We start from the raw sequence: 104666 nt of genomic DNA, 5'->3' as shown, positions 1-104666 counted from the left end.
GCCAGGTCGCCCCGACCGACCCCGAGCACGCCGCCCGTTACGGCTACCCCACCGCCGACTGATCCCCCCGCGCCCCCCCCCCCCCCGGCCGCCCGCGCCCCCCCCCCGCCCCCCCGGGCGGGGGCCCGCGTCCCGCGGCTCGGCCCCGCCGGGCGAGAGGTCAACTCCACCCGGTACGGCCTAGCGCAGCTCGCCGGCAATCCTCGGCGAGCTGCCACCATGTCGGCCCCGTACCGCCACCGGCGGCACGGGGCCGATCCAGCGGTACGACACACCGGCCACCGCCCGTGGTCCGGCGCTCCCGGCGGACCTGGTCCGCAACGCGCCGCGCGGGCGGTCGGTGTCCCGGCCGCCCGCGCCGTGCAGCGTCCGGCAGCCCGCCGATACCCGGCGACACCTTCCGGAAAGTATCGCGACACATCGGCCCAGGGCGATGAGGTGTCAGCGCGCGGCGCGCAGGGTAGCCCCGCAGGCACAGTGTCGAAGGAGGAAGCCATGACCGACCCCCGATACGCCCCGCTCGGCCTCGTCGCCGCCGCCGACCTCGTCGAGGACTCCGGAGAGCACGGCGACGGCCCGATCGTGGGCGCGGACGACGCCCGGGCCGACGCGGCGCGCGCCGGCGCGGAGACCGACCTGACCGAGGCCGACCGCGACACGGACGGGACGCCCGTGGGCGCCGCCGACGCCGAGGCGGACCGCGCCCGGGCGGCCGGCGCGGACACCGAGCCGCGCCCCTGAACCGACGCCGGGACCGGTCACCGACGCCCGGCCCCGGCGTTACCCCGCCCGCCGGCGCGGTTCCGCACACCGCCGGGCGGGCAGCGCTACCGGACGCCCTGGGACGCCTGAAGCAGCGCGGCGACCACGGCCACGGCGTCACCGAGCGAGTCGACCAGTACCCGGCGGACGGTCCGCGCACCGGGCGGCCGCCCGCCGCCCACCACCGACCGCGCCCACCGGCGCATCCGGTCACCGACCGGACGCAGCAGGGCACCCAGTGCCGGACCGGACAGCCGGGCCCGGCCGGACAGCGCGCGGAGCAGACGCCTCAGCCGGCACCGGGACCGCCGGTACGTCGCGCGGAACGCCCGCCGCAGCGGTCGTGACAGCGGGCTCCCCCGCCCCGACCGGCCGCACACGCCACCCGCCTCCGGCCGCCGAATCGGCCCGGCGGCCGTCTCGTGATGACCGGCGCCGGCGCGCCCGGTGTCCACCCCGACGCTTACCCGGGACTCCATGCCGCGGCGGTTACCCAGGGTCGCGGGATCCACGCCGCCGGCGCGGTCAGGCGCGCCGTCGACCCACCCGGCGGGTGCGGTTGCGGCGGGCGACCAGGGCCGTGACGAGCCCTCCGACGGTCAGCGCGAGCAGGCCGGAGACCGGCAGGATCACCTTCCAGTCGCCGTCGGCCATCCGGCGCAGCGCGACGCCGGCCGGGCCCTGCCACTGCGGGGGCGGGGCCGGGGCGGGTGGGCTCGGTGACCCGCTCGGGGCCGCCTGCGCGGCGTCCAGTTCGCCGGGCTCGACCAGCCGGCCCACCGAGGCGTCCCGGGGCAGGGCGAAGCCCCAGTCGAGCAGTTGCGCGCCCTGCTGCCAGCCGCGTATCGGGCGGGCCTCGGCACCGAGCAGGGTCACCACCAGGCGCCGGCCGCCCCGCTGGGCCGCGCCGACGTAGCTGTGCCGGGCCAGCTCGGTGAAGCCGGTCTTGCCGCCGAGCGCGCCCGGGTAGCGGTAGATGAGCTGGTTCTCGTTCTGGATCTGGAAACCGCCGGCCTTCAGCTTCGGCTGGGCGGGGATCTGGGTGCGCTCGGTGCGGGTGTAGCGGCGGAACAGCGGGTTGCCGAAGCAGGCGCGGGCGATCAGCGCGAGATCGTACGCGCTGGTGAACTGCCCCTTGCCGTCCAGCCCGGAGGGCGTCACCGCGTGGGTCTGCCGGGCGCCGAGGCGGCGGGCCTCGTCGTTCATCGCCCGCACGCCGCCGGCCACGCCGTCCGGGCCGCCGCCGAGCCGGGCCAGCACGTTGGCCGCCTCGTTGCCGGAGTTGAGCAGCAGCCCCAACCAGACCGTCTCCACCGGGTACCGGCCGCCGACGAGCAGGCCGACCGCGGAGCTGCCGGGGACGATGTCGAGGTCGCCGCGGGTCACCGTGACCACCTGCTTCGGGTCGATCCTGGGCAGCATGGTCGCCGCCAGCAGCAGCTTCTGGGTACTGGCCGGGGTGCCGTACTCGTGCGGGCCGCACGCCCCCAGCACGGCGCCGGAGTCCAGGTCGGCGACCAGCCACGTGGTTGCGGTGACCGCCGGTGGCGCGGGCGCACCCGCGGGCGTCACCAGTCCCGCGCTGTCCAGCCGCTCGCCGCCGACGACCCGGTCGGCCGGCACGGCGGGCGGCGGCACCGGCCGGGGCGGCCGGGACACCTTCGGGGCCGGCGCCCGCGGGCAGGGCACCGGCGCGGCGGCCGGCGCCGCCGCCCGGCCCCGGGCGGCCGCGTGACCGGCCGGGACGGCGGGGACGGTGGCGGTGCTCAGGAGGACGGCGGCGGCGACGGCCAGGGCCCGAACTCTCATGACCACGCAGACTAACCCGCAAGATCGCCGACGGGTGGCAGCGGCCGGCCCTCGCCACGCCGCGTCCACCGGCCGACCGCGCTCCGTGCGGTGGGACGCCGCGAAACCCGCCGCCGGGCTGCGACCGGAACCCGCGGCGGGGAGCGCGAGGCCTGGGACGACCGGTCCCGGGCCGCAACGCTGGCGGCGCGCGAAACCCCGTTGGCCGGCAACCCGGCCGGCCGGGTTCTACCGGCGTCGCTGGTCGGGTCCGCCCGGCACCCGGCGCAGCCAGCGCCGCTGCCAGGGGGTCTCCACCGCGCCCGGATGGTGGTGGGCGCGCACCCAGGCCACCGCCCGCTCCGGCGTCAGGCCGTCGAGGATGGCCAGCGCGGCCAGCGCGGTGCCGGTCCGGCCGACGCCGCCGCGGCAGGCCACCTCGACCCGCTGCCCGGCGTAGGCCCGCCGCCACGCCTCACGCAGGGCGTCCAGCGCGTCCGCCGGATCTCGCGGCACCCAGAAGTCGGGCCAGCGGAGCCGGCGGTACGGCCAGGGCGGAACCGGGCCGGGTGCCAGCAGGAGGGCGAAGTCGGCGGGTGCGGGCGGCGGCACGCCGATCCGCCGGCCGCGCACCAGGGCGCCGCCGGGCAGTACCACGAGACCGGTTCGCTCGGCCCAACCCGCCGCCACGCCCATCCCGCCATTGTGCGGTGCCGGCCGGTCGCGGCGCACGCCGGCCGCCCGCCCACGCCCGGCCGCGACAAGTCCCGCACCCGCGACGCCCCGGCCGTGAGGACGACCGGGACCCAGATACGGGCCGGACTCGAGGCCGGGCCGGATGCAAGCACGGTCCCGGACGCGAGGGTGCCCGCCGGACGGTTCGTCCGGCGGGCACCTACTCCGACATCCGGGCCCTGCCCGGCGTGGCTACGGTCAGCGCGAGCCCAGCCCGAACCGGTCGCGGCGCCGCCAGGCCAGGGAGAGCAGCACGAGCACCGCGCCCGCGCCCGCCAGGCCGCCGCCGACCTTCATCGGCGTGCTGAGGCTGCTGCCGGTGACCGGCAGGTGGCCGCCCCCGTGCGGCGGCGGGCCCACCCGCGGCGGCCGCACCGTGAGCACCGCGTCGTCGGTGCGCCCCGTCGTCTGCCCGGTGGCCGTGAAGGTGTGCACGCCGACCCGGGTGGGCCGGTAGTCCACGGTGAAGTTTCCGGCGCCGTCGGGGACCACGCTGAAGTCCCGGGGCGCGGGCTGGGGTGCCTGCGCGTACGAGACGTTGGCCAGGTCGACGGAGGTGCCGTCGCTGAGCCGCGCGGGTGCCGCCTGCGGCAGCGCCCGGATGGCGACCGTGATGCGCACGGTCTCGCCCAGGCCGAAGCCCTGGCCGTGCAGTGTCGCGGTCTCGCCGAGCCGGATGCTGGTCGGATCGACCGTCAGCTGGGCGATCTGCGGCGTGTACGGTGGCTGCGGTGTGCTGGCCGAAGGCTGCGGCTGCGGCTGCGCCGCCCCCGCCGCGGTCGGCACGGCCGCCACGGCCACACCGACCGTGAGCGCCATGATCATGCGGGATAGCCGCATAGTGGATTCCCTCCTACTGTTCACAGCTTGGTGCGGAAACAACTTGGGTGGTCCATGGGGTGACGGTGGGGGTGGTCACCAGCTCGGCCGTACCGGCGCTGGTCGTCTGGGTGAGCAGCGTGACGTCGAGGGTCCGGGTCCCGCCGGGCCGGACCTCCACGGTCGCCACGGTGACCTGGCGGCGACGGTCCATCCCGCTGCCCATCGCCGTGGCCTTTCCGTCCAGCCGGCCGCCGAGCACCGACCCCCCGGCGGGGCTGTACACCGACACGAAGGTGCGGGCGGTGTACGGATCCCCGGAGAGGGCGAGACCGGTGACCGACTCGCTCAGGCCGGACCGCGGCACGGTGGAGTGCACCACCAGCCGCAGCCGCAGCTCCCGGCGCCCGTCCGGCTGGCAGTCGCCGACCGTCACGGTGGCCGAGAATCTGAGGTAGTAGCCGAGCTTCGCGCCGCTGCCGTCGTTGAGGAACACGCCGACGGTCGGCACGGTGTCCTTCTCGGGGAGCTGTCCGGCCAACCGGCTGTCGGCCAGGACGCGCTGCTCCTCGGGACGGGCACTCCAGAACAATATCCGACGTTCAGTAATGGAACGGCTTAAAACGGATAAAACGGCCCTCGGGTTCACGCTTCTGGTGAAGAGCGCGTCGAAGACCCCCGAGGCGGCCGCCGCGAAGAAGTCGTCCTGGCCCCGGCCGTTCAGCTCCCGGTACGAGTCGCTGAGCAGCGTGCGGACCGCGGTGCTGCCCGCCAACGCGGGCTGGCCGGGCACGGAGACCGGGCCGATGACCCCGAGCAGGTACGACAGCACCACCGGGTCGACGGCGAGGACGCCGTCCACGGTCGTCCCGGTGCGCCGCCGCACCATTTCCCGGTAGAGCGTCGCCGCGGTCGGGAAGTCCGGGCTGAGGTTCACGTCCGCCGGGTAGATCCCGGGCAGGTCGTGCCAGAGCCGGCGCAGTTCTGGGCTGAGCCGCAGCGGTGGGTCGAACCGGCCCAGGCTGGAACTCGCTCCCTGGGCCGTCATCTTGACCCGGCCCCCCTCGGCCCGCAGCACCGCGTACGCGCCGACCATGCCGCCGGTGGCGCGCAGCTCGGCCGGGTTCTGCGAGACGAGCAGGTAGCTGCGGGAGCCGTCGGCACCCAGCAGCGGCGGGAGCAGCCGGGCCCCCCGGTCGGCGGCGGACGTCAACTCGCCGAGCCGGTCCAGTTCGGCCCGCAACCCCACCAGCGCCGTACGGACCTGACCGACGAGGTCCCCGGTCGGCACCGCGGCCAACCGGGTGGTGGTGTCCCGGACCGCGCGGTCGGCGGTGGCGACCTCGCCGGAGACCGACCGCAGTCGGGCCAGGTCCAGCCGCCCCTCCCGGGGCACCAGCGAGGCCAGATCGATCCGGAGCAGGGTCGGGAAGGCGAGCCGGGCCAGGTCGTCCACGGCCACCGCGATCTGCCGCACCGCGGCGAGGTCGTCACCGACGTACGGGGTCCGGCGGCCGACCCACCAGCCGGGGTCGTCGGTCGCGCTCCGGGCGGCCCCGGCCTGCTCCTGGAGGGCGGCCAGCGTACGACGGGCCCGGTCGGCGTCCCCGCCGACCACCTCGGTGCTGAGTTCCTTGGCCAGGCCGGCCGCGTTGAGCAGGTGCGTCCGCGCCTGCCAACCACGGAAGGCGACCCAGCCGCCGGTGGTCAGCAGCAGCGAGACGACCACCAGCGCGGTCAGGAGCATCCGCCGTACGCGGGCCCGACGCTGCCGTCGGGAACCACGCCGCCGGCGGGAAATGCCGCTCTCCGTCACGCCACTCTCCCCGGGACCGAATCGGACACTAAACCTATTGATCGCTTTCTAGCACGAAACAGACGGAGAGGTGGCTGCTATGACGTATTACGCGCCCGTCGGCTCTTCGGCGCGCCCGGTTCGCCGGGGCGGTCCGGCGGCACCCCGCGTCACCTCGACGAGCAGTTGTTCGATCCGATCCACGCCGGCGCGCTGCGACATCTCGCGCAGGTAGGCGTCCCGCCCGCGCCGGCCCATCTCCACCCGTGCCGGCGGCGGGATCGCCGAGGCCAACCAGAAGCGGTCGGCGAGCGCCGCCCAGTCCTCCGGCGGGCAGGACAGCCCCGCCCGGGCCCGCTCGACCAGCTCCGTCGTGTCCCCGCCCGCGGCGGCGATCACCGGCGCCGCGCAGGAGAGCGCGGCCTGGAGCTTGCCGGGCACGGTCCCGCGCAGCTCCGGCAGGTTCCGCAGCATGACCAACTGGTAGTCCGCCGCTGCGTACAGCTCGGGCATGTCCAGCGGTGAGCGCCGGTCGACGAACCGGACGTTCTCCGCCCGCAGCTCGGCGGCGAGCCCCCGCACCCGCCGCTCCTCGGCCCCCGAGCCCACCAGGACCAGGTCCATCCGGTCGTCCAGCGCGGCCGCCGCGCGCACCGCGGTCTCCAGCCCCTGGCGGACCCCGATGGTGCCGGCGTGCATCACCACGCACCGGCCGTCCCGGCGGATCAGCCGCTGCGCGGCCGGGCTCGGCTCGGTGGGCCGGAAGATCCGCTCGTCGGTCCAGTTGAGCACCACCCGCACCCGCCGCGGGTCGGCGCCGCCCGCGACCACCAGGTCGCGCATCGACGGCGCGGCGACCGCGACCGCCTCGGCCTCCCGGTAGATCCGGCGCGTGGTGGCGTCGAGCCGCCCGGACCAGCGCCGGGCCTCGCCGGCCCGGTCCGCCTCGGCCCACACGTCCTGCACGTGCAGCACGGTGGGCACCCGGCCGAGCAGCCGCAGCAGGCCGGCGGCGGCGAAGGTGACCGCCGGGAGCTGGAAGACGTAGAGGGCGTCGACGTCGCCGAGGAACCGGCGGCCGGTCAGCGCCGCACTGCCGGCGAAGGAGAGCCAGCTCGCCATCCGCGCGCCCGCGGACCGGTCGCCGCCGGCGTACCGGGGCACCCGCCGGACGGTCAGCCGGTCGCTGTGCGTCTGGTGTCGCCAGCGCTGCCGCCAGCCCGGATAGACCTGCCCGCCCGGATAGTCCGGGAAGCCGGTGAGCACCCGCACCTCGTGGCCCCGGGCGGCCAGTTCCTCGGCCAGGCTGCCCGGGATGAACGCCGGCTCCGGCGGGAAGTGGTACGACAGGATTCCGATCTTCATGCGCGCGCTCCCGGCGCGGCATCGCGCCCGGCGGCCACGGCCACCCCGTACGATGCCGGCATCCCCTCCACGTCCGCCCACACCGGCCGGACGAGCGTTCTCGCGGCGCACCGCGCCGCGATCCTGACGAGAGGGGTGCAGATGGTCGACGAGGTGCTCTTCGTCTGCCACGCCAACATGTGCCGGTCGCCGATGGCGGAGTTCATCGCGCGCCGGCTGCTCGCCGACCGTCCCGTCACCGTGACCAGCGCGGGCACGGACGCCCTCGACGGGGCACCCATGCACCCGTACGCGGTCGAGGTGGCCGCCGGGACCGGCGCGGACGCGGCGGCGTTCCGCACCCGCCGGCTGCGCGCGGAGCACCTGGCCGGGGCCGGCCTGGTGCTGACCGCGACCCGGCGGCAGCGCTCCGTCTGCACCGCACTGGCCCCGGCCGCGCTGCACCGCACCTTCACGCTCCGCCAGTTCGCCCGGCTGGCCGCCGCCGCCGAGCCCGCACCGACCGGCGCCGGGTCCCCGCTGCGGGCCGCGGTCGAGGCGGCCGCCCGCGCCCGGGCGGGGCTGCAACCCGCCGCCGCGGACGCGGACGACCTGCGCGACCCGATCGGTGGCTCGCCCGCCGACTTCCGGCGCTGCGCCGAGGAGATCGAGCGGTCGATCCGGCCCGTGCTGGCCCTCATCGGGACAGCCGGGTGAGTTCCTGGGTACGGTCGCCGACGCCCTCGGCGGCGTGCCCGCCGCGGCGCGCGACACCGGCCCGGTCGGTCGGCACCGCCGGCGCCGCCGGCACGACCACCTTGTACGCCTCGTACTGGTAGGCGTCCGCCTTGGCCACCTTGGCCATGTTGAGCACGCAGCCGAGCAGCCGCACCGAGACCGAGTGCAGGGCGCGGGCCGCCGCCGCCACCTGGCTGCGGGAGGTACGCCCCTGCTGGGTGACCAGCAGCGCGCCGTCGGCCTGCACGGCCACCACCACGCCGTCGGTGACCGCGAGCAGCGGGGCGGTGTCGATGACCACGATGTCCGCCGACTCGCGCAGCGCCACCAGCAGGTCGGCCATCGCCTTCGAGCCGAGCAGCTCGCTGGGGTTGGGCGGGGTGGACCCGCTCGGCAGCACCAGCAGCGACTTGTCGCCCCAGCGCTGCACCACGTCGCCGACCTGGACGTCGCCGACCAGCACGTCGGTGAGGCCGACCCCGCCGTCCAGACCCAGGTAGTCGGCCACCTTCGGCCGGCGCAGGTCGGCGTCGATGAGCAGCACCCGCCAGCCGGCCTCGGCCAGCGCGATGGCGGTGTTGCAGGCCATCGTGGTCTTCCCCTCGCCCTGCAGGGCGCTGGTGACCGCGATGACCCGGGCCGGCTCGTGCACGTCGACGAAGCGCAGGTTGGTCCGGAGCTTGCGGACCGCCTCGGCGCGGGGCGAGTTGGCCGCCTCGCCGACGATCAGCGGGGCCGACTTCGCACCGGCCTCAAACGGGATCTCGCCGAGCAGCGGGCTGCCGGTGACCCGCTGCAACGCGGCCGCGTCGCGCATCCGCACGTCCGCCAGCCCACGCAGCACGGCCAGCCCGGCACCGAGCAGCAGGCCCAGCAGCGCGCCGATGATCAGGTTCCGGACCGGCTGCGGGGAGACCGGGCTGGAGCTGACCCGGGGCCCGCTGACCAGTTCGAGCTTGATCGGGGGCGCCTTGCCGTCCGGCGGCGTCTCCACCTTCTGCACCAGCTCGACGAACTTGGCCGAGAGCGTCTCGGTGGTCTTCAGCGCCCGGGTCTGGTCGGTGTCGGTGAAGGTGGCCCGCAGCAGCACCGTACCGGCCTCGGTGGTGGTGCTGATCCGGCGCTGCACCTGGTCCGCGGTGAGCCCGAGCGGGTTCTCCGCCACCACGCTCTGCGCCAGCCGGTCGCTGCTGAGCAGGTCGGCGTAGGACTTGACCCGCTGTTGGAGGAAGAGTCCGCCCTGGTAGGCGTCGGTGACGCCCTGGCTCGGCGTGGTGACGAAGAAGGTCACCGAAGCCTCGTAGCGGGGCGCGGTCCGGACCGTGATCAGGGCGGCGGTGCCGAGCGCCGCCATCAGCGTCACCAGCACGATCCACCAGTGGCGCCGGACGAGGCGCAGGTAGCCGAGAACGTCCATCAGGACCTCCGTCGCGTCGGGCCCGTTGGCCGATCGAACTGCACGTAAACCCCCTAGGAGCGATCAAAGCCTGATTCGTGTATCAAACAGTCATAAGTCACTCGAAAATGACTTAGTGACTGTAGACGATTTGCACTTCGCCGAAGGCACAAACCGCTAGGTGGGTGCCGAACCGCCCGCACCCTCCCGTCTCGGATAACGCCCGACCGCCCGGTGTGATGCGAGGTTCGGTCCCTTTGACCCTGGAACCGGCCGTACGGAGGAACGCCGGGCCGGTTGGTGGGCAGGCCCGGTGACGTCGTCGCCGGGTACGGCGCGGGATAGGGTTGCTCGCGGTGTGCCGGGAAGTCTGGTCGGCGACGTCTTCGCCGACCCCGGACCCCGAGGTGGACACCGCATGACCGACCCTGCCCCGCGCACCCCGCCGCCGTACCGTCTGCTCTCCCGCCGCTCCTGGCCGGAGGCCCGCTTCCTGGCCGACGTGCTGCGCACCGAGACCGTCGGCGGCGGCCTGCTGCTGCTCGGCGCGGTGATCGCGCTGGCCTGGGCGAACTCGCCCTGGCGGTCGGCCTACGCCGACCTCGGCGACTGGGTGCCGTGGCCCGGCGGGCACGCCCTGCACCTCGACCTGGACCTGGCGACCTGGGCCGCCGACGGCCTGCTGGCGATCTTCTTCTTCGTGGTGGGGCTGGAACTCAAGCGCGAGTTCGTCGCCGGGGACCTGCGCGACCCGCGGCGGGCCGTGCTGCCCGTGGTGGCCGCCCTGGGCGGCATGCTGCTGCCGGCGCTGTGCTACCTGACGGTGACCCTGGCGGCCGGCGGCACCGGCCTACGGGGCTGGGCCATCCCCACGGCCACCGACATCGCCTTCGCGCTGGCCGTGCTCGCCGTGGTCAGCTCCCACCTGCCGCAGGGCCTGCGCGCCTTCCTGCTCACCCTCGCGGTGGTGGACGACCTGTTCGCCATCCTCATCATCGCGGTCTTCTACACCGCCGACTTCCACCCGCTGCCGCTGCTCGGCGCGCTCGTCGCGGTCGCCGCGTTCGCCCTGCTGGTGCAGCGGCGGCGGACCTGGTGGTGGGCGCTGCTCCCGCTCGCCGGGACGGCCTGGGCGCTGATGCACGCCTCCGGCGTGCACGCCACCGTCGCCGGGGTGCTGCTCGGCTTCACCGTCCCGGTGCTGCCCTCGCGCACCGGCGCCGCCGGACTGGCCGAACGGCTGGAGCACCGCTGGCGTCCCATCTCCGCCGGCCTGGCGGTGCCGGTCTTCGCGTTCTTCGCCGCCGGCGTCTCGCTGGTCGACGCGGACCTGGCCGGCCTGCTCACCGACCCGGTGGTGATCGGGGTGGCCCTCGGCCTCGTGGTCGGCAAGACGGTCGGGGTGTTCGGCTCGACCTACCTGCTCGCCCGCTTCACCGGGGCCGAACTGGACGAGGAGATCACCTGGTCGGACCTGTTCGGCCTGGCGATGCTGGCCGGCATCGGGTTCACCGTCTCACTGCTCATCGGCGAGCTGGCCTTCGGGGCCGGCAGCGCCGAGGACGAGCGGGTCAAGGCGGCCGTCCTGATCGGCTCGCTGGTCGCGGCCGGTCTCGCCACCGCCGTGCTGACCCGGCGCAATCGGGTCTACCGGCGGATCTTCGAACGGGAGAACCGGGACAGCGACGGCGACGGGGTGCCCGACGTCTACCAGGAGGAGACCGCCTGAGCGGGCCGCCTGGTCCGCCACGGCCGTCAGCGCAGCCGTTCGGCGCGCTCCTCCTCGGTGCCGTCGGTCTCCTCCTCCAGCGCGTCGGCGACCGGCTCGGTGAGGTCGTCGCCCGGCACCGCGACCTGCTCGGCCCGGTCCTGCTCGTCGGCGCGGCCGCCGGCCGGCGGCTCCGGAGCGGTGGCGCCCCCGGCGAAGCCGTACTCGTTGGGCTCGTCGTGCCTGCTCATGCGCTGGACCTCCGGTCTGACGGGTTCCTCTGGTGGCTCACGCTAGGCGCTGCCGGGCAGCCGCCGCAGCGTCGCCCGGATGTTCATACCCCGAGAACCGGCCCCTCGATCATCCCGGCCGGTCCCGCCGCCGGGCCCGTTCGGCACGGGGGCGGGACCGGCCGCCCGGCTCAGGTCAGCTCGCTGAGCGCCTCGAAGATCAGCCAGAGGCCGCAGATGGCGAAGAGCACGGCCGCGCCGTACCGGATGGCCTTCTCCGGCAGGTGCCGGCCGAGCATCCGGCCGACCATGATGGCGAGCGCGTCGGCGGCGACCATGCCGAGCGTCGAGCCCAGCCAGGTGCCGAACCAGCCGTACTTGGTGGCCAGGGTGATGGTGGCGAGCATCGTCTTGTCGCCCAGTTCGGCCAGGAAGAACGCGACACCGACCGCCAGCACGGCACTGCGGCCGCTCTTCTCCGCCTTGCGCTTCTCCTCCTCGGTCAGCTTGTCGCCCCGCAGGGTCCACGCGCCGAAGCCCAGGAACGCCAGGCCGGCGACGAGCGAGATCCACCCGGTGGGCAGCGCCGCGTTGAGGCCGTACCCGATCGCCACGGACGCCAGGTGCACGATCGCGGTGGCCACGGTGATGCCGATCAACACCGGCAGCGGCCGGAACCGGGTGGCGAACGTCAGCGCCATGAGCTGGGACTTGTCGCCCAGCTCGGCGACGAAGATGACGCCGAAGCTGATCACCAGCGCGACGAGGAAACCGTCCATGTGAACCTTCCCGATCAAGCCGGGAGGAGGTACGGGGGCGCCCTCGACCCGGCTGCGACAGCCTGAGTCGAAGGTCTCGCCCGCCCTGGCAGGACCGGGGCCGCGTGGCCGGACGCGGAACGCGTCAGCATGTCGACCACGACATTGGGGGCTACTCCCCTTCGCGCCGCCCAGCCTAACCGATCAACTCGGCGCGGCCCCTCCCCGGGTGAACCACCTCACCGCCACCGCCCCCGGCCGGCTCAGTCGGCCCGGGCGAGGGTGACCCCGAAGAGCCCGTCCGGGTCGGTCCAGAACGCCTCCCGGGCGAACCCCGCGTCGGCCAGCTCCGCCGCGATCCCGTCGGGCCGGAACTTCGCGGAGACCTCGGTACGCAGCTCCTCACCGGCGGCGAACTCGACGTCCAGGTCCAGGACGTGCACCCGGAGCGGCCGCTCGGCGCGCAGCCGCATCTCGATCCACTCGTGCTCCGGGTCCCAGACCGCCACGTGGGCGAACGCCTCCGGATCGAAGTCCGCCCCCAGCTCCCGGTTGATCACCCGGAGCACGTTGCGGTTGAAGTCGGCGGTCACCCCGGCCGCGTCGTCGTACGCCGGCACGATCACCCCGGGGTCCTTGACCAGGTCGGTGCCGATCAGCAGCCAGTCGCCGGACTCCAGGGCGGCGCGCATCGCGGTGAGGAACTCGGCCCGCTCCACCGGGAGCAGGTTGCCGACCGTGCCGCCGAGGAACACCACCAGCCGCCGGCCGCCGGTGGGCAACCGGTCGAGTTGCCGGGTGAAGTCGCCGACGATGCCGCGCACCCGCAGCGCCGGATACTCGGCGGCGATCTGCCGGGTGGACCGGCGCAGGGCGCTGGCCGAGACGTCCAGCGGCACGAAGGTACCCAGGTCGCCGTGGCGGGTGAAGGCGTCCAGCAGCAGCCGGGTCTTCTCCGACGAGCCGGAGCCGAGCTCGATCAGCGTCTTCGCGCCGGTCAGCGCCGCGATGTCGGCGGCATGCGCGGCCAGCACGGCCCGCTCCGCCCGGGTCGGGTAGTACTCCGGAAGGCGGGTGATCTCCTCGAACAGCTCGCTGCCCCGGCTGTCGTAGAACCACTTCGGCGGCAGCCACTTCGGCGTGGCGGTCAGCCCGAACCGGACGTCCTCGCACAGGCTGCGCCGGACGTCCCGCTCCTCCAGGTAGATCTCCAACGGCTCCGCGCCCATGTCCCGCCCCTTCCTGTCCCATCTGCCCGGACGTCGATGTCAGGCGGCCGCCAGCGCCCGGGTGCGCAGCCCGGACGCGGTGGCCACCACCAGCTGCCCGTCCGGCACCGCCTGCCAGCCGGGGTCGTCGTCGAAGGGCTCGGAGGCCAGCAGCACCGAGTCCCGGTCACGGCGCACCGACAGGGCGTGGCCGGCCACGCTCGCCACCACCGTGGCCCCGTCGGTGAGCAGCAGGTTCAGCCGCGAGCCGGGCGCCGCGGCGAGCACCCCGGCGACCGTGCCGGCGACCGCGTCGGCCGGCTCGGCCCCGGCCCGCAGCCGGTCCCGCACCAGCGCCCAGAGCACCGCCGAGTCGGTCGGCACGTCCAGGGTGATCAGGTCGCGGACCGGCAGCCCGGCGGCCAGCGGCACCAGCGCGTCGGGCCAGCCGCGCACCACGCCGTTGTGACTGAACAGCCAGCGCCCCTCGGCGAACGGGGCGGCGGCGGTCTCGTGCAGCGGCATGCCCACCGTGGCGGAGCGGACCGCCGCCAGCACCGCGCCGGCCGTGGTGACCGCCGCCAGTTCGGGCAGCGTGGTGTCGCTCCACATCGGCTGCGCCCGGCGGTAGCGGACCGGCTCGCCGGCCGCCGGGTACCAGCCGACGCCGAAGCCGTCGGCGTTGATCGTGCCGCCACCGCGCATGTCGCGCGGCGCCCAGGACTGGCGCAGCAGCCCGTACGGCGGGTCGTAGAGCAGGCTGCGCAGGCTGACCGGTGGCCCCAGGTAGGCCAGATGACGACACATCAGGCCGGGCCGCCCGGCACACCGGAGGTCGCGGACCGACCGGTCACGCCGCCGCCTCCTCGGGGTCGGCGTCGCGGGCGCAGCGGAAGCCGCTGAAGATCTGCCGCCGGATCGGGTAGTCCCAGTTGCGGAAGGTGCCCCGGCAGGCGGCCCGGTCGGTGCCGAAGGAACCGCCGCGCAGCACCCGGTAGTCGGCGCCGAAGAAGACCTCCGAGTACTCCCGGTAGGGGAACGCCAGAAAGCCGGGGTGGCCGCGGAACGTGCTCGACGTCCACTCCCAGACGTCGCCGATGAGCTGGTGCACGCCCAGCGGCGAGGCGCCCGCCGGGTACGCCCCCACCGGCGCCGGCCACAGGTGCCGCTGCCCGAGGTTGGCGTGCTCGGCGGTCGGGTCCCCGTCGCCCCACGGATAGCGGCGGGACCGGCCGGACCCCGGATCCCAGCGGGCCGCCTTCTCCCACTCCGCCTCGGTGGGCAGCCGCCGGCCCGCCCACGCCGCGTACGCCTCCGCCTCGTACCAGCAGACGTGCACGACCGGCTCGTCGTCGCGCACCGGCGACCAGCGGCCGAACCGCCGGTACGCCCAGCCGTCGCCGTCACGGCGCCAGTGCATCGGGGCGCTCAGCCCGGCCTCGACCCGGTGCCGCCAGCCCGCCGGGCTCCACCAGCGCGGCTCGTCGTACCCGCCGTCGGCGATGAAGGCCCGGTACCGGCCGTTGGTGACCGGGGCCGCGTCGATGGCGTACGCCGGCAGGTCGACGGTGTGCGCGGGACGCTCGTTGTCCAGCGCCCACGGGTCGGTGGAGGTGCCCATGGTGAACGGCCCGGCCGGCACCAGCACCTCGCCGCCGACCCGGCCGCGCGGCTCGGGCGGCGCGGGCGCGGCCAGCGCCGGGGCCCCGGCGCGCAGCTGGTGGGTGGCGAGCATGGTCTCGTCGTGCTGCTGCTCGTGCTGGACGATCATCCCGAACGCGAAGCCGTCCTCGACCAGCGGGCGATCGGCGAACCGGATGCCGTCGAGCAGGTCGTACACCTTGTCGCGGACCGTGCTCAGGTAGGCGCGGGCCTCGGCCGGACGCAGCAGGGGCAGCGCGGGGCGGTCCCTGCGCGGCTGCTTGAACGCGTCGTACAGGTCGTCGATGTCCCGGCGCACCGGCTCGCGGCCGCCGACGTCGCGGACCAGCCAGAGCTCCTCCTGGTTGCCCACGTGCGCGAGGTCCCAGACCAGCGGGGACATCAGGGTGGAGTGCTGGCGCATCAGGTCGTCGTCGTCCACCGCGTCGGTCAGCTGCGCGGTCCGGGCCCGGGTGCGTTCCAGCTCCGCGGCGATCAGGCTGCGCAGCCGCTCGCTCCCGGTCCCCGGCCGCTCGATCGTGGTCACCGGTGACTCCTCTCCGCGGCGGCGCGGCGCCGCCGGATCTCTCGGCTCGTCTCGGTCTGCTTCCCGGGTGGCAGGTCCAGCCGGGGCAGGGCCGCCAGAGCCAGGTCGAACAGGGCGCTGGCGGTGGTGGCCAGGCGCCGGTCGGCCAGCCCGTGCCGGGCGGCGACGGTCCACCGGTCGGCGACCGGCGCCGCGACCGCGAGCGCGTCGGCGGTGGTGGCCGGGTCGGCGAAGAGCGCGGCGAGCACCACGAGCGGCAGCGTCCAGTCCCGGCCCGGCTGCGCGTCCAGGTAGCGCAGCTCCAGGTAGCCGCGCGGGCGTACCGGCGGGAAGAGCGTGCTGAGGTGGTACTCCAGGTCGTCGGTGGTGGGCGGGCGGGGCAGCGCGCCGGCCAGCCAGTCGGCGAAGGTGACCCCGGGCGGCGGCGTCCAGTCCGGTCCGTCGTTGCGCACGCAGAGCAGCGGCGCGGCGAGCGCGTACCCGGTCCAGGCGGCGACCGGATCGCCGTCGGGCCGGTCCGGGGACCAGGCCGGCCGGGTCCGCGCCGGGTCGATGGCGAGCCAGGCCGCCATCCGGGCGGAGGCCCATCCGGTACGCCGGCCGGCGTGCCGCCGCGCGGTGGCGAACGCGGCCAGCAGCGGCGGTCCGACCGCGTGGGCGGCGGCCCACCGCTCCGCCTGCCGGGGCGGCTCTCCGGCGTCCAGGCAGACCTGGAGGCCGGCGGTGCTGTCCATCATGAGGCGACCGGCCGGGCCGTGCCGGTCGAAGACGCGGCGCATCGCCTGGTAGCGCGGGGTCTCCACGACCGGGCGGGGTGCCCGCCAGGGGTCGATGCCGCACCGGCCGAGGACCAGGCCGGCCGCCTCGAGCAGGTCGGTGAGCTGGGCGATCTCGGCTTCGGTGGCCAGGATCAGGGCGGCGACCGAGGGTTGCGGGGCGGCGGAGATCTCCACCTGCCCGCCCGGCTCCACGGTCACGGCGCCGCCGTGCCGGAGCCCGTCGGCGGGGCTCGTCGGATCGATGGTGACGGGGCTGTGCCGCCCCAGGGCCCGGCACAGCCGTTCGCGGTCGACCGGGCGGGTCGGGTCTCCGGCGTCGTGCACGGTCCATTCCAGCTCGACGCCGGTGAGCGTGGGCGGGCCGGTCTTGAAGCAGATCCTGCCGATGTGCCGGGCGGCCCCGGCCTCGTCCCGAAGGACGGTGGTCCGGTCCAGCTCCGGTGACATCACCAAGAGACGGCTCCTCTCCCCCCGCCGGCGCCCGAGCGCGCCCGTCTCGGGCGTCCGCCGGGCGGACGCACCCCGGTCGCACCATCCTCTGTCTAGCAGACGGAATCCGCACCCCCGGGAGAGATGAACTTTTGTCCGGAATCCCGGCCGCGCCGCTGGCCGGTCGGCGTCAGCTACCGGCGGCCGGCCCCGTTGGCCGCCGTGTCGGCCGCCGGTCCGCCGCCGGGCTCGGTCGACCGGCGGCCAGGGGCGCCCGGCGAGGCCTTCGGCTCGGACTTCGGCGACGCCTTCGGGTCGGGCTTGGGTGAGGCCTTCGGGCCCGGCGCCGGAACCAGCCGGGTGCAGTACGCGGTCACCTGGTCGGCCCCGCCCGCGGCGACCACCAACGTGCCGAAGGCCGGTGTCTCCAGCGCCTCGGCCCGCTGCCCCGCCGACTTGGCCAGGTACGCCCGGCACAGGCCGGTGAGCTGCGGCGTCCTCGCCGGTCGGCCGGGCAGGCCGGTGGCGGTCGGCGCGGCGCTGGCCGGGGTCGGTGCCGGGCTGCCGGCGGTCGGGTCCGCGCTGCCGGACCGGGTGGGCCCGACCGGGCCACCGGTCGAGGCCGTGCTCGGCGCCGGCACCGGGGCCGGCGCCCGGTCGAGGCGTACGGCGGCGAAGGCGACCCCGGCGGTGGCGGTGGCGGCGAGCCCGGCCGCCCAGGCCGCCGCGCCGAGACGCAGCCGGCGCCGGGACGCCCGCGCGGGGGCGGGCGCCGGCTCGGCGCGGGCCGCCCGGAAGGCGGCGAGCGCCTGTTCCTCGCCGCCGAGTTCACCGGGCTCGGCCGGGGCGGCCGCCGCGGCGAGCAGGCGGGCCAGCGGATCGGCGTCGGGGCCCGGGGGACGGCCGGCGCGGGCCGCGTCGAGCAGGCGGTCGGTCTCCGCCCGGTCGGCCGGTCCCTCCCCGCGGTGGAAGCTCATCCAGATTCCCCCCATGTCATCCGTCCGCCGGTTCGGCCGTCGGCGTGCCCGGCGCCGGAAGTTCCCGGCCGCCGCGCGGGCGGGGTGCCGGCGTCTCCTGGGCCGCCGGCTGCCCCGCCTCGGAGCGTTCCAGCAGCGCGGCCAGCCGACGCAGCCCGCGGTGCGCGGCGGTCCGGACGGCACCGGCCCGGCGGCCGAGCACCCGGCCGGCGGTCTCGGCGTCCAACCCGATCACGGCGCGCAGCAGCACCGCCTCGGCCTCCCGCGGCGGCAGGGTGGCGATCAGCGCCAAGGCGCTCTCGGTGGCGATCGTCTCACCGGCCCGTTCGGCGGTGTCCGCGTCACCGGCCAGTTCGCTGAGCGCCTGCACGGGAACCGGCAGAGAGGGCCGCCGTCGCTGCCGGCGGAGGTGGTCCATGGCGCGGTTGCGGGCGATGGTGACGGTCCAGGCGCGGAACTCACCCCCAGTGAAGTTGGGCAGGTCGCGGGAGATCTGCAACCAGGTCTCGGAGGCCACGTCCTCGGCGTCGGCCCCCACCAGCGCGGTGAGGTAGCGCAGCAGCCCGGGTTGCAGGCTGCGGTAGAGGAACCGGAAGGCCTCCTCGTCGCCCGCCTGCGCGGCGACCACCGCCTCGCTCAGCTCACCGGTCATGGGTGTGCCGTTCCCGCGGTCTCCCCGCGCGGCCGGCGCCGGTGCCCCGGCTGACGTCCGTCGGGCCGGCTGGCCGGTACCTCACCCGCACCATCAGCCCCCCACTGCCCTGTTCCCTGCGCCGGACGCCGGAGCGGGCGCGCCCCTGTGTATATGTGCTGTCGGGTACGGCCGTCGGCGCGACCTACCGTACCGGCGTCATGGGGCCCCCCGGAGCCGGGCCAACGCTAGGAGCGGCCGATCAGCCGGGCAAGCCGCCGCCCGGGCGGAAAAAAGTGACGATTGTCTACCGACGAGCGCGGCGAGTCGGTGTAACGGAGAACACCGTCGCGACGCTGCGACCGGTCGGTCGCCGAAACCGCCGTCCGGAATCCGGACATACGAACCCTGGGGCGCACGTTGTTGGCCGATCGTACCGGGTCCGTCACCGTCGGCCGATCAGCATCGGGCCCGCTGACCGTTCGGCGGCGCGGAGCGAGCCGCACGCCGGTCCCGACGGGAGATATCGCGGGAAATACTTCGCGCCTGCTCTGGGTACGGTATTGGCGTGTTGTCTTCGGAGGTCGTGCTCAGCGGTCGGTACCGCCTGGATGACCGTGTCGCCACCGGCGGCATGGGGGACGTCTGGCGCGCCACCGACCTGGTGCTGGGGCGTCAGGTCGCGGTGAAGGTCCTCCTTCCCGCGCTCGTCTCCGACCCCGACTTCATCGCCCGCTTCCGCTCCGAGGCGCGGATCATGGCGTCGCTGCGCAGTCCGGGCATCGTCCAGGTCTTCGACTGCGGCGAGGACCAGCTCGCCGACGGGAGCCGGGCCGACTACCTGGTGATGGAGTTCGTCGACGGCGACCCGCTGTCGAAGCGGATCGAGGCCGCCGGCCGGCTCGAGGTCGCCGAGACGATGTCGATCGTCGCGCAGGTGGCGCAGGCGCTGCACGCCGCGCACGCCCGGGGCATCGTGCACCGCGACGTCAAGCCGAGCAACCTGCTGGTGCAGGCGGACGGCACCGTGGTGCTCGTCGACTTCGGGGTGGCCCGGTCGACGAACGTCACCAGCATCACCAGCGCGAACGCGGTGCCGGGCACCGCCCTCTACATGGCGCCCGAGCAGGCCGCCGGCCGTCCCGTCTCGGGCGCCACCGACATCTACGCGCTCGGCGCGGTGGCCTACTGCTGCCTCACCGGCACGCCGCCGTTCACCGGTGACAGCCCATTGCAGGTGGCCGTGCGGCATCTCGACGACGAGCCGCCGGAGCTGCCGGCGGAGATCCCGCCCGCGGTCCGCCAGCTGGTGGCCCGGGCGCTGGCCAAGGACCCGGCCGAACGCTTCCCGACCGGCGGGGCGATGGCCCACGCCGCCCGGGCGGCGGTCGCCGAGTCGACCACCGCCATGGTGCCGGTGGCGCTGCGCGGCGCGGCCGATCCGGCCATGACCGGCACCCGGGACGACCTCGCCGCCGCGGCGGCGCTCAGCCGCTCGACCGGCCGGCGCCGCCGGCGGGGGACCCTGGTGGGCGCGCTCGCCGCCGTCATGGTGGCGCTGGCGGCGCTCGGCGCGGCGCTCGGTGCGGCGAAGAGCGCGGGCGAGCCGGCGACCACCATCGCCACGACGCCTCCGGCGGCGGCGCCCAGCGGTTCGGTCGCCGACACCGCCGAGACCGTGGCGCCGCCCACCGACGCCGGTGGCCGGCCCAGCCGTCCGGCGGGTCCGGCGCGGCCGTCCGGGACGACGACCGCGACGCCCACCCCGTCGCCGAGCGCGCCCGCGCAGACGACCTCGCCGGCGGAGCCGTCCAGCAGCCCGACCGCACCGGCCACCACGCCGCCCGATTCGCCCGAGCCGACGCAGGCCACGACCCCGCCCACCGACACGCCCACCACCGAGGTGCCGGTCGGCGGCGGCGGCGACGGGGCGCAGCCGGCCCGGCTCCGCGACTGACCGCACGGGCCGGACCGGACCCGCGGCGGCGCCGGCTCGGTGTGCTCGGCGAACCAGCGGCGGTCACTCCCCGCCGAGGGCGGCCACCACCGGGCGGGACAGCGCCCGCCGGGCCGGCAGCACCGAGGCGGCCAACGCCGCCCCGACCGCCACCGCGACGACCAGGCCGAGCCGGCCCCAGGGCAGGACCAGGGTGAAATCGCCACCGATCCGGGCCAGCACCGCCATCGCCGCGGCCGCGACCCCGATGCCCAGCGCGACGCCCAGCACCGTGCCGACCAGCGCGGTGAGCAGCGCCTCGACCGCGAGCACGGCCCGCATCCCGCCCCGGGTCAGGCCGACCGCCCGCAGCACCGCGTTCTCCCGGGTGCGCTCCACCACCGACAGGCTCAGCGTGTTGGCCACGCCGACCAGCGAGATCACCACCGCCAGGCCGAGCAACGCGGTGACGAAGGCCAGCACGAGGTCCACCGTGCCGGTGAGCATCCGCTTGTACGCGGCCTGGTCCAGCAGGTTGGCCGTCGGATAGTCGGCGAGCACCGCCTCGAGGACCGTACGGGCCGCCGCCGGGGAGACGCCCTCGGCGGGCTCCACCTCGGCCAGGTGACCCCGCTCGGCCGGGAAGAGCCGCCCGAAATCGGCGTCGACCAGGTCAACCTCGTGCCCGGCCGGCACCGGGCCGGCGGCCAGGGCCGGCTCCCGCGCGGCGACCACCGCCGCCACCCGGAACGGGTGACCGGCCAGGGTGACCGTGCTGCCGACCCGCCAGCCCCGGGCGGCGGCCAGTTCCCGGTGCACCAGCACCGATCCCGGCGCCAGCCCGGCCGGGTCGCCGGCGTCGACCGCGGTGAGCGTCCGGCCAACCAGGGCCGGATGGGCGGCGCGCAGCTCGATCCCGTCGACCACCCGGCTGCGCTGCTCGTGCACCACGCCCAGCTCGGGGCGGGCGGCCAGCTCGTCCACCAGCGGCGCGGGCAGGTCGACGCCGATCCCGGTGACCAGGAAGTCCACCCCGAGTTCCCGGTCCACCGCGGCCTCGATGCCGGCCTTGGCGCTGCCGGCGCCCACCACGAAGGCGGAGACCAGGCCGATCCCGATCACCATGGCGGTGGCGGTCGCCGCGACCCGGCGCGGGTTTCGCACCGCGTTGGCCACCGCCAGCGCGGCGGTCACGCCGAGCAGCCGCCGCGCCGGCCGGCCGAACAGCCGGACCAGCGCCGGCACCAGCACCGGACCGAACAGCACGACGCCCAGGAAGGCCAGCACCCCGCCCAGCGCGACCAGGGGCACCTGAGCGGTGGCGCCGGCGCCGACCAGTGCCGCCACCCCGGCGGCGAGGACCAGGGCGCCGGCCGCAAGCCGGAGCCGCCCGGCCGGGCGGGCGGGCCGCACGGCGGCGTCGGTGAGCGCGGCGACCGGCGCGATCCGGCTGCCCTGCCAGGCGGGCAGCGCGGCGGCGAGCACGGTCAGCGCGGTGCCGAGACCGAGGCAGAGCAGCACCGTGCCGGCGGTCACGGTGAGCGTGCCGGCGACCGGCACGTCCAGGGCGGGCAGCAGCGCGCCAAGGCCGGCGGCCAGCCCGACCCCGGCCAGCACGCCCACCGCCGAGGCGAGCAGCCCGGTCAGCGCCGCCTCCCCGAGGGCGGCCCGGAAGACCTGGCCGCGGGTCGCGCCGACCAGCCGCAGCAGCGCGGTCCGCCGGGCCCGCTGGGCGAGCACGATGGCGAAGGTGTTGGCGATGACGAAGCCCGCCACCACCACGGCGACCGCGGCGAAGGTCAGCAGGAACAGCCCGAACTGCCGGCCGTCGCGGACCGCGTCCTCGACCGCCTCGTCCAGGATCACCCGCCGGTCCTTGACCGGCACACCCGGGCCGACCACCGCGCGGACCCGCTCGGCCAGCGCCTGCCGGTCCACCCCGGGGCCGGCCGCCAGCATGATCCGGTCGTACCCGGCCACGCCGGCGACCCGCAGCGCGTCCGCGCCGACCAACCCGAGGTACGGCCCGCCGACGTCCCGGGTCGAGCCGGCCACGTCGACGGTGCCGACCAGGGTGTACGGCCGCGCCGCCGCGGTGGCGCCGCCGACCCGGACCCGGTCGCCCAGGTCGAAGCCCTGCGCGGCGGCGGTGGGCGCGTCGAGCACCAGTTCGCCGGGGCGCGCCGGCAGCCGCCCGGCGACCACGTCGTACGACCGCAGGGCCGGGTCGGTGGGGACGGCGGCCAGCACCGCGTAGCCGAGCACCGGCCGCCCGTCGGCGCCGACCACCCCGGCGGTGCCGATCAGTTCCCCCTCGGCCGCGGCCACCCCGTCGACCGCGCGGACCCGGTCGACCAGCGCGGGCGGCAACGGCGTCGACCCGGCGTACGCGGCCAGGTCGGTGTGCCGGTCGAAGGCCCCGGCCCGCTCCTCCGCGCCCGCCCGGATGCCGTCGGTGAAGATCAGGGTGCCGGCCACGAAGGCGACGCCGAGGACGACGGCCAGGGTGGAGAGGAGCAGGCGCAGCCCGTCCGAGCGGACCTGGCGCAGGGTGAGGCGCAGCATCCCGCTCACCGCCCCGCCGCCGGCGCCGGCTCGAGCCGGGCGAGCGTGTCGAGAACCTGCCCGGCGGTCGGCGTACGCAGCTCGTCGACCAGCCGGCCGTCGGCCATGAAGATCACCCGGTCGGCGTGCGCGGCGGCCACCGGATCGTGGGTCACCATGACCACGGTCTGGCCGAGGTTGTCCACGGCCTCCCGGAGCAGGCGCAGCACCTCGGCGCCGGAGCGGGAGTCGAGGTTGCCGGTCGGCTCGTCGGCGAAGACCACCCAGGGGCGGGTGATCAGGGCCCGGGCCACGGCCACCCGCTGCTGCTGGCCGCCGGAGAGCTCGGCCGGCCGATGGCCGAGCCGGTCGGTGAGGCCGACCGCGGCCACCACCTGCCGCAGCCAGTCCGGGTCGGGCCGCCGGCCGGCGATGGCCAGCGGCAGCACGATGTTCTCCTCGGCGGTGAGGGTGGGCAGCAGGTTGAACCGCTGGAAGACGAAGCCGACCCGGTCCCGCCGGAGCAGGGTCAGCCGGCGGTCGTCGAGCCGGGCCAGCTCGGCCGCGCCGATCCGGACCGTGCCGGCGGAGGGCCGGTCCAGGCCGGCCAGGCAGTGCAGCAGGGTGGACTTGCCGGACCCGGACGGGCCCATCACGGCGGTGAACCGGCCGGCGGCCAGGTCCAGGTCGACGCCGGCGAGGGCGACGACCGGCTGGGGCCCGACGCCGTACTCCTTGCGCAGCTCGCGGGCGCTGACGGCGACGCCGGTGGTCGGGGTTGCGGACACGGTGGTGCTCCTGTCGGGCTGGTCAACGGACCTTTCCGACGCTATGCGCGGCACCGGCGTGTCGATCTCCACCTGGGCGCTCGACCTGAGTACGCCCTGGGTCGCCCCGGACCGGGTGGACCCGTACGACCCAGGTCGTACCCGCCGGTCAGCCGCCGGGGGTGACCAGCCCGCTCTCGTACGCCAGCACCACCGCCTGCACCCGGTCGCGGAGCTGGAGCTTGGCCAGGATCCGGCCGACGTGCGTCTTCACCGTCGCCTCGGCCACGTGCACCCGGGCGGCGATCTCGGCGTTGGACAGGCCCTGCGCGACCAGCAGCAGCACCTCCCGCTCCCGCTCGGTGAGCTGCGCCAACCGGGGGTCCTCGGTGGGCCCGGGACCGAGCTGGCCGGCGAACCGGTCCAGCAGCCGCCGGGTGATCGACGGGGCCACCACCGAGTCGCCCTCGGCGACCACCCGGATGGCGGCGAGCAGGTCCTCCGGCGGCACGTTCTTGAGCAGGAAGCCGCTGGCGCCGACGCGCAGCGCGGCGAACGCGTCGGCCTCGGTGTCGAAGGTGGTGAGGACCAGCACCCGGGGGCGTCGGTCGGCCGGGCGGCCGACGATGCGGCGGGTCGCCTCGACCCCGTCCATGGTCGGCATGCGCAGGTCCATCACGACCACGTCGGCCGCCACCCGGTCCAGCACCCGGAGCGCGTCGGCGCCGTCGATCGCCTCGCCGACCACCTCCAGGTCGGGCTGCGAGTCGAGCACCATCCGGAACCCGGCGCGGACCAGCGCCTGGTCGTCGACGATCACCACGCGGACGGTCATGCGGCCTCCTCCTCCGTCTCCGGCGCCGACGGCAGCGGCAGCCGCACCTCGACCCGCCAGCCGCCGCCGAGGGTGGGGCCGGCGGTGAGGCTCCCGTCGTACACCCCGACGCGTTCGCGCATGCCGACCAGGCCGTGCCCGCCGGACGGCGCGGGCCGGACCGCCGGGCGGCCCCGCCCGTCGTCGACGGCCCGGACCACGACGGCGTCCGGGGTCCAGCGCAGGTCCAGCTCGACCGAGGCGCCCACCCCGGCGTGCTTGAGCACGTTGGTCAGCGACTCCTGCACCACCCGGTAGAGGGTCAGCTCCAGCCCGGGTGGCAGGGCCGGCGGCCGGCCGGCCGTGGCGCAGCCGACGGTGAGGCCGGCCGCGCGGAACCGGTCCAGCAGTTCGGGCAGCTCGACCAGCGCCGGTCGCCGGTGCGCCGGCTCGGCGGAGAGCCCGTCGTCGGGCCCGGCCGCCGGCTCCGGCCGGCTCGGCTCGCGCAGTACGCCCACCAGCCGGCGCATCTCCTCCAACGCCTGCCGCCCGGTGTCGGCCACCACCTTGGCCGCCTCGCGGGCGGTCGCCGGGTCCCGGTCGATGGTGAACCGCACCCCGTCGGCCTGCACGATCATCACGGCCATGCTGTGCGCCACCACGTCGTGCAGCTCGCGGGCGATGCGGGTGCGCTCCTCGGCGACCGCGGCCCGGGCCTCGGCCTCCCGCTCGCGTTCCAGGGTGGCGGCCCGCTCCTCCAGGCTGAGCACGTAGAGCCGGCGGGTCCGCACGTTCAGCCCGACCAGCCAGACCGCGCCGGTGATGGTGCCGAACCAGATCGCGCTGGCCCACCAGGTGGCCGGTCCGGGCACCTGGAGCGCGGCCAGCACCACCCCGACCCCGGCGACGCCGCCGGCGATCACCCCGTCCCGCAGCCGGTCGGCGTACTTGACCACGCTGTAGAGGGCGATCAGCACGGCGATGTCGTAGCCGAGCGGGCCCCACCCGGCGAGCACCTGGGTCAGGGCGAGCGCGGCCACCACGGCGGCGACGGCCGACGGGTGGGTCCGCCGGAAGAGCAGGGTCAGCCCCATCACCAGCCCGACGACGGTGGCCGGCCAGCCGCCGGGCTGGGCCACGACCCCGGCGACGGCGAAGAGCGCCACCAGCCCCGCGACGGCGACGTCGAAGGCGACGCTGCGCAGCGGACGGCCGAAGATCATGCGCTCCACGGTCACCCAGCGTACGGGGTGCCGGGTCCGTCGCCGCCGGCCCGGACACCGCCGGGGTCAGGAGGACGGCAGCAGTTCGCCGAGCCGGCCGATCTCCACGGTCTGCTCGGCGGCGACCGAGTTGGCGAACTCCTGCATGGTCTGGTCCACGCCGACCTTGAGCAGGTCGGTGGCCATGGTGACGGCGCCCTGGTGGTGGTCGGTCATCATCCGCACGAAGCGCCGGTCGAACTCGGCGCCCCGGGCGGCGGCGAGTTGCCGCATCGCCTCGGCGGACTGCATGCCGCGCATCGTGCCGTGGTCGTGGCCGGGGACCTCGGCGGGCAGGCCACGGGTGGTGAGCCAGGCCCGCATGACGCCGATCTCGGGCTGTTGGGCGGCCCGGATCCGGTCGGCGACGGCGCGTACCCGGGGGTCGGCGGCCCGGTCGGGGGCGAGCGCGGCCATCTCCAGGGCCTGCTGGTGGTGCGGGATCATCATCCGGACGAACCAGACGTCGAGGCTGTTGTAGCGGGGCGGCGCGGCGTCGCGGACCTCCTGCCCGGCGCGCAGGCTGGCCGGCTCGCCCGGCCGGCCCGGCACGATCACCGGCGGCGCGGCACCGCCCGCGGCGGTGGGGCCGGGGGTGGGGGTGGCGGTGACCGGTCGGGCGACCGGCGTCGCCGGCTCGGCGCGCCGGGCCAGCGCGATGCCCAGCACGAGCAGGAGTACGGCTGCCAGTGTGACGGCGGCCCACGTCCGCGCCTGCCGGGTGGTCATACGCCACTCCCTCCGGTCGAGGTCGCAGCGATCCTATCCATAGATGACCGTTCTCGAATGTGACGCAGAACACATTGATGTCGGTCAGCAGCCGGTAAGGTGTGGGCAATCGTCATCCCCTTTCGAAGGGTGTCGCCGATGCACCGATCCCCCACGTCCCGCATCCGGATCGTCAGCCTGGCCGCCGCCGCCCTGCTCGTCGCCGGCGTGGCCGCCGCCCCACCCAGCAGCGCCCAGGAGACCTCCCGGCTCAGCGCCGAGCCGACCACCGTGGACGCCGGCCTCGGCGTCGACGAGATCTCCAGCAGCCCGAACCTCCGTCAGATCGCCAGCCTGCCCAAACAGGCGCCGTTCGACACCGAGTCGGCGTACGGCACGGACATGGCCTTCCAGGGCCGGTACGCCTTCGTCGGCAACTACAACGGCTTCGTCATCTACGACATCGCCCGGCCGAGCGCGCCGTCGATCCTGTCCCAGGTGCTCTGCCCCGGGTCGCAGAACGACATCTCGGTCCACGGCAACCTGCTCTTCCTCTCCACCGACTCCTCGCGCAGCGACGACTCCTGCTCCAGCGTCGGGCAGCCCGCGTCGGTCAAGGAGTCCTGGGAGGGCATCAAGATCTTCGACATCTCCAACAAGCGGAACCCGCGCTACATCAAGTCGGTGGAGACCGCCTGCGGCTCGCACACCCACACCCTGGTGCCGGGCAAGGACCGCCGGACCGTCTACCTGTACGTCTCGTCGTACAGCCCGCGGGCCGAGTTCCCGGACTGCCAGCCGCCGCACGACTCCATCTCCATCGTGAAGGTGCCGCTGAACAAGCCGACCACGGCCGCCGTGGTGGCCACGCCGAACCTCTTCCCCGACGGCGGGTACGAGGGCCGGCCCGGCGGCTCCGCCACCACCGGCTGCCACGACATCACCGCCTACCCGGCGCGCGACCTGGCCGCCGGCGCCTGCATGGGTGACGGCGTGCTGATGGACATCGCCAACCGAGAGGCGCCCCGGGTGATCAACCGCGTCCGGGACACCGTCAACTTCGCCTTCTGGCACTCGGCGACGTTCAACAACGCCGGGACCAAGGTGGTCTTCACCGACGAGCTGGGCGGCGGCGGCGCGGCGACCTGCAACGAGGCCACCGGCCCGCAGCGCGGCGCGGACGCCATCTACGACATCACCGGCCGGGGCGACGCCCGCACGTTGACCTTCGGCGGCTACTACAAGATCCCCCGGGCCAACGCCGACACCGAGAACTGCGTGGCGCACAACGGCTCGCTGATCCCGGTGCTCGGCCGCGACATCATGGTCCAGGCCTGGTACCAGGGCGGCGTCTCGGTCTGGGACTTCACCGACTCGCGGCACCCGGTGGAGATCGGCTACTGGGAGCGCGGCCCGCTCTCGGACGCCACCCTCACCCTGGGCGGCTCCTGGTCCGCGTACTGGTACAACGGCCACATCTACTCCAGCGACATCCAGAAGGGGCTGGACGTGCTGGAGCTGAAGGACCCGCGGACCTGGACGGCGAAGCTCACCCGGGTACAGGAGCTGAACGTGCAGACCCAGGCGGGCTACCTGAGCTGGTGACCGCCCGGTCCGGGCCTGGCCGCCACCACGGGGCCGGGCCCGGGCCACGCTCCGGGCCGCCGGAAGCCGGCGTCCACCCGGGCCGTGCCGCCGTACCGCCGCTCGCGGCCCGGCCGTCACGGCCCGGCCGTCACGGCCCGGCCCGTGCGCCCGGGGCCGGCGCGGCCCCACGGCCGGGCCCGACGCCGCCGGCTCAGCCCGGCGGGAGGCGGGCCAGCTGGGCGTCGATCGCCGCCGGCGTGAGGGCCGGCCGGCCCCCGGGGTGGCCCACCGTCGCGCCGGCCGCGGCGACCGCGTAGCGGGCGGCCCGTGGGTACGGCTCGCCGCGCAGCAGGCCGGCGGTGAGCGCGGCGACGAACGCGTCCCCGGCGCCCGTGCTGTCCACCGTGGCCGTGTCGGTCAGCGGCAGGAAGACCGCGCCGTCCGGCCAGACGACCGCGTTGCCCTGCCCCACCACCTCGACCACCACCAGCGCCGGGCCCCGGGCCCGCAGCTCCCGGCCCGCCCGCAGGCCCGCGTCGGCGTCGGCCGGCGGGACGCCCACCATCCGCCCCGCCTCCCGGGCGTCGGCCCGCAGCACGTCGGCCAGGGCGAACAGCTCCGCCCCGCCGGCCGGGTCGGCCGGCGCGCCGTCGAGGACCACCAGCCGGCCGGCGTCGCGGGCGCAGCGGGCCGCCGCGAGCGCCGCGGGCAGCGGCTGCTGCAACTGGACCACCACGGCGCGGGCGGCCCGCAGCATCGCCGCGGCCCCGACCACGTCCGCCTCGGAGAGCAGGGTCGCCTCGGGAATGTCCTCCAGGTAACGCCAGCGCGCCCCGGCGTCGACCACGTCGACGATCAGCGCGCTGGGCGTGCCGGCCCGGCGCAGCACCGGGGCCACGTCGATGCCGTCACTGCGGGCCTGGCCCAGCAGCCGGTCGGCGACCTCGTCCTCACCGACCACCCCGAGCAGCCCGACCCGGGCGCCGAGCTGGGCGAGCCCGACGGCCTGGTTGGCGCCCTTGCCGCCGAGCAGCTCCCGGCGGCGGCGCACCGGCACCGCACCGGACGGGCCGGGCACCTCGTCCACCAGCAGCACCAGGTCCCGCGCCACCTGCCCGACCACGATCGCGTCCAGTCCGGCCATGCCGGGTGATACCCCGGCCGCCGCCGCTCACGCCCGACTCAGCCCCGCACCACGGTGAACATGAAGCAGCCGTACACCACGTTGCGGCTGTGCAGCTGCGCCACCGCCGGGTCGGCGAGCAGCTCGGCGATCACCGCCTCCGGGTCGTCGCCGTCGTGCCGCCGGCCGCCGACGATCCGCCCCGCGCCGTCGTACGCCCGCAGCACCTGAGGCCGGCCCCGCCAGTCGGCCGGGTAGCCGCCGGGCGCCGCCGGGCCGGCGCAGTCGGCGTCGTGGGCGAAGATCGGCCCGAGTTCCCGGTACGGGCCGGCCGGGATCGGCGGGGCGTAGCCGAAGAGCAGCAGCAGGTCCCCCGGCGTGGCGTCGCGCAGGCAGCAGCGCAGCGGCTCGCCGCCCTCGGCGCGACGGCGCTCGACCGGCTGGCCGGCGGCGTCGAGACCGGTGCGCCGCACCTCGGCCAGCACCGGAGCGGGCAGGGATCGGACCAGGTAACGGAGGCGCGTCGTCGTCATGATCCCAGCCTGGCGCTCGGCGGAGCCGTCGGCTGGCGGGAATGCGACCTCGCGTTGCCGCCGGCCGGTGGCGCGGGCGACACTCCGCGCCCGCGGCGGCTCCCGCCGCTCAGCGCCGCAGACCGGCCGCGCCGCCCGGCCGTCGCCGGTCAGCGCCGGGAGACGGGGATCTGGAGCTCGGTCACGCCCTTCTCCGGCGCGTCGGGGCGGTAGTCGAGGTAGACCTCCCGGGCGTACCCCTCGGCCCGCCAGCCGTTCTCCTCGCTCCATCGGGCGAGCACCCGCATGCTCGCCTCGACCGCGTCCATCGGCCCGTGGTGCAGCACCGTCGCGGCGGCCGGCAGGGCCGGCAGGTCGACGACGGCGAAGTCCCGGGCGGCCGACGGGTCGGCGCCGACGGTGACCCCGGCGTGCACGACCACGGCCTCCCCGTCGTCCCGCCGCTCGTACCAGGCGATGCCCGGTCCGGTGGGCTGGACGTCCGCCGGGTCGAGCCGGCGGAACAGCTCCGGGTAGAGCGGCTGGATCACCGGGCCGATGTCCGGCCCCTCGTAGCTGGCGGCGACGGCGGTCAGCTCCGCGACCCGGACCGGCGGGATCTCCTTGAGCACGACGTTTCCCTCGGTCATCCGGCCCTCCGTCTCGAGCATCCGGAGTCTCGCCTCGATCGCCGCCAGGCGGGCGGTGTCCGCGGCCACCTGCGCGGCGAGCTGGGCGCGGCGCAGCCGCAGCATGCCGCGCAGCTCGGCGACGTCCAGGTCGTCGTCCAGGACCGCCCGGACCTGGTCCAGCGTGAGCCCCAGCTCCTTCAGGGCGATCACCTGGTTCAGCCGGCCCAGTTGCGCGGCCTGGTAGTGGCGGTAGCCGGTGCGCGGGTCGACGGCGGCCGGGCGGAGCAGCCCGATGCGGTCGTAGTGCCGCAGCATCCGCACCGAGACCCGGCCGAGCGCGGCGAATTCTCCGATGGTGAACATGGCCCCCTCACGCTGCACCCTGACCCCGTGTCAAAGTCAAGCGGCTTGACCCGGACACGGTGTCAGGGTGGAGGCTGCCGGCATGGACATCGACGACTACCGGGCCCACTCCCCCTACAGCGATCCGGGCCGGCACGCCCCGCTGCTCGACGCGGTGCCCGCCGACATCGCCGCGGTCGCGGCAACCGTCCGCAACGTGATCATCCACTACCGCGCCGGCGGAGTGGAGCTGCCCGCGGCCCGGCTGGACGAGGTGAACAGCCGTTGGCTGGACCGGATCCTGGACACCGACCAGTCGCGCTTCCCCGGGCCGCTGAGCGCCGCGCGGCCCGCCGCGGAGCGGGTCGCCGGCTGCTGCCGGGACCACACCCTGCTCGCCGTCGCGGCGCTGCGCCAGCACGGCGTTCCGGCTCGCAGCCGGGTCGGCTTCGCCAGCTATTTCCAGACCGGCTGGCACCACGATCACGTGCTGGTGGAGTACTGGAACGGCGAGCGCTGGGTCTGGGCGGACCCGGAGCTCGATCCCGCCGCCGACCGGCCCTTCGACGGCTACGACATCGACCCGGCGGCGGGGCTCTTCGACTCGGCGGCCCGGGTGTGGTCGGCGTACCGGGCCGGGCAGCTCGACCCCGACCGCTACGGCGTCCAGCCCGACCTGCCGATCCGCGGTCCGTGGTTCATCCACGACTACGTGCTGCACGAGCTCGCCCACCGGCAGAAGGACGAGCTGCTGCTCTGGGACAGATTCGGTGCGATGACCGACGATCTCGCGGACGCCGACGTCGCGTTCGCCGACGAGATCGCGGCGCTGCTGCTCGCCGCGGACGGCGGCGACGACGCCGCGGAGAAGGAGCTCAACGACCGGTACGCGAGGGACACCCGCCTGCGTCCCGCCGCCGTGATCAGCAGCATCGACCCGAACACCGGTGCCGTCCCCCCGGTGGACCTGCGCCGCTGATCCCGGGCGACCCGCTCAGCCCGGCAGCGGCGCCCCGTCCCCGCCCCGGGTCCGACGCGGGCCGACCAGCCGGCGGACCATCGGCACGGCGTTCCACTTCGCCGCGCCGACCAGGTCCCGGGCGTGCTCCAGCACGGTGTAGTCGGGGCGGGCCAGCCCGTCGGCGATCGCCCGGTCCAGGTCGTTGCCGCAGCGGGTGAGCACGCTGTCGAAGTCGCGGCGGACCGGTTCGAGCAGGTCGTAGCCGAAGGAGCGGTGCAGCCGGGCGAAGAGCGGCTTGTACAGGCGGGCCCGCTCGTGCAGGCCGGACGAGTACGACATCGGGTTCTTCGGGCGTCGGCGGACGTAGTCGGGCAGCACGTCGGCGAAGGCCCGCCGGACGATCCACTTCTCCTGCCCGTCGCGCACCTTGAGGTCGAGCGGCAGCCGCATGGCCAGCTCCACCAGGCTCAGGTCGAGGAAGGGGACCCGCGCCTCCACCCGGTGCGCCATGCTCACCCGGTCGACCCGCTGCAACTCGGTGCGGCACAGGTTGCGGATCTTGTGCAGGAAGAGCCGGCGGGACCGCTCCGGGCCGGCGCGGTGATACATCGGGTAGCCGCCGAACAGCTCGTCCGAGCCGTCCCCGGTGAGCACCACCTTGACGCCCAGCTCGCGCAGCCGGCGGAAGAGGGGCACCGAGACGACCGCGTTGATGATGTCGCCGTACTCGGTCAGCTCGGAGATCCGGATCGCCTCCCGGACGTCGGCCAGCCGGATGTCGCGCGGGCGTAGCTCGACGACCTCGTGCGGCACGCCGAGGTCGGCGGCGAGCCGCCGCGCGTACGCCACGTCGGGGCTGTCCGGCACGCCGACGGTGACCGCCACGCAGTCCGGGTGCAGCTGCCGGGTGTGCAGCAGCGCCAGCGAGCTGTCCAGGCCGCCGGAGAGGATCACCCCGACGGTGAGGTCGGTGTCCAGCCGCGCCCGGATGCTGTCGGTGAGCGCGGCCCGGACCAGCCGGGCCGCCTCGTCCGGGTCGTCGATCACCGGCCGCCCCGCGCCGAGGGCGAGCAGGTCCACGTGGGGGCGCACCCGGACCCGGCCGTCGGGCTCGGCCCAGCCGTGGTGCCCGGGCGGCACCTCACTGATCGGCGCGCCGTGCCCGACCAGTGCCTTCACCTCGGAGGCGAGGTGCACGCAGCCCGGGCCGCGGGACCAGTAGAGCGGCTTGACCCCGAGCGGGTCGCGGGCCAGGTAGGCCCGCCCGCCGGCCCGCTCGACCACGACGAAGGCGTACTCCCCGCGCAGCCGGTGCACCGCCTCCTCGCCCCACTGCCGGAAGGCGGCCAGCACCACCTCGGTGTCGCTGGCACTTTGGAACGGGTACCCGAGCCGCGTCAGCTCCCCGCGCAACTCGTGGTGGTTGAAGATCTCGCCGTTGTAGCAGAGCAGGTGCCGCTCGTCGGGCGAGAGCCACGGCTGGCCCGCCCGGTCCGGATCCACCACCCGCAGCCGGCGTACGCCGGCCAGCAGACCGTTCTCCTGCCGGGTCTCGGTCACCTCGCCGCGCGGCGCGAGGACGGCGAGCATCCGGCGAAAGGTCGCCGGGTCGGCCTCGGGACCGAGGCTGAGCGCGATGCCGCACATCGCCTCACACCCCCATCTCGGCCTCGTACGCCCGGCGGAACCGGCGGCGCGCGTCGGGCGCGAGACAGATGTGCCAGGCCTGGCCCTCGTCGACCACGTTGATCTCCCCGGCCTCCTGCCGGGCCAGCAGCAGCTCGGTCAGCGTGTCCCGGACGCCGAACCGCTGGTACCACGCCACCTCCACGTCGGCGGCCCAGCCGAGGCAGTGCCCGCTGGGCACCATCGCGGCGTACCCGAGGCGGCGCAGCCGGTACTGGTGTTCGGCGCTGCGGGCCAGGCTGGTGGCCCAGAGCGGTGGTGTGCCGGGCGGGCAGGCCAGGGCGAACTGCCGGCCGATGTCGTTGAGCAGGGCCACGATCTCGCGCCGGGCCCGGCGGAACCGCAGCCCGGCGGTGCGCGGGGTGGCGTCGGGCCGCAGCCGTCGGCCGACCGCCCGCAGTCCCCGGCCGAACACGCCGACGGGCTGCTCCTGATAGCGGAAGGCGAGCAGCCCGCGCCGGCGCAGCCACTCCAGGTCGACCAGGTCGGTGCTGGTGTCGACCTGGCTGTCGGTGAGCAGGGTCGGGGTGTCCCGCCACCACATCACGTCGATGCGGGACAGCAGGTAGATCCGGACCAGGGCGGTGAGGTCCTGCGCGGAGCTGCGGGCGTTGGGCTGGTAGCGGGCCATCTCCAGCAGCAGGGTCTCCCGGGCGCCGACGAATCCCTGCGGGGTGGCGTCGAGGACCGCGGCGATGGCCGGTTCCCGCAGCCGCTGGTCCAGCAGCACCTGCCGGGCGGCGGTCGACGGAGCGTCGGCGAGGGCGCCCACCTCGACCAGCAGCTCGGCCACCGCGGCCCGGTACGCGGCCAGGTCCGGCCGCCGCCCCGGGGCGGGGCGGCGGCCGGTGGCGGGCGGCAGGCGGCGGGCGGGAGCGGCGGGCGCGACGGCGGGCCCGGGCTGCGGCCCGGGGCTTCGGCTGGGCACTCGCATGGTCGGGTCCCCTCTCCGGGCATCACACGGCGTGGTCGAACCTGAAACACACCGTAATCGCAGCAAGAGGGCGATCCCCGAACAATCCTCCTATCCCCCCTTAAGGGCGATGAGTGGCTGAATTCGGCACGGACAGCTCAGCGACCCAGTCATAGGCCGGCACGTCCGGCAGGTCGGCCTCCCGGTCCCCCCGGGCCGCGTCCGCCAGGTGCAGCGCCGCGCCCAGGGCGGCCCGAAACAGCAGCGACCCGGTGCTGACCCGGGCCACGCCGAGCCGGCCGAGGGCGGCCATGCCCGGCCCACCGGGCCGGTACAGCACGTTCAGCGGTAGCCCCGCGTGCGCCGCCAGCCGGGGCACGAGGTCGTCCGGCACGGCCGGCGCGAAGAAGCCGTCGGCCCCGGCCTCCCGGTACACCCGGGCCCGGTCCAGCGCCTCGGGCAGCGGCTCGGGCACGCCCAGCCACCAGGCGTCGGTGCGGGCGTTGACGAACACCTCCGGCGCGGCGGCCCGGACGGCGGCGATCTTGGCGGCCATCAGGTCGGTTGGCGCCAGGGTGCCGTCCGGGCGGCCGTCCTCCAGGTTCACCCCGGCCACGCCGAGCGCGGCCAGTTCCGCGACGTGCTCGGCGACGGCCGCCGGCTCGTCGCTGCCCCCGCCCTCGATGTCCACGCTGACCAGCGCCGGCAGGTCGCGCAGCCGCCGGGCCAGCGCGACGTTCTCGGCCCGGATGGCGCCGGCCGCGTCCGGCTTGCCGGCGGCCGCGGCGACGCCCAGGCTGGTGGTGCCGACGGCCGGGTGGCCCCGGGCCGCGAGGGCCGCCGCGGAGGCGTGGTCCCAGGCGTTCGGCAGCAGCAGCGGCCGGCCGGGCCGGTGCAGGTCACGGAAGGCGGCACGGGCGTTCATCGGACGCTCACCTCGATCTGGGTCGGGACGTGCAGGGTGGGGTGCGGCTCGTGGGTCACCGGGCCGCCGGTGGCGGCGCACCGACGGCGCACCTCGCCGACCACCCCCTCGGCCAGGGCCAACGCGTGCCGCTCCCCCGGGCAGCCGCGCGGCCCGGCGCCGAAGGTCAGTGACCCGCGGCCCGGCCGGAACCGGTCCGGCTCCGGATGCGCAGCCGGGTCCCGGTTGGCCGCGTCGAAGCGCAGCAGCAGCGGGGTGTCCGGGCCGATCGTCCGGCCGCCGAGGCGCAGCGCCACGGTGGTGACCCGGCGGGTGGCCCGCACCGGCGGCGCCAGGCGCAGCACCTCGGCCAGCAGGTCGGCGGTGGGGACGGCGGCCGGCGCCGCGAGCCCCCACCGCACGGCCGCGCCGATCAGCCCGGCGGTCGCGTCGCAGGCCTGCACCAGCAGCCCGATCCGGTTCGCGGCCACCTCCGGCGGGGCCGGCGGCGACAGCGCCAGCAGCGCGGCCACCGCCCGGTCGGCGGCGGCCACCGCCGCCGGGTCCGCACCCGGGTGGTACGCGGCCGCCACCGCCGCCACCGCCGGAGCGGCCGCCACCGGATCGGCCAGGCCGAGCCCGGCCGCCAGCACCTCCACCGGTACGCGCCGGGCCAGCAGCGCCATCACGTCGACCCGCCCTGCACCAGGGTCGTCACCCGGCCCGCCGGCGGCCGGCGGCATACCGGCCCGTGCCGCCGGCGCACCTGCACCGGACCCGTCGACGTCCGCCCGGCCCGGCAGGATCGCCGGGTGCGGCGGCACGGTGGCGGGCGCGGCGGCGTCCGCCGGGCCGGCCGGGGCGGCCACCACGTCGAGCAGCGCGGCGGTGGCCCGGGCGGCGGTCGTGCGCAGCTCGTCCGGGTCGAGGTCGGCCAGCGCCGCGACCCCGACCGCACGGCGGGCGGGATGCTGCTCAGGCGGGCTGAACCGGCTGACGGCGCCGCGCAGCCAGGCCAGGGTGCCGCCCGCCGGACCGGGGGCGGCCGCGGGCACGACGCACCGGGGGTCGGTCAGCACGGCGAGCACGTCGACATGCCGGGTGACGATCCACCCGTCGGTGCCGGGAGTGGGCGGTCCGCAGGGTGGCGTACCAGGGGCGGGGGCGATGATCGACCAGCTCATGTTCCGACCGTAGGTGCCCCACCGTTCGGCCCGGACCGAACGATTCCCCACCTCCCACCGGACCGCAGCCCCATTCGGCCGGTGGAACGCCATGGGTGTGTCCGCACCCCGGAGACACCCATGGCGCTCCACTCAGCGGCGTGTCCGGCGGTGCGCGACGGCCTGGCGAATCGCGACCTGGCTTCCCGCGCGGTCTCACGCCCCGTTCCTCCGCACACCGCAGGACCGGCCGTCCCGCGTGCCCATCCTTCACGGGGATATCGAAAAGCGGCAACGAGCCGAGCCGGGGCGCGGCGTAGACGCAATGACGAAGAGATCTTGGTAAGAATCGGCCCCCCTGGGGGACTGAATAGCCCCCTGGGGGCCATTTCCTACCAAGTCACCCGGTCTCTTCGGGACCCCACGCAAGCGTGAAAATGGTGGTCGGGTCGCCCGCCGACGTCGATCGATCTTGGGATGTTGTAGCCCGTTACCAAGTCTGACGCCGGGGCCCCGCCCTGAAGGGTCACGCACTGTTGCTTCGAGCACGCCGGTCAGAATTTCGGTTCCCGACCGAGGCCCCCGGGCGGGCGCGCCCACAACCCGTCGGGGTGCAGGTCATTTACCGGTCAGATCTCTCAGGCTCGGGGTCGACCTGGCGGTGTGGCTGCGCGGGGGTCGGGCCCGGAACGCGTCGGCGCGGTGGAGCGCGGGAAACGTCGGCCCGGGTGGGGCGCGGAAAACGTCGGCGCGGGTCGGACGCGGAGAATGTCGGGGCGGAGGGGAAGCGCTGGGGGCGGGCCCGGCGGAGGAAGCCCGCTGCGGCGGACCCGGCGGAGGAAGCGCTGGGGGCGGGTCGGGGGCGGTGGGGCGGGTCAGGCGCGGGCGGGTGCGGTGTCGCGGGAGGCGGGTGCGGCCAGGGCGTCGGGGGCGACGCCGAGGGCGGTGGCCAGGGCGGGCCGGCCGGCCGGGGTGAGGCGGACCGCCCGGCCGGTGCCCCGGACGGTCCAGCCGAGGTCGAGGAAGCGGCGGCACAGCGCCGCCCCGAGCGCGCCGGCCAGGTGCGGGCGGCGCTCGGTCCAGTCCAGGCAGTCGCGGACCAGCGGCCGGCGGCCGGCGCGCAGCGGCTCGACCGGTACGCCCAGCTCGGCCAGCCACCCGACGCCCGCCGGGGTGAGCGCCAGGCCGCCGGCGCGGTCCAGCACGCCCCGGTCGAGCAGGGCGTCGTGCAGCACCACGCCGAGCCGGCCGGCGAGATGGTCGTAGCAGGTCCGGGCGTACGCGAGGGCGACGCCGGCCGACGCGGCGCGCAGGCCTCGGGGCGGGGCGGGTGGGGTGGGCGCGTGGCCGGCCAGGTCCTCGACGAGCTGGGCCACTGCCGGGCCGGCGAGGCGCACGTACCGGTGCCGGCCCTGCCGTTCCTCGACCAGCAGCCCGCCCTGCACCAGCCGGGTGAGGTGATCGCTGGCGGTGGACGGGGCCACCCCCGCGGTCCGGGCCAGCTCGCCGGCCGTCCAGGCCCGCCCGTCGAGCAGGGCCAGGCAGAAGCTGGCCCGGGTGGAATCGGCGAGCAGCGCGGCGAGGCCGGCCAGCGCGCGGCCGTCGGTACCGGTCGTGGTCATGCCCTCCATGCTGGCACGGCCACGGTTCGGTCCCGGTCGACAGGTGCGGCGGCCTTTACATCGTTGTATCCAACGTTGTAGAAACGGCAGACCGACGTCCGTCCATACCCGAGGCAGGTCTGATGGGACGACACCTCCACCGCGCCGGCGTGCTCGCCGCCGTCCTCGCGCTCGCCCTGAGCGGCACGGGCCGCCGCGCCGGCCGCCGGCACCGCCCCCGACCGCTACCGCAACCCGATCTCCGCCGGGTTCGCCGACACCTTCGCCGACCCGGTGGTCGTGCGCGGCGACGACGGCCTCTGGTACGCCTTCGGCACCTCCGACCCCCTCCGCGAGGGCGAACGGCAGGCCCACCGGGTGCCGATCGCCCGCTCGGCCGACCTGGCCGACTGGACGTACGTCGGGGACGCCTTCGCCCCCGAGCAGCGCCCGTCCTGGGCCGCGCCGGGGGCGGCGTTCTGGGCGCCCGACGTGCGCCGGGTCGCGGGCCGCTGGGTCATGTACGTGACGGTCACCGACACCACCGTCTCCGGCGACACCTTCGACACCGCGGTCGGTGCGGCCACCGCACCCACCCCGGCCGGCCCGTGGACCTTCGCCGAGGAGCCGGTGGTGGCCCCGCGACCCGGCGGGGGCGGCGGCTACCTCTGGACCATCGACCCCAGCCAGGTCACCGACCCGGCGGGCCGGCACTGGCTCTACTACGGCAGCTACTACGGGGGCATCTCGGTCACCGAACTCTCCCCGGACGGGCTGCGCGCGGTCGGCACACCGACGCTGGTGGCGATCGACAACAAGTTCGAGGGCGGCTACGTGGTCCGCCACGACGGCTGGTACTACCTCTTCGCCTCCACCGCGAACTGCTGCGCCGGCCCGGCCACCGGCTACTCCGTCCAGGTGGGACGGGCACGCGAGCCGCGCGGGCCGTTCGTGGACCGGGACGGGCAGCGGCTGGACGTCTCCCGGGCCGGCGGCACCCCGGTGCTCACCCAGAACGGCAACCGGTGGATCGGCACCGGGCACAACGGGGTCCTGACCGACCTGTCCGGGCAGGACTGGATCGTCTACCACGCGATCGACCGGGCCGACCCGTACCTGGACGAGCCGTTCGGCATCAACGAGCGGCCGATGCTGCTGGACCGCCTGGACTGGGTGGACGGCTGGCCGACCGTGAACGCCGGCGCCGGCCCGTCCGAGGGCACCCGGGCCGCTCCGGTCACCACCGGGGCGCTCGACGCCCGCTTCGACACGGCCGACCTCACCGGCTGGCGGGCCGCCGGCAGCTGGCGGGTGGACGCCGGACAGGTCACCGGCACCGGCGCCCTGACCAGCCGTACCGTCGCCGGCGGGGACGTGCGGGCGGAGGCCGACCTGCGGCTGTCCGGGGCGACCACCGCCGGCCTGCGCCTCGGCCGGGTGGACGTCCGGGTCGGTGCCGGCCGGCTGACCGTCCGGCAGGCCGGCGGCGCGAGCGCGCAGGCCGCGCTGCCCGCCGGCCTCGACCTCGCCGACCCGCACAACCTGGCCGTCGAGGTACGCGGTCGGGACCTCGTCGCCGAGCTGAGCCCGGCCCGCCTCGGCGACCAGCTCGCCGTGGTGACCCTGCGGCTGGCCCGCCCGGCGGCCGGCCCGCTCGCCCTGCTCGCCGACGGCGGCCCGGCCCGGTTCGACAACGTCAGCGTGGCCCGGCTGTACCGGCCGGTCCGGCACGCCGTCGCCCCGCCCGCCGTGGGCCGGCTGCTGCCCGGCTGGTCCGACGAGTTCGCCGACGGGCTCGACCCGGCCTGGCAGTGGATCCGGCGCAACCCGGCGGCCGCCGTGTCCGGCGGCGCGCTGCGCTGGCCGGTGGAGTCGACGGACCTGGTCGGCACCGGCAACACGGCCGGGGTGCTGCTGCGGGCCGCGCCGGCCGGCGACTACGTGGCGGAGACGAAGGTGACCCTCGACCTCGGCGAGGACACCGTCCGCAACTACCAGCAGGCCGGTCTGGTCGCGTACGTCGACGACGACCGGTTCGCCCGGCTGGCCCAGGTGGCCATCTGGAACACCCGCCAGGTCGAGTACGGCTACGAACTGCCCTTCGCCGGCCAGCCGGTGTACGGCGGCAGCATCATCGGCACCCCGGCCACCACGACCTGGCTGCGGCTGGCCCACCACGTCGACCCGGCCAGCGGTGAGCACGAGTTCCGGGCCGGCTCCAGCCGGGACGGGACGCACTGGACGTGGGGCGCGGTCTGGACCTTCCCGGCCGACACCACGCCCCGGATCGGGCTGGTCGCACACGGCGGCGCGGAGCCGCCGGTCACCGCCGAGTTCGACTACCTGCGCCTCTACCGCTGAGCCTCGGGTCGGGGCCGCCGCCCGGCGGCCCCGACCCGGGTCGCCCGCGAGCCGGCGCGGGCCCGCCGGGGTGCGGTGTGGCGCAGCCGGTGAGCGGGGCGGGGCCTGGCGCGGGCCCGTCGGGGTGCGGTGTGGCGCAGCCGGTGAGGTGCGCGGGCCGGCACGGGCCCGTCGGGGGTGCGGTATGGGGCAGCCCGTGCGCGGCGGGGCCGGCACGGGCCCGTCCGTCGCACGGCGGCACGGCCGCTCAGGAGCGCGGGCAGGTGGACGCCAGCTCGCTGACCGTCCGGGACTCGCTGTCGTAGCTGCGCGCGGCGACGAACTCCCCCCGGGGACGCTCGACCCCGGCCAGCGCCCGGGCCCGGCGCCGGTCGGCGTCGCGGAACCGCAGCGCCAGGCTCAGGTGCGGCACCCACCGGCCGGGAACGTGCCACGGTTGCGGGCCGGGGGCGGTGGCGAGCACGTCCCAGACCGCGCCGTGCAGGGCGACCAGTTGCGGCGCGGGCCGGACCAGCCAGACCAGCGGGGCGCTGCCGTCGAGCACCTCCACCCGGTCCAGGCGGGCCGGCAGGGGCAGCGCCGCGTCGCAGAGGTCGGCGAGCCGCTGCTCGGCCCCGGGCGGGAACTCGTCGACCGCGGCGAGGGTCAGGTGCGGCCGATTGGTGGCGTGCGTGTTCCGCGCCAGGCTGGGCAGGCCCGCGGCGGCCAGCCGGTCCCAGGCCGCCCGTACCGCCTCCTCCAGCTCCGGGGAACAGAGCAGTTCGACCGTACGCACGCCGTCAGGCTAGCCGCCGGCGGTGTGCCGCGCCGTCCCGTGGGGAATGCGCGCCGGATGAGCGTGCTGACCGAGACCGACGAACGCCACCTGCGCCGGGCCGTCGCGCTGGCCGTCACCGCCCGGGACGCCGGGGACGGCCCGTTCGGCTCGTTGCTGGTGGACGCCGACGGGCGGGTGGTGGCCGAGGAGGTCAACACCGAGCGGACCGACGACGACATCACCGCGCACCCGGAGCTGAAGCTGGCCCGCTGGGCGGCCCGGAACCTCGGCGCGGACGCGGCCGCGGTGGCCACCCTGTACACCAGTTGCCAGCCGTGCGCGATGTGCGCCACCGCGATCGAGCGCGCCGGCCTGGGCCGGGTGGTGTACGCGCTCAGCACCGACCAGTTGGCCGCGCTGCGCCCGATGCCGCCGTACGCCCCGGTGGCGTACGCCGGTCCGGCGCTGCTCGCGGAGGCCCGGATCGCGGTCGAGGCGACCTGACCGCGACCCCGGCGCGGGCACCCCCGCCGGCTGGCCGGACGTGGCGGAACTGACGGTTGTGCCGGTCGCCGCGACGGGCCGCCGGGGGTGATGAAAGGCTTGTCGCATGAGTTCCGCACCGACCGCGACCGATCCCACCGCCGACGAGACGCCCGCCTTCGCGGATCTCGGGCTGCGCACCGAACTGCTGGGGGCGCTGGCCGCCCTCGGCTACGAGGAGCCGACCCCGATCCAGCGCGAGGCGATCCCGCCGCTGCTGGCCGGTGGGGACCTGCTGGGTCAGGCGGCCACCGGCACCGGCAAGACGGCCGCGTTCGCGCTGCCGCTGCTGCACCGGATGCCCGACCGGCGCGACGGCGGCGACCCGGTGTCGCTGGTGCTGGTGCCCACCCGCGAGCTGGCCGTGCAGGTCTCCGAGGCGTTCCACCGGTACGGCAAGGACCTGGGCGCCCGGGTGCTGCCGATCTACGGCGGCCAGCCGATCGGCCGCCAGCTGCGCGCCCTCGACGCCGGCGTGGACGTGGTGGTGGCCACCCCGGGCCGGGCGCTGGACCACATCGCCCGCGGCACGCTGCGGCTGGGTTCCCTGGCCACCGTGGTGCTGGACGAGGCGGACGAGATGCTCGACATGGGCTTCGCCGAGGACATCGAGGCGATCCTGGAGCACGCCCCGGCGCAGCGGCAGACGGTGCTCTTCTCCGCCACCATGCCGGCGCGCATCGACGGGCTGGCCCGCCAGCACCTGACCGATCCGGTCCGCATCCAGATCGAGCGGGAACGGCCGGTGGCCGGCGAGGCGCCCCGGGTGCGGCAGAGCGCGTACATCGTGGCCCGGGCGCACAAGCCGGCCGCGCTGGGCCGGGTGCTGGACGTGGAGTCGCCCACCGCGGCGATCGTGTTCTGCCGCAGCCGCGAGGAGGTGGACCGGCTCACCGAGACGATGAACGGCCGGGGTTACCGGGCCGAGGCGCTGCACGGCGGGATGAGCCAGGAGCAGCGGGACCGGGTGATGGGCCGGCTGCGGGCGGGCACCGCCGACCTGCTGGTGGCCACCGACGTGGCGGCGCGCGGGCTCGACGTCGAGCAGCTCACCCACGTGGTCAACTACGACGTCCCGTCGGCGCCGGAGTCGTACGTGCACCGCATCGGGCGGGTGGGCCGGGCGGGTCGGGAGGGGGTGGCGATCACCCTCGCCGAGCCGCGCGAGCACCGGATGCTCAAGACCATCGAGCGGGTCACCGGCCAGCGGATGACCGTCGACAAGATCCCCACGGTGGCGGACCTGCGGACCCGGCGCCTGGAGCTGACCCAGGCGGCGCTGCGCGAGTCGCTGCTGGAGGACGACCTGGAGCCGTTCCGGGCGATCGTGGAGTCGCTGACGGACGAGTTCGACATGATGGAGGTCGCGCTGGCCGCGGTGAAGCTGGCGCACGAGGCCGCGCTGCCCGGCAGCGCGGACGAGGAGGAGGAGATCCCGCAGGTCGCGGTCCGCCCGCCGCGGGAGACCCGGACCGGGTACGACCGGCGCGGCGACGGCCGCTCCCGCCCGGGCGGCACCACGCAGGTCTTCATCGGGCTGGGCCGGCGTGCCGGGGTCCGGCCGCAGGATCTGGTCGGGGCGATCACCGGGGAGACCCGGGTCAGTGGCCGGGACATCGGCTCGATCGAGATCGCCGACCGGTTCTCCCTGGTGGAGGTGCCGTCCGCGCTGGCCGACGAGGTGATCCGGGGGTTGCGCGGCAGCACCATCAAGGGCCGCAAGGCGACGGTCCGGATGGACCGCGACGGGAGCGGCGGCGATGACCGCGGCGAGCGCCCGTTCGACGCCGCCCGCCGCGGCCGCCGCTGACCGCGCCCGGTCGCGGCCGCTCGGGCGCGGGCGCGCCGACCCGTCCGGGGTCGCCGAGCGTGCCCTCATCCGGTCCGCGCACCCGCCGCGGCTGCCCTCATCCGCCCCGGGTACCCGCCGTGCGGGTCATCAGCCGTCCCATGAGGCTGCGCGACCACGGGCGGTACCGGGTGTTCTGGAAGGCCGTCACGGGCCACCGGTCCCCCTGCCGGACGAGGACGAACGTGACCGCCGACAGCCGCTTGGCCGACGATTCGGTCCGGCCCCGCTGCCAGCGCATGATGATCCCGCCCAACGCGGACACGACGGCGACGTCGGGGGTGACGAATCGGATGCGCGGCTCCCGCATGGTCATCCGTGAGCCGCGCATGATGCCCGCGAACAGCGCCCGGTGGCCGTCGGCGATCGCCCGCCGGCCGGGCATCCGGGTGCCGTCGAAGGCGGTGTAGTCGGCGTCCTCGGTGAACAGGGCCGCGTACCCCTCGGGGTCGCCCTCGCCCCAGGCGTCGGCGACCCGGGACAGGGTGCGCCGGACGTCGGCGTCAGCAGATTCTTTCAGCATGCTAAACAGTTTAGCACGCTGAAAGACTTTTCTCAGGTGCCGTCGGTGGACGCGGCGGTGACCCGGGCGGTCTGCTCCTCGAGGATGGCCACCACGTGGCGGACGAAGTGCGCGACGGTGGCCCGCTCCGCCGCGGTGTAGCCGCTCGTCAGGTCGGTGATCGCCGCCCGCATCGGCGCGAAGACCGGCCCCAGCTCGGCGTCGAGCCGCTCCACCTCGGCGACCACGAAGGTCTTGCGCCGGTCGGCGGCGTCCGGAACGCGCCGCGCGTACCCGGCGCGGGCCAGCCGGTCCACCAGGCCGGTGACCGCGCCCGGGGTCAGCCCGAGCTGGCGGGCCAGCTCACCCGAGGTGAGCGGGCCGCGCCGGGCCAGCAGGTCCAGCGCCTTGTTCTCGGTGGCCGTCAGGCCGCGCCTGGCGGCGACCGCCTCGTGGAACAGCACCACGGCCGTACTCAGCTCCCGACCCAGCAGGTCACCGAGGTCCGCGGTGTCGCGTGCCGGTGCGCCCCCGTCGCCTGCCCTGTGCGCCACCTGAGCTGCCTCCCTCCGCGCGGCCTCCGCCGGGGTCCCGACCGTACGCCGGCCAGTATGCCGGCCCCGGCGGCGATCGCGACCCTCCGGCCGGCGTGCCGCGCGCCGCGGCGACGCGCCGGACGGGGCCCGGACCCGACGGCGGCGGGACCCCGGTGGGTCACCGGGGTCCCGCCGTCCGGTCAGGCCGCGGCGAGCGGCTGGCCGCCGAGGGCCTGCGCGTCGACGTCGGCCGGGCGCAACGCCAGGGCGAGCACGTCGGCCACGTCGGCGAGGGTGTGGATGGTCAGCGCCTCGCGGACCTCGGCGGGCAGGTCGTCCAGGTCCGGCTCGTTGCGCTTCGGGATGATCACCTCGGTCAGGCCGGCCCGGTGGGCGGCGAGCAGCTTCTGCTTCACGCCACCGATCGGCAGCACCCGGCCGGAGAGGGTCACCTCGCCGGTCATCCCGAACTCCGGGCGGACCGGCCGGCCGGTCGCCAGCGAGGCCAGCGCCGTGACCATGGTGATGCCGGCGCTCGGGCCGTCCTTGGGCACCGCGCCCGCCGGGAAGTGCACGTGGATCCGCCGCCCGGCCAGGGCGTTCGGGTCGATGCCGAGGCGTCGCCCGTTGGAGCGCAGGTACGACAGCGCGATGTGCGCGGACTCCTTCATCACGTCGCCGAGCTGGCCGGTCAGGGTCAGCCCCGGCTCGCCCTCCATGCTGGTGGCCTCGATGAAGAGCACGTCGCCGCCGGCGCCGGTGACGGCCAGGCCGGTGGCCACGCCGGGCACCGCGGTCCGCTCCGCCGACTCCGGGGTGAACTTGGGCCGGCCCAGGTAGCGGGCCAGGTTGTTCCCGTCCACCCGGACCGGCGCCGGGTCGGACGCCAGCGCGACGGCGACCTTGCGGAGGATCTTGGCGAGGGCCCGTTCGAGCTGCCGGACGCCGGCCTCCCGGGTGTACTCGCCGGCGATCAGCGCGAGGGCCTCGTCGGCGACGGTCACCTCGTCGGCGGTCAACCCGGCCCGCTCCCGCTGGCGCGGCAGCAGGTGGTCGCGGGCGATGGCGACCTTCTCGTCCTCGGTGTAGCCGTCCAGGGTGACCAGCTCCATCCGGTCCAGCAGCGGGCCGGGGATGGTCTCCACCACGTTGGCGGTGGCCAGGAAGAGCACGTCGGACAGGTCGAGGTCGACCTCCAGGTAGTGGTCCCGGAAGGTGTGGTTCTGGGCCGGGTCGAGCACCTCCAGCAGGGCCGCGGCCGGGTCGCCGGCGTAGCCGACGGCCAGCTTGTCGACCTCGTCGAGGAGCACGACCGGGTTCATCGAACCGGCCTCGCGCAGGGCGCGGACGATCCGGCCGGGCAGCGCGCCGACGTACGTGCGGCGGTGGCCACGGATCTCGGCCTCGTCCCGGACGCCGCCGAGGGAGACCCGGACGAAGGTGCGGCCGAGCGCGCGGGCCACCGACTCGCCGAGGCTGGTCTTGCCGACGCCGGGCGGGCCGGCGAGGGCGAGCACCGCTCCGGAGCCGCGGCCGCCGACCACGCCGAGGTTGCGCTCGGCGCGCCGGTTGCGCACCGCCAGGTACTCCAGGATGCGGTCCTTCACGTCGGCGAGGCCGGCGTGGTCCGCGTCGAGCACCGCGCGCGCCGCCGCCAGGTCGGTGTTGTCCTCGGTACGCGTGTTCCACGGCATCTCGAGGACGGTGTCCAGCCAGGTACGGATCCAGCCCGCCTCCGGGGAGGCGTCGCTGGCCCGCTCGAGCTTGCCGACCTCGCGCAGGGCCGCCTCGCGGACCTTCTCCGGCAGGTCGGCGGACTCCACCCGGGACCGGTAGTCGGCGGAGCCGTCGGGCTCGTCCTCGCCGAGTTCCTTGCGGATGGCGGCGAGCTGCTGGCGGAGCAGGAATTCCCGCTGGGACTTCTCCAGCCCCTCGCGGACGTCGCTGTTGATCTGCTCGGTCACCTCCTGCTCAGCGAGGTGGTCCTTCACCCAGCCGACCAGCAGCTCGAGCCGGGCGGTGACGTCCGGGGCGGCGAGCAGTTCGGTCTTCTGCGCCAGGCTGAGCCAGGGCGCGTAGCCGGCCGCGTCGGCCAGCTCGGAGAGGTCGGTCATCCGCTCCATCGCGTCGATGACCTGCCAGGCGCCGCGCTGCTGGAGGACCGAGGTCATCAGCGCGCGGTACTCGCGGGCGAGTTCCCGGGCCTTGCCAGCCGGGGCGGGTTCGTCGAGCGCGGTGGCCTCCACCCAGAGGGCGGCGCCCGGTCCGGGCACGCCGGAGCCGATCCGGGCCCGGGTGAGGCCGCGGACCACGGCGGCGGGTTCGCCGCTGGGCAGCCGGCCCACCTTCTCGATGGTGGCGACCACGCCGACGGAGCCGTACTCGCCGTCGAGGCGGGGCACGGCCAGCAGCGTCTTGTCGCCGGTGGCGCGGGCCGCGTCGACCGCGGCCTGGGTGGTCGGGTCGAGGGTCACCGGGATGACCATGCCGGGCAGCAGGACGGCGTCGGTCAGGGGCAGTACCGGAAGAGTTGCCATCGAACACCTGCTATCACGTTGGGTTGAGCGTGTCAGACTCAAGTAACAAAGCGTTCCCCTTGTTCCTGGCTGTGACCCACGCCACGCTCCACCCCCGGCTCCGGAGCCCCGCCCCGCATGGCGCGGCACGATTCGGCCGACGGATATGCCGACCCGCCGAATGGCGAACGGCAAGTATTGTTGCGAATTCGCCGCGAGATACGTCAAACTCGTACTCACACCCCGCCCGACACAGGGAGTAATGGCGATGGCAAGGAAAGTAATCACCGTTCTGACCGACGACCTGGACGGCGGAAAGGCCGACCGGACCGTCGAGTTCAGCCTGGACGGCGTGGCGTACACGATCGACGTCTCGGACGAGAACGCCGGGGTCCTGCGCAAGGCCCTGGACCCGTACATCAACGCTGGCCGGCGGATCGGGCGCGGGCCGGTGGAGACCGGGCGGGCGACCCGCCGGGCCACCTCCGCCACCTCCGGAATGGATCGCGAGCAGAACCGCGCCATCCGGGAATGGGCCGTCAAGAACGGCTACGAGATTTCCGAGCGGGGCCGGATCCCGGTCTCCGTGGTGGAGGCGTACAAGAACCGCTGAGGTCCCGGCTCACCGTCGGGCGTCCCGGGGTCACGCTGAGAAATCGGCGTGGCCCCGTCGGCTTTCCGGCCACCCGACAATTTGTGCCCGGCGGCGGGACCGGCACCGGCGGGCGGTCTCCGGCGGGCACCGGCAACGGCGCGGCCGGGGCCGTCCGGGTCTCGCCCGGACGGCCCCGGCCGTCGTGCCAGGTCAGTTGACCCGGATCCGCACCACGTCGATGGCGGGGGTCTGGTTGGCCCGCTCCATCATCGGAATGCGGTGCGAGCCGTCACCGGCCCAGACCGCGCACTGGGCGATCCCGGCCTGGGCCAGGCCGGGCACCTGGATGAGCACGTCGTCCGCCTGGTCGCTGCCCCGGCCGTCCTCGGTGGCCACGAAGAACGCCGGCACGTCCTGCGGGTTCGGGGGCTGGCGGGTGCTGCTCAGCATCCGGCAGGCGGTGTGGAAGTGGCCGCGCACCAGGCCCTGGTCGTTGAGCAGCGAGCTCTCCAGGTAGTAGCCGCCCTGGCCGGCGGCAAGGAACCGGTCGCGGATCAGGTTGCGGGTGGTGACCCGGAGCGTGAACGGCTGGTTGCGCTGGACCCGGTTCGGGAACTGGGTGATGAGCAGCGAGGGATTGTTCTCCGCCGCGCCGACCTCACCGAACGCGGTGCTCACGCAGCGGTTCCCGGCCTGGAAACCGTTGTGCGCCTCGAGTTGGCTGTTGGCGCAGTCCTTGGCCAGAACCTCCAGCCCGTTGTTGCCGCCGCCGTTCTGGCCGCCGCCATTGTTGCCACCCGGCTGACCGCCGTTCTGGCCACCCGTCTGGCCGCCATTCTGGCCACCGTTCTGGGCGTTGTCCGCGATGGCGCACTGGGCGAGCTGGTCCAGTCCCTGCGGGCGCTGGGCGACCCGGCCGATCGCCGTGGCGATCCGGTTGAGGGTCGCCGTCCGCCGGTCGGCGAGGGGCCGCAGGATGGTGTTGTTGATGACGTCGCCGCCGTTGCGGGCGTTCGCCGCGAGCCGCCGGTTGGCGTCGGCGATCTGGCTGTCCAGCAGCGCCAGGTTGCGGTCCACCTCGGCGCGCGCCTGGGCGGGCACCTCGGGCAGCTTGGCGCGGACGTCCGGGCAGGCCACCGTCGGAGTACCGGCGCCCGCGCCGCCCCCCTTGGTCTGCTGGCACTCGGCGACCGACATCTGCCCGTCACCCCAGTGGTTGCGGACCCAGCGGCCGTTCTGCCAGGTACGGGTGGTGCTGCCCTGCTGGCCCGGCGCGGTGGAGCCCGGGCTCGGGGCGGTGCACGACGCCGAGGCCGACCGGAGGTTCGTCCGCCGGTCCTGGGCGGACGAGATCTGGGTGACGGCGACGATTCCGCCGAAGACCGCGAGCGTGCCGACCACGGCCAGCAGCCGCTTGCTCCGCGCGTTACCGGATGACCGGCGCGCCCGTGTGGACCTGCGCATCGAATTGCTCTCCTTCTCGATCCGGTAGCTGATTCGTGACCCTGGCGGACCGACGGAATTCGGGGTGAGGATCACTGCGACGTTCCGGTTGCACGTCGATGAGCGACGATGCCCTTTCCGCACCGTCACCGCGCCTGTGCCGCGCGGTCGGGAAGATCTCGTCCATTCCCGCTTAGGTACGGAGCGACGGCGGCGATGGTTCAACCGGCGATCGGGAGATTTTTCGGCGAAGTCCGTCCGGTCCCGGACCGGGCCGGGACCTCAGTCGGCGTAGAGGTGGTCGAAGGCGAAGCCGCCGTCGGCCTCGTCCCGCCGGGCGGCCAGCCCCCGGATCTCGCGGCGCACCTCGTCGCGCGCCACCAGCGGCGGTTCCCCGGCCGCGAGGTCACGCAGCCGCTCCCCCACCGCCAGCGCGGCCAGGTCCTCGGCGAGCCGACCCGGGTCGATCCCGCAGGAGAACCGCCCGACGTCGAGCCGGACCCGCTCCACCAGGCACCGGCCGGGCCGCACCTCGACCCAGCCCCATCCCTCGGCGGGGCCGCCGGTCCAGCGCACGTGCAGCCCGCGCAGGATCGGGTCGGCGAGGGCACGGTCCACGTACCCGGCGACGGCCGCCGCCCGGGCCAGCGCGCCCAGGTCGTTGACCGGACCACGGCGGCCGTCGGGCAACCGGCCCAGGATGTCCCGGAAGCCCACCGCGTCGCCGCCGTCCGGGCCGGTGCCGGCCGCGTAGGCCCGCGCGTCGATGACGTACTCGACGAGGCGGCGCCCGTGGTCCGCGCCGCGCAGGGTGGCCGACTCGACCCGCAGCAACGGCAGGCCGACGGCCGCACAGACCGTGCCGGTCAGCCGCTCGGCCCGCCGGGCCGGCGAGCCGGGCTCCGCCGGCGGGGCGAACGCGACGGCGAACAGCGGCCATCCGGTGTCGGCCCCGCAGACCACCTGGTCGAGGAGTTCGCGGATGGCGGTGCTCCACTGGTGGCCGGTGATGCCCGGAGGTCGGCCCTGCACCAGCTCGCTGAGCCGGCGGGCGGGGTGGACGACCAGACCGGAGCGGGTGGACGAGGTCGGGCCCGCGGCCGTGACCGCACGCAGCCAGGAGGCCGCCTCGGTGCGGGTACTCGTCATCTTCGCCAGATCCATCCGTCGGTCGGTCGACCGGAGCGAGTCTAGGTCCTGCCCGAACCGGACGAACGGCAGGCGGCGGCCGGCGCGGGCGACGAACCGGGCGGCGCGCCGCCCGGGTCCGTTCGGCGCCGTCCCCCGGGCGCCCGCCGGTGGCGCCCGGTCCTCAGGAGGAGCCCGCCACGACTGCCCGGCGCGGAAACGGGTACGCCCCCGCCGGTCCGGTCGGTCGGTGGAGCGGAGGCGGACATGACGCGCCAGCAGTTCGGGTTCCTCGCCGGGTTCCTCCTGGTCGCGGTCTGGGCGCTGGGCGGGCCCGGCGCCGCCGCGGCCGCCACGCTGGCCGGGTTGGTCGGCTGGCTGCTGGTCCGGCTCGTCGACGGCGACGTCACCGTCCCCGGCCTCGCCGACCGGGTGACCGCGGGCCGGCGCCGCTGAGCCGGGCGCCCGGATGACCGGCACCCTGCCCCGGCGCGGCGACGCACCCGCGCGCGCCCGAGCCGCGCCCGCCGCCCGCTGGGCCGAACGGCGGATCGCCCGCCTCGCCGAGGACGCGGCGGCCCGTACGCCGGCCGCCTCCGCGCCGGCCGCGACCGTCCGGGTGGCCGGGAACGTGGCCCGCGTCGATCTCGATCTCGTGGTGGACCACGGCGCGCACCTGCCGGCGGTCGCCGAGGCGGTACGCCGACGGATCGCGGACCGGGTCGAGGCGGGCACCGGACTCACCGTCGAGTCCGTCACCGTCACCGTGGTGGACCTGCGGCTGCCCGGCGAGCACCGCAGGACGGCGGGCGACCGGACCGCCCGCCCGACGGCCGGGGGCTGACGTGCGTACCGTCAACCGGATCGCCACCCTGCTGCTCGCCGTCGCCCTGCTCGTCGGCGGGGTGCTGGTCGCCGTCGAAGGGCTGCTCGCGGCACTGGGCCGTCCCGGCCCGCTGCTCGGCCGCTGGTCCGCCCCGCTGACCGGGGCACGGTGGCAGGACCCGCCGGTACGCGCCGTCGCCGCCGGCCTGGCCCTGCTCGGCCTGGTGGTGCTCGCCGCCCAGCTGCGCCGGTGGCGTCCGGTCCGGCTGCCGGCCGCCGGCCACGACGGCTGGCACCTGCACCGCCGCGACGTGGAGCGGCGGCTGGCCCGGACGGTCCGGTCGGTGCCGAGCATCCGGCGGGCGCGGGTGCGGGTGCGCCGGCGTGGCGAAGCCTGGCGGCCCCGGGTCACCGCGACCGGCGACCCGGCGGCCCGTGCCGACGTCGAGTTCGCCCTGCGCCGGGAACTCGAACGGCTGGCCGCGCCGGGTCCCGGCCGGATCGAGGTCCGGCTCGTGCCGTCCCGGCGGGCGACGTGAGCAACGCCGCGCACCGGCTGCTCTGGACGGCGCTCGCCCTGCTGCTGGTGGCCGGCGGCGGGGCCGCCCTCGCGGTGGGCGCCGGCGGGGACGCGCCGCTGCTCGGCGCCGCCCTGCTGCGCTGGTGGCGGGCCGGTACGCCGTGGAGCGCGCTGGCGGTGACGGTCGGCGGGCTGCTGCTGGCCCTGGCCGGGCGGCGGCTGCTGGTCGCCGCCCTGCGGGTGCCCGACCGGTTGGACGGCACCCTGGCGCAGCCGGCGGACGGCGGCGGGCGGACCCGGGTGGCGGGTGCCGTGCTGACCGGCGCGCTGGAACGGGACCTGCTGCGGGCGCCCGGGGCGCGGCACGCCCGGGTGGTGCTCACCGGACCGGTGGCCCGGCCGGACGTCTGGGTCGAGGTGCGGCTGGCCCCATACGCGGAACTGGCCGCCGTCCGCGACCACGTCGACGCCGCCGTGCGGCGCTTCGCGGCGACGGTGGGCTGCCGCCCCGCGCACCTGGACGTCACCGCGCTGCTCGACGAGTCCGCCCGCTGAGCGCCGGCGCCCCGAGCACCACCGCCGGAGCCGGTACGCGAGGATGGGCGCAGCCGAGCGAGGGAGCGGTCGTGCGGGTGGTGTCGCTGGTGCCGTCATTGACCGAGGCGGTCGCGCTGACCTGCCCGGAGGTGCTGGTCGGCGCCACCGACTGGTGCACCCATCCGGCCGGGCTCGACGTCGCCCGGGTCGGCGGCAGCAAGTACCCGGACCTGGACCGGGTGCTGGCCCTGCGGCCCGATCTGGTGCTGCTCAACGAGGAGGAGAACCGGCGCACCGACGCGGACGCCCTCGCGGCGGCCGGCGTGCCGGTGCGGGTCACCTTTCCGCGTACTGTGCCCGAGGCGCTCACCCAGCTCGGCGAGCTGGTCGCCGCGCTGGGCGTACCCACCGAACCGGAGTGGCTGCGCGTGGCCCGCCGCGCCTGGGCGGAGCTGCCCGTACCGGTGGCGCCGCGCGCCGCCGTGGTGCCGGTGTGGCGGCGGCCCTGGGTGGTGCTCGGCCGGGACACGTTCGCCGGGGACGTGCTGCGCCGCCTCGGCGTCGCCAACCAGTGGGCGGGGCACGACGAGCGGTACCCGCGCCCGAGCCTGGCCGAGCTGCGGGCCCGGCGGCCCGACCTGGTGGTGCTGCCGGACGAGCCGTACCGGTTCACCGCCGGGGACGGGCCGGAGGCCTTTCCGGGCGTGCCGGCCGCGCTGATCTCCGGCCGCCACCTGACCTGGTACGGGCCGTCGCTCGCCGCGGCGCCCCGGCTGCTGGCGGCCCAGCTGACCGGGGCGGCGTGACCCGGGGCGGGACGTCCCGCCCGCCCCGGACGCCGGCTCAGGCGATCGGCGTGGCGTGCACCGGGTCCAGCTCGCGCAGGGTGGTGTCGTCCACGTCGTACCCGATCGCGTTGTGCACCTGGACCACACCGCCGACGTGGGCGGCGAGCCGCCCGGCGAGTTCGACGGCGCTGCGCCGGTCCAGCCGGCCGTCGAGGGTGACCTCGCCGTCGCGGACCTGGACGGTGACCAGGCCGTCCCGGACGGCGAGCACCCGGCGCAGCACCTCCTGCACCACGTCCTCGCGGATCTCCGCGTCGGTGCGCAGGTGCACCCGGAGCAGGTCGCTGCGGGTCACGATGCCCACCAGCCGGCCCAGGTCGTCCAGCACCGGCAGCCGCTTGACCACCTCACGGTCCATCAGCCGGGCCGCCGCCGGCAGCGAGGCCCGCGCCGTGGTGGTCACCGCCGGGCTGGTCATCAGGTCCTTGGCGACCAGCGCGCCTGCCTTCTCCCGGGCGGTGCGCCGGCGCCGTCCCTCGAAGACCCGGCGCTCGTCCGGGTGACCCGCGCGCTCCACCCGGTGCAGCAGGTCGGCCTCGGAGACCACGCCCAGCACCCGGCCGAACGAGTCCACCACGGGCACGGCGCTGATGCCACGCCGGATCAGCACGTCGACGATCTTGCGGTAGGGGGTTTCCTCCCGCGCCGTCGCGACGTCCCTGGTCATCACGTCGTCCACCTGCCATGTCCTCATCACGAACCTCCTCGGCCGGGGCTTCCACTCGCGACGCTAGGCCGGCCGGCGCCCGCCGGTCAGAGGCGGCCGGCCGGGGCGGCACGGGCCGACCGGACCGGGCGGCAAGGGGTCCAAGGTCCCGGTCGGGAGCGGCCCGTCGGCCCTGCTCCGAACGGCGCGGCAGCGATGGAATAGAGATGCCACCGGGAAGAGCGGTGCGAAGCAGAGAAGGGACGTGGACACCATGACCGCGACGATCGAGCGGATCACCGCCAACGCCAACACCAACACCATCGCCCCGGCGGCCAAGACCACCCGGCACGCCGAGACCACCGCGCAGAAGGCCACCCGGTACGTCTACGCCGGACTCCGGATCGCGCTGGGCTGGACCTTCCTCTGGGCCTTCCTGGACAAGATGTTCGGCCTCGGCCACGAGACCGCCGCGAAGGCCGCCTGGATCAACGGGGGCAGCCCCACCAAGGGCTTCCTGGCCTTCGGCGCGGCCGGCCCGTTCAAGGGCTTCTACAACGAAATCGCCGGCGCGGCCTGGGCGGACTGGCTGTTCATGCTCGGCCTGCTCGGCATCGGCGTGGCCCTGATGCTCGGCATCGGCACCCGGATCGCCGCGGTCGCCGGCGGGCTCCTGCTGGTCATGATGTGGACGGCCGTCCTGCCCCCCGAGAACAACCCCTTCATGGACGACCACCTCATCTACGCCGGTGTGCTCGCGGTCCTGGCCCTGGTCGGCGCCGGCAACACCCTCGGCCTCGGCAAGGTGTGGGCGAAGCTCCCCATCGTCCAGCGGCTGCCCTGGCTGAAGTGACCACACCGAGCGCAGTTCCCACCGGGCGGGCGTCGCCGAGAGGCGGCGCCCGCCATCTCATGCCGTCACCGGTCCCCGCCGCCACGCCGCGGCGGGGACCGTCGCGTATCGGCCGGACGCGATCGGGCAGGATCGACGGTGACCGCACCGTCAGCACCGAGGAGACCCGTTCATGGACAAGCCCGAGGTTGGCCCGATCGAGGGCGCCCCGCCCGCCGATCTCGTCATCGAGGACATCACGGTCGGCGACGGCCCGGAGGCCCGCCCCGGCCAGCTGGCCAGCGTGCACTACGTCGGCGTGGCCCACTCCACCGGCCGCGAGTTCGACGCGTCGTGGAACCGGGGCGAGACGTTCGAGTTCCCGCTCGGCGGCGGCCAGGTCATCGCCGGCTGGGACCAGGGCGTGGTCGGCATGAAGGTCGGCGGCCGGCGCCGGCTGACCATCCCGCCGCACCTGGGCTACGGCGCCCAGGGCGCCGGCGGGCTGATCAAGCCGAACGAGACCCTGGTCTTCGTGGTGGACCTGCTCGGCGTCCGCTGAGCGAGCCGAGGCACGCCGGGGCCGGCGGCGTCCCGCCGCCGGCCGCCCGGTGCCTCGCGCGGCGGCTCCCCGCCGCCGGCCGGTCAGGCCGGGACCAGCTCGCCCAGCCGGGCCGACTCGCGCACCACCATCACCCGGTGCAGGCCGGTGGCCCGCAGCACCCGGGCCACCACCGGATCGGGATCGACCAGCACCAGCTCGCCGCCCCGGGCCCGGACCCGCAGGTGGGCGGCGACCAGCGCGCGCACCCCGGAGGCGGAGAGCAGCCGCACGCCGGACAGCTCCACCCGCAGCACGGGCCGGGCCGGGGCCGCCCAGAGCGCCGCCCGGAACGACCCCACGGTAGCGATGTCGATCTCACCGACCGGCCGGACGTCCACCGCCTGGTCGGTCACGCTGATCTCGACGTGGAACCGGTCGCCGCGCTGCCTCATGCCGGAAACCTATCCCGCGGCACCGACGTTTCCGGCCGCCCGCGGGGCGGGATCCGGGAAGGTACCGGGTGCGACCCCGACCTCCTCCGGGGAAACCCTCAGGCGCCGTCCACGAGCCGGTGCGCCCAGGCCCAGGCCGCGATCTCCACCCGGTTACGCGCACCCAGCTTCTGCAGGATGCCGGAGAGGTGGCTCTTCACCGTGCTCAGCGAGATGAACAGCTCCGCGGCGATCTCCTGGTTGGTCCGGCCCCGGGCGATCGCCCGGACCACCTCCAGCTCCCGGGCCGACAGCGCCGGCTGGAACCGGTCGCCGGCCGGCTCCGCCGGCGGGTTCAGGTGCCGCAGCAGTCGCAGGGTCAGCGACGGGGACACCAGCGCGTCGCCGTTGTCGGCGGCGCGTACCGCCTCGACCAGCAGGGCCGGGCCGGCGTCCTTGAGGATGAAGCCGACCGCGCCGCCGCGCAGCGCGCCGTAGACGTACTCGTCCAGGTCGAAGGTGGTCACCACGACGACCCGCAGCGGGTCGGGCACGCCCGGCCCGGCCAGCGCCCGGGTCACCTGGAGGCCGTCGAGGCGGGGCATCCGAATGTCGACCAGGCAGACGTCCGGGCGCAGCCGCCGGGCCTGCGCCACGGCGTCGACCCCGTCGACGGCCTCGGCGACCACCTCGATGTCCGGCTGGTCCTCCAGGATCATCCGCAGGCCGCCCCGGACCATCGCCTGGTCGTCGGCGAGCAGCACCCGGATGGTCACCGGCGTTCCCGGGCCGGCACGGGCAGCACGGCCGAGACGGACCAGCCGCCGCCCGGGCGGGGACCGGCGGCGAGCGTCCCGCCGAGGGCCTCGACCCGCTCGCGCATCCCGATCAGACCGTAGCCGCGCCGGGGGTGCCGGGCCCGGGCCGGCGGTCCGTCGTCGACCACCTCGACGGTCACCGAGCCGGGGGCCGCGGCCACGGTGACCGCGACGCTCCGCGCCCCCGTCGCGTGCCGGGCCACGTTGGTCAGCGCCTCGCGGACGACCCGGTACACGGTGCCCGCCACCTCCGGCGGCCACCCCGGGTCGTCGTCCGGCACGCGCAGGGCCACCGCCACGCCGTGCCGCTCGAAGCGGGCGACCAGCTCGGCGAGCTGTTCCGGGCCGGCCGACGCCGGTGCGCCGTCCGAGTCGTCGCGGAGCAGGCCGACCAGCCGACGCATCGCGGCGAGCGCCTCGGCGCCGGCCGACTCGATGCCGGGCAGGGACTGGCGCGCCCGCTCCGGACGGCGGTCGCTGACCAGCTGCGCCGCCTGGGCCTGCACGACGATCCCGGTGATGTGGTGGGCGACCACGTCGTGCAGCTCCCGGGCCAGGTCCAGGCGCTCGTCCTGGCGGATCCGCTCGGTGGTGGCGCGGCGGCGGGCGGCGATCGCCCGCGACGCGCCGCCGACACCGGCGGCGGTCAGCCAGGCCACCAGGTTCCACCAGGTCACCGCGGTCAGGCCGGCGGACCACCCGGCGGCCACCACCACCGCGAGCCCGCCCGCGGCGACCGCACCCGCCGCCGCGATCGGCAGCGCGGCGACAGCCGAGCCGACCAGCACGGCCAACGGCAGCGCGGCGGCCGGACCCGGCTCGTGCGGGAGCCCGGCCCGGTCGGCGACCAGGACGGCGACCAGCGCGACCACCAGGCCCGCGGCGGCCGTCCACCCCCGATGCCACCGGCGGGCCAGGGCGAGCGACGCCACCACCACGCCGACCCCGCAGTCGAACCACCAGTACGTCCCGCCCCAGCTCGCCGCCAACGCGGCCGCCTGGAACGTGATCGCCGCCGCGAAGACCAGGCCGAGCCCGACCCGCGCCACCGCGGCCCACCGATCCGTCTCACCCATGCCGCCCAGGCTAGGCAATCGCGCCGCCGGTCGAACCGGTCAAAAGGAGGGTCGCCGACGCCGGGAACCGGTCCGCAGGCCGATGGCGCGGCCCGCCCGCCCGCGCAGGCTCAGGGCATGACTGACGAGACCTCCCCACCGGTGCTGCACGCCGAGGGCCTGACCAAGCGGTACGGCAAGCGGGTCGCGCTGGACCACTGCGACCTGCGGATCCCGCGCGGTCGGGTGATCGGCCTGGTCGGGCCGAACGGCGCCGGCAAGTCCACGCTGCTGCAACTCGCCTGCGGACTGATCACCCCCACCGCCGGCACCCTGCGGGTGCTCGGCGCCCGACCCGCCGCCGACGCGGCCCACCTGGCCCGGGTCGGCTACGTCGCCCAGGACACCCCGGTGTACGCGGGCCTGACCGTGGGCGATCACCTGCGGATGGGGGCCCGGCTCAACCCGTCCTGGGACCCGGCCCTGGCGGCGCGGCGCGTCGACCAGGTCGGGCTGAACCGGTCGCAGCGGGCCGGCCGGCTCTCCGGCGGGCAACGCGCCCAGCTCGCCCTGACCATCGCCGCCGCGAAGCGGCCCGAGCTGCTGATCCTCGACGAGCCGGCCGCCGCCCTGGACCCGCTCGCCCGGGACGGCTTCCTGCACCACCTGATGGAGTTCGTCGGCGAGCTGGGGGCCAGCGCGCTGCTCTCCTCGCACCTGCTCGGCGACGTGGCGCGGGTCTGCGACCACCTGGTGGTGCTGGCCGGCGGCCGGGTCCAGCTCGCCGGGGACGTCACCGACCTGCTCGCCCAGCACGGTTGGCTCGCCGCGCCGCGCGGCGCCCGGGACCGGCTGCCGGCCGGGGTGGAACCGGTGAGGCGGGAGCCGGCCGGCCCGGACGACCGGTGGCTGGTCCGCGTCGCGCCGGGCGCCGGACCGCTGCCGGGACCGGTGCAGCCGGTGGGGCTCGAGGAGCTCGTGCTGGCGTACCTGAGCCGGGCCGCCGGCACGCCGGCCGGACCGGTCACGCCGCTGGGGGCACCGCGATGACCTGGCTGACCTGGCGGCAGTTCCGGGCGTCGGCGCTCGCCGGCCTGGGCGGGCTGGCCCTGCTCGCCGCCTACCTGGTGCATCTGGGCCTGGCCGTGCGGCAGGGCCACGACGCCTACCTGTCCCGCTGCCACTCGGGCGGTGACTGCGGACGCGCCCTCGCCCAGTTCCTCGGCGAGTACCAGAACACCCTGCTGTACCTGGCCGGGCTGCTCGCCCTGGTGCCGGCCGCGCTGGGCATGTTCTGGGGCGCGCCGCTGGTCGCCCGGGAGCTGGAGGCGGGCACGCACCGGCTGGTGTGGAACCAGAGCATCACCCGGACCCGCTGGTTCACCGTCAAGCTGCTGGTGGTGGGGCTGGCCGCGATGGCCGTCGCGGGCCTGGCCAGTGCCCTGCTGACCTGGGCGGCCAGCCCCGTCGACCGGCTCGCCGGGGACCGGTTCAGCACCATCGTCTTCGGCGCCCGGAACCTGGCGCCGGTGGCGTACGCGGCCTTCGCGTTCACCCTCGGCACAGTGATCGGCCTGCTGGTCCGGCGGACCCTGCCGGCGATGGCGCTGACCGCGGTGACGTTCGCGATCGTGCAGTTCGTGCTGCCCAACGTGCTCCGGCCGCACCTGATGCCGCCGGTGACGGTGTCCCGCCCGATGACCGCGGCGGCGATCAACGAGGCGCGCGGCCTGGGCAGCATCACCGGAGCGCCGGTGGTGAAGGGGCTGTCCGTGCCGGACGCCTGGGTCAGCGACGTCAGCGAGCTGCTGACCGCCGACGGCAAGCCGCTCTCCGCCGACCGGTTCGACCGCTGCTTCCAGGACCCACCGGCCACCGGGGCCACCGGCACGTTCGGCGACACGGCGGTCTGCCTGGGCCGGCTCGACCTGCACGTGGTGCTGTCGTACCAGCCGAACCACCGCTACTGGGTGTTCCAGTTCCTGGAGTCGGGGATCTACCTGACGCTCAGCGGACTGCTGGCCGGCTTCGGCCGGTGGCAGGTCCGCCGCCGGGTGACCTGAGCACTCCCCCGGGCGGTCCCCGGCGACACGCCGCCGGGGACCGCCCGGCGCGGGCATCGGCGGGGAAGAATGGCCGGATGGTCGTTCCCCGCCAGCGCCCGCCCCGGCTGATCCGGCCGGTCCGCGAGCCGGCCACCGTGCCCCCGCCGCTCGCCGGACCCTGGGCGGCCACCGACGTCCGGCTCGACCGGGCCGACCTGCTCCCGCTGCCGGACGGCGCGCACGGACCGGAGGACGTGCTGATCGACCCGGACGGGCGGGTGGTCAGCGGCGACGAGGACGGCCGGCTCTGGTGGTGGCCGGTGGACGCGCCGGCCGGCACCCGCCCCACCCTGCTCGCCGAGACCGGCGGCCGGCCGCTCGGCATCGAGCTGGACCCGGTCGACGGCGGGCTGCTGGTCTGCGACGCGTACCGGGGGCTGTTGCGGGTCACCCCGGACGGGGCGGTGCACGAGCTGACCGGCGCGGCGCCCCCGGTGCACCTGGCCGACAACGCCGCGGTGGCCCGGGACGGCACGGTCTACTTCACCGACTCGTCGGACCGGTTCCCGCTCTCCCACTGGAAGCGGGACCTGCTGGAGCACCGGCCCAACGGGCGGGTGCTCGCCTACGACCGGCGCACCGGGCGCACCGACGTGGTGACCGACGGGCTCTACTTCCCCAACGGGGTGGCGCTGACCCCGGACGAGTCGGCGTTGATGCTGGTGGAGACCGCCACCCACCGGTTGCTCCGGGTCGACCTGCCGGGCGGCGCGACCACGGTGCTCACCGACCTGCCGGCGTACCCGGACAACGTCTCGGCGGTGGGCGACGGGACGTACTGGATCGCGCTGCCCAGCCCTCGCCTGCCGGTCATGGAGAAGCTGCTGCCGCACCCCCGGGTACGCCAGCTGGTCGCGCTGCTGCCGGGCGCCGTGCAGCCCAAACCCCGCCGGTACGGGCTGGTGGCGCTGGTGGACGGCGCCGGGCGGGTGCTGCGCACGCTGCACGGGCCCAGCGGGGCGTACCCGATGGTCACCGGCGTGCGGCAGCACGGCGGGCAGCTCTGGCTGGGCAGCCTCACGGCGACCGGGGTGGCCCGGGTCGACCTGACCTGACGACCCCGGGCCGGCCCGCCGTCACGGCGGGCCGGCCCCTGGCCGTTCCTCCCCGGTCGTCAGCCGCCGGCGATGCTCTTCGACGGGGCCGGGGCGGGCGACGAGCCGCCGGCCACCGCGCCCGGGTGCGTCGTGGCGCTGGGCGTGGGCCGCAGCCCGGCCGGCACCGGCAACGCGCTGCCCTTGATGAACTCGTCCCAGCCGACGTTCCAGGCGGTGAAGCCGTTGCCCTGGTCGAGCTTCACCTCGGTGCCCTTGACGGTCACCTGGTCGCCGACCTGCGTGATGCCCATCAGCCAGTCGGCCGCGGCGGCCGACACGTTGGCGCACCCGTGCGACGTGTTGCTGTAGCCCTGTTCGCCCTCGGACCACGGCGCGGAGTGGATGAACTCACCGCCCCAGGTGAGCCGCTGCGCGTCGTCCACGTCGACCACGTAGCCGCCGTTCGGCTCGCCCCGGGTGTCGAAGGTGGTCCGGTCGAACTTCTCCATGATCACCATGGTCCCGCTGGAACTCGGCGTGCTCGGTTTGCCGAGGCTGACCGGGATCTTGCGCAGCAGCTTGCCGTCCTGGAACACGGACATCTGCTTGGTGGCGTTGTCGATGTCGAGGCTGACCTGCCGGCCGATCTTCGAGGCCGCGGAGTGGTCGGTGTCGCCGATGGCGTCCTTGCCGATCGGCAGCCCCGCCAGTGCGCTCCGCACACTGATCTTCGTGCCCGACCTCCAGTGGTCCGGCGCCCGGTACTCGACCTGCTTGCCGTCGGACTCCCACGACCAGGCGCCCGGCTGCGGCGGGTCGGTCTTCACGAACAACCGGCGCTGCACGTCCGCCCTGGCCTCTTCCGGAATGGGCGGATCGAATGTGACGACTACCGGCATCGCCGTACCGTATGTCTGATTGCTGGTGAACAGCAATTCGCTGGTGACGGCCTGCCGGGTGGTCGGTTTCGCCATTGTCGTGAACGTCGTCTTCTGCGTGGTCGTCCGCCCGGAATCACCGGTCGCGGTCACCTCCGCCGTGTACGTCCGCGAATTCTCCAGCGGGCGGCTCGGCACCCAGCTCGTCCCGTCCTCGCGGGGCTCGGCGGGCACCGCCCGCCCCTTGTCGTCGGTCAGTTTGACCGCGGTGATCTTTCCGTCCCGGACCGTGGCCCCAACCTCGGCGCTGATCGGCACGTTCTTCGTCCGATCAGCCGGGTTCACCGCCAGCGACGGCGCGGACGCCGCCCGGGCGTGCCCGCCGTGCACCGCGGACTTCTGGTCGGCGGTGCACCCGACGACGGCCAGCGGTGTGGCTGCGATGGTTACCGCCAGAAGCGCAAATCGGCGCCTCACGTCCATATTCCGCACCCCATTTCCACTCCCTCTGGCTCATATTCTGTACGGCTCACGGAGGGCCGAGGCATATTCGGCGAAATTGCTTGGGACAGCCTGCTTCCTTTTCGCCGCCGGCGTCTCGAATCGGGAATTCGCGGCGCGGAAAGGGTGGTCCGTCACCGGCGGCACCGGCTGCGCCGGCAGGGGCGCGACGACCGGTTCAGGCCCAGTCGTCGTCACCGTGGTTGCGGTCCCACCGGCCGCCAATGGGCGGGGTGTCCAGCCGCAGCGGCCCTCGCCCGTTGCCCGCCAGGTCGTTCTCCTCGACCCGGCAGTCCACGCAGCTGCCCTGCTCGGTGATCCAGATGCCGTGCGTCTGGGTGGTCGGGTCGTGGCTGTCCCAGATCCGGTTACCCCGGATGGTGGCCGAGTCCATCGGCGCGTTGATCGTGATGCCGGCCCGGGTCGCGGGCGGCGCGGGCAGCTCGTACGGGCAGCCCGCGGGCGGGGTGTCGCCGCTCCAGGCGGTGGCCGCGTCCGGCCGGTTCGGGGCCAGGTGCAGCTGGTTGGCGTCGTTGGCGGCGACCACGGCCACCCGGTCCGCGACCCGCAGCGTCTTGCCCCGGTGGCCGTCCTCCGGCCAGTTGGCGCCCCGGTCGACGACCGTCTTCTCGTCGTACCGCACGGAGTCACCCCGACCGCCGCCGGCGGGGGCGCACTGCCGGCCGTTGGCCCGGATCCGGTTGCCGGTGATGATCGCGTCCCGGACGGGCTGGTCGATGCGGATGGCGTCCAGGCTGTTGCCGTAGAAGTCGTTGCCGTCGATGACCATCTCCCGGGCGTACGCGTGCCGCTCGGCGCCCATGCTGCGCTGGTGGTAGCCGTAGCGGCCGTTGCCGCTGATCCGGTTGCCCCGCACCGTGTACGGCCCGGGGGTGTTGCCGATGCTGACCCCGTCGCGCAGGTTGGCGTCGATCACGCAGTCGCTGAGCAGCCCGCCGCGACCGGCCGTCGCGGTGGTGCCCTTCGCGGAGACCTGGAAGCCGGCGTCGGTGTTCCCGTTCATCGTGCAGGCCGACACGATCAGGCCGTTGGCGCCCCAGTCGGAGATGCCGAACCGGTTGCCCTCGGCGTGGCAGCCGATCACCCGGATGCCGCGCGGCCGCAGGCCGCCCTCGATCGGCAGCTCGAAGAAGATGCCGCTGGTGGCGTTGCCGACGGCCGAGCAGTTGACCACGTTGGCCCGCTCGACGCTGCCCCACCCGCCGACGCCGATGCCGATCCCGGCGCCGCCCATCTCCGTCCCGTTGTCCATCCGCCCGCAGCCGGCCACCAGCACCCCGTCGATCAGGCAGTCCTGGAGGAAGTCGCAGCCCAGTCCGGTGGCCCCGGTGTGGTGGATGTAGAGGTTGCGGAACAGGCCACGGACGACGAACTGGAGGCCGAGGCCCTTGGCCAGCGGGTTGTACTGGGCGGTCGCCACGTCGGAGCCGTCGATCTCGAAGTCGGCGAAGGTGCAGTACGCCAGGTGCCGCTCCGGGCTCGCGCCGTGCAGGTCGGCGGTGTAGAAGGCCAGCGGCGTCGGATCGGCCCGGTTGCCCGGATTGCCGAGGACGAACCGGGTGGCGCCGGGACCGGCGCCGATCAGCGAGACGCCGCTGCGCCAGACCGTGCCCGCGTCCCGGATCGAGTACACCCCGGGCGGGCAGTAGATCATCCGGGCCCGCCCGTCGGCGGCGTACGCGTCGCCCAGCCGATCCACCAGCGCGGCCAGGGCCGGCTGGTCGTTGGTCCGGCCGTCGCCGGTCAGTCCGTGCTCGCGGGCGTCGGCCAGCAGGGGCGCCCCGGCGACCGGGTAGGTGCGGACCCCGCCGGCGGACAGGTGCGGATACGGCATCGCGGCCCTCCCCCTCGACGAAGGGTGCGGCTTTCCCGGTCCGGGCGGGGAGAAACGGCACCCGGCCCCGGCGACGCCGGGGCCGGGTGCGCGTGCTCAGACGTTCGCCACCAGCAGGGCGGGCTGCTCGACGCAGTCCGCCACGTGGCGGAGGAACCCGCCGGCCACCCCGCCGTCGCAGACCCGATGGTCGAAGGTGAGGCTGAGCTGGGTGACCTTGCGGACCGCCAACTGCCCGTCGACCACCCACGGCTTGTCCACGATGCGCCCGACACCGAGCAGCGCCGCCTCGGGGTGGTTGATGATCGGGGTGGAGCCGTCCACGCCGAACACCCCGTAGTTGTTCAAAGTGAAGGTGCCGCCGGTCAGCCGGGCCGGGGGCAGGGTGCCGGCCCGGGCCGCGGCGGTGGTCTCGGCCAGGGCGGCGGCCAACTCCCGGGTGGTCAGCCGCTGGGCGTCGCGGAGCACCGGGACGACCAGCCCCCGGTCGGTCTGCGCGGCGATGCCCAGGTGCACACCGGCCGACTGGACGATGCGCTGGCCCTCGGTGTCGACGTGGGCGTTGAGCTGCGGGTACCTCCGCAGCCCGCTGAGGCAGATCCGGGCCAGCAGGGCCAGGATGCTGACCGGCGCGTCCGGGGTGGCGGCGTTGATCGCGGCCCGGGTGGCCAGCAGCCCGGTCGCGTCCACGTCGACCCAGATGGTCACCTCGGGGATTTCCCGCCGGCTGCGGGAGAGCTTGTCGGCGATCACCTTGCGGATGCCGGTGAGCGGGATGACCACGTCCCCGTCGGCGGCCGGGGCGAGCCCGACGTGCGCCGGGGGCGCGTCCGGCACGGCCGCCAGCCTCGCGGCCGGCGCGACGAGCGCGGCCTCGACGTCGGCGCGGCGGATCACTCCACCCGGGCCGGTGCCGCGCAGCGACGCCAGGTCGACGCCGCGCTCCCGGGCGAGCCGCCGGACGATCGGGGAGATGACCAGCGCGGCCCCAGCCGGCCCGGCCTGGGCCGGCACTCCGGCGTCGCCCGCCGCCGGCCGGCCCGTGGCGTCCCGCCGGTTGGCCGCCGCGGCGGTCGGGGCGGCCACGCCGGCCGGCGCCGGCTGCTCCCGGGTGCCGCCGGCCGCCGTGCCGGCGCCGGGCTCGGACGCCAGCGCCAGCCGCGGGCGGCGCCGCCGCCGTCCGGAGCCGCCGTGGCCGGTGCCGTACCCGATCAGGACGTTGCCGGAGCCGGCCCGCTCCTCCTCGCGGTAGGTGGCGTGCGGATCGTCCCCGGCCTCGCCGTCGAGCGGGGCGATGGTGATCAGCGGCTGGCCGACCGGGCGGACCTCACCCGCCGCGCCGTGCAGGGCGACGACCCGGCCGGCGTACGGGCAGGGCACGTCGACGACGGCCTTGGCGGTCTCCACCTCGACGACGGTCTGGTCCACGGTCACCACGTCGCCGACGGCGACCCGCCACTCGACGATCTCCGCCTCGCTCAGCCCTTCCCCGAGGTCGGGCAGCAGGAAGTCCCGGGTGCCGACGGAGGTGGTCATGCCGTGCCGGCCGGGCATGCGCTCACGGCCCTCGCTCCGCTCGGTGCGTTCGCTCATGCCGTGCTGACCGGGCATGCGCTCACGGCCCTCGCTCCGCTCGGTGCGTTCGCTCATGCCGCCACCCACCGCTCGTCGGGCTGGTCGTCCCACTGCAGCCGGGCCACGGTGTCCAGCACCCGGTCGACCGACGGCAGGTGGGTGTGCTCCAGCATCGGCGCCGGGTACGGGATGTCCAGCCCGGACACCCGCAGCACCGGGGCGTGCAGGGCGTGGAAGCAGCGCTCCTGCACCCGGGCGGCGATCTCCGCGCCGACCCCGGCGAAGCCCTGCGCCTCCTGGATCACCACGCAGCGGCCGGTCCTGCGCACCGAGGCGGTGACCGTGGCGTCGTCGAACGGCACGATGCTGCGCACATCGACCACCTCCAGGTCCCAGCCCTCCTCGCGGGCCGCCTCGGCGGCCTCCAGCGCCACCGGCACGGCCGGCCCGTACGCGACGAGGGTGGCGTCGGTGCCGGGCCGGCGGACGACCGCCGTGCCGAACGGCGCGGTCCGGGCCGGCAGCTCCGCCTCCGCGCTGGCGAAGTAGAGCTTCTTGGGCTCCATGAACACGACCGGGTCCGGGTCGTCGATCGCCTCGCGCAGCAGCGAGTACGCGTCCTCGACGGTGGCCGGGGTGACCACCTTCAGGCCCGGGGTGTGCGCGTAGTACGCCTCGGACGAGTCGCAGTGGTGCTCCACGCCGCCGATGCCGCCGGCGTACGGGACCCGGATGACGATCGGCACGCTCAACGCGCCCCGGGTGCGGTTGCGCAGCTTCGCCACGTGCGAGGCGATCTGCTCGAACGCCGGGTACGCGAAGGCGTCGAACTGCATCTCGACCACCGGCCGCAGCCCGGACATGGCCAGGCCGACGGCGAAGCCGACGATGCCGGCCTCGGCGAGCGGGGTGTCGAAGCAGCGCTTGTCGCCGAACCGGGCCTGCAGCCCGTCGGTGATCCGGAAGACGCCGCCGAGCTGGCCGACGTCCTCGCCGAAGACCACCACCCGCTCGTCGTCGAGCATCGCGTCGGCGAGCGCCGCGTTGAGCGCCTTCGCCATGGTCATGGTGGCCATCAGGCGTCCCCCTCCTCGTCGCGGGCCGCGGCCAGTTCGGCGCGGACCTGCTCGCGCTGCTCGACCAGTTGCGGGGTCGGCTCGGCGTACACGTGGTCGAAGAGGCTGAGCGGGTCCACCGCCGGCTGGGCGTTCATCCGGTCGCGCAGCGCGGCGGCGTACGCCTCGGCCTCGTCGGCGATCGCCGCGACGGCGGCGTCGTCCAGCGCGCCCCGGTTGCGCAGGTACGCCTCCAGCCGGGCGATCGGGTCGCGGTCCCGCCACGCCTCGACCTCCTCGGCGTCCCGGTAGCGGGTCTGGTCGTCGGCGTTGGTGTGCGGTTCCATCCGGTAGGTGTGCGCCTCGACCAGGAACGGTCCCTTGCCGGCGCGGGCGTGCGCGACGGCCCGGGTGAGCACCGCGAGCACGGCCACCGGGTCGTTGCCGTCGACCTGCTCGCTGGGCACGCCGTAGCCGACGCCCTTGTAGGCCAGGCTCGGCGCGGCGGTCTGCCGGGACAGCGGCACGCTGATCGCGTACTTGTTGTTCTGCACGAAGTAGACCACCGGGGCCTTGAACACGGCGGCGAAGTTGACCCCCTCGTGGAAGTCGCCCTCACTGGTCGCGCCGTCGCCGATGAAGGCCAGCGCCACGGTGTCGCGCCCCTGGTAGGACTCCCCGTACGCCAGGCCGGCGGCATGCACGCACTGGGTCGCCAGCGGGGTGCACTGCGGTGCGGTGTGCGCGGCGGCCGGGTCGTACCCGCAGTGCCAGTCGCCGCGCAGCAGGGTGAGCACCTCGACCGGGTCGATGCCGCGGGCGGTCAGCGCCATCGACTCGCGGTAGGTGGGGAAGACCCAGTCGGTGTCGTGCAGCGCCAGGACGCCGCCGACCTGGCAGGCCTCCTGGCCCCGGGAGGACGGGTAGACGGCGAGCCGGCCCTGCTTGGTCAGCGCGGTGGCCTGCACGTCGAAGCGGCGGCCGACGACCATCCGCCGGTACATCTCCCGCAGCGCTTCGACGGGCGGCTCCGGGTAGTCGTCCCGGGCCGGCAGCGGGGTGCCGTCCGGGTCGAGCAGGCGGACCGGCTCGGTGTGCGGCAGCAGGCCGGCCGACGGATCGGGGGCGGCCGGGGTGGCCGGCCGGCGGGTGCGGGGGGATGCCCTGCGGACCGCCTGGGGTGTGGTCGTCACGGCGGGGACCTCCTGGACGTGTGGTGGCCCTATGCTCCTGCTGTTGGATGATTGACTCAACATCCGGGATGAACGCAGGACGAATGGCAGTGAGATGAGGCCGTCATGAGCCAGGAGACCGGCACCACACCGGGCGCGACGGCCGGAACGGGACGTTCGGCCGGGCCGCTGGACGAGGTCGACCGGCGGATCCTGCACGAACTCGTCCGCGACGGCCGGCTCTCCATCCGCACGCTGGCCGAACGGGTGCACGTCTCGCGCACCAACGCGTACGCCCGGGTGGAGCGGCTGCTGCGGGACGGGGTGATCGCCGGGTTCCGGGCGCTGGTGGCGCCGGAGCCGGCCGGGCTGGGCACCTCGGCGTACATCGCGCTGACCATCGAGCAGAACACCTGGCGCGAGGTGTCGGCCGAGCTGGCCCAGGTGCGCTACATCGAGCACGTCGCCCTGCTCAGCGGCGAGCACGACGTGCTGGCCCTGGTCCGGGCGCCGGACAACGCCACCCTCCGCGACGTGGTGCTGGACCGGGTGCAGAGCATCGCCGGGGTGCTGTCGACCCGGACCTGGCTGGTCTTCGAGGAGTACGACGGGACGCAGAGCCCCTGGCAGTGACGGCGGTCAGCGCTCCGGCGGGGCCTCCAGGCCCTCCCGGTCGGCCAGCTCCAGCAGCGGCTCCAGGGAGAACCGGCGGTCGTCGAGGCCGGCGTGCGGGTCACCCCGCTCGGCGAACCGGGCCGGCAGGCTCAGCACGTCGAAGTCCTCCGGCCGGGCGTCGTCCAGCTCGGCCCAGTCCAGCGGCGCGGAGACCAGCGCGCGCGGGGTGGGCCGGATCGAGTACGCCGAGGTCACCGTGTGGTCCCGGGCCATCTGGTTGTAGTCGACGAAGACCGGCCGGTCCCGCTGGTCCCGCCACCAGGTGGTGGTGACCAGGTCGGGCAGCCGGCGCTGCACCTCCCGCCCCAGCGCCAGCACCGCCCGCCGGCACTCGCCGAAGCTCCACCGCGGCTCGATCGACAGGTAGACGTGGATGCCCCGCCCGCCGGTGGTCTTCGGGTAGCCCACCAGCCCCAGCTCGTCGAGGAACGCCCGCACCTCGTGGGCCACCGGCACCACCTGGGCGAAGTCGACGCCCGGCATCGGGTCGAGGTCGATGCGGAGCTGGTCGGGGTGCTCCACGTCGGTCTTCGACACCGGCCACGGGTGGAACCGCAGGGTGCCCAGGTTGGCCGCCCAGATCACCACGGCCAGCTCGCTCGGAGCCACCTCGTCGGCGGTCCGGCCGCTCGGGAAGGTGATGTGCGCCGTGCGTACCCAGTCGGGCGCGCCCGCCGGCAGTCGCTTCTGGTAGAACGCGTCGCCCTTGTTGGTCTGCCGGGTGGCGACCTTGGCGCCCTCGAAGACGCCGCGCGGCCAACGCTCCAGCATGGTCGGCCGGTCTCGCAGGGCGCGCAGGATGCCGTCGCCGACGGCCAGGAAGTAGCGGACCACGTCCAGCTTGGTCAGCCCGCGTTCCGGAAAGTAGGGCTTGTCGGGGCTGGAGACGCGGACCAGCCGCTCCCCCACCCGGATCTCCTCGGCCGCCGTGGTCGCCACGCCTCACACCGTACGACGCCGGGGGCCCGCGCGCGGGGAGGTCGTCAGGCGACCAGCAGCGCCCCGAGGCCGATCAGCGGCACCCCGACGAAGAGGAAGATCCCGGCCCCGGTGAGCACCCGCCCGTCGCCGGCCCCCTCCCGCTCCGGAGCCAGCCCGAACACGCTCCGGGCCGGCATCGTCTCGATCCGGCTCAACGTCAGGTCGCCGGTCATCCCGATCAGCGCGCCGACCACCATGCAGGCCACACCGAGCCGGTGCTCGAATTCCCCGCCGTCGACCGCGACCCACACGCCGACGATCGCCGCCACCAGCGCCACGGCGACGACGAAGAGCACCAGTGCCTCGCGTAGACCCCTGATCACCGTCATCCGTGCCGCCCCCGACCGACCTGTCCCTGCCTGATCGGTAGTTTCGCACGTCGATGCGACCGGCGCCGTCCCGCGCGAGCCGTCCCGAGGGCCGCTGCCCGGCCGGGGCTGCCCGACCCGCCCCGGCGCGCGCCGGCCGGGCCGGGCCGCGTCCCGACCCGGGCGCGGCACGGTGGCCGCCGGCACGGTTACCCGCCGTGGGCCGGGGGTACCGCAGGCCGCATGGCGGAACTGGCAGGGCTCTGGATCATCCGGCACGGGGAGAGCACCGCGAACGTCGCGGCCACCGCGGCCGAGGCCACCGGCGCCGAGCTGATCGACCTCACCCACCGGGACGCGGACGTGCCGCTCTCCCCCACCGGCGAGGAGCAGGCCCGGGCCACCGGCCGCTGGCTGGCCGGGCTGCCCGCCGACCGCCGCCCGGACGTGGCGGTGGTGTCGCCGTACCTGCGGGCGGTGCGGACCGCCGAGTTGGCCCTGCACGGCACGGACGTGCCGGTGAGCCGGGACGAGCGGCTGCGCGACCGGGAGCTGGGCATCCTCGACGGGCTCACCGGGCACGGCGTCGGGCACCGGTACCCGGAGGAGGCGCGGCGCCGCGCCCGGCTCGGCAAGTTCTACTACCGGCCGCCGGGTGGCGAGTCGTGGACCGACGTGGCGCTGCGGCTACGCGCGCTCCTCGGCGACCTGCGCCGCGACCACGCCGGCCACCGGGTGCTGCTCTTCGGGCACGACGCGCTGGTGTTCCTGCTCCGCTACCTCATCGAAGGGCTGACCGAGGCCGAGCTGATGGCGCTCACCCGGGAGCACGTCATCGCCAACTGCTCGGTGACCGGCTGGTCCGCCGACCGGGCCGGCCGGCTGGCGCCGGAGGTGTTCAACGACGTGGCCCACCTGCACCAGCAGGGCGCGCGGCCGACCAGGGAGGACGAGGTCCATGCCGAACCGGTCTGAGGTGATCACGCCCGCGCTGCTGCGGGACTGGACGCTGCCCGTGCCGACCGGCGGGAAGGAGGCCCGTGGCACCGTGCTGGTGGTCGGCGGCTCCCGGTTCACCCCCGGCGCGGTGCTGCTGGCCGGGGTCGCCGCGTTGCGCGCCGGTGCGGGGGTGCTGCAACTGGCCGCGGCCGAGTCCACCGCCGCCGCGCTGAGCATCCAGGTGCCCGAGGCGCTCGTCGTCGGCCTGCCCGAGACCGGCGACGGCGCGGTGCGCGGTGACCCGGGCGACCTGCTCGACGGGCTGGTCGCCGAGGCGGACGTGGTGACCGTCGGGCCCGGGCTCAAGGACATCGACGCCACCGGCGGCCTGCTGCACCTGGTCCTCGGCGCGGCCCGGCCGGAGACGTCGCTGGTGCTCGACGCGTACGCCCTCGGCGCGCTCAGCCACGAGCCGGACCTGCTGGTCGGCTCCGGCCGCCGGGTGGTGCTCACCCCGAACCTCACCGAGGCGCGCCACCTGCTCGGCGACGAGCCCGGCGACGATCTGGACGCGGCGGCGGCCGAGGTGGCCCGCCGGTACGACGCGGTGGTCTCGCTCTACGGCCACATCGCCACCCCGGACGGGCAGGGCTGGCGGGAGGAGAGCGGCGACGCCGGCCTCGGCACCTCCGGCAGCGGCGACGTGCGTGCCGGCCTGCTGGCCGGGCTGCTCTCCCGCGGCGCGGAGCCGGCGCAGGCCGCCTGCTGGGCCGCGTTCGCGCACGCGGTGAGCGGGCAGCGCCTGGTGCCCCGGTATGGGCGGATCGGCTTTCTCGCCCGTGAGCTGCTCGACGAGATCCCCTACACGCTGGCCACCGTCTGACGGTTATGGTCTGCCCGTTCGGGTGTGTGTAACAACACACCCGCTCCCTACGCTGATTGCCCGAGAGCAAGCGACCTGCTTGTTCTCCGCCGGCCCGCTGCCCACCAGGCAGTGGGGCCCGGCCAGATCGGCCCCCTGGGAGTCTGTGTGAAGAACCTCCGTCGCAAGACACTGGCCGCCGCGTCCGCGATGACGCTCGGCGCCGGCCTCGCCGTCACCGGCGGGCTGGCTCCGGCGGCGGCCGCCGGACCGGACACCTCGTATCTGGTCCTCGCCCCGCAGGGCGCCAACACCAGCAAGGCAGCCGCCCGCGTGGCGGCCGCCAAGGGCACCGTCGTGGCCAGCTACGACCAGATCGGCGTGCTCGTCGTCCGCTCCACCAACCCGGCCTTCGCCACCCAGGTGGCGGGCGCCGGCGTGGAATCGGTCGCGTCCACCGCCGGTCTGGGCACCGCCCTCGACGAGGGCGAGACCGTGGAGGCCACCGCGGCCGACGTCGCCGCCGCCACCGGCGACCCGACCACGGAGCCGCTCTACAGCCTGCAGTGGGACATGGACATGATCCACGTGCCGCAGGCCCACGCGGTCAACAACGGCAGCCCGAACGTCGTCGTCGGCGTGCTGGACAGCGGCATCTCCAGCAGCCACCCGGACCTGGCGACCCAGATCGCCAAGGACAAGAGCACGTCCTGCATCGGCGGTGTCACCGACACCACCGAGGCGGCGTGGAACCCGACCACCAGCGACCACGGCACCCACGTGGCCGGCACCATCGCCGCCGCCGTCAACGGCGTCGGCGTGACCGGCATCGCGCCGGGCGCCAAGGTCGCCGCCGTGAAGGTGGTCAACGACGACGGCTACATCTTCCCGGAGGCCGCGGTCTGCGGCTTCGTCTGGGCCGCCGAGCACGGGATGCAGCTGACCAACAACAGCTACTACATCGACCCGTGGGAGCTGAACTGCAAGAACGACCCGCGGCAGCGGCCGGTGTGGCAGGCCGTGCAGCGGGCGATCCGCTACTCGCAGTCCAAGGGCGTGCTCAACGTGGCGTCCGCGGGCAACTCCAACTACGACCTGGCCCACAAGATCACCGACACCGGCAGCCCGAACAACGGGACGCCGGAGAACCGCGAGAACCTCACCAACGCCTGCCTCGACCTGCCGGCCGAGGCGCCGGGCGTGGTGACCGTGTCGGCGGTCGGCCCGACCGGGGAGAAGAGCTACTACTCCTCCTACGGCCAGGGCGTGGTGGACGTGACGGCGCCGGGTGGCGACACCCGGTTCCGGACCCAGGGTGTGCGCTCGACCAGCAGCGACTCCATCCTGTCCACCACCTTCAACACCGCCACCCGGACCAACGGGTGGGGATACAAGCAGGGCACCTCGATGTCCGGCCCGCACGCCACCGGCGTCGCGGCGCTGGCGCTCTCCGCGCACCCGGGGATGACCCCGGGCCAGCTGGCGTCGTTCCTGGAGCGTACGTCGGTGGCGCAGGCCTGCCCGGCGGGCGTCTACAACCCGGTCCCGTTGATCTCGGCGACCGACCCGCACCTCTACGACGCGACCTGCTCCGGCGGCGGCGCGCGTAACTCGTTCTACGGCGCCGGCATGGTCGACGCCTACAACGTGGTGCGGTAGCGGTAGCGCCAACCACGGTGGGGCCCGGCGACGCGTCGCCGGGCCCCACCCGTTTGTCCAGGTCGGGGCGGGGGTACCGGGGCGACATCAGCCGACTCTAGGAGGTCAACGGTGTCCACCGATGCCATCGTCCTGCTCAAAGAGGACCACAAGGAGATGCGCCGCCTGTTCAAGGCGTTCCAGGATGCCGAGGAGGGGCCGGCAAGCGAGCGGAAGAAGCTGGTCACCCAGATCCTCGAGGCGCTGACCGTGCACACCTACCTCGAGAACGAGGTCATGTACCCCGAGGTGCGCAAGCTGGTGCCGGACGTCGAGGACGACATCCTCGAGTCGTACGAGGAGCACCACGTGGCCGACGTGCTCTGCTTCGAGCTGTACACCATGGACGCCGACGACGAGCGGTACAACGCCAAGACGACGGTGCTGATCGAGAACGTGCTGCACCACGTCGAGGAGGAGGAGCAGGAGTGGTTCCCCAAGGTCCGCGACGCGCTCGGCCGTAACCAGCTCCAGGAGATCGGACAGCGGATGATCGACCTGCGCCCGAAGGCGCCGAAGACCCCGACCGCCCCCAAGGCGCTGAAGAAGTCGCTGGACGCCGTCGTCGCCTGAGCCGGACCGACCACCCGACGGCGGGACCCGGCCTCGGCCGGGTCCCGCCGTCCTGCGTACCGGTCAGTCGCCGGAGCCGGGCTCGGCCATCTTCCGGTGCTGCTCCGCCTTCAGCCGATCCGGGACGATCTTGCCCTGCCCGCCTCCGCCGCGGCTAATCCCCGCCGCCGCGACCGGCCGGTCCGGGCGACACCCCGGGGATGTCCGGGTGACCCCGGCGGCCGGGCCGGGCGTACCCGGTAGGATCAGGCCGGGCCGTGACTGGCGCGTGGGGATGGAGAACCATCGGGAAGCGGTCCCGTCATGAGGACGCACGCCGAGCGCCTGGGCCTTCCGCACGTCATCAGGAGGTCGCATGTCGCCGAACGCCGGATCCACCGCCTTCCGCAGCGCGCTGGAGGTGATCCGCGCCGTCGAGCCGCGGGTGGCGGACGCCATCGGGGCGGAGCTGGCCGACCAGCGCGAATCGCTCAAGCTCATCGCCAGCGAGAACTACGCCTCCCCGGCCACCCTGCTGGCCATGGGCAACTGGTTCAGCGACAAGTACGCCGAGGGCACCATCGGCCGCCGCTTCTACGCCGGCTGCCAGAACGTGGACACCGTCGAGGCGCTCGCCGCCGAGCACGCCAAGGAGCTGTTCGGCGCGGCCCACGCGTACGTGCAGCCGCACTCCGGCATCGACGCCAACCTGGTCGCCTTCTGGGCGATCCTCGCCGACCGGGTGGAGTCGCCCGCGCTGAAGAAGGCGCAGGTGCGCCAGGTCAACGAGCTGACCGAGGCGGACTGGTTCGCGCTGCGCCGCGAGCTGGGCAACCAGCGGATGCTGGGCATGTCGCTGGACGCCGGCGGGCACCTGACCCACGGCTTCCGCCCGAACATCTCCGGCAAGATGTTCGACCAGCGCAGCTACGGCACCGACCCGGCCACCGGCCTGATCGACTACGACCAGGTGCGGGAGGCGGCCCGCGAGTTCAAGCCGCTGATCCTGGTGGCCGGCTACTCGGCGTACCCCCGGAAGGTCAACTTCCGGATCATGCGGGAGATCGCCGACGAGGTCGGCGCCACCTTCATGGTCGACATGGCGCACTTCGCCGGCCTGGTCGCCGGCAAGGTCTTCACCGGCGACTTCGACCCGGTGCCGCACGCGCACATCGTCACCACCACCACCCACAAGTCGCTGCGCGGCCCGCGCGGCGGCATGGTGCTCTGCGGCCCGGAGCTGGCCGACCAGGTCGACCGCGGCTGCCCGATGGTGCTCGGCGGCCCGCTGCCGCACGTGATGGCCGCCAAGGCGGTCGCGCTGGCCGAGGCCCGCCGTCCCGACTTCGCCGACTACGCGCAGCGGATCGTGGACAACGCCCGGGCGCTCGCCGACGGGCTGCTGCGCCGCGGCGCGAAGCTGGTCACCGGCGGCACCGACAACCACCTGGTGCTGATCGACGTCACCGGCTACGGCCTCACCGGTCGGCAGGCCGAACAGGCGCTGCTCGACTCGGGCATCGTCACCAACCGCAACGCCGTCCCGCAGGACCCGAACGGCGCCTGGTACACCTCCGGCGTCCGGATCGGCACCCCGGCGCTGACCACCCGAGGGCTGGGCACCGCGGAGATGGACGCCACCGCCGAGCTGATCCACACCGTGCTCAGCCAGACCCAGCCGGGCGAGTCCAAGGCGAAGTACGTGCTCGACCCGGCCCTGGCCGACCAGGTCAACAAGCAGGCCAGCGACCTGCTGGCCGCCTTCCCCCTCTACCCCACCGTCAACCTCACCTGACGCTGTCCCACCGCCCCACGCCGGGGCTGTCGATCATGAAGTTGGCGGCACGGAACGCGCCTTCCCCGGCCGCCAACCTCAGATCACGCCGGCGTGGGGTGGGGTGGGTCAGCCGCGGAGAGGCCGTTTCAGGTGGTAGCGGTGGACCTCGGTGCTGCCCTGGACGTTGTTGACGTCCTCGGCGGCGGAGACCAGTTCCCAGCCCTCCCGGCCGACGCGGTTCAGGTGAGCGATCGCGGTATCGCCGTAGGGTGTCACGTCGGTGCGGGACCCGTCCGGGGCGTACCAGACGAACGACACGTGGAAATTGCGGCCCTGCCCCTGATAGCGGCGGACCAGCAACGCGTACTCCCAGGCAACCATCCGTCCATTATCAACGGTGCTCACCGCGGCCGGGAACACGGGTGGTGGCGGAACGGCGACACTGCGCCGTCAGGCCGGGCTGCGCACGGCGGCCAACTCGTCGCTGACCAGGGCGGCCAACCGGTCCAGGCCCAGCTCGATCTGCGCCGGGGTGACCGCGCTGACCGACAGCCGCAGCGCCTTCACCCGCGCCCCGTCGTCGTAGAAGTGCGCCATCGGGGTCCACAGCACGCCGTAGCTGCGGGCCGAGCGGTGCAGCAGCGCGTCGTCGACGGCGAACGGCACGGTCACCACCACGAAGAAGCCGCCGGCCGGGACGTTCCAGCACACCGGCCCGCCGGCCGGGAAGCGGGCCGCCAGCCCGTCCACCATGTGCCGCAGGTTGCGCGCGTACGCCGCCCGCTCGCGGGCCGTCGCCGCGACCAGCGAGCAGTCGTGGGCCAGCAGCGCCCCACCGATCACCGCCTGGGCGATCGGCGAGGTGTTCACGGTGACCATGCTCTTGATCTTGGCGAGCTGGTCGGCGAGCGGCCCGACCGTCCCGTCGGAGCCGGCCACCCGCTGGTCGGCCACGACGTACCCGACCCGGGCGCCGGGGAGCACGGTCTTGGCGAACGAGCCGAGATAGACCACCCGGCGCCGGGTGTCCAGCGCCTTGAGGGTGGGCACCCGCTCGGTCCCCGCGGCCGGGAACAGGCCGTACGGGTTGTCCTCGATCAGCAGCAGCTCCTCCTCGGCGGCCAGGTCGAGCAGGCGGCGCCGCTGGTCCAGGCCCATGCTGACCCCGGACGGGTTGGCGAAGTCGGGCATCACGTAGCAGCCGCGCGGGCGCAACCCCTCGGCGCGGGCCCGGCGCACCTGGGCGCGCAGGTCCGCCAGGTCGACGCCGTCCGGGCCACCGGCGACCGGGCGCACCGGCAGGTCCACCAGCCGGGCCGCGCCGGTCAGCCCGACGTAGGTGGGGGCGACGGCGAGCAGCACGTCACGCGGGCCGGCGCGCAGCGCCCGCAGCACCAGGAACATCGCCTCCTGGCAGCCGACGGTCACCACGATCGTCTCCGGGTCGACGGTGAGCTGCTCGTCCACCGCCAGGTTGCGGGCGATCAGGTGGTGCACGATGCCCTTGGTCCGGCCGTACTGGAGCAGGGTCCGGTCCACCTGCGCCGGGCTCAGCCCCAGGTCGTCGGCGAGGTGCCGGCGGAAGGTGTCCAGGTGCCGGGCCGGCGCCGCCGAGTCGAAGAACTCCTCGTACGGGCGGCCGGCCGCCAACGACACCGCGTCCGGGTAGTGCTGCGCCACCTCGTTGAGGAAGTTCATCGAGTTCAGCGCGGGGTCGTCGACCGACGGGTGCAGGTCGGCGACGGTCAGCTCCACCGGCTCCATGTCAACCTCCGATCAGGGTGCGCAGCTGCCGGGCGGCGGCCGGGTCGGCGCAGCCGGCGAGGGTGAGCGCGTCGCGCAGCTCGGCGCCGAGCAGGGCCAGCGCCGCCTCCGCGCCGGCCCGGCCGCCGGCCGCGAGGGCCCAGAGCAGGGGTCGCCCGACCAGCACCCCGCTCGCGCCGAGGGCGAGCGCGCGCAGCACGTCCGCGCCGCCGCGCACACCGCTGTCGAGCAGCACCGCGCAGCGCTCCCCCACCGCCGTGACCACCTCGGGCAGCACGGCGGCGCTGGCCGGCGCGCCGTCGAGTTGCCGGCCGCCGTGGTTGGAGACCACCACGGCGTCCACCCCGGTCTCCGCCGCGCGCACCGCGTCGCGCGGGTCGAGGATGCCCTTGACCAGCAGCGGCAGCCGGGTACGCTCCCGCAGCCAGGCCAGGTCCGCCCAGCTCAGCGCGGGGGCGAAGACCGCGCCGGTGTGCACCGCCACCGCCGAGACGCCCGGGGTGCCCTGGTGCGCCAGGTCGTCCCGGCCGCCGGGCAGGTTCGCGGCCGTGACGTGCGGCGGCAGGGCGAACCCGTTGCGCACGTCGCGCAACCGCCGGCCGAGCACCGGCACGTCGACGGTGACCATCAGGGCGGAGCAGCCGGCGTCGTGCGCCCGGTCCAGCAGGTCGGCGACCAGGCCCCGGTCGCGCAGCCAGTAGAGCTGGAACCAGACCGCGCCGCCGACCGCGGTGACCTCCTCGATAGGCGTGCTGCCCAGGGTGCTCGCCACGTAGGGGACGTCCGCCGCGCGGGCGGCGGCGGCGAGGGCCAGCTCGCCGTCGGGGTGCAGCAGCTTCTGGTACGCCATCGGCGCGACCGCCACCGGCATGGCGTACCGGCCGCCGGGCAGGGCGGCCCCGGTGTGCGGCCGGTCCACCCCGGTCAGCACCCGGGGCAGCACCGCCACCCGGTCCAGCGCGGCCCGGTTGGCGGCCAGCGTGGTCTCGGTGCCGCTGCCCCCGTCGACGAAGTCCCAGACGGCCGGGGGCAGCACCGCCCGGGCCAGCTCGGCGAAGTCCGGGAGGCTGGCCGGCGGCACGAACGCGGCCCCGGCGGCGACGTCCCGCCGCCCCGGCACCGCCCAGCCGTCGGGGGCCGCCGGGTCCGGGACCGGGCTCCGGTCGGTGGTCACCGGTTCAGCCATGGCCGGACCCGCCCGCGACACCCGCCGGGGAGCCGCCGGTGCCGCCCGCCGGGGAGCCGTCCACACCGGCGGTCGGGGCGGTTGCGAGCCGCTGCCGCAGGAAGGCCGCCGCCTGCTCCTGGGCCCGCCGGCCGGCGTCGAACACGCCCGGCATGGCGAAGAAGCCGTGCACCATCCCGTCGTAGCGGGTCAGCTCGGTCGGTACGCCCGCCTCGCGCAGCCGGGCCGCGTACCGCTCCCCCTCGTCGCGCAGCGGGTCGTGCTCGGCGGTGATCACCAGGGCCGGTGGCAGCCCGGCGAGGTCCTCGGCGAGCAGCGGCGAGGCCAGCGGGTGCGCCGCGTCGGCCGGGTCGGTCAGGTAGTGCCCCCGGTACCAGGCGACGGAGTGCCGGTTGAACAGCAGCGGGTCCTCGTCGTCCGCCAGGCCCCGGCCGGGCCGCTGGTCGGTGTTGGGATAGATCAGCAGTTGGGCGGCGAGCCGGGGTCCGCCGTCGGCGCGGGCCAGCAGGGTGACCGCGGCGGCCAGGTTCCCGCCGGCGCTGTCGCCGCCGACCGCGATCCGGTCCGGGTCGGCCCGGAACTCGTCGGCGTGCCCGGCCAGCCACCGCAGCGCCCGGTGGCAGTCGTCCACGGCGGCCGGGAAACGGTGCTCCGGCGCCAGCCGGTAGCCGACCGTCACGGTCTGGCAGCCGGCGAGGTTCACCAGCCGGCGGCAGATCCCGTCGGCGGTGTCCACGCTGCCCAACGTCCAGCCGCCACCGAAGAAGTAGAGCAGGGTGGGCAGCGGGCCGTCCCCGGCCGGCCGGTGGATCCGCACCGGCAGCGGCCCGTCCGGACCGGGCAGGTGCGTGTCGCGTACCTCCGCGACCGGTTCGACCGCGCCGGCGCCGGCGCGGATCGCGGCGAGGTCGGCGGCCCGGGCCTCGGCCAGGGTCTGGGTGTAGAGGGGTGCGGCGCCGGCGGCCGCGCGCGCGGCCCGCCACGCGACCACCTGCGGGTCGAGGGCCATCGGGTCTCCTAGCTGCCGGTGGTGACGAAGAGCTTGTCGATGCCGCGCAGGAAGAGGCTGCCGCTGTAGCTGAAGTCGCGGGTGACGGCCAGCCGCGGGAAGCGGGCGAAGAGCCGGGGCAGCGCGAGCCGGCCCTCCAGCTTCGACACCGCCGAGCCCAGGCAGAAGTGCAGCCCCACGCCGAAGGCGAGCGAGGGCGGCCCGGCCCGGTACGGGTCGAAGCGGTCCGGGTCGGGGAAGCGGGACGGGTCCCGGTTGGCGGCGGCGATCAGCAGCAGCACGTTCTCGTCCCGCCGCACCGGCACCCCGCCCAGCTCGGTGTCCTCCGGCGCGGCCCGGGCCAGGAAGTGCACCGGGCTCTCCAGCCGCAGCACCTCGTCCACGCAGCCGCGCGCGAGGGCGTCGTCGCCGGGCAGCGCGGCGGTCACGTCCGGGTGGCCCAGCAGCAGCGGCAGCCCGTTGCTGAACATGTAGACGGTGGTGACGAAGCTGGCGTTGAAGAGCACGATCAGGTTGCTGATCAGCTCCTCCTCGGTCAGCTCGACCCCGCCGGCGTCGCGCACCTCGACCAGCCCGCTGATCAGGTCCTCGCCGGGGCTGCGGCGGCGGTGCGCGATCAGCTCACGGTAGTAGTCGCGCAGCTCGTCGGCGGCCTGGTTGGCCCGGGCCAGCCGCTCCGGCGTCTTGCCGGCCACGTCCATGTACTCGTCGATCCAGTCGACCCGCTGCCGGTACCAGGCGAGGTCCGCCTCGGGCAGCCCGATGAACTCGGCCATCACCCGGGCCGGCACCGGGTACGCGAAGTCGGCGACGAAGTCCACCTCGGTGCCGCCGGCGCCGGCCTCGGCCATCCGGTCCAGGTGCTCCGCGACGACCCGCTCGATCACCGGCTCCAGCGCGCCGAGCCGGCGCGGGGTGAACGTCTTGGCGAAGACCCCGCGCATCCGGGTGTGGTCCGGCGGGTTGATGAACATCATCGAGGTCAGGAAGGTGCGCAGGATCTCCTGGTCCTGCCAGTTCGGCGGGGCGCCCTTGTACCACCCCGGGTCGCGCAGCACCTGGTCGACCAGGTCGTAACCGCCGGCCACGGCGGTGATGGTGCTGTGCTCGGCGCGGGTCGGGACAGCGCTGATCGGCCCGTGCCGGTGCAGGGCCGCGTACCACGGATAGGGGTTCTGCCGGCCCTGCTCGCTGTACAGGCCGGTGAGGATCTCGTCGACGTCCACGCGGATTCTTCCTCCCCAGGAAAGGACGACGGGGGCGGCGCGGTGCCGGCGCCGCCCCCGCCGGTCTCACAGACCGAGCAGTCGCAGCGGGACGGCGTTCGCCATCGCCTGCGCCCCGGCGTCGTTCGGGTGGATGTGGTCCCCGGCGTCGTACGCCGGCAGCAGCCGGCTCGGCCGCGCCGGGTCGCGCAGCACCGCGTCGAAGTCGAGCACGCCGTCGAACTCGGCCCGGCCGGCGCCGCGCAGCCAGTTGTTCACCGCCTGCCGGGTGGCCTCCTTCTCCTCGGTCCACACCCCGGGACCGCCGTTGCCCTCGTACGGGGTGATGGTGCCGACCAGGCTGGTCAGGCCGCGCTCCTGGGCCTGCCGGTTGACCTGGCGCAGCGCGGCGATGATCGCCTCGGCGCTGTCGCCGTTCATCCAGATGTCGTTGATGCCCAGGTGGGTGATGAGGGTCCGCACCCCGGTCTGCGGGAAGACGTCCTCGTTGAGCCGCGCGAGGGCGTTGGGGCCCAGCTCGTAGTAGCCGGGGAAGCCGCCCGCGCCCGGCTCGGTGCCCTCGTGGTTGAGCCGGTTGCCGGACAGGCTCAGGTTGAGCACGCCCGGGGTACGCACCTCGGGGCGCGCGTCGATGAGCCGCGCGGCCAGCAGGTCCGGCCAGCGCCGGTCGGCGTTGACGGTGCTGCCGTTGCCGTCGCCGATGGAGTCACCGAGGACGACCACCGAGCCGGGGCTGAGCCGGCGTTCCACGTCGACGCCGGAGAGGAACATCCAGCAGCAGTCCGGCTTGATGGTGAAGCCGGTGCCGCCGGTCGCGGTGGTCAGGTCGGTGGCGCCGATGAAGTTGGTGGCCCGGGACTGGCCGTGGAAGGTGACCGGGCCGGTGAGCACCGGGAAGTACAAGGTCACCACCAGGTCCTCCTGCTCGCGGACCGGGAAGGTGAGCGGGTCGCTGAGCAGCTCGGCGCCCTTGTTGATGGTGGCCGAGGTGGCGCCCTGGAAGGTCAGCTCGCGTACGCTGCCCGGGACGACGTCGGACCGGTCGTCCGCGGTGGCGGTGTTCGGCCGGGCCACGGTGGCGTGACCCACCTTGACGGCCTGCTCGCCGTAGAGGTTGGTGAGCCGGATCCGGACCCGGTCGCCCCCCACGGTGGTCTGCACGGTCATCCGGATGCTCTGGTCGTTCAGGCCGGTGTTGGTCAGCCCGACGGTGTTGCCGCGGGTCACCGCGGCGGCCCAGCTCCCGGCCCACACGGTGCGCCCGGGCGCGGCGCGGTCGGTGTCGGCGGGGCCGGCGCTGGCGGTCACCGCGGGGGTGCCGGCGATCAGCAGCGTTACGGCGGACGCTATGACGTGCCATCTCTTCGGGGTCGGCATTGATCCTCCATCGTCGGCAGCCCCGGACGCGGCACGATCGGCGCCGCCGACCGGGCGATGGACCGGAAACTAGCCGTCGGCGGTGACGAGCGTCAATCGACCTGATCGACATGATCAAATGTCCGGGGGGTGTCACCGGACGCCGTTCGGCTCTGTCCGCCGTGGACCGGGGCTGCCTAGGCTCGGTGTTGGCGGCGGTGCGGTCGCCGACCCTGGCACCTGTCGCCGCGTCCCGGTTCCAACCGGCCCGGACGCTGGCGTCGACGGCCGTCGTGGCACCCCCGACCGGGGTGGGCGGCCGTCCACGGATCACGATGGGGGCTGCCCGATGACCGACCGGCCGAACTACGTGCACGAGGCGCTGGAACTGTTCGCCGGGTTCGGCGACCGGGAGGCCCTCGTCGGCGGGGGCCGGCGGCTGACCTACCGGCACGTCGCCGCCGAGGTGCGCGGCCTGGCCGGCGCGCTGCGGCGGCACGGGGTACGCCCGGGCGACGCGGTCCTGGTGATGCTCGGCAACACCGTCGAGGGGCCGTTGCTCCAGCTCGCCCTGCACCTGCTGGGCTGCCGGAGCATGTGGGTCGCCCCGGTGACCTCCCGCCGCGAGGTCGACGAGTTCGTCGCCCTGGCCCGCCCGGACGCCTTCGTGTTCGACCCGCGCGAGCCCGACTCGCTCGGCGCGCAGATCGCCGCCGGGCTCTCCGGCGTACCGGTGCTCTGCCTCGGCCCCGGCGGCGCGGGACCTGACCTCACCGCCGGCACCGACGGCGCGCCGGCGGCGCTGCCCGCGCGGCCGCCCGCGCCGGAGTCGTTCCTGCAGACCAGCGGGACCACCGGCACCCCGAAGCTGGTGCACCACCGGGAGAGCTTCTACCGGCAGGTGCTGGCCCTGGCCGCCGACTTCCGCGCGGCCGGCTTCCCGCTGCTGCGGCACCTGTCGCACTCGCCGATGTGGCTGGCCAGCGGCCAGATCACCACGCTGATGAACCTGTTCACCGGCGGGGTGCTCTTCCTGCGCGAACGCTGGGACCCGGAGGCGTTCGTCCGCACCGTGCACGCCGAGCGGCTGACCTCCACCTTCGTCACCCCGCCGATGCTCTACGAGGTGCTCGACCACCCGGCCCTCGACGGCGCCGACTTCTCGCACATGTTCATGTTCAACGTGGGCGCCGGGCCCGCCGCGCCGGCCCGGCTACGCCAGGCGATCGCCCGCTTCGGCCCGTGCCTGCGCATCGTGTACGGGCTCAGCGAGGCCGTGGTGATCTGCGCGCTGCCGGGGCTGACCGAGGACCCGGAGCACCCGGAGCGGTTGCGTTCCTGCGGCCGCCCCTACGGGGACGTGGCGGTGGAGATCCGCGATCCGGACGGCCGGGTGCTGCCGGCCGGCGCCGACGGCGAGGTGTGGGTCCGCACGAAGTTGAGCTTCGCCGGCTACCACGGCCAGCCGGAGCTGACCGCCGAGACGCTGGTGGACGGCTGGGTACGCACCCGCGACGTCGGCCACCTGGACGACGACGGCTACCTCTATCTGGTCGACCGGCTCGCCGACCGGATCCTCACCCGGCAGCGCAGCTGGCCGATCTACTCCCGCCCGATCGAGGACGTGCTCGCCGCCCACCCGGAGGTACGCGCCGCGGCCGTGATCGGGGTGCCCGACGAGGTGGCCGGCGAGTTGCCGTACGCGTACGTGGTGCCGGCCCCCGGGGCCACGGTGACCGGGGACGAGTTGATCGCGCTGGTCACCCGGGAGCTGAGCGGGACCTGGGCGCCGGGCGCGGTGGAGTTCGTCGACGCGTTGCCGCTGAACCGCTCGGCCAAGGTGGACAAGCGTGCCCTGCGCGCCCGGTACGCGGCCGACCATCCGACCGACGCGGACGCGGTGGGCACGGTGATCGGCAGCCCGGCGTGAGCCCGCGCCGGGAGCTGTACACGCTGGTCGGCGCCGACCTGCTGTCGAACCTCGGCACCCGGATCTCGGTGGTGGCCATCCCCTGGCTGGTGCTGCAGACCACCGGCAGTCCGACCCGGATGGGCCTGGTCGCCGCCGCCGAGACCCTGCCGTACATGCTCTCCAGCGCCCTCGCCACCCCGTGGGCGGACCGGTTCGGGGTACGCCGTACCGCGGTGACGGTCGACGCGGCCAGCGCCGCGGCCATGGCCGTGGTGGCGCTCGCCCCCTGGATGGGCTTCGGCGCGCTGCTGGCCCTGGTCGCGGTGGCCGGGGGGTTGCGCGGCATCGGCGACCGGGTCAAGCACGTGCTGTTCAAGCCGGCCGCCGAGCGGGCCGGAGTGCCGCTGCTCCGGCTCACCTCCGCCTACGACGGGCTGGCCCGGGGTATGACGCTGTTCGGGGCGGTGCTGGGCGGGCTGCTCATCAACTGGGTGGGGGTCACCCGGGCGATCTGGCTCGACGCGGCCACCTTCGCGGTCTGCGCGCTGATGATCGGGGTGCTGATCCGCCCGCCCGCGCCGGCGCAGCCGGCCCCCCGGGAGAGCTACCTGCGCGCGCTGCGCGGCGGCTTCGGCTATCTGCGCACCGACCGGGTGCTGCTGACCATGCTGGTCGTGGTCTCGGTGTCGAACATGTTCGCCAACGCCAGCGTGGCGGTGTGGATCCCGCTCTGGGTGGACCGGGTGCTCGGCGACCCGGCCGGGTTCGGCCTGGTGCTCGGGGTCTTCTCCGGCGGCGCGCTGCTGGGCAACCTGCTGTTCACGGTGGCCGGTACGCGGCTGCCCCGCCAGGCCACCTTCGCGCTGGGGCTGGCGCTCAGCGGCGCGCCAAGGTTGCTCGCGTTGGCGCTCAGCGACGACCTGGTCGTGGTGCTGGTCGTCACGTTCGTCTCCGGCATCGCGATCGCGGCGGTCAACCCGCTGCTCGGCGCCGCCCTGTACGAGCGGGTGCCGGCCGCGTTGCAGACCCGGGTGCTGGGCATCTCCGGCTCGGTGGCCTTCCTCGGCCTGCCGGTGGGGGCGCTGCTGGGTGGCTGGTCGGTGGCCGCGCTCGACCTGCGGCCGGCGCTGCTGGTGATGACCGTGGCCTGCCTGGTGCTGACCGTGGGGCCGCTGCTGCTGCGCCGGCGGGCCGCCGACCGGCCGGCGGCGGCGGAGCCGGTGGCCTCCACCCCGGCCTGACCGGTCGGCGCCGGGCCGGGCGACCCGCCCGGCGTCAGCGGTAGGTGAGCAGCACGACGCCGTTGCCGAACCGCCGTTCGGCCACCAGGTCCAGGTCGAGGCGCATCCCGGGCGGGAAGAGCGGCCGGCCGGAGCCGAGCACGACCGGGTTGACGTAGAGCCGCCACTCGTCGACCAGGCCGTGCCGGGCGAACGTGGCGGCCAGTTCGGCGCCGCCGAGGGCCAGGTCACCGCCGGGCTGCTCCTGGAGCGCCCGCACCTGCTCCGGCACGACCTCGCGTACCACCGTGGTGTTCCAGTCGGCGTGGTCCAGCGTGCGCGAGTAGACGATCTTCGGCATGTCCCGCCAGATGGCGGCGAACTCCTTCTCCGGTCCGCTGCTGGCCGGGTCGCGGTCGGCCGTGGGCCAGTAGCCGGCCATCAGCTCGTAGGTGCGCCGGCCGTCGAGGAAGGCGCCCATCCCGCGCAGTTCGTCGTTGAAGTGCTGGTGCAACTCCTCGTCGACCCGGTGCCAGCTCAGGTCGCCGTCGGGCCCCTCGAAGAATCCGTCGAGGGAGACCGACATGGCCACGATGATCCTGCGCATCTCTGCTCCATCCGGTTGCCGGGCCGTCCGGCCAGTCTGCCAGTCGCACCCCGCGCACCGGGGGACGCGAGCGCGGCGCGGGCCGGACGGCGACCGGCCGCCACGCCGCACGGGACGGTCCACCCGCCCCGGGCCGCGTATGGTCGGGCGATGGCGACCTGGGACGACGTACGCCGGATCGCGCTCACGCTGCCGGAGACCAGCGAGCGGGGCAGCTACGACGACCGGCCCGCCTGGCGGGTACGCGACAAGATCTTCGTCTGGGAGCGGCCGCTGCACGCGCCCGACCGGGCCGCCCTCGGCGACGCCGCGCCGGACGGTCCGATCCTCGGCGCCCGGGTGCCCGACCTGGGCGCGAAGGAGGCACTGCACGCCGACGACCCGGCGGTCTACTTCACCACCCCGCACTTCGACGGCCACCCCGCCGTGCTGGTCCGCCTCGACCGGATCGACGTGGCCGAGCTGACCGAGCTGATCACCGAGGCGTGGTACGCGCGCGCCCCGAAGCGCCTCGCCGCCGCCCACCGCACCGCCGCCACCGACGAACCCGGCGGGGCCCGGCCGGCAGGCTGACGGCCCGCGCCAGGGCCGAGGAGCCGATCCGGAACCGCCGCCGCGTAGACCGAACGCAGGAGCCCAACGAACCGGCGCGCGACCTGTGCGGGGCTCGGGGTCGTGACCGCCGAACCGCAACCCCGCTTCTCAGGCCGGGGTGAGGACCGCCTCCTTGAGCAGGCGGCGGGCCAGGACCAGCCGGTCGGCGTCGTCGTCCAGGCCGGGTAGGTCCCCCACCCGGGTGACGTCGCCGCTGAGCACCGCCCGCAGCGCGGGCTCGCAGGTGCCCGGCAGGGTGACGGTGCGGTCGAACAGGCGCAGCGCCACCCTGCCGTCGCCGGTCGGGGCGAGCTGCCAGCGCAGGCCGGCGCGGACCGCCACCCGGCTGTCCGGGCCGAGCGCGGCCAGCGCGGCGGCCTGGGCGAGCGGCCGGATCGGCGCGGGGCGGGCGGCCGGCCAGGCCCGGGCGCGCAGCCGGGCGGCCAGCGACGCCGGGTCGGCCCGCAGCAGCCAGTCGCGCAGCGCCTCCACCGTCTCGGTCAGCTCCGGCTCGATGGCGTCCGGGTCGGCAACGTCGAGGCCGAAGGGCAGCCCGGCGCGCAGCCGGGGATCCTCGGCGGCCAGTGCCAGCAGCTCCTCGACCAGCGCGTACCGGGTCAGCGCCCGGATGCCCACGGTCAGGTGCAGCGAGCTGGCCTCCTGCGCCTGGGCGCTGTGCAGCCAGCCGCGCGGCAGGTAGAGCGCGTCGCCGGGCTGGAGCACCACGTCCAGCGCGGGCCGGCCCTCGGCGGTCGCGGCGATCTCGTCGGCCCGCCCGCCCCAGGGCTGCTTCTCCAGCGGGTCCGGCAGCACCGGCGGGTGGATCCGCCAGTGCTTGCGGCCGTCGACCTGGAGCACGAACACGTCGTGGGTGTCGTAGTGGGTGGCGAAGCCCTGGCTGCCGGCCGGGGTCAGGTAGGCGTTGACCTGCAACGGCTGGGCCAGCGCGAGGCCCAGGTCGCGGGCGAAGTCGACCAGCGCCGGCCAGATGCGGTGCAGGCCCTGCAGGACCAGGGTGGCACCGTCGGCGTACAGGGCCAGGATCTGCTCGTCGAGGACCTGGTCGCCGATCTCGGCGCCCGCGCCGCCGCCGCCGGTCCAGCGCGCCGCGGGCACGAGCTGGCCGTCCTTGGCCACCCGCAGAAACGGGGTACGCAGGCCGCGCCGGCTGAGCAGCTCGTCGGCGTCGGCCGGGCTGAGCAGGTCGCGGAAGCCGGCCGGGTTGGACAGCTCGGCGGCGCGGGACAGCAGCGGGCTGCGCCCCCAGTGGTCGGCGGCGAACTTGGCCGGCTCGACCGCCACGCACCGGGCCAGCGCCGCCGCCGCGGCAGACGGAACCGCCGGGCGGCCGTGGCCGCCCGGCGGGACGAGGTGCGTCGTGGTCATGGGTCAGGCGCTGCCGTCGGCGCCGCCGTCACGCTGGCCGGACGTCGCGCCACCGTCGGCCGGGCCCTCGGCGCCGCCGTCCGCGCCACCGTCCTGCTGGCCGGGGGTCGCACCACCGTCGGCCGGGCCCTCGGCGCCCTGGTCCGCGCCGCGATCGGCGCCGCGCTCCGCGCCCCGGTCCGCGCCGCCGTCGGCACCGCCGTCCTGCTGGCCCGGAGTAGCGCCACCGTCCGCGGGGCCTTCCAGCCCGCCGCCGCCGGTGGTCTGCATGTCGTCGTCGTTGAGTGCCATGGGTGCTCCCTCGGGTGTGCCGCCCCGCCCGTGCGTCGGGGTCCGTCGTGCAGCGGGTTCCTACCCCACGCGCGATCTGCTCTAACCACACGGTAGACGCCGGAACCCGCCGGTACGGACGGTTCGCCGCGCCCCGCCCGGTGGCGTCCGGTGCACGCCCGCCCGGCGGACACCGCCGACCGGTGCCAGGATGGCGGTGCGGGCGGCGCGGCGGGAGGTGGGCGATGTTCCTGATCGGCACCTCCGGCTGGCAGTACCGCGACTGGCGGGAACGCTTCTACCCGGCGAAGCTGCCGCAGCGGGGCTGGTTGGAGCACTTCGCGGCCCGGTTCGCCACGGTGGAGGTGAACAACGCGTTCTACCGGCTGCCCGAGCGGGACACCTTCGTGGCGTGGCGGGACCGGACCCCGGACGACTTCTGCGTGGCGGTGAAGATGAGCCGCTACCTCACCCACATCAAGCGGCTGCGCGAGCCCGCCGAGCCGGTGGCCCGCTTCCTGGACCGGGCCGGCGGGCTGGGCGACCGGCTCGGGCCGGTGCTCGTGCAGCTGCCGCCGAACCTGCGCGCCGACCCGGCGGCGCTGGACGCCACGCTGCGGCTGTTCCCCGGCGAGGTGCGGGTGGCGGTGGAGCCGCGGCACCCGTCCTGGTGGACCGACGACGTCCGGCGGGTGCTGGAGCGCCGCCGCGCCGCGCTGGTCTGGGCGGACCGGGGCAGCCGGCCGGTCACCCCGCTGTGGCGGACCACCGACTTCGGCTACCTGCGGCTGCACGAGGGACGGGCCCGGCCCTGGCCGCGCTACGGCCGCACCGCCCTGGCCACCTGGGTACGCCGGCTGGCCGACGCGTTCGGCCCCGACGAGCCGTCGTACGTCTACTTCAACAACGACCCCGGCGGCGCCGCGATCGTCGACGCGGTGGCCTTCGCGGCGCTGGCCCGGCGGGCCGGCCGGCCGGTGACCCGCACGCCGGCGGCCCGCCCCACCGGTACGGTGGAGCGGGCCGGGACGGTGCCGGTCACGGGATCATCGCGCCCAGGTCCCGCGGCATCGACGACTTGACGTCCTGCCACTCGCCCTGGGTCACGTGTCGGCGCAGGGTGTCCAGCACCACCTGCACCACCCGCTGCGGGCCGCCCTCCACGTCGTACGGGAAGCCCTGCCGGACCTCGTAGAGGAAGTCGTCCCGGTTCAGCTTGATCGGCACGTTCTCCGGCTGCCAGCCGTCGAAGTAGATGCCCCGCAGCAACACCGGCAACTGCTGGGCGAACTCGGCGCTCTCCGTCACCGGCAGCCGGTCGCGCAGCAGGTGCAGCACCGTGCGCAGCGCCGCGTACGACTGGTTGCGCTGCTCCTTCGGCCAGCCGTACGCCGATTCGATCTCCTTGAGGATCACGTTGGTCTTGTCCAGCGAGGACTCGAACGCCGACATCACCTGCTCAGCCATCTGCCCACCCCCGTGTATCGGTCTCCCAGCGTCGGTCGTCGGTGCGTCGCGGCGGCCCGCTGGGCCCCCGCCAGAGCCGGGTCGGACTGATCCGACCGGGCCGCTCGCCGCGCCGGGGCGCGTCGGACCGCCCGACCACGTGCAGCACCCCGCCGCGGCGTCGATCCGCAACGACTCGCACCGTCATGGCCCACCTCCTCCTCGGCCGCGCGGTCGCGTCGGTCGACGGACCGCACACACCGTCCATGCTGGCGAGGGCCGGGGTGAGCCGGCCTCACCCGGGGCGGGTGAAGCCTCAGCCGGCGTCCAGCAGACCCGCGAGGGTGGTCGCGTTGCGCTGGGCGTAGTCCCGATAGCAGTTGTTCATGAGCACGTGCGTGCGTTCCGCCTCGCCGGCCAGCTCGCGCAGCTTCGGCGCCCAGTCGCGCAGCTCCCGGTCGGAGTAGTCGTAGCCGAACTTCTCGTGGATGTCCTTGCTGGTCCACTTGTCGCTGTGCCCGTGGAAGCGGACCACCGCGAGTTCCGCGGTGGCCGCCAGCACCGGGGGCACCGACGACCGGTGCCCCTGCGGCATGTCCACGCAGACGAAGGGCAGCCGGTGCGTGCGCAGGAAACCGAGGGTCTCCTCGGCATTGTCCCCGTCGAACCAGGAGGCGTGCCGGAACTCGACGACCGGCCGCAGCGGGGCGCAGCGCTTCGCCACCTCGAGCAGGTACTGCTTGTTGTCCCGCTTGATGGTGAACCAGGGCGGGAACTGGAACAGGATCGCGCCGAGCTTGCCCGCCTCGACCAGCGGGTCGAGGGCGGACAGGAACCGGGTCCAGACCTCCTCGTACGCCTGCGCCGGCAGGTCGTCCGGGTAGAGGTTCTTCTTCTCCGTCTCCGGGCGCAGGTCCTTGTAGAGCGCGCTCACCCGGGTCGGGTGCCCGGTGAGCAGGCTGAACGCCTTGACGTTGAAGGTGAAGCCGGGCGGGGTGCGCTCCGCCCACAGCCGTGCGGTGCGTTCCGCCGGCGGCGAGTAGTAGGTGGCGTCCACCTCGACCAGCGGGAACTGCCGGGCGTAGTACGCCAGTCGCTTCTCCGGGGTGTCCGCGGTCTGCGGATACCACCCGGAGTCGAGCAGGGTCCGGTCGGTCCACGAGGCGGTGCCCACCTTTATCTCACCCATCTGGCGAGTCCACCTGGTCTGGGACCGACCGGCAACCGGGGCGGCCGGTCAGGCCGCCCGCCGCTCCCGGGTCTGCTTGCAGGACACGCAGGCGGTGGCCGACGGGAAGATCTCCAGCCGCTCCACCGGGATCGGCGCGGAGCAGCCCTCGCAGAACCCGTAGGTGCCTTCCTCCAGGCGGGTGAGCGCGTGCTCGAACTGGGCGCGCCGGTCCAGGATGGTACGCAGCAGCGACTGCGCGGTGTCCCGCTCGGCGGTCTTGGTGCCGCTGTCGGCCTGGTCGTCGCCGGCGGTGTCGCCGATCTCGACCAGCCGCAGCACCTGGCTCTGCTGGACGGCCTGGTCGTACTCCGCGGTCAGCTCGTCGTACCGCGACTGCAGGGACTGCCGGATCCGGTCGACCTCCGCCGGGGAGCGACCCGTGGTCACCGTGTCGTGTACGAGCATCGCTGCCTGCCTTTCCTGGGGCCTCATGCCGGTCCGGGGCGCACGCGCCCCGGACGTCTCCGATGGGAAGCCCGGGCGAGATCACCCGTGCTCTGTGAGCCGGGCGATTACCCACCCGGTCGGCGGATCAAACCGGCGCGGTACGCGTTCTTTCCGGCCGTTCGTGCCTGCCTGCGCCGGGCGGTCCGTGCCGGTCCGTCCGGTCGACCGAGCGGCTGTCCGGATCGGCGCTCTCCGGGGCGTCAGCCGGCTTCGACCAGGGCCGGGCGGCGCGGGTCGTCGGCCCGGACCACCACGTCGGCGAAGGAGGCCGGGTCCACCTCGTCGGCGTAGCGGGCGAAGGCCGGCAGCGTCCAGCGCAGCTCCGGGTCAGTGCGCCGGTCCAGGGCCGGCGGGGAGAGCACGAGGTGCACGGTGACGTCGAACGGCAGCCCGCCGCCGAGCAGCAGGGCACCACTGACCAGCACCACCCCGCCGGCCGGCAGCTCGACGTACCCGGCCCGGCTGGCCCGGTCGGCGGCGACGTCCCAGAGTGAGGGCAGCAGCCGGCCCGAACCGTCCGGGCCGGCCGGGTCGAGCACCTCGCGGCGCAGCCCGGCCTCGTCGAGCCAGCCCTCGTAGTACGCGTCCGGATTGGTCCGGCCGTGTTCGAGGCGGACCGAGGCGGGGCGGAGGAAATCGGCGGCGCGGACGTGCAGCGCCGGGCGGCCGGCGGCACGCAACGGGTCGATCAGGGCGGCGGCCAGCACCTCGGGCGCGGCGGCCGGCGGCCCGTCGACGGCCACCCGGAGCCGTCCGGGCACCTCGGTGCCGGCCAGCCGGTCGGCCAGCTCGGTGACGAGTCGCTCGGGGCTGATCGGACGGACGCGCATCCGTCCATCCTGCCTGCCGGCTCGGCCGGGCCGACGGGCTGGGCGCGAGCGGGCCGGCGGGTCAGCCGCTGCGGTCGACGGTGACCCGGGCGTCGTCGGCAAGCCGGTAACCGACGCCGTAGACGGTGGTGACCAGCGGCACGTCCACCCCGACCTTGCCGCGCAGCCGGCGTACGTGCACGTCGACGGTGCGGACGCCGGCGTGCTCGTAGCCCCAGACCGCGTTGAGCAGTTGCAGCCGGGTGAACACCCGGCGGGGGTGGGCGACGAGGTGCAGCAGCAGGTCGAACTCGAGCCGGGTGAGCGGCAGCGGCTCGCCGTCGCGCAGCACCGACCGGGAGGCGGCCAGGATGTGCAGCGACGGGATGGTGGGCGCCAAGGGACGGCCCGGGGACCGCCCGGCCGGCACCGGATCCGGTCGACGCTCCACCGGGGCAGGGCCGCTGGAGACCACGGCGTCGCCGCGTTCGAGCAGCTCGCGGGCGGCGTCCAGGAGCCGGCGGGCGGCCGGGGTCAGCGACTCCTCGCAGGCGAGCGGGATGTTGAGCGTCACCGTGAGCACGGGTCCGCCGGTGTTGGCCGGTCGGCGCTGGCCGCCGGGGGGCCGGCCGGGGACCGCGGGCTGGGACGTATGCCATCCGGCGCGCGACGAGGCGGGGCTGACCGACATGGTCCTCCTTGGCTGATCCGGGATTGTCCCCACGGCCCGGGACGCCGCTTCATCGATGCTTCCCGGCGCCTGTGCGAGGGTCAAGGGGCGGCTGCGTTGCATGAATGTGACAATTGACGAACACATCGGAGCCGGATGCTCGCTCTGCGTACGAGGCCAGATGATTACAGCAGAGCGGCGAGTTGACCCGTTACGGGGGGTCCTGCCTATTCACCACGGGCGGTACGGCGCCCGGACGCCGCCATGACGAGGCGCGGCGCACCCGGGGACCGGGTACGCCGCGCCGGGCCGCGACCGGTTTCAGCGACCGTGGTCGACCACGATCCGGGCCTCGTCGGCGAGCCGGTAGCCCACCCCGTACACGGTGGTCACCAGCGGGGTGCGGAGGCCCAGCTTGGCGCGCAGCCGGCGCACGTGGACGTCCACGGTGCGGGCCACCGCGTGTTCGTAGCCCCAGACGCTGGCCAGCAGTTGCCGCCGGGTGAACACCCGGCGGGGGTGCTCGGCGAGGAAGAGGAGCAGGTCGTACTCGATCCGGGTGAGCGGGACCTCCCAGCCGTCCTGGCGGACCACCCGGGTGCCGGCGAGGATCCGTACCGTGCCGGGGTCGTCCGGCGCCTCCGGCGTGGGCGGCGCGGTGCCGGGTCGCGGGTCGCGCACCGGGCGGACGGCGGGGTCCGCGGCGCGGAACACGCCCTCACCGCTGGCGGCGAGCTCGTCGAGCAGGTCGACCAGCCGGGCCAGGCCGGGCGTGAGCGGGCCGGCGACGCCGAGGTCGACGGTGATGGTCAGGGTGGACGCGGTGCGCGGTCGGCCCGGCCCGGCCCGGTCGGGGCGGCCGGGTCGGCGCGGGGCGATGGCGACGACGGACATGGTGCCTCCTGAGCTGGCGGTCGCTGCGACGGCTTCGGCTCGGCGCGTCTTGCGCCGCGCCACGACCTGAAGCCGTCGCCCGCCACGCCGGACGGGCGTGGCGGTCAGCGGTACGCCCGGCCGGCGGTGACCGGGGGCGCGGCGGACGAGGGTCGGAGCGGCGGAGTGGGGCCGAGGGTGGGCAGCCCGGCGATGCGCCAGGCGGCGAACCCGCCGACCACGTCGGTGGCCCGGCGCAGGCCGATGTCCTGGAGGGCGGTGGCGGCCAGCGAGGAGGTGTAGCCCTCCTGGCAGAGGATCACCACCGGCAGGTCGTAGCCGACGGCCTCGGGCAGCCGGGCCGGGCAGCGCGGGTCGAACCGCCACTCCAGGACGTTGCGTTCCACGGCGAGGGCGCCGGGTACGGTGCCGTGGGCGGCGCGCTGGCCGGCGGGGCGGATGTCGACCAGCAGCGCGCCGCCCCGGTGGGCGAGGTGGGCCTGCTCCGGGTCGAGCCGGCGCAGCCGGGCGCGGGCGGCGGCGAGGATCTCGTCGATGCCGCGCGAGCCGGGTGGCGGGCCTGGACAGCGCGGGGCGGGGGTCGGGGTCGGCATCGGTGCGTCCTTTCGGGCGGCGGCGGTCGGGGGCGGGACGTGCGGGCGGTGCGGTGGCCGGGTCACCAGGCCACCCCGGCCTCGGCGACCTCGGCGGCCCGGAGCCGGCCGGCGACCAGGTGGTAGCGGGTCATCCGGCGCAGCGCGGGCCGGTAGACGTGCACGCTGACCGCCGGCAGCCGGTCGCGGTTGGTGACCACGTGCACGTGGCGCGGGCCGAAGCGCCGCCCGACGCCGGGGGCGAGCCGGTGCGGGCGAAGCCGGCCGCCGCTGACCGTCTCCTCGGTGAGGGTGCCGGCGACGACCAGGAAGGCCCCGGCGGAGCCGCCGTGGTCGTGCAGGTCGGTGCCCTGCCCGGGCAGCCAGCTCAACGCCCACACCTCGTGCGCGTCGCCGGCGGCGAGCCGGGCGTACCACCGCTCGGCGCGGTCGAAGCGCAGCGGGACCGGCCAACCGGTCGGGTCGGCCCAGCGGGCGGCGACGGCGAGCAGGTCGGACGGGTCGGTGCGGCTCATCGGCGGTACGTCCTCACGGGTACGGGCGGCGGGTGCCCCGTCACTCTAGCCGGTAAGTCCTATAGGTTTAGTAGGTTATACCGCATGCCGGGACGGCGACCACCGCGCGGTCAGCGCAGCACGGGCGGGCCCACCCGGTAGCCCGGCACCGAGGGCCAGCGCACGGTGAGCACCACCGACTCCCGCTCCGCGTACCAGGAGTGGTCCACCCCCCGCCCCCAGACCACGTAGTCACCGGGAGCGCGCAGCAGCACCGTGCGGTCCGGCAGCTCGATCCGGAACGCGCCGCTGACGAGGACCAGCAGGGCGGTACGCCGCTCGGCGGTGGCCCAGCGGGACCGGGTCTCCCCCGCCGGGTGCACCCCCCACTTCACCTCGACCTCCGTGCTGTGCCGGACGTCGCCCGGTGGCTTGAAGTGACCGAGCAGCCAGCCGGCATCGGTCGCGCCGTCCACCGCCGCGTTGCCGACGTACACCCGATCGTCCATCGTCCCCTCCCCTGCCGGCTGGGCAAGCTACCAGGCCGGACCGGCGGGCGTCCCACTAACCTGGACGGATGCCCGACGAACTCGACGCCGAGACGCTCGCCTTCGCACACCGGATGTTCGACCTGGCGCGCGACGGGGCGACCGGGGAGCTGGTCGAGCAGGTGGACGCCGGCCTACCGGTGAACCTGACCAACGCCAAGGGCGACACCCTGCTGATCCTGGCCGCGTACCACGCCCACCCGGAGACGGTGGCCGCGCTGCTCACCCGGGGCGCGGACCACACCCGCACCAACGACCGGGGGCAGACGGCGCTCGGCGCGGCGGTGTTCCGGCGGAATCCGGAGACGGTCCGCGCGCTGGTCGACGCCGGCGCCGACCCCGACCGGGGCGACCCGTCGGCGGTGGCGGTGGCCCGCTTCTTCGACCTGCCCGAGATGCTCACCCTGCTCGGTCGCGGCTGACCGCACGTCGGGCCGGCGCGGGCGGTATACAAGGGCGGTGGAGGATCCCGTACCCGAGCAGATGCGCACGGCGGCCGGCGCGTTGCTGGCGGCGCTCGACGAGCCGGCCCGGCAGCGTGCCCGGCACGACTTCACCGACGACGCGGCCCGCCGCTGGCTGGAGTACCGGCCGCGCCCCCGGCCCGGGGTGGCCCTGGCCGGCCTGGACGTCACCGGCCGCAAGGCGGCGCACCGGCTGCTCGCCACCGCGCTCAGTCCGGCCGCGTACGCGCAGGCCATGGCGGTGACGGCGCTGGAGGAGGTGCTCGACCGGGCCGAAGGCTGGCGGCGCGGCCGACACAGCGGTGACTACTGGGTGGCGATCTTCGGGGACCCGGCCCGGGACGACCGGTGGGGGTGGCGGTTCGAGGGCCACCACCTGTCGGTGACCATGACCGTGGTCGACGACCAGGTCTCCCCCGCGCCGCTCTTCCTGGGCGCGAACCCGGCCACCGTCCGACACGCCGGCCGACCGGTGTCCCGCCCGCTCGGGCCGGAGGAGGACCTGGCCCGCGAACTGCTCGACGCGCTCGGGCCGGCCGGCCGGGCCGCCGCCATCGTCGCGGCGGACGCGCCGGCCGACATCATCAGCGCTACCCGGCCCACCGCGCCGGGCCGGCTCGAACCGCTCGGGGTGCCCCGGGGCCGGCTCGGCGCCACCGGCCGGGCGCTGCTGGACCAGCTCGTCGCGCTCTACCTGGACCGGCTCCCGCCCGAGCTGGCCGCCCGCGAGGCCGGCCGGCTCGCCGGCGCCGCGCTGCACTTCGCCTGGGCCGGCCCGACCCAGCCCGGCCAGCGCCACTACTACCGGGTCCAGGGCGAGGACCTGCTGATCGAGTACGACAACACCACCGACGACGGCAACCACGCGCACACCGTGCTCCGCCGCCCGGCCAGCGACTTCGGCGCCGACGTCCTCGCCGCCCACCACGCCACCGCCCACTGAGCCGGCAGCGCGTCGGCGCCGGCCGGGTCAGGCGCGGGGGCGGATGATCTCCACGGTGGAGCCGGGGATGTCCGGCAGCGCCTCGAAGCCGCTCGGCTCGGCGGTCCGGCGCCGGTCGAACTGGCGCATCAGCCGGGCGCCCAGCCACACCCCGACCGAGCCGACCGCCAGGGCGAGCACCTCGGTGGCCAGCTCGACGCCGGTCGCGCCCCGCTGCGGCGCTCGCGCCCGGATCAGGCAGGTCAGCAGGAACAGCGCCGCCATCGCGGCGTTGACCAGGTTGAACGTGACGGCGGTGCGGCGGGTGCGGTCGGCGCGCACGTCCCAGAGGTCGACCATCCCGGCGACCGTGGTGAGCGCGGCGGCGACCAGGGCCGCCACGGCCGTCCAGTAACCCACCTCGCCGAGGAAGGCCGGGCCGCCGGCGACGTCGGCCAGGTCGAACACCGCCGCGCTGACGAAGAGCCCGAACGGGAACGTCACCAGCATCGGTTGGATGGGGTGCCCCTGCACCCGCAGTCGGCTCTCCATCGGTTCCTCCCCAGGTCCGCGCAGCTCACCAGTCCAGGGTGCTACCCGGGGCCCACCAGGGCGAAACGAGTGTCGCTCAGTTGTCCCGGGGTCGGGAGACCGTGAGCACCAGCCGCTCGGCCACCTCGCGCAGCGGGATGTCCAACGAGGAGGCGGCGCTGCGGAGCACGTCCAGCGCCTCCGGCGCGGCACAGCCGCGCTGGGTCATGATCACACCGACGGCCTGGCCGACGACGCCCTCCTCCAGCAGCGCCGAGTCGAGCTGGCCGGCCAGCGCCGCCTGCCGCTCCCGGTCGCGGACCGCGGCCAGCAGCAGGCCGGCATGCTCGGCGAGCAGCATCGCGGTGAGCTGGTGCCGGGTGGTGAGCGCCGCACCGGACGCGGTGTACAGGTTGATCGCGCCGACCACCTGGTCGTCGACGTCGAGCGGCGCGGAGATCACCCCGTGCACGCCCAGCCCGCGCGCCCGGTCGGTCCAGCCGGGCCAGCGCGTCTCCCGGTCGAGGTCCTGCGCGATGATCATTTCGCGGCGCCGGATGGCGGTCAGCGCCGGCGTGTCCGGCCCGTGCCGGAGGTCGTCCAGCTCGGCCCGCGCCGGGTCGGAGGCGGCCACCCCGGCCGGCTCGCCGGCGCGCAGCGCGGTGAAGCCGCAGCAGTCCACCCCGGATACGGCGTCCCGGGCGATCCGCACCAGCTGGTGCAGCGCCTCGTCGAAGTCGCGCACGGCGATCAGGCCGGCGGTCAGCTCGCGCAGCAGTCCGGCGGTTTCCAGCACGCCGAGCGTATCGATCATGGAGCCCCGCGTGTCGAGGTTCACCGGGCCACGATCCCGACCGACCGCGGGTGCCACCACGCGGTGGCACGGTCCGGCGCCATTGCCTGTCGCATTACGCTCTGCACTCCCTGACTCGAGGACCCGGCCTACTACCCTCGCAAACTCCTCCCGAAACCGCGCAAAGGGGTCCCATCCGGCGCGGTTTCCGGCCGGACGGGACCCCGTGGCGACGGGTCAGCGCGAGCCGGAGATCAACCGGCGCCCCACCGAGGCGATCAGCCGGTCCAACTCCGAGCCGAACGGGTTGTCGTGCACCAGGTAGGTCCAGGTGGCGGTCGGCCGGACCAGCTTCGCGGCGTCCGGCTCCCAGCCCTCTTCGAACTCGGTCTCCTCGAAGGTGGCGATCGTGCGCGCCTCGATCTCGGGGACCAGCGCGTTGAACGCCGGGACCGCGCTGCGGTGGAACTCGTCCAGCGGGTCGAGCCGGCCCAGCGCGCGCAGGTGCACGCCCTCGCGCACCTCCGACAGCTCGGCCAGGTGCTCGGCCCAGAGCCGGTCCAGGTGGTAGAGCGCGATCGACCGGGCCACCTCGGCCAGCAGGTCCTCGTCCATCTCGCCGGCCTTCTCCGGCACCCGCTCCAGCAGCATCAGCGCGGCGATGTCGCTGGTCAGCAACCGCTCCCGGCGCTCGGCGAGCGCCTTGCGCTGCTGCTCGATCACCTGGCTGTAGCGCCAGGTGTTGCGGTGGATCTCGTGGTTGACGCCCTCGGCGACCCGCTGGGCGTGCTCCACGGCGTAGTCGACCTGCGGGTCGGTGACCAGGCCGTCGGCGTTCATCCGCGGCGACGCCGGGACGGTGTCACCGGCGTGCCGCACGACCAGGTCGTCCTCCAGGCTGACGAAGAAGGCCGACCCGCCCGGGTCGCCCTGCCGGCCGGCCCGGCCGCGCAGCTGGTCGTCGACCCGGCGGCTGTCGTGCCGGCCGCTGCCGATCACGTAGAGGCCGCCCAGCTCCGCCACCCGCTCCCGGTCGGCCTGGTCGCTGCCGCCCAGCCGGATGTCGACGCCCCGGCCGGCCATCTGGGTGGAGACCGTCACCGCGCCGTACGCGCCGGCCTCGGCGATGATCGCCGCCTCCTCGTCGTCGTTCTTGGCGTTGAGCACCACGCACGACACCCCGGCGGCGTTGAGCGCGGCGGCCAGCCCCTCCGACTCCTTGACGTCCAGGGTGCCGACCAGCACCGGCCGCCCCGCCTCGTGGCAGCGGCTGATCTCGTCGACCAGCGCCTCTTCCTTCTCCGCCCGGGTGGCGTAGATCCGGTCCGGCTCGTCCTCCCGCACGCACGGGGTGTTCGGCGGGATCACCGCCACCTCGAGGCCGAAGTACTCGCGCAACTGGTCGCCGACCAGGACCGCGGTGGCGGTCATGCCGCACACCGTCGGGTAGAGCGCGATGAACGCCTGCACGGTGATGGTGCCCAGCACCTCACCCTCGGCGGTGGCGTCCAGGCCCTCCTTCGCCTCGACCGCGGCCTGCAGACCGTCCGGCCAGCGGCGGCGCTGGGCCACCCGGCCGCGCATCTCGTCGATCAGCTCGACCGAGCCGTCCCGGACGATGTAGTCCACGTCCCGGTGCAGCAGGGCGTGCGCGTGCAGCGCCACGTTCACCGCGGAGAGCTGCCCGACATGCTCCTCGTCGTACAGGTCGATGCCGCCGAGCTTGGCCTCGACGGTGGCCAGGCCGGCGGAGGTGAAGGCGACGCTGCGGCCGTCCTCGGCGATCGTGTAGTGCTTGCCCTTGCGCAGCCCGCGGACCAGCGCGGCGGCCGCGTGCACCGGGTCCTGCTCGCCGGGGACCGCGCCGGCGAGCACCATCGGCACCCGCGCCTCGTCGATGAGGATCGAGTCGGCCTCGTCCACGATGGCGGTCTTCAGCGCCGGCTGGACCCGGTCGGCCAGGTCGGTGACGAGCTGGTCGCGGAGGAAGTCGAAGCCGGCCTCGCTGACCGCCACGTAGGTGACGTCGCAGCCGTACGCGGCACGCCGCTCGGCCGGGGTGGAGGCCTCGTTGACCCAGCCGACGGTGAGCCCGAGCAGGGTGTAGACCGGCGCCATCCACTCGGCGTCGCGGCGGGCCAGGTAGTCGTTGACGGTGAGCACGTGCACCGGGCCGTTCCCCAGCCGGACGTGCCCGTACGCGGCGATGGTGGCGGTCAGCGTCTTGCCCTCACCGGTGGCCATCTCGGCGACCTTGGCGGAGAGCAGCGCCATGGCGCCGAGCAGCTGGACGTCGTACGGCCGCTGGTCGAGGCCGCGGCGGGCCGCCTCGCGGCCGATCGCGCAGATCTCCTCGTACCCCTCGGCCCGCCCGGCCGCCTCGGTCAGCTCGGCGTCGGAGAGCTTTTCCAGCTCCGCCTCGCGGGCCTCGATGGCCGGCAGCAGCTTCTCCAGCGGGGCCAGGTCGACCGTCGTTCCCGGGCGCTGGAGGAACCGCCGGAACCTGGTCTTCAACCGTTGCGACACACCCATGAGCGGCAACGGTACGCGAACCGGAGCCGATTGTGACCCCCGCCCGGCGCGGGCGCCGAGCGGTGTCCGGATTCGTGGCCGTTTGCGCAGCTCAGCGCGGTTTGATGATCAGCCGGTGAAGACCACCTGAAGGTCGGCACGGCGCCGCTCGGCCAGGTCGGTGAGGAGCGCCGGCGCCTCCTCCAGCGGCACCACGGCCGAGACGAGGTGCGCGCGGATCAGGTCGCCGTCGTGGCGCAGCAGCTCGATGGTCGCCGCGGAGAGCCGCTCCCGGTCCCAGGCGGGGGCGAGCCCGCGCGGCACCCGGCCGATCTGGGCGCAGCGCACCGCCAGGCCGTTGTGGTGGAACTCCTCACCCAGCCGGACGGCGTCCGCGCCGGACTGGTAGAAGGCCAGGTCGATCACGGTGCCCTGCGGGCGGAGCAGGCGCAGCGCCAGCTGGAGCGCCCAGGCCTGACCGCGGCACTGGAAGACCAGGTCGGCGCCGCGGTCGCCGGCGGCGTGCGGCCACCGGGTCTTGAGCATCACGGCCGGGTCGTCCGCCGCCGGGTCGAGGGTCTCCAGACCGAGCGCCTCGGCCACCCGCCGCCGGGCCGGGGTGGGATCGAGCACCACCACCGAGGCGGCACCGTGACGCCGGGCGAAGAGCGCGGTGAGCAGGGCGACCACGCCGGCGCCCACCACCGCCACCCGCCGGCCCCGGACACCGTCGCCGAGCGAGCGGACCCCGCTGCCGTACAGGTCGGCGGCGGCGTGCAGCAGCCCGTTGGCGCAGATCGGGCCCAGGTGCGCGACGTAGACGCCGAGCAGGGGGTCGAGGTCGGCGGGCAGCGGTACGAAGCGCTCGGCGAGCGGGTCCGCCAGGTACCCGCTGCGGTGGCCGTAGGTCATCGCGCCGACCATGCCCACGGCGACGGCCGGCGTGCGGCTCTCCACCACCCGGCCGACCTGCATGTAGCCGAGCCGGGTCACCGGGTACGGGGTGCTCGCCGTCCCCGGTTGGAAGAGGCCGAGCTCGGCGTTCCAGGTGAGGTGGAGGTAGGGGTTGCTGCCCTTGACGTAGCTCAGCTCGGTGCCGGCCGAGACCCCGCTGTAGAGCGTCGCCACCCGGAAGGTGCCGTCGCGCGGCTCGGCCGCGTCCTGCTCGACCAGCTCGACCCGGCCCGGGCCGGTGACCACCAGCACCCGGTCACGCATCGAGCGCCACCCCCGCCGGCTCGGTCGGCGCCGCGTCGGCGACGGCCGCGGTGAGCCGGGCGGCCGGCCCGGTGGGCAGCGCCACGGGACGCCCGGCCCGGGCCGACTCGGCCACCGCGAGGGCGAGCCGATGGGTGCGCAGCGCCTCGGCGTACGGGACCCGGACGTCGTCGCCGACGCCGCGGACCGCGTCGACGAAGGCCCGGTCGACGGCGACCCGGGCCCCGTCCGGGTCGGCGGGCAGGTGCCGCTCACCCGCGCCGTCGCAGACGGTCAGGCCGTCCTCCGCCAGCGACAGGGCCAGCCCGTCGGCGAGGATCTCCAGGCCGGCCCGGTGCTTCCAGCCGAGCACGCAGGCCGCCGCCAGGGTGCCGACGGCGCCCGAGGCGAAGCGCAGCGTCGCCGCGGTGACCGAGTCGATGTCCGCGTCCGCCACCGGCGGTGGGGTGCCGTCGCCGTACGCGGTCACCTCGGTCACCTCGCCGACCAGCAGCCGGACCAGGTCCAGCACGTGCGCGGCCTGCTCCACGACCGGCCCGCCGGAGGAGTCCCGCCGGGCCCACCACGCCACCGGGGGCACCTTGTCCAGCCAGGCCCCGTTGACCATCCGCACCGGCCGGCCGGCCAGCAGCTGCCGGGCCTGGTCGACCACGTGCAGGTAACGCCAGTGGTGGCCGACCCCGGTGAGCAGCCCCCGGCGCTCGACCAGGCCGGCGATCCGCTCGGCGGTCTCCAGGTCCACGGCGACCGGTTTCTCCACGAACATCGGCACGCCGGCCGCGATCACCGCCTCCTCCACCGGGCCGTGGGCGAACGGCGGCACGCACACGTAGACCGCGTCGACGCCGGCCGCCAGCAACCCGTCCACGTCGGCGAAGGCGCGCCCGCCGTACGCCTCGGCGAGGGCCGCCGCGGCGTCCCGGGCGACGTCGGTCACCCCGACCAACGCCACGTCCTCGAAGCCGGTGAGCACCCGGGCGTGGCGTTGCGCCACCCCACCGGCCCCTACCAGTCCCACCCGGCATGCGCGCATTCCTGGCCCTCCCGCCGCTGCTGACACACTGCCGACAGCACTCCCCTGGTGGGAGCGCCGCCAAACGCGGACGCGGCCGTAATGCAACGTTCACCGGCAGGGAACCGACCAGCGCGCCGGTCGTGATCACGCTGTTCGGCAGGATCCGGTTAGCGGGGCCGGGCACTGGGCAAACCAGGAGCCGCGTTTCCGCCACGAAACCTGGGAGTGTGCCCGTGCGGGACAGAGAAACGATCGTCTCACCGGTGGTGGAGGCCTGGGCCACGTACCGCACCACGTCGGCGGAGGACTGGCCCGCGCGGCGGCTGCTGCGGGCCAAGGGCGACAGCCGGGTCAGCGTGGTGCTGCCGGCGCGCAACGAGGAGGCGACCGTCGGCGCGATCGTGTCGACGGTCCGCGAGCACCTGATGGACCGCGTCCCGCTGGTGGACGAGCTGATCGTGGTGGACTCCCGGTCCACCGACCGGACCGCGCAGGTGGCCCGGGCGGCGGGTGCCGAGGTCGTCGGCCAGGACGCGATGACCCGCGGGCTGCCCCGGCTCACCGGCAAGGGCGACGCGCTCTGGGCCGGACTCGCGGCCGCCCGGGGTGACGTGGTGGCGTTCATCGACGCGGACCTGCGGGAGTTTCGGCCGCACTTCGTCACCGGGCTGCTGGGCCCGCTGCTGACCGACCCGTCGGTCGACTTCGTGAAGGGCTTCTACCACCGCCCGCTGATCGGCACGGCCGGCGTGGAGGCCGACGGCGGCGGGCGGGTGACGGAGTTGATGGCCCGACCGCTGCTCAACCTGTTCTGGCCGGAGCTGGCCGGCTTCGTGCAGCCCCTGGCCGGTGAGTACGCCGGCCGCCGCGAGGTGCTGGAACAGGTGCCGTTCGTCTCCGGGTACGGCGTCGAGACGGCCATGCTGATCGACCTGCTGGAGCTGGTCGGGCTGGACGCCCTGGCCCAGGTGGACCTGGGCGAGCGCAAGCACCGGCACCAGGACACCGCGGCGCTGGGCCGGATGTCGGCACAGATCCTGCTGACCGTCTGGGCCCGCCTGCAACGGCGCGGCTGGGCGGCTCCGGGCGCGATGCCCACCGCGCTGCTCACCCAGTTCCGGCGGGGCGGCTCGGAGGCGCTGCCCCACCTGGACCGCGAGATCGTGGTCAGCGACGTCTCGATCGAGGAACGGCCGCCGCTGGCGCACATGCGCCACCGGGTCCCCCAGCGGCGGGTCGCGGCGTGACCGCCGCCGAGCGAAGGAGCAGCGCCGGATGACTCTCACCGTGCTGATGAACGCCGGTCCCTGGTTGTCGGTCCCGCCCCCGGGCTACGGCGGCATCGAGAACGTCATCGCCACCCTCGTGCCGGAGCTGCGCAAGCTCGGCGTACGGGTGGTCCTCGCCTCGGTGGAGAGCAGCACGCTGCCGGTCGACGAGCGGCTCTCGGTCTTCCCGGACGGCCAGTTCCACGCCCTGCAACGCCCGTACAACCAGGTGTGCGGGATCTCCCAGGCCCACCTCAACGGGGTGGTCCGCGCGCTGCGCCGCCGCGACGACATCGACCTGGTGCACGACCACGTGGAGGCGGTCGGGCTGGCCACGCTGACCGCGATGGGGCCGGACGCGCCGCCGGCGCTGCACACCCTGCACTGGGACCTGGCCAAGCACCCCGAGCTGTACGGCAACCTGGACGGCGGCGAGCGGGTCCGGGTCAACGGCGTCTCCGCCGCGCAGCTCGCCCGGGCGCCCCGGGCGCTGCGCGAGCACTCGGTGGGCCATGTGCACCTGTCCACGCCGCTCGCGGTCGACGCGGACCGCCGGCCGGCCGTGGAGAAGGGCGACCACCTGGTCGTGCTGGGCCGGATCAACCCCGGCAAGGGGCAGGACCTGGGCGCCCGGCTGGCCCGGCAGGTCGGCTTCCCGCTGGTGCTGGCCGGGCCGGTGGGGCCGTACCACCGGCCGGAGGACCTGGCGGCGGCGGGCGACGAGGCCCGGCAGAACCCGGACGTGCGGTTCTTCTACGACGAGGTCGCGCCATGGGTGGACGGTGACCTGGTCCGCTGGGTCGGCACGGTGGCCGGCCGGGAGCGCGACGACCTGCTGGCCCGGGCCCGGGCCGCGCTGTTCCCGCTGCGCTGGGAGGAGCCGGGCGGCACGGCGGTGGTCGAGTCGCTGGCCCTGGGCACGCCGGTGGTGGCCACCGCCCGGGGCTGTCTGCCCGAGCTGATCACGCACGGCCGCACCGGGCTGCTCGCCGGCGACGAGGAGGAGCTGGGCGAGCTGGTGCTGGCCGCCGGTCTGCTCGATCCGGACGAGTGCCGCCGGGAGGCCGCGGCCCGGTTCACCCCGGAGCTGATGGCGCAGCGGTACGTGGCCCTGTACGAGCAGGTCCGGCAGCTCGCCACCCGCCCGCTGCTGCCCGCCTGAGCCTGGATCCACCGGTACTCGGCTTCGGCGTCGGGCGTGTCGAGTGAATGAGGGTGCTCCTGAGCAGGAGGATCACGGTTTCCACACCAATTGATTCGCCTGGTCGAAGGAGCACCCTCGTGGT

102 protein-coding genes and 1 riboswitch are annotated in these 104666 nt (G+C 75.2%); of the genes, 34 read left to right on the top strand and 68 right to left on the bottom strand.

Annotation, left to right across the window (positions count from 1 at the left end; genetic code table 11):
• Nucleotides 1-495: 495 nt before the first annotated feature.
• Nucleotides 496-741, top strand: a complete 246-nt coding sequence (locus AB0I11_RS21480) for a hypothetical protein (RefSeq protein ID WP_357323056.1) — start codon at nt 496-498, stop codon at nt 739-741.
• Nucleotides 742-827: 86 nt separating this feature from the next.
• Here the strand turns inward: AB0I11_RS21480 and AB0I11_RS21475 are convergent, their stop codons facing one another.
• From AB0I11_RS21475 to AB0I11_RS21450, 6 genes are all read right to left on the bottom strand, one after another.
• Nucleotides 828-1241, bottom strand: a complete 414-nt coding sequence (locus tag AB0I11_RS21475) for a hypothetical protein (protein ID WP_357323053.1) — start codon at nt 1239-1241, stop codon at nt 828-830.
• A 46-nt stretch (nt 1242-1287) separates the two neighbouring features.
• Nucleotides 1288-2571, bottom strand: coding sequence for a D-alanyl-D-alanine carboxypeptidase (locus tag AB0I11_RS21470; protein WP_357323051.1), 1284 nt, complete (start codon nt 2569-2571; stop codon nt 1288-1290).
• A gap of 228 nt (nt 2572-2799) precedes the next feature.
• Nucleotides 2800-3246, bottom strand: a complete 447-nt coding sequence (locus tag AB0I11_RS21465) for a protein-tyrosine phosphatase family protein (protein ID WP_357323048.1) — start codon at nt 3244-3246, stop codon at nt 2800-2802.
• Nucleotides 3247-3483: 237 nt separating this feature from the next.
• Nucleotides 3484-4125 carry a hypothetical protein gene (locus AB0I11_RS21460; protein ID WP_357323045.1) on the bottom strand — a complete coding sequence of 214 codons (642 nt, stop codon included), beginning with the start codon at nt 4123-4125 and terminating at the stop codon, nt 3484-3486.
• A gap of 13 nt (nt 4126-4138) precedes the next feature.
• A complete protein-coding gene (locus AB0I11_RS21455; RefSeq protein ID WP_357323042.1) occupies nt 4139-5851 on the bottom strand; it encodes a DUF4012 domain-containing protein in 1713 nt (570 codons plus the stop codon).
• Between the two features lie 156 nt (nt 5852-6007).
• A complete protein-coding gene (locus tag AB0I11_RS21450) occupies nt 6008-7264 on the bottom strand; it encodes a glycosyltransferase family 4 protein (RefSeq protein ID WP_357323039.1) in 1257 nt (418 codons plus the stop codon).
• A gap of 141 nt (nt 7265-7405) precedes the next feature.
• On the opposite strand from AB0I11_RS21450, the gene AB0I11_RS21445 reads away from it, so the two are divergent.
• On the top strand, nt 7406-7960 hold the full coding sequence (locus AB0I11_RS21445; protein WP_357323036.1) for a low molecular weight phosphatase family protein: 555 nt from the start codon (nt 7406-7408) through the stop codon (nt 7958-7960).
• Here AB0I11_RS21445 and AB0I11_RS21440 read toward each other — a convergent pair.
• On the bottom strand, nt 7941-9398 hold the full coding sequence (locus AB0I11_RS21440) for a polysaccharide biosynthesis tyrosine autokinase (protein ID WP_357323033.1): 1458 nt from the start codon (nt 9396-9398) through the stop codon (nt 7941-7943). The genes AB0I11_RS21445 and AB0I11_RS21440 overlap by 20 nt on opposite strands.
• 397 nt (nt 9399-9795) lie before the next feature.
• Here AB0I11_RS21440 and nhaA point away from each other — a divergent pair, with 397 nt between their 5' ends.
• The gene (gene nhaA, locus AB0I11_RS21435; protein WP_357323030.1) at nt 9796-11106 is read left to right on the top strand and encodes a Na+/H+ antiporter NhaA; all 1311 of its coding nucleotides are present in this window, start codon (nt 9796-9798) and stop codon (nt 11104-11106) included.
• Between the two features lie 26 nt (nt 11107-11132).
• On the opposite strand, the gene AB0I11_RS21430 is transcribed toward nhaA, so the two are convergent.
• The 8 genes from AB0I11_RS21430 to AB0I11_RS21395 form a co-directional block, all read right to left on the bottom strand.
• The gene (locus tag AB0I11_RS21430; RefSeq protein WP_357323027.1) at nt 11133-11336 is read right to left on the bottom strand and encodes a hypothetical protein; all 204 of its coding nucleotides are present in this window, start codon (nt 11334-11336) and stop codon (nt 11133-11135) included.
• Nucleotides 11337-11506: 170 nt separating this feature from the next.
• A complete protein-coding gene (locus AB0I11_RS21425; protein ID WP_357323024.1) occupies nt 11507-12094 on the bottom strand; it encodes a TMEM165/GDT1 family protein in 588 nt (195 codons plus the stop codon).
• Between the two features lie 242 nt (nt 12095-12336).
• Nucleotides 12337-13302, bottom strand: a complete 966-nt coding sequence (gene egtD, locus AB0I11_RS21420; RefSeq protein WP_357323021.1) for an L-histidine N(alpha)-methyltransferase — start codon at nt 13300-13302, stop codon at nt 12337-12339.
• 39 nt (nt 13303-13341) lie between these two features.
• The gene (gene egtC / locus AB0I11_RS21415; protein WP_357323019.1) at nt 13342-14088 is read right to left on the bottom strand and encodes an ergothioneine biosynthesis protein EgtC; all 747 of its coding nucleotides are present in this window, start codon (nt 14086-14088) and stop codon (nt 13342-13344) included.
• Between the two features lie 43 nt (nt 14089-14131).
• Nucleotides 14132-15460: an ergothioneine biosynthesis protein EgtB gene (egtB, locus tag AB0I11_RS21410; protein ID WP_357323071.1), complete on the bottom strand. Its 1329-nt coding sequence runs from the start codon at nt 15458-15460 to the stop codon at nt 14132-14134.
• Nucleotides 15461-15465: 5 nt separating this feature from the next.
• On the bottom strand, nt 15466-16701 hold the full coding sequence (egtA, locus tag AB0I11_RS21405; protein ID WP_357323016.1) for an ergothioneine biosynthesis glutamate--cysteine ligase EgtA: 1236 nt from the start codon (nt 16699-16701) through the stop codon (nt 15466-15468).
• Nucleotides 16702-16871: 170 nt separating this feature from the next.
• Nucleotides 16872-17654, bottom strand: a complete 783-nt coding sequence (locus AB0I11_RS21400; protein ID WP_357323013.1) for a hypothetical protein — start codon at nt 17652-17654, stop codon at nt 16872-16874.
• Nucleotides 17655-17670: 16 nt separating this feature from the next.
• The gene (locus tag AB0I11_RS21395; RefSeq protein WP_357323010.1) at nt 17671-18306 is read right to left on the bottom strand and encodes an RNA polymerase sigma factor; all 636 of its coding nucleotides are present in this window, start codon (nt 18304-18306) and stop codon (nt 17671-17673) included.
• Between the two features lie 547 nt (nt 18307-18853).
• On the opposite strand from AB0I11_RS21395, the gene AB0I11_RS21390 reads away from it, so the two are divergent.
• Nucleotides 18854-20242, top strand: coding sequence for a serine/threonine-protein kinase (locus tag AB0I11_RS21390; RefSeq protein WP_357323007.1), 1389 nt, complete (start codon nt 18854-18856; stop codon nt 20240-20242).
• Between the two features lie 63 nt (nt 20243-20305).
• On the opposite strand, the gene AB0I11_RS21385 is transcribed toward AB0I11_RS21390, so the two are convergent.
• From AB0I11_RS21385 to AB0I11_RS21365, 5 genes are all read right to left on the bottom strand, one after another.
• Nucleotides 20306-22786 (bottom strand): FtsX-like permease family protein, encoded by a 2481-nt coding sequence (locus tag AB0I11_RS21385; protein WP_357323004.1) that lies wholly within the window; start codon nt 22784-22786, stop codon nt 20306-20308.
• A 5-nt stretch (nt 22787-22791) separates the two neighbouring features.
• Complete coding sequence (locus AB0I11_RS21380) at nt 22792-23553, bottom strand: ABC transporter ATP-binding protein (RefSeq protein ID WP_357323001.1); 762 nt, start codon at nt 23551-23553, stop codon at nt 22792-22794.
• A gap of 148 nt (nt 23554-23701) precedes the next feature.
• The gene (locus AB0I11_RS21375) at nt 23702-24367 is read right to left on the bottom strand and encodes a response regulator transcription factor (RefSeq protein ID WP_357322999.1); all 666 of its coding nucleotides are present in this window, start codon (nt 24365-24367) and stop codon (nt 23702-23704) included.
• A complete protein-coding gene (locus tag AB0I11_RS21370; RefSeq protein WP_357322995.1) occupies nt 24364-25584 on the bottom strand; it encodes a histidine kinase in 1221 nt (406 codons plus the stop codon). The genes AB0I11_RS21375 and AB0I11_RS21370 overlap by 4 nt, the downstream gene beginning before the upstream one ends.
• Before the next feature lie 51 nt (nt 25585-25635).
• Nucleotides 25636-26337, bottom strand: coding sequence for a DUF305 domain-containing protein (locus AB0I11_RS21365; protein WP_357322992.1), 702 nt, complete (start codon nt 26335-26337; stop codon nt 25636-25638).
• 138 nt (nt 26338-26475) lie between these two features.
• Between AB0I11_RS21365 and AB0I11_RS21360 the strand changes: the two genes are divergently transcribed.
• A complete protein-coding gene (locus AB0I11_RS21360) occupies nt 26476-27921 on the top strand; it encodes a hypothetical protein (RefSeq protein ID WP_357322989.1) in 1446 nt (481 codons plus the stop codon).
• 193 nt (nt 27922-28114) lie between these two features.
• Here the strand turns inward: AB0I11_RS21360 and AB0I11_RS21355 are convergent, their stop codons facing one another.
• The 3 genes from AB0I11_RS21355 to AB0I11_RS21345 all read right to left on the bottom strand — a co-directional run bounded on the left by AB0I11_RS21355 (nt 28115) and on the right by AB0I11_RS21345 (nt 30533).
• Entirely contained in the window at nt 28115-29047 is a 933-nt protein-coding gene (locus tag AB0I11_RS21355; protein WP_357322985.1) for a PfkB family carbohydrate kinase, read from the bottom strand.
• Nucleotides 29048-29085: 38 nt separating this feature from the next.
• Nucleotides 29086-29559 carry a DUF1203 domain-containing protein gene (locus AB0I11_RS21350; protein WP_357322981.1) on the bottom strand — a complete coding sequence of 158 codons (474 nt, stop codon included), beginning with the start codon at nt 29557-29559 and terminating at the stop codon, nt 29086-29088.
• A 149-nt stretch (nt 29560-29708) separates the two neighbouring features.
• Nucleotides 29709-30533: a MerR family transcriptional regulator gene (locus AB0I11_RS21345; protein ID WP_357322978.1), complete on the bottom strand. Its 825-nt coding sequence runs from the start codon at nt 30531-30533 to the stop codon at nt 29709-29711.
• 82 nt (nt 30534-30615) lie between these two features.
• Here AB0I11_RS21345 and AB0I11_RS21340 point away from each other — a divergent pair, with 82 nt between their 5' ends.
• Entirely contained in the window at nt 30616-31491 is an 876-nt protein-coding gene (locus AB0I11_RS21340; protein ID WP_357322975.1) for a transglutaminase domain-containing protein, read from the top strand.
• 15 nt (nt 31492-31506) lie between these two features.
• Here the strand turns inward: AB0I11_RS21340 and AB0I11_RS21335 are convergent, their stop codons facing one another.
• The 5 genes from AB0I11_RS21335 to AB0I11_RS21315 form a co-directional block, all read right to left on the bottom strand.
• Nucleotides 31507-33120 carry an asparagine synthase-related protein gene (locus AB0I11_RS21335; protein ID WP_357322972.1) on the bottom strand — a complete coding sequence of 538 codons (1614 nt, stop codon included), beginning with the start codon at nt 33118-33120 and terminating at the stop codon, nt 31507-31509.
• Nucleotides 33121-33124: 4 nt separating this feature from the next.
• Complete coding sequence (locus AB0I11_RS21330; protein ID WP_357322969.1) at nt 33125-34093, bottom strand: hypothetical protein; 969 nt, start codon at nt 34091-34093, stop codon at nt 33125-33127.
• 100 nt (nt 34094-34193) lie between these two features.
• Complete coding sequence (locus tag AB0I11_RS21325; protein WP_357322966.1) at nt 34194-34997, bottom strand: isocitrate lyase/phosphoenolpyruvate mutase family protein; 804 nt, start codon at nt 34995-34997, stop codon at nt 34194-34196.
• Nucleotides 34994-36160, bottom strand: coding sequence for a cytochrome P450 (locus AB0I11_RS21320; RefSeq protein WP_357322963.1), 1167 nt, complete (start codon nt 36158-36160; stop codon nt 34994-34996). Before AB0I11_RS21320 ends, AB0I11_RS21325 begins: the two co-directional genes overlap by 4 nt.
• Before the next feature lie 854 nt (nt 36161-37014).
• Entirely contained in the window at nt 37015-37761 is a 747-nt protein-coding gene (locus AB0I11_RS21315) for a helix-turn-helix domain-containing protein (RefSeq protein ID WP_357322960.1), read from the bottom strand.
• A gap of 279 nt (nt 37762-38040) precedes the next feature.
• Between AB0I11_RS21315 and AB0I11_RS21310 the strand changes: the two genes are divergently transcribed.
• The gene (locus tag AB0I11_RS21310; RefSeq protein WP_357322957.1) at nt 38041-40101 is read left to right on the top strand and encodes a family 43 glycosylhydrolase; all 2061 of its coding nucleotides are present in this window, start codon (nt 38041-38043) and stop codon (nt 40099-40101) included.
• Between the two features lie 247 nt (nt 40102-40348).
• Here AB0I11_RS21310 and AB0I11_RS21305 read toward each other — a convergent pair whose 3' ends face one another.
• Entirely contained in the window at nt 40349-40876 is a 528-nt protein-coding gene (locus AB0I11_RS21305) for a 2'-5' RNA ligase family protein (RefSeq protein ID WP_357322954.1), read from the bottom strand.
• Between the two features lie 57 nt (nt 40877-40933).
• Between AB0I11_RS21305 and AB0I11_RS21300 the strand changes: the two genes are divergently transcribed.
• Both AB0I11_RS21300 and AB0I11_RS21295 read left to right on the top strand, forming a co-directional pair.
• On the top strand, nt 40934-41362 hold the full coding sequence (locus AB0I11_RS21300) for a nucleoside deaminase (RefSeq protein WP_357322951.1): 429 nt from the start codon (nt 40934-40936) through the stop codon (nt 41360-41362).
• A 106-nt stretch (nt 41363-41468) separates the two neighbouring features.
• Nucleotides 41469-43211, top strand: coding sequence for a DEAD/DEAH box helicase (locus AB0I11_RS21295; RefSeq protein ID WP_357322948.1), 1743 nt, complete (start codon nt 41469-41471; stop codon nt 43209-43211).
• Nucleotides 43212-43308: 97 nt separating this feature from the next.
• Here AB0I11_RS21295 and AB0I11_RS21290 read toward each other — a convergent pair whose 3' ends face one another.
• From AB0I11_RS21290 to lon, 3 genes are all read right to left on the bottom strand, one after another.
• Entirely contained in the window at nt 43309-43773 is a 465-nt protein-coding gene (locus AB0I11_RS21290) for an SgcJ/EcaC family oxidoreductase (RefSeq protein WP_357322945.1), read from the bottom strand.
• 32 nt (nt 43774-43805) lie between these two features.
• Nucleotides 43806-44306 (bottom strand): MarR family transcriptional regulator, encoded by a 501-nt coding sequence (locus AB0I11_RS21285; RefSeq protein WP_357322943.1) that lies wholly within the window; start codon nt 44304-44306, stop codon nt 43806-43808.
• Nucleotides 44307-44488: 182 nt separating this feature from the next.
• Nucleotides 44489-46825, bottom strand: a complete 2337-nt coding sequence (gene lon, locus AB0I11_RS21280) for an endopeptidase La (RefSeq protein ID WP_357322940.1) — start codon at nt 46823-46825, stop codon at nt 44489-44491.
• Nucleotides 46826-47072: 247 nt separating this feature from the next.
• Here lon and AB0I11_RS21275 point away from each other — a divergent pair, with 247 nt between their 5' ends.
• Entirely contained in the window at nt 47073-47417 is a 345-nt protein-coding gene (locus AB0I11_RS21275) for an Lsr2 family protein (protein WP_357322937.1), read from the top strand.
• A 192-nt stretch (nt 47418-47609) separates the two neighbouring features.
• Here the strand turns inward: AB0I11_RS21275 and AB0I11_RS21270 are convergent, their stop codons facing one another.
• A complete protein-coding gene (locus AB0I11_RS21270) occupies nt 47610-48863 on the bottom strand; it encodes a hypothetical protein (RefSeq protein ID WP_357322934.1) in 1254 nt (417 codons plus the stop codon).
• A 261-nt stretch (nt 48864-49124) separates the two neighbouring features.
• The gene (locus AB0I11_RS21265) at nt 49125-49991 is read right to left on the bottom strand and encodes a hypothetical protein (RefSeq protein WP_357322931.1); all 867 of its coding nucleotides are present in this window, start codon (nt 49989-49991) and stop codon (nt 49125-49127) included.
• Between the two features lie 246 nt (nt 49992-50237).
• On the opposite strand from AB0I11_RS21265, the gene AB0I11_RS21260 reads away from it, so the two are divergent.
• The 5 genes from AB0I11_RS21260 to AB0I11_RS21240 all read left to right on the top strand — a co-directional run bounded on the left by AB0I11_RS21260 (nt 50238) and on the right by AB0I11_RS21240 (nt 52658).
• A complete protein-coding gene (locus tag AB0I11_RS21260; RefSeq protein ID WP_046565173.1) occupies nt 50238-50426 on the top strand; it encodes a hypothetical protein in 189 nt (62 codons plus the stop codon).
• 13 nt (nt 50427-50439) lie between these two features.
• Nucleotides 50440-50814 carry an Asp23/Gls24 family envelope stress response protein gene (locus tag AB0I11_RS21255; protein ID WP_357322928.1) on the top strand — a complete coding sequence of 125 codons (375 nt, stop codon included), beginning with the start codon at nt 50440-50442 and terminating at the stop codon, nt 50812-50814.
• A gap of 1 nt (nt 50815) precedes the next feature.
• A complete protein-coding gene (locus tag AB0I11_RS21250; protein ID WP_357322925.1) occupies nt 50816-51334 on the top strand; it encodes a hypothetical protein in 519 nt (172 codons plus the stop codon).
• A complete protein-coding gene (locus AB0I11_RS21245) occupies nt 51331-51870 on the top strand; it encodes a hypothetical protein (RefSeq protein ID WP_357322922.1) in 540 nt (179 codons plus the stop codon). Before AB0I11_RS21250 ends, AB0I11_RS21245 begins: the two co-directional genes overlap by 4 nt.
• A 71-nt stretch (nt 51871-51941) precedes the next feature.
• Nucleotides 51942-52658: a helical backbone metal receptor gene (locus tag AB0I11_RS21240; protein ID WP_357322919.1), complete on the top strand. Its 717-nt coding sequence runs from the start codon at nt 51942-51944 to the stop codon at nt 52656-52658.
• A gap of 37 nt (nt 52659-52695) precedes the next feature.
• On the opposite strand, the gene AB0I11_RS21235 is transcribed toward AB0I11_RS21240, so the two are convergent.
• Entirely contained in the window at nt 52696-53394 is a 699-nt protein-coding gene (locus AB0I11_RS21235; RefSeq protein ID WP_046565165.1) for a CBS domain-containing protein, read from the bottom strand.
• 226 nt (nt 53395-53620) lie between these two features.
• On the opposite strand from AB0I11_RS21235, the gene AB0I11_RS21230 reads away from it, so the two are divergent.
• Nucleotides 53621-54199 (top strand): hypothetical protein, encoded by a 579-nt coding sequence (locus AB0I11_RS21230; RefSeq protein ID WP_357322917.1) that lies wholly within the window; start codon nt 53621-53623, stop codon nt 54197-54199.
• A 172-nt stretch (nt 54200-54371) separates the two neighbouring features.
• On the top strand, nt 54372-54740 hold the full coding sequence (locus AB0I11_RS21225) for an FKBP-type peptidyl-prolyl cis-trans isomerase (RefSeq protein WP_357322914.1): 369 nt from the start codon (nt 54372-54374) through the stop codon (nt 54738-54740).
• Between the two features lie 83 nt (nt 54741-54823).
• On the opposite strand, the gene AB0I11_RS21220 is transcribed toward AB0I11_RS21225, so the two are convergent.
• From AB0I11_RS21220 to AB0I11_RS21210, 3 genes are all read right to left on the bottom strand, one after another.
• Nucleotides 54824-55174 (bottom strand): STAS domain-containing protein, encoded by a 351-nt coding sequence (locus tag AB0I11_RS21220; protein ID WP_357322911.1) that lies wholly within the window; start codon nt 55172-55174, stop codon nt 54824-54826.
• 98 nt (nt 55175-55272) lie between these two features.
• Nucleotides 55273-55929 carry a response regulator transcription factor gene (locus AB0I11_RS21215; RefSeq protein WP_357322908.1) on the bottom strand — a complete coding sequence of 219 codons (657 nt, stop codon included), beginning with the start codon at nt 55927-55929 and terminating at the stop codon, nt 55273-55275.
• Nucleotides 55926-57047 (bottom strand): sensor histidine kinase, encoded by a 1122-nt coding sequence (locus AB0I11_RS21210; RefSeq protein ID WP_357322905.1) that lies wholly within the window; start codon nt 57045-57047, stop codon nt 55926-55928. Before AB0I11_RS21210 ends, AB0I11_RS21215 begins: the two co-directional genes overlap by 4 nt.
• Nucleotides 57048-57164: 117 nt before the next feature.
• On the opposite strand from AB0I11_RS21210, the gene AB0I11_RS21205 reads away from it, so the two are divergent.
• The 3 genes from AB0I11_RS21205 (at nt 57165) to AB0I11_RS21195 (ending at nt 60186) form a co-directional block, all read left to right on the top strand.
• Nucleotides 57165-58076, top strand: coding sequence for an ABC transporter ATP-binding protein (locus tag AB0I11_RS21205; protein WP_357322901.1), 912 nt, complete (start codon nt 57165-57167; stop codon nt 58074-58076).
• Nucleotides 58073-59089 carry an ABC transporter permease subunit gene (locus tag AB0I11_RS21200; RefSeq protein WP_357322898.1) on the top strand — a complete coding sequence of 339 codons (1017 nt, stop codon included), beginning with the start codon at nt 58073-58075 and terminating at the stop codon, nt 59087-59089. Before AB0I11_RS21205 ends, AB0I11_RS21200 begins: the two co-directional genes overlap by 4 nt.
• A 77-nt stretch (nt 59090-59166) precedes the next feature.
• Nucleotides 59167-60186, top strand: a complete 1020-nt coding sequence (locus AB0I11_RS21195; RefSeq protein WP_357322895.1) for an SMP-30/gluconolactonase/LRE family protein — start codon at nt 59167-59169, stop codon at nt 60184-60186.
• A 59-nt stretch (nt 60187-60245) separates the two neighbouring features.
• Here the strand turns inward: AB0I11_RS21195 and AB0I11_RS21190 are convergent, their stop codons facing one another.
• The 5 genes from AB0I11_RS21190 to pdhA form a co-directional block, all read right to left on the bottom strand.
• Nucleotides 60246-61529 (bottom strand): Ig-like domain-containing protein, encoded by a 1284-nt coding sequence (locus AB0I11_RS21190; protein ID WP_357322892.1) that lies wholly within the window; start codon nt 61527-61529, stop codon nt 60246-60248.
• A 196-nt stretch (nt 61530-61725) separates the two neighbouring features.
• Nucleotides 61726-63402 (bottom strand): right-handed parallel beta-helix repeat-containing protein, encoded by a 1677-nt coding sequence (locus tag AB0I11_RS21185; RefSeq protein ID WP_357322889.1) that lies wholly within the window; start codon nt 63400-63402, stop codon nt 61726-61728.
• A 96-nt stretch (nt 63403-63498) separates the two neighbouring features.
• Complete coding sequence (locus AB0I11_RS21180; RefSeq protein ID WP_357323068.1) at nt 63499-64938, bottom strand: dihydrolipoamide acetyltransferase family protein; 1440 nt, start codon at nt 64936-64938, stop codon at nt 63499-63501.
• Nucleotides 64939-65048: 110 nt separating this feature from the next.
• A complete protein-coding gene (locus AB0I11_RS21175; protein ID WP_357322886.1) occupies nt 65049-66053 on the bottom strand; it encodes an alpha-ketoacid dehydrogenase subunit beta in 1005 nt (334 codons plus the stop codon).
• Nucleotides 66053-67258, bottom strand: a complete 1206-nt coding sequence (gene pdhA / locus AB0I11_RS21170; RefSeq protein ID WP_357323065.1) for a pyruvate dehydrogenase (acetyl-transferring) E1 component subunit alpha — start codon at nt 67256-67258, stop codon at nt 66053-66055. Before pdhA ends, AB0I11_RS21175 begins: the two co-directional genes overlap by 1 nt.
• Before the next feature lie 72 nt (nt 67259-67330).
• Here pdhA and AB0I11_RS21165 point away from each other — a divergent pair, with 72 nt between their 5' ends.
• Nucleotides 67331-67837 (top strand): Lrp/AsnC family transcriptional regulator, encoded by a 507-nt coding sequence (locus tag AB0I11_RS21165; protein ID WP_357322882.1) that lies wholly within the window; start codon nt 67331-67333, stop codon nt 67835-67837.
• A gap of 6 nt (nt 67838-67843) precedes the next feature.
• On the opposite strand, the gene AB0I11_RS21160 is transcribed toward AB0I11_RS21165, so the two are convergent.
• Both AB0I11_RS21160 and AB0I11_RS21155 read right to left on the bottom strand, forming a co-directional pair.
• Nucleotides 67844-68818 (bottom strand): DNA primase small subunit domain-containing protein, encoded by a 975-nt coding sequence (locus AB0I11_RS21160; protein ID WP_357322879.1) that lies wholly within the window; start codon nt 68816-68818, stop codon nt 67844-67846.
• A gap of 44 nt (nt 68819-68862) precedes the next feature.
• Entirely contained in the window at nt 68863-69189 is a 327-nt protein-coding gene (locus AB0I11_RS21155) for a hypothetical protein (protein WP_357322876.1), read from the bottom strand.
• 222 nt (nt 69190-69411) lie between these two features.
• Here AB0I11_RS21155 and AB0I11_RS21150 point away from each other — a divergent pair, with 222 nt between their 5' ends.
• From AB0I11_RS21150 to AB0I11_RS21130, 5 genes are all read left to right on the top strand, one after another.
• Nucleotides 69412-70143 (top strand): histidine phosphatase family protein, encoded by a 732-nt coding sequence (locus AB0I11_RS21150; RefSeq protein WP_357322873.1) that lies wholly within the window; start codon nt 69412-69414, stop codon nt 70141-70143.
• On the top strand, nt 70127-70990 hold the full coding sequence (locus tag AB0I11_RS21145) for an NAD(P)H-hydrate dehydratase (RefSeq protein WP_357322870.1): 864 nt from the start codon (nt 70127-70129) through the stop codon (nt 70988-70990). Before AB0I11_RS21150 ends, AB0I11_RS21145 begins: the two co-directional genes overlap by 17 nt.
• Before the next feature lie 147 nt (nt 70991-71137).
• Nucleotides 71138-72628 carry a S8 family serine peptidase gene (locus AB0I11_RS21140; RefSeq protein WP_357322867.1) on the top strand — a complete coding sequence of 497 codons (1491 nt, stop codon included), beginning with the start codon at nt 71138-71140 and terminating at the stop codon, nt 72626-72628.
• Between the two features lie 111 nt (nt 72629-72739).
• Complete coding sequence (locus tag AB0I11_RS21135; protein ID WP_357322864.1) at nt 72740-73240, top strand: hemerythrin domain-containing protein; 501 nt, start codon at nt 72740-72742, stop codon at nt 73238-73240.
• 247 nt (nt 73241-73487) lie between these two features.
• Nucleotides 73488-73577, top strand: a riboswitch (ZMP/ZTP riboswitch).
• Between the two features lie 18 nt (nt 73578-73595).
• Nucleotides 73596-75014 carry a glycine hydroxymethyltransferase gene (locus tag AB0I11_RS21130; RefSeq protein ID WP_357322861.1) on the top strand — a complete coding sequence of 473 codons (1419 nt, stop codon included), beginning with the start codon at nt 73596-73598 and terminating at the stop codon, nt 75012-75014.
• 108 nt (nt 75015-75122) lie between these two features.
• Here AB0I11_RS21130 and AB0I11_RS21125 read toward each other — a convergent pair whose 3' ends face one another.
• The 6 genes from AB0I11_RS21125 to AB0I11_RS21100 form a co-directional block, all read right to left on the bottom strand.
• Nucleotides 75123-75377 (bottom strand): hypothetical protein, encoded by a 255-nt coding sequence (locus tag AB0I11_RS21125; RefSeq protein ID WP_357322859.1) that lies wholly within the window; start codon nt 75375-75377, stop codon nt 75123-75125.
• A gap of 69 nt (nt 75378-75446) precedes the next feature.
• A complete protein-coding gene (locus AB0I11_RS21120; protein WP_357322856.1) occupies nt 75447-76760 on the bottom strand; it encodes a PLP-dependent aminotransferase family protein in 1314 nt (437 codons plus the stop codon).
• Nucleotide 76761: 1 nt separating this feature from the next.
• A complete protein-coding gene (locus AB0I11_RS21115) occupies nt 76762-77946 on the bottom strand; it encodes an alpha-hydroxy acid oxidase (RefSeq protein ID WP_357322853.1) in 1185 nt (394 codons plus the stop codon).
• Nucleotides 77939-78955: an alpha/beta hydrolase gene (locus AB0I11_RS21110; RefSeq protein WP_357322850.1), complete on the bottom strand. Its 1017-nt coding sequence runs from the start codon at nt 78953-78955 to the stop codon at nt 77939-77941. The genes AB0I11_RS21115 and AB0I11_RS21110 overlap by 8 nt, the downstream gene beginning before the upstream one ends.
• A gap of 8 nt (nt 78956-78963) precedes the next feature.
• Nucleotides 78964-80181 carry a cytochrome P450 gene (locus tag AB0I11_RS21105; protein WP_357322847.1) on the bottom strand — a complete coding sequence of 406 codons (1218 nt, stop codon included), beginning with the start codon at nt 80179-80181 and terminating at the stop codon, nt 78964-78966.
• A gap of 66 nt (nt 80182-80247) precedes the next feature.
• The gene (locus tag AB0I11_RS21100) at nt 80248-81531 is read right to left on the bottom strand and encodes an SGNH/GDSL hydrolase family protein (protein ID WP_357323062.1); all 1284 of its coding nucleotides are present in this window, start codon (nt 81529-81531) and stop codon (nt 80248-80250) included.
• Nucleotides 81532-81886: 355 nt separating this feature from the next.
• Between AB0I11_RS21100 and AB0I11_RS21095 the strand changes: the two genes are divergently transcribed.
• Nucleotides 81887-83467, top strand: coding sequence for an AMP-binding protein (locus AB0I11_RS21095; protein ID WP_357322844.1), 1581 nt, complete (start codon nt 81887-81889; stop codon nt 83465-83467).
• The gene (locus AB0I11_RS21090; RefSeq protein WP_357322841.1) at nt 83464-84690 is read left to right on the top strand and encodes an MFS transporter; all 1227 of its coding nucleotides are present in this window, start codon (nt 83464-83466) and stop codon (nt 84688-84690) included. Before AB0I11_RS21095 ends, AB0I11_RS21090 begins: the two co-directional genes overlap by 4 nt.
• Nucleotides 84691-84724: 34 nt before the next feature.
• On the opposite strand, the gene AB0I11_RS21085 is transcribed toward AB0I11_RS21090, so the two are convergent.
• Nucleotides 84725-85276 (bottom strand): dihydrofolate reductase family protein, encoded by a 552-nt coding sequence (locus AB0I11_RS21085; RefSeq protein WP_357322839.1) that lies wholly within the window; start codon nt 85274-85276, stop codon nt 84725-84727.
• 150 nt (nt 85277-85426) lie between these two features.
• Between AB0I11_RS21085 and AB0I11_RS21080 the strand changes: the two genes are divergently transcribed.
• Complete coding sequence (locus AB0I11_RS21080; protein WP_357322836.1) at nt 85427-85849, top strand: MmcQ/YjbR family DNA-binding protein; 423 nt, start codon at nt 85427-85429, stop codon at nt 85847-85849.
• 129 nt (nt 85850-85978) lie between these two features.
• Here the strand turns inward: AB0I11_RS21080 and AB0I11_RS21075 are convergent, their stop codons facing one another.
• Nucleotides 85979-87256 (bottom strand): cupin domain-containing protein, encoded by a 1278-nt coding sequence (locus AB0I11_RS21075; RefSeq protein ID WP_357322832.1) that lies wholly within the window; start codon nt 87254-87256, stop codon nt 85979-85981.
• Between the two features lie 3 nt (nt 87257-87259).
• The gene (locus AB0I11_RS21070; RefSeq protein ID WP_357322828.1) at nt 87260-87547 is read right to left on the bottom strand and encodes a hypothetical protein; all 288 of its coding nucleotides are present in this window, start codon (nt 87545-87547) and stop codon (nt 87260-87262) included.
• Between the two features lie 224 nt (nt 87548-87771).
• On the opposite strand from AB0I11_RS21070, the gene AB0I11_RS21065 reads away from it, so the two are divergent.
• Nucleotides 87772-88608: a DUF72 domain-containing protein gene (locus tag AB0I11_RS21065; protein WP_357322824.1), complete on the top strand. Its 837-nt coding sequence runs from the start codon at nt 87772-87774 to the stop codon at nt 88606-88608.
• On the opposite strand, the gene AB0I11_RS21060 is transcribed toward AB0I11_RS21065, so the two are convergent.
• The 9 genes from AB0I11_RS21060 to AB0I11_RS21020 form a co-directional block, all read right to left on the bottom strand.
• Nucleotides 88565-88993 carry a DUF2267 domain-containing protein gene (locus AB0I11_RS21060; protein ID WP_357322822.1) on the bottom strand — a complete coding sequence of 143 codons (429 nt, stop codon included), beginning with the start codon at nt 88991-88993 and terminating at the stop codon, nt 88565-88567. The genes AB0I11_RS21065 and AB0I11_RS21060 overlap by 44 nt on opposite strands.
• Nucleotides 88994-89288: 295 nt before the next feature.
• The gene (locus AB0I11_RS21055) at nt 89289-90161 is read right to left on the bottom strand and encodes a DUF72 domain-containing protein (protein WP_357322819.1); all 873 of its coding nucleotides are present in this window, start codon (nt 90159-90161) and stop codon (nt 89289-89291) included.
• 48 nt (nt 90162-90209) lie between these two features.
• Complete coding sequence (locus AB0I11_RS21050; protein ID WP_357322816.1) at nt 90210-90608, bottom strand: TraR/DksA C4-type zinc finger protein; 399 nt, start codon at nt 90606-90608, stop codon at nt 90210-90212.
• 242 nt (nt 90609-90850) lie between these two features.
• A complete protein-coding gene (locus AB0I11_RS21045; protein WP_357322813.1) occupies nt 90851-91480 on the bottom strand; it encodes a uridine kinase in 630 nt (209 codons plus the stop codon).
• Nucleotides 91481-91541: 61 nt separating this feature from the next.
• Nucleotides 91542-92150 (bottom strand): winged helix-turn-helix domain-containing protein, encoded by a 609-nt coding sequence (locus AB0I11_RS21040; RefSeq protein WP_357322810.1) that lies wholly within the window; start codon nt 92148-92150, stop codon nt 91542-91544.
• Between the two features lie 300 nt (nt 92151-92450).
• Entirely contained in the window at nt 92451-93023 is a 573-nt protein-coding gene (locus AB0I11_RS21035) for a winged helix-turn-helix domain-containing protein (protein ID WP_357322807.1), read from the bottom strand.
• Nucleotides 93024-93127: 104 nt separating this feature from the next.
• Nucleotides 93128-93616, bottom strand: a complete 489-nt coding sequence (locus tag AB0I11_RS21030) for a rhodanese-like domain-containing protein (RefSeq protein WP_357322804.1) — start codon at nt 93614-93616, stop codon at nt 93128-93130.
• Nucleotides 93617-93678: 62 nt separating this feature from the next.
• On the bottom strand, nt 93679-94131 hold the full coding sequence (locus tag AB0I11_RS21025) for a cysteine dioxygenase family protein (RefSeq protein ID WP_357322801.1): 453 nt from the start codon (nt 94129-94131) through the stop codon (nt 93679-93681).
• 110 nt (nt 94132-94241) lie between these two features.
• Nucleotides 94242-94619 carry a signal peptidase I gene (locus tag AB0I11_RS21020; RefSeq protein WP_357322798.1) on the bottom strand — a complete coding sequence of 126 codons (378 nt, stop codon included), beginning with the start codon at nt 94617-94619 and terminating at the stop codon, nt 94242-94244.
• 68 nt (nt 94620-94687) lie between these two features.
• Between AB0I11_RS21020 and AB0I11_RS21015 the strand changes: the two genes are divergently transcribed.
• Both AB0I11_RS21015 and AB0I11_RS21010 read left to right on the top strand, forming a co-directional pair.
• A complete protein-coding gene (locus AB0I11_RS21015) occupies nt 94688-95080 on the top strand; it encodes an ankyrin repeat domain-containing protein (RefSeq protein WP_357322795.1) in 393 nt (130 codons plus the stop codon).
• Between the two features lie 37 nt (nt 95081-95117).
• Nucleotides 95118-96065, top strand: coding sequence for a DUF3500 domain-containing protein (locus AB0I11_RS21010; RefSeq protein ID WP_357322792.1), 948 nt, complete (start codon nt 95118-95120; stop codon nt 96063-96065).
• A 27-nt stretch (nt 96066-96092) separates the two neighbouring features.
• On the opposite strand, the gene AB0I11_RS21005 is transcribed toward AB0I11_RS21010, so the two are convergent.
• From AB0I11_RS21005 to AB0I11_RS20985, 5 genes are all read right to left on the bottom strand, one after another.
• Nucleotides 96093-96596 carry a DUF2231 domain-containing protein gene (locus tag AB0I11_RS21005; protein WP_357322790.1) on the bottom strand — a complete coding sequence of 168 codons (504 nt, stop codon included), beginning with the start codon at nt 96594-96596 and terminating at the stop codon, nt 96093-96095.
• 76 nt (nt 96597-96672) lie between these two features.
• Nucleotides 96673-97413 carry a GAF and ANTAR domain-containing protein gene (locus AB0I11_RS21000; protein WP_357322787.1) on the bottom strand — a complete coding sequence of 247 codons (741 nt, stop codon included), beginning with the start codon at nt 97411-97413 and terminating at the stop codon, nt 96673-96675.
• Nucleotides 97414-97605: 192 nt separating this feature from the next.
• Nucleotides 97606-99900 carry an accessory Sec system translocase SecA2 gene (gene secA2, locus AB0I11_RS20995; protein ID WP_357322784.1) on the bottom strand — a complete coding sequence of 765 codons (2295 nt, stop codon included), beginning with the start codon at nt 99898-99900 and terminating at the stop codon, nt 97606-97608.
• A gap of 108 nt (nt 99901-100008) precedes the next feature.
• Entirely contained in the window at nt 100009-101097 is a 1089-nt protein-coding gene (locus AB0I11_RS20990) for a zinc-binding alcohol dehydrogenase (protein ID WP_357322781.1), read from the bottom strand.
• Nucleotides 101090-102130, bottom strand: a complete 1041-nt coding sequence (locus tag AB0I11_RS20985; protein WP_357322779.1) for a Gfo/Idh/MocA family oxidoreductase — start codon at nt 102128-102130, stop codon at nt 101090-101092. Before AB0I11_RS20985 ends, AB0I11_RS20990 begins: the two co-directional genes overlap by 8 nt.
• 248 nt (nt 102131-102378) lie before the next feature.
• On the opposite strand from AB0I11_RS20985, the gene AB0I11_RS20980 reads away from it, so the two are divergent.
• Nucleotides 102379-103359, top strand: a complete 981-nt coding sequence (locus AB0I11_RS20980; RefSeq protein ID WP_357323059.1) for a glucosyl-3-phosphoglycerate synthase — start codon at nt 102379-102381, stop codon at nt 103357-103359.
• 28 nt (nt 103360-103387) lie between these two features.
• The gene (locus AB0I11_RS20975; protein WP_357322776.1) at nt 103388-104542 is read left to right on the top strand and encodes a glycosyltransferase; all 1155 of its coding nucleotides are present in this window, start codon (nt 103388-103390) and stop codon (nt 104540-104542) included.
• Nucleotides 104543-104666: the final 124 nt, after the last annotated feature.

The sequence above is a fragment of the Micromonospora sp. NPDC050495 genome, assembly GCF_040655175.1.
Lineage (GTDB): Bacteria > Actinomycetota > Actinomycetes > Mycobacteriales > Micromonosporaceae > Micromonospora.
The sequence above is the reverse complement of the archived record's forward strand: the minus strand, read 5'-3'. Positions and strand labels throughout refer to the sequence as shown.

What these genes read in the sequence shown, in the direction of transcription:
- AB0I11_RS21400 (WP_357323013.1), bottom strand. Translation starts at nt 17,654, where the DNA reads ATGAGCTTCCACCGCGGGGAGGGACCGGCCGACCGGGCGGAGACCGAC.
- AB0I11_RS21180 (WP_357323068.1), bottom strand. Translation starts at nt 64,938, where the DNA reads ATGACCACCTCCGTCGGCACCCGGGACTTCCTGCTGCCCGACCTCGGG.
- AB0I11_RS21185 (WP_357322889.1), bottom strand. Translation starts at nt 63,402, where the DNA reads ATGCCGTATCCGCACCTGTCCGCCGGCGGGGTCCGCACCTACCCGGTC.
- AB0I11_RS21365 (WP_357322992.1), bottom strand. Translation starts at nt 26,337, where the DNA reads ATGACCACCCGGCAGGCGCGGACGTGGGCCGCCGTCACACTGGCAGCC.
- AB0I11_RS21095 (WP_357322844.1), top strand. Translation starts at nt 81,887, where the DNA reads ATGACCGACCGGCCGAACTACGTGCACGAGGCGCTGGAACTGTTCGCC.
- AB0I11_RS21070 (WP_357322828.1), bottom strand. Translation starts at nt 87,547, where the DNA reads ATGGCACTCAACGACGACGACATGCAGACCACCGGCGGCGGCGGGCTG.
- AB0I11_RS20985 (WP_357322779.1), bottom strand. Translation starts at nt 102,130, where the DNA reads ATGCGCGCATGCCGGGTGGGACTGGTAGGGGCCGGTGGGGTGGCGCAA.
- AB0I11_RS21065 (WP_357322824.1), top strand. Translation starts at nt 87,772, where the DNA reads ATGTTCCTGATCGGCACCTCCGGCTGGCAGTACCGCGACTGGCGGGAA.
- AB0I11_RS21230 (WP_357322917.1), top strand. Translation starts at nt 53,621, where the DNA reads ATGACCGCGACGATCGAGCGGATCACCGCCAACGCCAACACCAACACC.
- AB0I11_RS21115 (WP_357322853.1), bottom strand. Translation starts at nt 77,946, where the DNA reads ATGGCTGAACCGGTGACCACCGACCGGAGCCCGGTCCCGGACCCGGCG.
- AB0I11_RS21120 (WP_357322856.1), bottom strand. Translation starts at nt 76,760, where the DNA reads ATGGAGCCGGTGGAGCTGACCGTCGCCGACCTGCACCCGTCGGTCGAC.
- AB0I11_RS21330 (WP_357322969.1), bottom strand. Translation starts at nt 34,093, where the DNA reads ATGCGAGTGCCCAGCCGAAGCCCCGGGCCGCAGCCCGGGCCCGCCGTC.
- AB0I11_RS21475 (WP_357323053.1), bottom strand. Translation starts at nt 1,241, where the DNA reads ATGGAGTCCCGGGTAAGCGTCGGGGTGGACACCGGGCGCGCCGGCGCC.
- AB0I11_RS21460 (WP_357323045.1), bottom strand. Translation starts at nt 4,125, where the DNA reads ATGCGGCTATCCCGCATGATCATGGCGCTCACGGTCGGTGTGGCCGTG.
- AB0I11_RS20975 (WP_357322776.1), top strand. Translation starts at nt 103,388, where the DNA reads ATGACTCTCACCGTGCTGATGAACGCCGGTCCCTGGTTGTCGGTCCCG.
- AB0I11_RS21195 (WP_357322895.1), top strand. Translation starts at nt 59,167, where the DNA reads ATGGTCGTTCCCCGCCAGCGCCCGCCCCGGCTGATCCGGCCGGTCCGC.
- AB0I11_RS21235 (WP_046565165.1), bottom strand. Translation starts at nt 53,394, where the DNA reads ATGAGGACATGGCAGGTGGACGACGTGATGACCAGGGACGTCGCGACG.
- AB0I11_RS21290 (WP_357322945.1), bottom strand. Translation starts at nt 43,773, where the DNA reads ATGCTGAAAGAATCTGCTGACGCCGACGTCCGGCGCACCCTGTCCCGG.
- AB0I11_RS21085 (WP_357322839.1), bottom strand. Translation starts at nt 85,276, where the DNA reads ATGCGCAGGATCATCGTGGCCATGTCGGTCTCCCTCGACGGATTCTTC.
- AB0I11_RS21445 (WP_357323036.1), top strand. Translation starts at nt 7,406, where the DNA reads ATGGTCGACGAGGTGCTCTTCGTCTGCCACGCCAACATGTGCCGGTCG.
- AB0I11_RS21030 (WP_357322804.1), bottom strand. Translation starts at nt 93,616, where the DNA reads ATGCCGACCCCGACCCCCGCCCCGCGCTGTCCAGGCCCGCCACCCGGC.
- AB0I11_RS21385 (WP_357323004.1), bottom strand. Translation starts at nt 22,786, where the DNA reads ATGCTGCGCCTCACCCTGCGCCAGGTCCGCTCGGACGGGCTGCGCCTG.
- AB0I11_RS21210 (WP_357322905.1), bottom strand. Translation starts at nt 57,047, where the DNA reads ATGGGTGAGACGGATCGGTGGGCCGCGGTGGCGCGGGTCGGGCTCGGC.
- AB0I11_RS21360 (WP_357322989.1), top strand. Translation starts at nt 26,476, where the DNA reads ATGCACCGATCCCCCACGTCCCGCATCCGGATCGTCAGCCTGGCCGCC.
- AB0I11_RS21005 (WP_357322790.1), bottom strand. Translation starts at nt 96,596, where the DNA reads ATGGAGAGCCGACTGCGGGTGCAGGGGCACCCCATCCAACCGATGCTG.
- AB0I11_RS21255 (WP_357322928.1), top strand. Translation starts at nt 50,440, where the DNA reads ATGACCGGCACCCTGCCCCGGCGCGGCGACGCACCCGCGCGCGCCCGA.
- AB0I11_RS21300 (WP_357322951.1), top strand. Translation starts at nt 40,934, where the DNA reads ATGAGCGTGCTGACCGAGACCGACGAACGCCACCTGCGCCGGGCCGTC.
- AB0I11_RS21025 (WP_357322801.1), bottom strand. Translation starts at nt 94,131, where the DNA reads ATGAGCCGCACCGACCCGTCCGACCTGCTCGCCGTCGCCGCCCGCTGG.
- lon (WP_357322940.1), bottom strand. Translation starts at nt 46,825, where the DNA reads ATGGCAACTCTTCCGGTACTGCCCCTGACCGACGCCGTCCTGCTGCCC.
- AB0I11_RS21130 (WP_357322861.1), top strand. Translation starts at nt 73,596, where the DNA reads ATGTCGCCGAACGCCGGATCCACCGCCTTCCGCAGCGCGCTGGAGGTG.
- egtD (WP_357323021.1), bottom strand. Translation starts at nt 13,302, where the DNA reads ATGGGCGCGGAGCCGTTGGAGATCTACCTGGAGGAGCGGGACGTCCGG.
- AB0I11_RS21225 (WP_357322914.1), top strand. Translation starts at nt 54,372, where the DNA reads ATGGACAAGCCCGAGGTTGGCCCGATCGAGGGCGCCCCGCCCGCCGAT.
- AB0I11_RS21220 (WP_357322911.1), bottom strand. Translation starts at nt 55,174, where the DNA reads ATGAGGCAGCGCGGCGACCGGTTCCACGTCGAGATCAGCGTGACCGAC.
- AB0I11_RS21050 (WP_357322816.1), bottom strand. Translation starts at nt 90,608, where the DNA reads ATGCTCGTACACGACACGGTGACCACGGGTCGCTCCCCGGCGGAGGTC.
- nhaA (WP_357323030.1), top strand. Translation starts at nt 9,796, where the DNA reads ATGACCGACCCTGCCCCGCGCACCCCGCCGCCGTACCGTCTGCTCTCC.
- AB0I11_RS21055 (WP_357322819.1), bottom strand. Translation starts at nt 90,161, where the DNA reads ATGGGTGAGATAAAGGTGGGCACCGCCTCGTGGACCGACCGGACCCTG.
- AB0I11_RS21375 (WP_357322999.1), bottom strand. Translation starts at nt 24,367, where the DNA reads ATGACCGTCCGCGTGGTGATCGTCGACGACCAGGCGCTGGTCCGCGCC.
- AB0I11_RS21200 (WP_357322898.1), top strand. Translation starts at nt 58,073, where the DNA reads ATGACCTGGCTGACCTGGCGGCAGTTCCGGGCGTCGGCGCTCGCCGGC.
- AB0I11_RS21265 (WP_357322931.1), bottom strand. Translation starts at nt 49,991, where the DNA reads ATGACGAGTACCCGCACCGAGGCGGCCTCCTGGCTGCGTGCGGTCACG.
- AB0I11_RS21425 (WP_357323024.1), bottom strand. Translation starts at nt 12,094, where the DNA reads ATGGACGGTTTCCTCGTCGCGCTGGTGATCAGCTTCGGCGTCATCTTC.
- AB0I11_RS21480 (WP_357323056.1), top strand. Translation starts at nt 496, where the DNA reads ATGACCGACCCCCGATACGCCCCGCTCGGCCTCGTCGCCGCCGCCGAC.
- AB0I11_RS21315 (WP_357322960.1), bottom strand. Translation starts at nt 37,761, where the DNA reads ATGACCACGACCGGTACCGACGGCCGCGCGCTGGCCGGCCTCGCCGCG.
- AB0I11_RS21335 (WP_357322972.1), bottom strand. Translation starts at nt 33,120, where the DNA reads ATGTGCGGCATCGCGCTCAGCCTCGGTCCCGAGGCCGACCCGGCGACC.
- AB0I11_RS21470 (WP_357323051.1), bottom strand. Translation starts at nt 2,571, where the DNA reads ATGAGAGTTCGGGCCCTGGCCGTCGCCGCCGCCGTCCTCCTGAGCACC.
- AB0I11_RS21455 (WP_357323042.1), bottom strand. Translation starts at nt 5,851, where the DNA reads ATGCTCCTGACCGCGCTGGTGGTCGTCTCGCTGCTGCTGACCACCGGC.
- egtC (WP_357323019.1), bottom strand. Translation starts at nt 14,088, where the DNA reads ATGTGTCGTCATCTGGCCTACCTGGGGCCACCGGTCAGCCTGCGCAGC.
- AB0I11_RS21125 (WP_357322859.1), bottom strand. Translation starts at nt 75,377, where the DNA reads ATGGTTGCCTGGGAGTACGCGTTGCTGGTCCGCCGCTATCAGGGGCAG.
- AB0I11_RS21020 (WP_357322798.1), bottom strand. Translation starts at nt 94,619, where the DNA reads ATGGACGATCGGGTGTACGTCGGCAACGCGGCGGTGGACGGCGCGACC.
- AB0I11_RS21270 (WP_357322934.1), bottom strand. Translation starts at nt 48,863, where the DNA reads ATGCGCAGGTCCACACGGGCGCGCCGGTCATCCGGTAACGCGCGGAGC.
- AB0I11_RS21350 (WP_357322981.1), bottom strand. Translation starts at nt 29,559, where the DNA reads ATGACGACGACGCGCCTCCGTTACCTGGTCCGATCCCTGCCCGCTCCG.
- AB0I11_RS21015 (WP_357322795.1), top strand. Translation starts at nt 94,688, where the DNA reads ATGCCCGACGAACTCGACGCCGAGACGCTCGCCTTCGCACACCGGATG.
- AB0I11_RS20990 (WP_357322781.1), bottom strand. Translation starts at nt 101,097, where the DNA reads ATGCGTGACCGGGTGCTGGTGGTCACCGGCCCGGGCCGGGTCGAGCTG.
- AB0I11_RS21110 (WP_357322850.1), bottom strand. Translation starts at nt 78,955, where the DNA reads ATGGCCCTCGACCCGCAGGTGGTCGCGTGGCGGGCCGCGCGCGCGGCC.
- AB0I11_RS21045 (WP_357322813.1), bottom strand. Translation starts at nt 91,480, where the DNA reads ATGCGCGTCCGTCCGATCAGCCCCGAGCGACTCGTCACCGAGCTGGCC.
- AB0I11_RS21320 (WP_357322963.1), bottom strand. Translation starts at nt 36,160, where the DNA reads ATGAGCTGGTCGATCATCGCCCCCGCCCCTGGTACGCCACCCTGCGGA.
- AB0I11_RS21155 (WP_357322876.1), bottom strand. Translation starts at nt 69,189, where the DNA reads ATGACGGTGATCAGGGGTCTACGCGAGGCACTGGTGCTCTTCGTCGTC.
- AB0I11_RS21205 (WP_357322901.1), top strand. Translation starts at nt 57,165, where the DNA reads ATGACTGACGAGACCTCCCCACCGGTGCTGCACGCCGAGGGCCTGACC.
- AB0I11_RS21450 (WP_357323039.1), bottom strand. Translation starts at nt 7,264, where the DNA reads ATGAAGATCGGAATCCTGTCGTACCACTTCCCGCCGGAGCCGGCGTTC.
- AB0I11_RS21355 (WP_357322985.1), bottom strand. Translation starts at nt 29,047, where the DNA reads ATGGCCGGACTGGACGCGATCGTGGTCGGGCAGGTGGCGCGGGACCTG.
- AB0I11_RS21175 (WP_357322886.1), bottom strand. Translation starts at nt 66,053, where the DNA reads ATGGCCACCATGACCATGGCGAAGGCGCTCAACGCGGCGCTCGCCGAC.
- AB0I11_RS21275 (WP_357322937.1), top strand. Translation starts at nt 47,073, where the DNA reads ATGGCAAGGAAAGTAATCACCGTTCTGACCGACGACCTGGACGGCGGA.
- AB0I11_RS21190 (WP_357322892.1), bottom strand. Translation starts at nt 61,529, where the DNA reads ATGGACGTGAGGCGCCGATTTGCGCTTCTGGCGGTAACCATCGCAGCC.
- AB0I11_RS21060 (WP_357322822.1), bottom strand. Translation starts at nt 88,993, where the DNA reads ATGGCTGAGCAGGTGATGTCGGCGTTCGAGTCCTCGCTGGACAAGACC.
- AB0I11_RS21075 (WP_357322832.1), bottom strand. Translation starts at nt 87,256, where the DNA reads ATGACCACGACGCACCTCGTCCCGCCGGGCGGCCACGGCCGCCCGGCG.
- AB0I11_RS21430 (WP_357323027.1), bottom strand. Translation starts at nt 11,336, where the DNA reads ATGAGCAGGCACGACGAGCCCAACGAGTACGGCTTCGCCGGGGGCGCC.
- AB0I11_RS21080 (WP_357322836.1), top strand. Translation starts at nt 85,427, where the DNA reads ATGGCGACCTGGGACGACGTACGCCGGATCGCGCTCACGCTGCCGGAG.
- secA2 (WP_357322784.1), bottom strand. Translation starts at nt 99,900, where the DNA reads ATGGGTGTGTCGCAACGGTTGAAGACCAGGTTCCGGCGGTTCCTCCAG.
- AB0I11_RS21340 (WP_357322975.1), top strand. Translation starts at nt 30,616, where the DNA reads ATGGACATCGACGACTACCGGGCCCACTCCCCCTACAGCGATCCGGGC.
- AB0I11_RS21440 (WP_357323033.1), bottom strand. Translation starts at nt 9,398, where the DNA reads ATGGACGTTCTCGGCTACCTGCGCCTCGTCCGGCGCCACTGGTGGATC.
- AB0I11_RS21040 (WP_357322810.1), bottom strand. Translation starts at nt 92,150, where the DNA reads ATGTCGGTCAGCCCCGCCTCGTCGCGCGCCGGATGGCATACGTCCCAG.
- AB0I11_RS21295 (WP_357322948.1), top strand. Translation starts at nt 41,469, where the DNA reads ATGAGTTCCGCACCGACCGCGACCGATCCCACCGCCGACGAGACGCCC.
- AB0I11_RS21325 (WP_357322966.1), bottom strand. Translation starts at nt 34,997, where the DNA reads ATGAACGCCCGTGCCGCCTTCCGTGACCTGCACCGGCCCGGCCGGCCG.
- AB0I11_RS21145 (WP_357322870.1), top strand. Translation starts at nt 70,127, where the DNA reads ATGCCGAACCGGTCTGAGGTGATCACGCCCGCGCTGCTGCGGGACTGG.
- AB0I11_RS21345 (WP_357322978.1), bottom strand. Translation starts at nt 30,533, where the DNA reads ATGTTCACCATCGGAGAATTCGCCGCGCTCGGCCGGGTCTCGGTGCGG.
- AB0I11_RS21465 (WP_357323048.1), bottom strand. Translation starts at nt 3,246, where the DNA reads ATGGGCGTGGCGGCGGGTTGGGCCGAGCGAACCGGTCTCGTGGTACTG.
- AB0I11_RS21395 (WP_357323010.1), bottom strand. Translation starts at nt 18,306, where the DNA reads ATGACCGGTGAGCTGAGCGAGGCGGTGGTCGCCGCGCAGGCGGGCGAC.
- AB0I11_RS21165 (WP_357322882.1), top strand. Translation starts at nt 67,331, where the DNA reads ATGAGCCAGGAGACCGGCACCACACCGGGCGCGACGGCCGGAACGGGA.
- AB0I11_RS21150 (WP_357322873.1), top strand. Translation starts at nt 69,412, where the DNA reads ATGGCGGAACTGGCAGGGCTCTGGATCATCCGGCACGGGGAGAGCACC.
- AB0I11_RS21260 (WP_046565173.1), top strand. Translation starts at nt 50,238, where the DNA reads ATGACGCGCCAGCAGTTCGGGTTCCTCGCCGGGTTCCTCCTGGTCGCG.
- AB0I11_RS21035 (WP_357322807.1), bottom strand. Translation starts at nt 93,023, where the DNA reads ATGTCCGTCGTCGCCATCGCCCCGCGCCGACCCGGCCGCCCCGACCGG.